At 43.4% G+C, this 115,343-nt stretch carries 109 protein-coding genes and 1 other RNA gene (2 of these 110 cut by a window edge); 33 read left to right on the top strand and 77 right to left on the bottom strand.

From position 1 onward, the window contains the following. From secA to DFP79_RS07160, 23 genes are all read right to left on the bottom strand, one after another. Positions 1-879 carry the 5' portion of a preprotein translocase subunit SecA gene (secA, locus tag DFP79_RS07270; protein WP_133503263.1) on the bottom strand. It extends 1,836 nt beyond the left edge of the window, so 879 of the gene's 2,715 nt are visible here — the first part of the coding sequence; the start codon lies at positions 877-879; its stop codon lies off the left edge, out of view. A 151-nt stretch (positions 880-1,030) separates the two neighbouring features. Beyond that, positions 1,031-1,945, bottom strand: coding sequence for a UDP-3-O-acyl-N-acetylglucosamine deacetylase (gene lpxC, locus DFP79_RS07265; RefSeq protein ID WP_133503262.1), 915 nt, complete (start codon positions 1,943-1,945; stop codon positions 1,031-1,033). A 105-nt stretch (positions 1,946-2,050) separates the two neighbouring features. Beyond that, positions 2,051-3,289: a cell division protein FtsZ gene (gene ftsZ, locus DFP79_RS07260; RefSeq protein ID WP_133503261.1), complete on the bottom strand. Its 1,239-nt coding sequence runs from the start codon at positions 3,287-3,289 to the stop codon at positions 2,051-2,053. Between the two features lie 42 nt (positions 3,290-3,331). Next, a complete protein-coding gene (gene ftsA / locus DFP79_RS07255; protein WP_133503260.1) occupies positions 3,332-4,603 on the bottom strand; it encodes a cell division protein FtsA in 1,272 nt (423 codons plus the stop codon). A gap of 67 nt (positions 4,604-4,670) precedes the next feature. Next, positions 4,671-5,360, bottom strand: a complete 690-nt coding sequence (locus tag DFP79_RS07250) for a cell division protein FtsQ/DivIB (protein ID WP_133503259.1) — start codon at positions 5,358-5,360, stop codon at positions 4,671-4,673. A 3-nt stretch (positions 5,361-5,363) separates the two neighbouring features. Continuing rightward, the gene (locus DFP79_RS07245; protein ID WP_133503258.1) at positions 5,364-6,311 is read right to left on the bottom strand and encodes a D-alanine--D-alanine ligase; all 948 of its coding nucleotides are present in this window, start codon (positions 6,309-6,311) and stop codon (positions 5,364-5,366) included. Continuing rightward, positions 6,311-7,738 carry a UDP-N-acetylmuramate--L-alanine ligase gene (gene murC / locus DFP79_RS07240; protein WP_133503257.1) on the bottom strand — a complete coding sequence of 476 codons (1,428 nt, stop codon included), beginning with the start codon at positions 7,736-7,738 and terminating at the stop codon, positions 6,311-6,313. The genes DFP79_RS07245 and murC overlap by 1 nt, the downstream gene beginning before the upstream one ends. Continuing rightward, on the bottom strand, positions 7,738-8,811 hold the full coding sequence (gene murG / locus DFP79_RS07235; RefSeq protein WP_133503256.1) for an undecaprenyldiphospho-muramoylpentapeptide beta-N-acetylglucosaminyltransferase: 1,074 nt from the start codon (positions 8,809-8,811) through the stop codon (positions 7,738-7,740). Before murG ends, murC begins: the two co-directional genes overlap by 1 nt. Further along, positions 8,808-10,028: a putative lipid II flippase FtsW gene (gene ftsW, locus DFP79_RS07230; protein ID WP_133503255.1), complete on the bottom strand. Its 1,221-nt coding sequence runs from the start codon at positions 10,026-10,028 to the stop codon at positions 8,808-8,810. Before ftsW ends, murG begins: the two co-directional genes overlap by 4 nt. Next, positions 10,025-11,374 carry a UDP-N-acetylmuramoyl-L-alanine--D-glutamate ligase gene (murD, locus tag DFP79_RS07225; protein WP_133503254.1) on the bottom strand — a complete coding sequence of 450 codons (1,350 nt, stop codon included), beginning with the start codon at positions 11,372-11,374 and terminating at the stop codon, positions 10,025-10,027. Before murD ends, ftsW begins: the two co-directional genes overlap by 4 nt. A 10-nt stretch (positions 11,375-11,384) precedes the next feature. Further along, positions 11,385-12,467 (bottom strand): phospho-N-acetylmuramoyl-pentapeptide-transferase, encoded by a 1,083-nt coding sequence (gene mraY / locus DFP79_RS07220; protein ID WP_133503253.1) that lies wholly within the window; start codon positions 12,465-12,467, stop codon positions 11,385-11,387. 13 nt (positions 12,468-12,480) lie between these two features. Beyond that, positions 12,481-13,839, bottom strand: a complete 1,359-nt coding sequence (locus DFP79_RS07215; RefSeq protein WP_133503252.1) for a UDP-N-acetylmuramoyl-tripeptide--D-alanyl-D-alanine ligase — start codon at positions 13,837-13,839, stop codon at positions 12,481-12,483. Further along, a complete protein-coding gene (locus DFP79_RS07210) occupies positions 13,832-15,313 on the bottom strand; it encodes a UDP-N-acetylmuramoyl-L-alanyl-D-glutamate--2,6-diaminopimelate ligase (RefSeq protein ID WP_133503251.1) in 1,482 nt (493 codons plus the stop codon). Before DFP79_RS07210 ends, DFP79_RS07215 begins: the two co-directional genes overlap by 8 nt. Positions 15,314-15,317: 4 nt before the next feature. Then, positions 15,318-17,078 (bottom strand): peptidoglycan D,D-transpeptidase FtsI family protein, encoded by a 1,761-nt coding sequence (locus DFP79_RS07205; RefSeq protein ID WP_133503250.1) that lies wholly within the window; start codon positions 17,076-17,078, stop codon positions 15,318-15,320. Continuing rightward, positions 17,075-17,350, bottom strand: a complete 276-nt coding sequence (ftsL, locus tag DFP79_RS07200; protein ID WP_133503249.1) for a cell division protein FtsL — start codon at positions 17,348-17,350, stop codon at positions 17,075-17,077. Before ftsL ends, DFP79_RS07205 begins: the two co-directional genes overlap by 4 nt. Continuing rightward, positions 17,343-18,281: a 16S rRNA (cytosine(1402)-N(4))-methyltransferase RsmH gene (gene rsmH / locus DFP79_RS07195; protein WP_133503248.1), complete on the bottom strand. Its 939-nt coding sequence runs from the start codon at positions 18,279-18,281 to the stop codon at positions 17,343-17,345. Before rsmH ends, ftsL begins: the two co-directional genes overlap by 8 nt. Further along, a complete protein-coding gene (gene mraZ, locus DFP79_RS07190; protein WP_133503247.1) occupies positions 18,278-18,733 on the bottom strand; it encodes a division/cell wall cluster transcriptional repressor MraZ in 456 nt (151 codons plus the stop codon). The genes rsmH and mraZ overlap by 4 nt, the downstream gene beginning before the upstream one ends. A 315-nt stretch (positions 18,734-19,048) precedes the next feature. Next, an RNA gene (gene rnpB / locus DFP79_RS07185) (RNase P RNA component class A) lies at positions 19,049-19,395 on the bottom strand. Positions 19,396-19,457: 62 nt separating this feature from the next. Beyond that, the gene (locus tag DFP79_RS07180) at positions 19,458-20,816 is read right to left on the bottom strand and encodes a HAMP domain-containing sensor histidine kinase (protein WP_133503246.1); all 1,359 of its coding nucleotides are present in this window, start codon (positions 20,814-20,816) and stop codon (positions 19,458-19,460) included. 15 nt (positions 20,817-20,831) lie between these two features. After that, the gene (locus tag DFP79_RS07175) at positions 20,832-21,524 is read right to left on the bottom strand and encodes a response regulator transcription factor (protein ID WP_133503245.1); all 693 of its coding nucleotides are present in this window, start codon (positions 21,522-21,524) and stop codon (positions 20,832-20,834) included. Positions 21,525-21,750: 226 nt separating this feature from the next. Further along, positions 21,751-23,268 (bottom strand): fumarate hydratase, encoded by a 1,518-nt coding sequence (locus tag DFP79_RS07170; protein ID WP_133503244.1) that lies wholly within the window; start codon positions 23,266-23,268, stop codon positions 21,751-21,753. Between the two features lie 196 nt (positions 23,269-23,464). Then, positions 23,465-25,264 carry a DUF2786 domain-containing protein gene (locus DFP79_RS07165; RefSeq protein WP_133503243.1) on the bottom strand — a complete coding sequence of 600 codons (1,800 nt, stop codon included), beginning with the start codon at positions 25,262-25,264 and terminating at the stop codon, positions 23,465-23,467. Between the two features lie 67 nt (positions 25,265-25,331). Beyond that, the gene (locus DFP79_RS07160) at positions 25,332-25,775 is read right to left on the bottom strand and encodes an HIT domain-containing protein (protein WP_133503242.1); all 444 of its coding nucleotides are present in this window, start codon (positions 25,773-25,775) and stop codon (positions 25,332-25,334) included. A gap of 85 nt (positions 25,776-25,860) precedes the next feature. Between DFP79_RS07160 and DFP79_RS07155 the strand changes: the two genes are divergently transcribed. The 5 genes from DFP79_RS07155 (at position 25,861) to wrbA (ending at position 30,094) form a co-directional block, all read left to right on the top strand. Then, positions 25,861-26,730 carry an SMP-30/gluconolactonase/LRE family protein gene (locus DFP79_RS07155; protein ID WP_133503241.1) on the top strand — a complete coding sequence of 290 codons (870 nt, stop codon included), beginning with the start codon at positions 25,861-25,863 and terminating at the stop codon, positions 26,728-26,730. A 32-nt stretch (positions 26,731-26,762) separates the two neighbouring features. Then, the gene (locus tag DFP79_RS07150) at positions 26,763-28,496 is read left to right on the top strand and encodes a proline--tRNA ligase (RefSeq protein WP_133503240.1); all 1,734 of its coding nucleotides are present in this window, start codon (positions 26,763-26,765) and stop codon (positions 28,494-28,496) included. Further along, a complete protein-coding gene (locus DFP79_RS07145; protein WP_133503239.1) occupies positions 28,441-29,088 on the top strand; it encodes an acyloxyacyl hydrolase in 648 nt (215 codons plus the stop codon). The genes DFP79_RS07150 and DFP79_RS07145 overlap by 56 nt, the downstream gene beginning before the upstream one ends. Positions 29,089-29,153: 65 nt before the next feature. Next, complete coding sequence (arsC, locus tag DFP79_RS07140) at positions 29,154-29,495, top strand: arsenate reductase (glutaredoxin) (RefSeq protein WP_133503238.1); 342 nt, start codon at positions 29,154-29,156, stop codon at positions 29,493-29,495. Positions 29,496-29,497: 2 nt separating this feature from the next. Further along, the gene (gene wrbA / locus DFP79_RS07135; protein ID WP_133503237.1) at positions 29,498-30,094 is read left to right on the top strand and encodes an NAD(P)H:quinone oxidoreductase; all 597 of its coding nucleotides are present in this window, start codon (positions 29,498-29,500) and stop codon (positions 30,092-30,094) included. Between the two features lie 108 nt (positions 30,095-30,202). On the opposite strand, the gene DFP79_RS07130 is transcribed toward wrbA, so the two are convergent. The 13 genes from DFP79_RS07130 to orn form a co-directional block, all read right to left on the bottom strand. Continuing rightward, the gene (locus DFP79_RS07130; RefSeq protein WP_133503311.1) at positions 30,203-31,501 is read right to left on the bottom strand and encodes an adenylosuccinate synthase; all 1,299 of its coding nucleotides are present in this window, start codon (positions 31,499-31,501) and stop codon (positions 30,203-30,205) included. 39 nt (positions 31,502-31,540) lie between these two features. Then, on the bottom strand, positions 31,541-32,719 hold the full coding sequence (locus tag DFP79_RS07125) for an ATP phosphoribosyltransferase regulatory subunit (protein WP_133503236.1): 1,179 nt from the start codon (positions 32,717-32,719) through the stop codon (positions 31,541-31,543). 14 nt (positions 32,720-32,733) lie between these two features. After that, positions 32,734-32,931: a DUF2065 domain-containing protein gene (locus DFP79_RS07120; protein ID WP_133503235.1), complete on the bottom strand. Its 198-nt coding sequence runs from the start codon at positions 32,929-32,931 to the stop codon at positions 32,734-32,736. 113 nt (positions 32,932-33,044) lie between these two features. Further along, positions 33,045-33,923 carry a protease modulator HflC gene (hflC, locus tag DFP79_RS07115; RefSeq protein WP_133503234.1) on the bottom strand — a complete coding sequence of 293 codons (879 nt, stop codon included), beginning with the start codon at positions 33,921-33,923 and terminating at the stop codon, positions 33,045-33,047. After that, on the bottom strand, positions 33,923-35,155 hold the full coding sequence (gene hflK / locus DFP79_RS07110) for an FtsH protease activity modulator HflK (protein ID WP_133503233.1): 1,233 nt from the start codon (positions 35,153-35,155) through the stop codon (positions 33,923-33,925). Before hflK ends, hflC begins: the two co-directional genes overlap by 1 nt. A 101-nt stretch (positions 35,156-35,256) precedes the next feature. Continuing rightward, positions 35,257-36,546, bottom strand: a complete 1,290-nt coding sequence (hflX, locus tag DFP79_RS07105) for a ribosome rescue GTPase HflX (protein WP_133503232.1) — start codon at positions 36,544-36,546, stop codon at positions 35,257-35,259. Between the two features lie 35 nt (positions 36,547-36,581). After that, positions 36,582-36,827, bottom strand: coding sequence for an RNA chaperone Hfq (gene hfq, locus DFP79_RS07100; RefSeq protein ID WP_133503231.1), 246 nt, complete (start codon positions 36,825-36,827; stop codon positions 36,582-36,584). Positions 36,828-36,917: 90 nt separating this feature from the next. Further along, complete coding sequence (miaA, locus tag DFP79_RS07095; protein ID WP_133503230.1) at positions 36,918-37,850, bottom strand: tRNA (adenosine(37)-N6)-dimethylallyltransferase MiaA; 933 nt, start codon at positions 37,848-37,850, stop codon at positions 36,918-36,920. Position 37,851: 1 nt separating this feature from the next. Then, on the bottom strand, positions 37,852-39,828 hold the full coding sequence (gene mutL, locus DFP79_RS07090) for a DNA mismatch repair endonuclease MutL (protein WP_133503229.1): 1,977 nt from the start codon (positions 39,826-39,828) through the stop codon (positions 37,852-37,854). A gap of 109 nt (positions 39,829-39,937) precedes the next feature. After that, positions 39,938-41,266: an N-acetylmuramoyl-L-alanine amidase gene (locus tag DFP79_RS07085; RefSeq protein WP_133503228.1), complete on the bottom strand. Its 1,329-nt coding sequence runs from the start codon at positions 41,264-41,266 to the stop codon at positions 39,938-39,940. 105 nt (positions 41,267-41,371) lie between these two features. Beyond that, complete coding sequence (tsaE, locus tag DFP79_RS07080; protein ID WP_133503227.1) at positions 41,372-41,839, bottom strand: tRNA (adenosine(37)-N6)-threonylcarbamoyltransferase complex ATPase subunit type 1 TsaE; 468 nt, start codon at positions 41,837-41,839, stop codon at positions 41,372-41,374. Positions 41,840-41,952: 113 nt separating this feature from the next. After that, positions 41,953-43,440, bottom strand: coding sequence for an NAD(P)H-hydrate dehydratase (locus DFP79_RS07075; RefSeq protein WP_166637662.1), 1,488 nt, complete (start codon positions 43,438-43,440; stop codon positions 41,953-41,955). Positions 43,441-43,630: 190 nt separating this feature from the next. Next, positions 43,631-44,179, bottom strand: coding sequence for an oligoribonuclease (gene orn / locus DFP79_RS07070; RefSeq protein ID WP_133503225.1), 549 nt, complete (start codon positions 44,177-44,179; stop codon positions 43,631-43,633). Positions 44,180-44,254: 75 nt separating this feature from the next. On the opposite strand from orn, the gene rsgA reads away from it, so the two are divergent. Further along, positions 44,255-45,289, top strand: a complete 1,035-nt coding sequence (rsgA, locus tag DFP79_RS07065) for a small ribosomal subunit biogenesis GTPase RsgA (protein ID WP_133503224.1) — start codon at positions 44,255-44,257, stop codon at positions 45,287-45,289. A gap of 45 nt (positions 45,290-45,334) precedes the next feature. Here the strand turns inward: rsgA and DFP79_RS07060 are convergent, their stop codons facing one another. Beyond that, the gene (locus DFP79_RS07060; protein WP_133503223.1) at positions 45,335-46,237 is read right to left on the bottom strand and encodes a flagellar motor protein MotB; all 903 of its coding nucleotides are present in this window, start codon (positions 46,235-46,237) and stop codon (positions 45,335-45,337) included. A gap of 13 nt (positions 46,238-46,250) precedes the next feature. Beyond that, positions 46,251-47,105 (bottom strand): flagellar motor stator protein MotA, encoded by an 855-nt coding sequence (gene motA, locus DFP79_RS07055; RefSeq protein ID WP_133503222.1) that lies wholly within the window; start codon positions 47,103-47,105, stop codon positions 46,251-46,253. 123 nt (positions 47,106-47,228) lie between these two features. On the opposite strand from motA, the gene DFP79_RS07050 reads away from it, so the two are divergent. Together DFP79_RS07050 and asd are read left to right on the top strand one after the other, a co-directional pair. Beyond that, positions 47,229-48,701, top strand: coding sequence for an HDOD domain-containing protein (locus DFP79_RS07050; protein WP_243730221.1), 1,473 nt, complete (start codon positions 47,229-47,231; stop codon positions 48,699-48,701). A 34-nt stretch (positions 48,702-48,735) separates the two neighbouring features. Next, entirely contained in the window at positions 48,736-49,593 is an 858-nt protein-coding gene (asd, locus tag DFP79_RS07045; RefSeq protein ID WP_133503220.1) for an archaetidylserine decarboxylase, read from the top strand. A 78-nt stretch (positions 49,594-49,671) separates the two neighbouring features. Here the strand turns inward: asd and DFP79_RS07040 are convergent, their stop codons facing one another. From DFP79_RS07040 to rlmKL, 3 genes are all read right to left on the bottom strand, one after another. Continuing rightward, positions 49,672-49,935 carry a formyltetrahydrofolate deformylase gene (locus DFP79_RS07040; protein ID WP_133503219.1) on the bottom strand — a complete coding sequence of 88 codons (264 nt, stop codon included), beginning with the start codon at positions 49,933-49,935 and terminating at the stop codon, positions 49,672-49,674. Positions 49,936-50,051: 116 nt separating this feature from the next. After that, positions 50,052-50,909, bottom strand: a complete 858-nt coding sequence (gene purU, locus DFP79_RS07035) for a formyltetrahydrofolate deformylase (RefSeq protein ID WP_133503218.1) — start codon at positions 50,907-50,909, stop codon at positions 50,052-50,054. Positions 50,910-51,043: 134 nt separating this feature from the next. Further along, positions 51,044-53,209 carry a bifunctional 23S rRNA (guanine(2069)-N(7))-methyltransferase RlmK/23S rRNA (guanine(2445)-N(2))-methyltransferase RlmL gene (rlmKL, locus tag DFP79_RS07030; protein ID WP_133503217.1) on the bottom strand — a complete coding sequence of 722 codons (2,166 nt, stop codon included), beginning with the start codon at positions 53,207-53,209 and terminating at the stop codon, positions 51,044-51,046. A 123-nt stretch (positions 53,210-53,332) separates the two neighbouring features. Between rlmKL and rmf the strand changes: the two genes are divergently transcribed. After that, on the top strand, positions 53,333-53,542 hold the full coding sequence (rmf, locus tag DFP79_RS07025) for a ribosome modulation factor (protein WP_133503216.1): 210 nt from the start codon (positions 53,333-53,335) through the stop codon (positions 53,540-53,542). A 72-nt stretch (positions 53,543-53,614) separates the two neighbouring features. Here rmf and DFP79_RS07020 read toward each other — a convergent pair whose 3' ends face one another. Both DFP79_RS07020 and DFP79_RS07015 read right to left on the bottom strand, forming a co-directional pair. After that, the gene (locus tag DFP79_RS07020; protein ID WP_133503215.1) at positions 53,615-54,649 is read right to left on the bottom strand and encodes a quinone-dependent dihydroorotate dehydrogenase; all 1,035 of its coding nucleotides are present in this window, start codon (positions 54,647-54,649) and stop codon (positions 53,615-53,617) included. A 42-nt stretch (positions 54,650-54,691) separates the two neighbouring features. Beyond that, positions 54,692-54,913 (bottom strand): DUF2835 domain-containing protein, encoded by a 222-nt coding sequence (locus tag DFP79_RS07015; protein WP_133503214.1) that lies wholly within the window; start codon positions 54,911-54,913, stop codon positions 54,692-54,694. Between the two features lie 126 nt (positions 54,914-55,039). Between DFP79_RS07015 and DFP79_RS07010 the strand changes: the two genes are divergently transcribed. The 7 genes from DFP79_RS07010 (at position 55,040) to DFP79_RS06980 (ending at position 62,970) form a co-directional block, all read left to right on the top strand. Continuing rightward, positions 55,040-56,008, top strand: coding sequence for an AAA family ATPase (locus DFP79_RS07010; RefSeq protein WP_133503213.1), 969 nt, complete (start codon positions 55,040-55,042; stop codon positions 56,006-56,008). Continuing rightward, positions 56,008-56,916, top strand: coding sequence for a DUF58 domain-containing protein (locus DFP79_RS07005; protein WP_133503212.1), 909 nt, complete (start codon positions 56,008-56,010; stop codon positions 56,914-56,916). Before DFP79_RS07010 ends, DFP79_RS07005 begins: the two co-directional genes overlap by 1 nt. A 10-nt stretch (positions 56,917-56,926) precedes the next feature. Next, complete coding sequence (locus DFP79_RS07000) at positions 56,927-57,379, top strand: DUF4381 domain-containing protein (protein WP_166637661.1); 453 nt, start codon at positions 56,927-56,929, stop codon at positions 57,377-57,379. Next, complete coding sequence (locus DFP79_RS06995; RefSeq protein WP_133503210.1) at positions 57,372-58,385, top strand: VWA domain-containing protein; 1,014 nt, start codon at positions 57,372-57,374, stop codon at positions 58,383-58,385. Before DFP79_RS07000 ends, DFP79_RS06995 begins: the two co-directional genes overlap by 8 nt. Positions 58,386-58,449: 64 nt before the next feature. Further along, positions 58,450-60,180 carry a VWA domain-containing protein gene (locus tag DFP79_RS06990; RefSeq protein WP_133503209.1) on the top strand — a complete coding sequence of 577 codons (1,731 nt, stop codon included), beginning with the start codon at positions 58,450-58,452 and terminating at the stop codon, positions 60,178-60,180. Continuing rightward, entirely contained in the window at positions 60,174-62,024 is a 1,851-nt protein-coding gene (locus DFP79_RS06985) for a BatD family protein (RefSeq protein ID WP_133503208.1), read from the top strand. Before DFP79_RS06990 ends, DFP79_RS06985 begins: the two co-directional genes overlap by 7 nt. A gap of 16 nt (positions 62,025-62,040) precedes the next feature. Continuing rightward, positions 62,041-62,970, top strand: a complete 930-nt coding sequence (locus DFP79_RS06980; protein ID WP_133503207.1) for a Dyp-type peroxidase — start codon at positions 62,041-62,043, stop codon at positions 62,968-62,970. A gap of 103 nt (positions 62,971-63,073) precedes the next feature. On the opposite strand, the gene DFP79_RS06975 is transcribed toward DFP79_RS06980, so the two are convergent. Beyond that, positions 63,074-63,988, bottom strand: a complete 915-nt coding sequence (locus tag DFP79_RS06975; RefSeq protein ID WP_133503206.1) for a flagellar protein MotY — start codon at positions 63,986-63,988, stop codon at positions 63,074-63,076. 90 nt (positions 63,989-64,078) lie between these two features. Here DFP79_RS06975 and rnt point away from each other — a divergent pair, with 90 nt between their 5' ends. From rnt to DFP79_RS06960, 3 genes are all read left to right on the top strand, one after another. After that, complete coding sequence (gene rnt, locus DFP79_RS06970; protein ID WP_133503205.1) at positions 64,079-64,753, top strand: ribonuclease T; 675 nt, start codon at positions 64,079-64,081, stop codon at positions 64,751-64,753. A 145-nt stretch (positions 64,754-64,898) separates the two neighbouring features. Beyond that, positions 64,899-65,273: a YbaN family protein gene (locus tag DFP79_RS06965; RefSeq protein WP_133503204.1), complete on the top strand. Its 375-nt coding sequence runs from the start codon at positions 64,899-64,901 to the stop codon at positions 65,271-65,273. Positions 65,274-65,284: 11 nt separating this feature from the next. Beyond that, the gene (locus DFP79_RS06960; protein ID WP_133503203.1) at positions 65,285-68,266 is read left to right on the top strand and encodes a DUF748 domain-containing protein; all 2,982 of its coding nucleotides are present in this window, start codon (positions 65,285-65,287) and stop codon (positions 68,264-68,266) included. A gap of 132 nt (positions 68,267-68,398) precedes the next feature. On the opposite strand, the gene DFP79_RS06955 is transcribed toward DFP79_RS06960, so the two are convergent. Then, the gene (locus DFP79_RS06955; protein WP_133503202.1) at positions 68,399-69,088 is read right to left on the bottom strand and encodes a hypothetical protein; all 690 of its coding nucleotides are present in this window, start codon (positions 69,086-69,088) and stop codon (positions 68,399-68,401) included. Positions 69,089-69,495: 407 nt separating this feature from the next. On the opposite strand from DFP79_RS06955, the gene DFP79_RS06950 reads away from it, so the two are divergent. After that, complete coding sequence (locus DFP79_RS06950; RefSeq protein WP_133503201.1) at positions 69,496-69,762, top strand: HP1242/YdcH family protein; 267 nt, start codon at positions 69,496-69,498, stop codon at positions 69,760-69,762. A gap of 131 nt (positions 69,763-69,893) precedes the next feature. Here the strand turns inward: DFP79_RS06950 and DFP79_RS06945 are convergent, their stop codons facing one another. Together DFP79_RS06945 and DFP79_RS06940 are read right to left on the bottom strand one after the other, a co-directional pair. Continuing rightward, positions 69,894-70,697 carry an arylamine N-acetyltransferase family protein gene (locus DFP79_RS06945; RefSeq protein WP_133503200.1) on the bottom strand — a complete coding sequence of 268 codons (804 nt, stop codon included), beginning with the start codon at positions 70,695-70,697 and terminating at the stop codon, positions 69,894-69,896. Positions 70,698-70,744: 47 nt separating this feature from the next. Further along, a complete protein-coding gene (locus DFP79_RS06940; RefSeq protein WP_133503199.1) occupies positions 70,745-71,503 on the bottom strand; it encodes a nuclear transport factor 2 family protein in 759 nt (252 codons plus the stop codon). A 394-nt stretch (positions 71,504-71,897) separates the two neighbouring features. Between DFP79_RS06940 and DFP79_RS06935 the strand changes: the two genes are divergently transcribed. The 5 genes from DFP79_RS06935 (at position 71,898) to DFP79_RS06915 (ending at position 79,551) form a co-directional block, all read left to right on the top strand. Next, positions 71,898-74,042, top strand: coding sequence for a methyl-accepting chemotaxis protein (locus DFP79_RS06935; RefSeq protein ID WP_133503198.1), 2,145 nt, complete (start codon positions 71,898-71,900; stop codon positions 74,040-74,042). 534 nt (positions 74,043-74,576) lie between these two features. After that, positions 74,577-75,572, top strand: coding sequence for a tripartite tricarboxylate transporter substrate binding protein (locus DFP79_RS06930; RefSeq protein ID WP_133503197.1), 996 nt, complete (start codon positions 74,577-74,579; stop codon positions 75,570-75,572). An 85-nt stretch (positions 75,573-75,657) separates the two neighbouring features. After that, positions 75,658-76,173: a tripartite tricarboxylate transporter TctB family protein gene (locus tag DFP79_RS06925; protein WP_133503196.1), complete on the top strand. Its 516-nt coding sequence runs from the start codon at positions 75,658-75,660 to the stop codon at positions 76,171-76,173. Positions 76,174-76,180: 7 nt separating this feature from the next. Beyond that, a complete protein-coding gene (locus DFP79_RS06920; protein ID WP_133503195.1) occupies positions 76,181-77,683 on the top strand; it encodes a tripartite tricarboxylate transporter permease in 1,503 nt (500 codons plus the stop codon). Positions 77,684-77,973: 290 nt separating this feature from the next. Next, positions 77,974-79,551 (top strand): methyl-accepting chemotaxis protein, encoded by a 1,578-nt coding sequence (locus DFP79_RS06915; protein WP_133503194.1) that lies wholly within the window; start codon positions 77,974-77,976, stop codon positions 79,549-79,551. 240 nt (positions 79,552-79,791) lie between these two features. Here DFP79_RS06915 and DFP79_RS06910 read toward each other — a convergent pair whose 3' ends face one another. Next, the gene (locus DFP79_RS06910) at positions 79,792-81,645 is read right to left on the bottom strand and encodes a bifunctional sugar phosphate isomerase/epimerase/4-hydroxyphenylpyruvate dioxygenase family protein (RefSeq protein ID WP_133503193.1); all 1,854 of its coding nucleotides are present in this window, start codon (positions 81,643-81,645) and stop codon (positions 79,792-79,794) included. Between the two features lie 298 nt (positions 81,646-81,943). Here DFP79_RS06910 and pcaQ point away from each other — a divergent pair, with 298 nt between their 5' ends. Further along, positions 81,944-82,912: a pca operon transcription factor PcaQ gene (gene pcaQ / locus DFP79_RS06905; RefSeq protein ID WP_133503192.1), complete on the top strand. Its 969-nt coding sequence runs from the start codon at positions 81,944-81,946 to the stop codon at positions 82,910-82,912. Positions 82,913-83,082: 170 nt separating this feature from the next. Here the strand turns inward: pcaQ and DFP79_RS06900 are convergent, their stop codons facing one another. The 5 genes from DFP79_RS06900 to DFP79_RS06880 all read right to left on the bottom strand — a co-directional run bounded on the left by DFP79_RS06900 (position 83,083) and on the right by DFP79_RS06880 (position 87,698). Further along, the gene (locus tag DFP79_RS06900) at positions 83,083-83,937 is read right to left on the bottom strand and encodes a shikimate dehydrogenase family protein (RefSeq protein WP_133503191.1); all 855 of its coding nucleotides are present in this window, start codon (positions 83,935-83,937) and stop codon (positions 83,083-83,085) included. A 340-nt stretch (positions 83,938-84,277) separates the two neighbouring features. Next, positions 84,278-85,573 (bottom strand): TRAP transporter large permease, encoded by a 1,296-nt coding sequence (locus DFP79_RS06895; RefSeq protein WP_133503190.1) that lies wholly within the window; start codon positions 85,571-85,573, stop codon positions 84,278-84,280. Beyond that, positions 85,570-86,067 (bottom strand): TRAP transporter small permease, encoded by a 498-nt coding sequence (locus DFP79_RS06890; protein WP_013660594.1) that lies wholly within the window; start codon positions 86,065-86,067, stop codon positions 85,570-85,572. The genes DFP79_RS06895 and DFP79_RS06890 overlap by 4 nt, the downstream gene beginning before the upstream one ends. Before the next feature lie 9 nt (positions 86,068-86,076). Then, a complete protein-coding gene (locus DFP79_RS06885; RefSeq protein ID WP_013660593.1) occupies positions 86,077-87,087 on the bottom strand; it encodes a sialic acid TRAP transporter substrate-binding protein SiaP in 1,011 nt (336 codons plus the stop codon). A 17-nt stretch (positions 87,088-87,104) separates the two neighbouring features. Continuing rightward, the gene (locus DFP79_RS06880; protein WP_133503189.1) at positions 87,105-87,698 is read right to left on the bottom strand and encodes a P-loop nucleotide/nucleoside kinase family protein; all 594 of its coding nucleotides are present in this window, start codon (positions 87,696-87,698) and stop codon (positions 87,105-87,107) included. 215 nt (positions 87,699-87,913) lie between these two features. Here DFP79_RS06880 and DFP79_RS06875 point away from each other — a divergent pair, with 215 nt between their 5' ends. Together DFP79_RS06875 and DFP79_RS06870 are read left to right on the top strand one after the other, a co-directional pair. Next, the gene (locus tag DFP79_RS06875; protein WP_013660591.1) at positions 87,914-88,702 is read left to right on the top strand and encodes an IclR family transcriptional regulator; all 789 of its coding nucleotides are present in this window, start codon (positions 87,914-87,916) and stop codon (positions 88,700-88,702) included. A gap of 38 nt (positions 88,703-88,740) precedes the next feature. Further along, positions 88,741-89,394, top strand: a complete 654-nt coding sequence (locus DFP79_RS06870) for a bifunctional 4-hydroxy-2-oxoglutarate aldolase/2-dehydro-3-deoxy-phosphogluconate aldolase (RefSeq protein ID WP_013660590.1) — start codon at positions 88,741-88,743, stop codon at positions 89,392-89,394. A 496-nt stretch (positions 89,395-89,890) separates the two neighbouring features. Here DFP79_RS06870 and DFP79_RS06865 read toward each other — a convergent pair whose 3' ends face one another. The 4 genes from DFP79_RS06865 to DFP79_RS06850 all read right to left on the bottom strand — a co-directional run bounded on the left by DFP79_RS06865 (position 89,891) and on the right by DFP79_RS06850 (position 93,564). Then, a complete protein-coding gene (locus DFP79_RS06865) occupies positions 89,891-90,367 on the bottom strand; it encodes a putative periplasmic lipoprotein (RefSeq protein ID WP_133503188.1) in 477 nt (158 codons plus the stop codon). Positions 90,368-90,838: 471 nt separating this feature from the next. After that, positions 90,839-91,663, bottom strand: a complete 825-nt coding sequence (locus tag DFP79_RS06860) for an inositol monophosphatase family protein (RefSeq protein ID WP_133503187.1) — start codon at positions 91,661-91,663, stop codon at positions 90,839-90,841. Between the two features lie 27 nt (positions 91,664-91,690). Next, on the bottom strand, positions 91,691-92,746 hold the full coding sequence (locus DFP79_RS06855; protein ID WP_133503186.1) for a LacI family DNA-binding transcriptional regulator: 1,056 nt from the start codon (positions 92,744-92,746) through the stop codon (positions 91,691-91,693). Positions 92,747-92,784: 38 nt separating this feature from the next. Further along, positions 92,785-93,564 (bottom strand): MBL fold metallo-hydrolase, encoded by a 780-nt coding sequence (locus tag DFP79_RS06850; protein ID WP_133503185.1) that lies wholly within the window; start codon positions 93,562-93,564, stop codon positions 92,785-92,787. Between the two features lie 183 nt (positions 93,565-93,747). Between DFP79_RS06850 and DFP79_RS06845 the strand changes: the two genes are divergently transcribed. The 4 genes from DFP79_RS06845 to DFP79_RS06830 all read left to right on the top strand — a co-directional run bounded on the left by DFP79_RS06845 (position 93,748) and on the right by DFP79_RS06830 (position 97,843). Next, on the top strand, positions 93,748-94,863 hold the full coding sequence (locus DFP79_RS06845; protein ID WP_133503184.1) for an ABC transporter ATP-binding protein: 1,116 nt from the start codon (positions 93,748-93,750) through the stop codon (positions 94,861-94,863). 12 nt (positions 94,864-94,875) lie between these two features. Further along, positions 94,876-96,024 (top strand): ABC transporter substrate-binding protein, encoded by a 1,149-nt coding sequence (locus tag DFP79_RS06840; RefSeq protein WP_133503183.1) that lies wholly within the window; start codon positions 94,876-94,878, stop codon positions 96,022-96,024. 107 nt (positions 96,025-96,131) lie between these two features. Next, positions 96,132-96,968, top strand: a complete 837-nt coding sequence (locus DFP79_RS06835) for an ABC transporter permease (protein WP_133503182.1) — start codon at positions 96,132-96,134, stop codon at positions 96,966-96,968. Next, positions 96,965-97,843, top strand: coding sequence for an ABC transporter permease (locus DFP79_RS06830; protein WP_243730220.1), 879 nt, complete (start codon positions 96,965-96,967; stop codon positions 97,841-97,843). The genes DFP79_RS06835 and DFP79_RS06830 overlap by 4 nt, the downstream gene beginning before the upstream one ends. A gap of 235 nt (positions 97,844-98,078) precedes the next feature. On the opposite strand, the gene DFP79_RS06825 is transcribed toward DFP79_RS06830, so the two are convergent. From DFP79_RS06825 to DFP79_RS06735, 19 genes are all read right to left on the bottom strand, one after another. Beyond that, a complete protein-coding gene (locus DFP79_RS06825) occupies positions 98,079-98,786 on the bottom strand; it encodes a class I SAM-dependent methyltransferase (RefSeq protein WP_243730219.1) in 708 nt (235 codons plus the stop codon). A 47-nt stretch (positions 98,787-98,833) separates the two neighbouring features. Then, positions 98,834-99,358 (bottom strand): DUF2867 domain-containing protein, encoded by a 525-nt coding sequence (locus DFP79_RS06820; protein WP_133503181.1) that lies wholly within the window; start codon positions 99,356-99,358, stop codon positions 98,834-98,836. 100 nt (positions 99,359-99,458) lie between these two features. Then, complete coding sequence (locus DFP79_RS06815) at positions 99,459-99,863, bottom strand: hypothetical protein (protein ID WP_243730218.1); 405 nt, start codon at positions 99,861-99,863, stop codon at positions 99,459-99,461. A 215-nt stretch (positions 99,864-100,078) separates the two neighbouring features. Further along, positions 100,079-100,669, bottom strand: a complete 591-nt coding sequence (locus DFP79_RS06810) for a class I SAM-dependent DNA methyltransferase (protein WP_243730217.1) — start codon at positions 100,667-100,669, stop codon at positions 100,079-100,081. 417 nt (positions 100,670-101,086) lie between these two features. Next, positions 101,087-101,698 (bottom strand): RDD family protein, encoded by a 612-nt coding sequence (locus DFP79_RS06805; RefSeq protein ID WP_133503179.1) that lies wholly within the window; start codon positions 101,696-101,698, stop codon positions 101,087-101,089. A gap of 51 nt (positions 101,699-101,749) precedes the next feature. Further along, positions 101,750-102,154, bottom strand: coding sequence for a hypothetical protein (locus DFP79_RS06800; protein ID WP_133503178.1), 405 nt, complete (start codon positions 102,152-102,154; stop codon positions 101,750-101,752). A 494-nt stretch (positions 102,155-102,648) separates the two neighbouring features. Beyond that, positions 102,649-103,812 (bottom strand): aldose 1-epimerase family protein, encoded by a 1,164-nt coding sequence (locus DFP79_RS06795; RefSeq protein ID WP_133503177.1) that lies wholly within the window; start codon positions 103,810-103,812, stop codon positions 102,649-102,651. A 731-nt stretch (positions 103,813-104,543) separates the two neighbouring features. After that, complete coding sequence (locus DFP79_RS06790) at positions 104,544-105,137, bottom strand: LysE family translocator (protein WP_243730225.1); 594 nt, start codon at positions 105,135-105,137, stop codon at positions 104,544-104,546. 40 nt (positions 105,138-105,177) lie between these two features. Then, complete coding sequence (locus DFP79_RS06785) at positions 105,178-105,369, bottom strand: hypothetical protein (protein ID WP_133503175.1); 192 nt, start codon at positions 105,367-105,369, stop codon at positions 105,178-105,180. A 576-nt stretch (positions 105,370-105,945) separates the two neighbouring features. After that, positions 105,946-106,416 carry a GNAT family N-acetyltransferase gene (locus tag DFP79_RS06780; protein WP_133503174.1) on the bottom strand — a complete coding sequence of 157 codons (471 nt, stop codon included), beginning with the start codon at positions 106,414-106,416 and terminating at the stop codon, positions 105,946-105,948. A 35-nt stretch (positions 106,417-106,451) separates the two neighbouring features. Then, positions 106,452-106,814, bottom strand: coding sequence for a hypothetical protein (locus tag DFP79_RS06775; RefSeq protein WP_208111401.1), 363 nt, complete (start codon positions 106,812-106,814; stop codon positions 106,452-106,454). A 108-nt stretch (positions 106,815-106,922) separates the two neighbouring features. After that, positions 106,923-107,408 carry an RDD family protein gene (locus DFP79_RS06770; RefSeq protein WP_133503173.1) on the bottom strand — a complete coding sequence of 162 codons (486 nt, stop codon included), beginning with the start codon at positions 107,406-107,408 and terminating at the stop codon, positions 106,923-106,925. Positions 107,409-107,538: 130 nt separating this feature from the next. Next, positions 107,539-108,057, bottom strand: coding sequence for a GNAT family N-acetyltransferase (locus DFP79_RS06765; protein WP_133503172.1), 519 nt, complete (start codon positions 108,055-108,057; stop codon positions 107,539-107,541). A gap of 45 nt (positions 108,058-108,102) precedes the next feature. Then, on the bottom strand, positions 108,103-108,369 hold the full coding sequence (locus tag DFP79_RS06760) for an amphi-Trp domain-containing protein (RefSeq protein ID WP_133503171.1): 267 nt from the start codon (positions 108,367-108,369) through the stop codon (positions 108,103-108,105). A gap of 6 nt (positions 108,370-108,375) precedes the next feature. Beyond that, positions 108,376-109,707 carry a metallophosphoesterase gene (locus DFP79_RS06755; RefSeq protein WP_133503170.1) on the bottom strand — a complete coding sequence of 444 codons (1,332 nt, stop codon included), beginning with the start codon at positions 109,705-109,707 and terminating at the stop codon, positions 108,376-108,378. Between the two features lie 30 nt (positions 109,708-109,737). Continuing rightward, entirely contained in the window at positions 109,738-110,457 is a 720-nt protein-coding gene (locus DFP79_RS06750) for a histidine phosphatase family protein (RefSeq protein ID WP_133503169.1), read from the bottom strand. 30 nt (positions 110,458-110,487) lie between these two features. Continuing rightward, positions 110,488-111,675, bottom strand: a complete 1,188-nt coding sequence (locus DFP79_RS06745) for an HprK-related kinase B (RefSeq protein WP_133503168.1) — start codon at positions 111,673-111,675, stop codon at positions 110,488-110,490. Beyond that, a complete protein-coding gene (locus DFP79_RS06740; protein WP_133503167.1) occupies positions 111,675-112,565 on the bottom strand; it encodes a GAK system ATP-grasp enzyme in 891 nt (296 codons plus the stop codon). The genes DFP79_RS06745 and DFP79_RS06740 overlap by 1 nt, the downstream gene beginning before the upstream one ends. Continuing rightward, the gene (locus tag DFP79_RS06735) at positions 112,558-114,201 is read right to left on the bottom strand and encodes a phosphotransferase (RefSeq protein ID WP_133503166.1); all 1,644 of its coding nucleotides are present in this window, start codon (positions 114,199-114,201) and stop codon (positions 112,558-112,560) included. The genes DFP79_RS06740 and DFP79_RS06735 overlap by 8 nt, the downstream gene beginning before the upstream one ends. A gap of 107 nt (positions 114,202-114,308) precedes the next feature. Here DFP79_RS06735 and DFP79_RS06730 point away from each other — a divergent pair, with 107 nt between their 5' ends. Continuing rightward, a complete protein-coding gene (locus DFP79_RS06730) occupies positions 114,309-115,136 on the top strand; it encodes an inositol monophosphatase family protein (RefSeq protein ID WP_133503165.1) in 828 nt (275 codons plus the stop codon). A 150-nt stretch (positions 115,137-115,286) separates the two neighbouring features. On the opposite strand, the gene DFP79_RS06725 is transcribed toward DFP79_RS06730, so the two are convergent. Next, positions 115,287-115,343, bottom strand: the 3' portion of a protein-coding gene (locus tag DFP79_RS06725) for a bifunctional diguanylate cyclase/phosphodiesterase (RefSeq protein ID WP_133503164.1). It continues 2,193 nt past the right edge of the window; 57 of the gene's 2,250 nt are visible here — the last part of the coding sequence; the start codon falls outside the window, past its right edge — the gene reads right to left on this strand; it ends in the stop codon at positions 115,287-115,289.

The following is a 115,343-nucleotide window of genomic DNA, read 5'->3' as shown; positions in this document are numbered from 1 at the left end:
AAGCATATCTTGCTCTACCAGCCACGCCTCAACGAACTGATGACCATCTTCTGTCAGCTCAATATTTTTCTGAGCCTCGTCAAAAGTGTAATGCCCAACTGCAACTTCTTCGGCACCTTCAACCTCTTCCTCTTGCTTTATTAGCAAAGGAATCAGCTTATTGATTTTTTCATATTGCTCAGAACTGTCTTCAACGGCGCCAGAAATGATTAAAGGCGTACGCGCCTCATCAATCAAGATCGAGTCAACTTCATCGACCACCGCAAAGTTAAGATCACGCTGCACACGATCTTCCATTCTGAAAACCATGTTGTCACGCAGATAGTCGAAGCCAAACTCGTTGTTTGTGCCGTACGTGATATCGCTCAAATACGCCGCTCGCTTTTCTTCTTTCTCCTGGCCAGCAAATACAACGCCGACACTTAAATCAAGAAACTCATACAATGGGCGCATCCAGTTTGCGTCACGCTTCGCAAGATAATCATTCACAGTAACTACGTGAACACCTTTTGAAGTTAACGCATTCAGATAAACAGCCAAAGTTGCTACCAGGGTTTTACCTTCACCAGTACGCATTTCAGCGATTGATCCCTTATTGAGAACCATGGCACCAATTAGCTGAACATCAAAATGTCGCATCCCCATGATTCGCTTACTGGCTTCTCGCACGGTTGCAAAAGCCTCAGGGAGAAGTGCATCTAACTCCTCTCCTTTATCTAGACGCGACCTGAACTCTGATGTCTTAGCCATAAGTTCATCATCATTTAGGGAGGAGAATGCCTCTTCTAGTTGATTGATCTGATTAACAACTTTTTTGTATTTTTTAACTTCTCGGTCATTCTTTGTACCGATAACTTTCTTAATGACTGTTCCTAGCATCTTATTTCAACGTCGCTAAATTTATAGTGGTTAGAGTTTAACATGGTAATGTGGGGCAAAACATGAAATAACAAGTGTATAGACACAAAAAAGCCAGACTTTAGTCTGGCTTTTTTGTGTCTATACAACTGACTGCATATTTTGCAGTCAATTAATTTGCCGCTACAGGCTCAACAAAAGAAATAGGCATCTCTTGCGCTTCATCTTCAAAGGAAACATATTCCCAAGCATCTTGACGCTCAAGTAAAGCAAGCAACAATTTATTATTTAACGCATGACCCGACTTATGAGCTTTGTACTCACCAATTAAGCTATGGCCTAACAAGTACAAGTCACCGATTGCATCTAGCACTTTATGCCTAACGAGCTCATCTCTATAACGAAGCCCTTCATCGTTCAACACTTTGAAATCATCAAGGACAATCGCGTTATCCATATTGGCGCCACGAGCCAAATCGTTATTCTTAAAATACTCTAGATCTTTCATAAACCCAAACGTACGGGCACGACTGATTTCTTTTACAAACGTCGTCGTAGAAAAATCTATTGATGTATTTTGAACATCCTCACCAATCGCAGGGTGATCAAAGTCGATGGTAAACGATAACCTAAAGCCTGAATGTGGCTCCAAAATGGCATATTTATCACCTTCATCAACTCGTATAGGTTTAGTAATACGAATGAACTTCTTCGGTGCATCCTGCTCTTCGAGGCCAGCCGACTGCAACAAGAAGACAAATGGACTGGCACTGCCATCCATCAATGGGATTTCACTAGCGCTAACCTCAACATAGGCATTATCAACACCCAAGCCAGCCATTGCTGACATAAGATGTTCAACTGTACTTATCTTAACGTCCCCAGAACACAGAGCAGTAGCAAAGTTCGTTGAGCCAACAGCGCGAGCATCGCCGACTATTTCTAAAGGCGGCTCAAGATCTGTCCGCACAAATACAATACCAGTATTAGCTGGAGCTGGCTTAAGTGTTAAATACACTTTTTCACCAGAGTGCAAACCAACCCCGGTAGCGCGGATAATATTTTTCAGTGTGCGCTGACGTACCATTCTTTTCCTACAGTTTCATTACAGACAGTTAATTAATGAGAATATTATCAACTATCTAATTTTTATACAATTCAAAGCCATTAATTTGCGTAATTTTTACGCAAATTAATCAGCTTGACGACGCAAGAACGCAGGGATATCTAGATATGACAACTGATCCTCCGCCCCCTTCGATGACTCTTGAGTTTTTTCACTCACCTTAGCCTGAACATCTTCCGAAGAAGTCGCTTCTTCTTTTTGCACAACAGAAGCTGTCACGACAGGCTTTGACACTGTCTCGACCACAGGAGTAGCACCGGAAGAAGTAGGAGCCTGACTAGAAACCGACTTAGCAGCGGACACATCACCCACAGCCACTTTCATTTCAACATTCGAACTATTACCTTCCAAACCAGTCGCGACCACAGTCACACGCATTTCATCTTCCACAGAAGGGTCAATAGCACAACCAATTACGACGGTTGCATCTTCAGATGCATACTCTTCAATGATTCCACCTACTTCAGTAAATTCAGAAAGCCCGACTTCTTCGTTCGCCGTAATATTAACCAGCACCCCACGGGCACCTTTTAAATTAATATCTTCAAGCAAAGGGTTGTGTATTGCCGCTTCTGCAGCAACACGAGCACGATCCTCACCAATTGCAGCACCAGTCCCCATCATTGCCATCCCCATTTCGGACATAACCGTCTTAACGTCTGCAAAGTCAACGTTAATCAAACCAGGGCGCATAATAAGGTCTGTAATACCTTGAACAGCGTTAAACAAAACATTGTTTGCTTCACCAAACGCCTTCAAAAGAGAAATATTTTTTCCTAATACAGGAAGTAAACGCTCGTTGGGGACCGTAATAAGAGAATCAACATTCTCCCGCAATTCTTGAAGCCCAGCATCAGCCACTTTTGCACGACGACGACCTTCAAAAGGAAACGGTTTAGTGACTACTGCAACAGTAAGAATCCCCAAATCTCTCGCTACTTGCGCAATAACAGGGGCCGCACCCGTTCCGGTACCTCCACCCATGCCTGCTGTAATAAATACCATATCAGCCCCTGTAAGGAGCTGAGTGATTTTTTCCTGATCCTCTAAAGCTGAGTCACGCCCTACTGACGGATTAGCCCCCGCTCCAAGCCCCTTAGTAACGGTAGTACCAAGCTGCAAGGTAACACCCGAATCCAATCCCATCAAAGCTTTTGAATCGGTATTGGCACAGATAAATTCCACGCCTTCTAGTTGATTTTCCAACATATGACGAACTGCATTACCGCCACCACCACCAACACCAACAACCTTTATGACAGCATTGTCGGATAAATTTTCATCTGCTAAATCAAACACATTCATGGGCGACACGCTCCTAAAAATCTGCTGCCAAAATGACAATTATTAAATATAACTTTGAAACCAATTTTTTACTTTATGCCAAGCTTTCGCTGCACTGAAAGACGGCTTGATTTCATCACTGCTATAATCTTGTGAATTTCTACTATTTCCAGCCCTCAAAACATTTGAAGGTTCAGCACTTACTTCATCCATTCCAGCATTTCCATTTGCTAATAAACCAACACTTGTCGCATACATAGAGTTGTCGACAATTTCCGAAATCCCTTTAATCCTAGCAGGTGTTGCCAATCGAACAGGCATATCAAAGATACGCTCCGCAAGCTCGACAGCACCTTCCATCAATGCCGTACCACCCGTTATAACTATTCCAGCAGGAATACGCTCAGCGAAACCACTTCGCTGTAACTCATCATAAATAAGCTGATAAATTTCTTCGTATCTTGCCTCTACCACCTCTGCCAATGCATGTCGTGATATTGAGCGAGACTGACGATCACCTACACTTGGTACATCTATCACCTGATCAGCAGAAGCTAATGATGATAATGCGCACGCATATTTAATTTTTATATCTTCTGCGTGAACAGTTGGCGTTCGCAACGCCATAGAAATATCATTAGTTACTTGATCACCTGCGACTGGCACGACAGACGTATGGTGCAATGCACCATCAACCCAAACAGCAATGTCTGACGTTCCCGCACCTACATCAACAAGGCAGACACCAAGCTCCTTCTCGTCTTCACTCAAACTCGTATCGCTGGCTGCCAACTGCGACAAAATAACGCCATCAACACCCAAACCACACTTCTTAATGCACTTTTCAACGTTCATGACGGCGTTTGCTGCGCCAGATACTAGGTGAACATTTGCCTCCAAACGCACACCAGACATCCCTAAAGGATCTCTAATACCTTCTTGAGAGTCGATTTGAAACTCTTGCGGCAAAACATGAAGAAGACGCTGATCTGATGAGATTGGTACTGCTTGCGCAGCATCGATTACTCGCTCAATGTCCTCTTTTTGAACTTCTCCGTCCTTAACCGCAACAATACCATGAGAGTTTTGGCTTCGAATATGACTTCCAGCAACACTGACATAAACCGAGTGAATATTACAGCCAGCCATCAACTCTGCTTCTTCTACAGCTCTTTGAATAGACTGAACTGTAGATTCAATATTAATAACAACACCTCTTTTCATGCCTTTAGCAGGGTGAGTACCAATACCAACAATTTCAACGTCACCATCATCAAGCATCTCGCCTACTACACAAGTAACCTTTGATGTGCCAACGTCTAAGCCAACTATCATTCAACCTTCCTAGCTCTAGCTAAATCGCAACTTTTATACATATCTGAAAGCAACATGTAAGCCAAATTTATAATTTTTTGTTCCATTGCACCGATACTCCATGAGGATACCGAGCATCAACTAACAAAATATTCTTTATTTTACCTGATAAATCACTTTTATACACGGCAATAAATCGCTGTAAACGTTCTAAAACCTTGTCTCGACCAAGTTTTACATATACACCGTTTTGAAACTTGATATTCCAAGCGCCACGCTCCTCAAGAACCAACTCTTTGATCCTTAATTTAGAGTTTGACAACATTTGACTCATCAAACCAAACTGGTCTAATGCAATTTGACTACTCGCATCCGGCCCCTCTAAATTCGCCAGTGGCAGAATTTCACCGTTTTTTGGTGCAATCACCTCCCCGTTAGAGGTAATAACCTGCCTAGAATTCCAATGCGCTATTGGTTTATGCTCACTGACCTCAACAACAATTTTGTCTGGCCAAACCTTGCGAATTCTTACACTTTCAACCCACTCTGGCGACAGCGCAACGCTCTCAGCCCGCTCTAAAGACAAAGTCAACAGACTCTCTCCAAGCAAAACACTGTAAGCAAATTGAAGCTGTTGTCGATCCGCGTTAATTAGATCCCCTGCGATTTCAATGCTCTTAACTGCAAACCAACGTTCATTGGGCGCACTGTCTTTCTCTCCCTGAAAAACAGCGAACACAATGAGCGAAATCGCTCCAATCAATGCCGCTAAACGCATTTTTTAGACACCGTTAGTTGAGCTCCATGCAGAGTTTAATATTCTTTCAACTAGGTCTTGGTATTTCATGCCAGTAGAGGCCGCCGACATAGGAACTAGACTGTGAGACGTCATTCCCGGAGAAGTATTTACCTCAAGCACAGAAAAGTGACCATTCATCCGTCGCATTACATCGACTCGCCCCCATCCCTCACAACCAACAGCTTTATAAGCCTCAAGAGACAAAGCCTTAAGTTGTGACTCTTCTAAATCACTTAATCCACAGGGAAGCAAATACTCGGTATCGTCAGCCAGATACTTAGCATCATAATCATAAAGCTGATGATCTTCAGACGGTTTTAAGCCAATGACAGGATAAACTTCATCATCAATAATGGTCACTGTAAATTCAGGACCCTCAATAAATTCTTCTACCAAAATATCCGAATCGTACTTAAGAGCATCTTCGAGAGCGACACGCAATTGGTCAGCATTTTCAGCTTTACTAATGCCTAAAGTGGAGCCTTCACGGGATGGTTTTACGATCACTGGATATTCAAGCTGACGCTCTATGGATTCGATGGAAACCTTACCTGCACCTGATATGTACTCCGGCGTGGGGATTCCCATTCCTATCCATAACTTTTTCGTCATCAATTTATCCATCGCTAAAGCACACGCAAGTTGACGACTTCCTGTATATGGCTTTGACAATAAATCTAATACAGCCTGTATATGACCATCCTCTCCATCACCACCATGCAAGGCAATAAAAGCAACATCAAATTTCTCAGCAGTTAACTGGGCTATTGGATCACTGTTTCGCTGCTCACCAAACAAATCAATGCCAAACGCATCGTACCCTTTCCCTATAAGAGCCTCTAGTATCAAGCCTCCAGACTCAAGAGAAACCTCTCTCTCAGCACATTTACCACCATATAGAACCGCAATACGAGCATCTTGTAATTTCATTAATTTATCACTCCTGTTGCAGCAAGCTTACGAGAAATAACACCTATATTCCCAGCTCCTTGAGTAATCAACAAATCGTCATCACGCAACACATTAGCTAAAATAGACTGTAACTCGCTTTCATCACGGACATGAATAGGATCAACATTTCCTCGCATCCGAATGCTACCACAAAGAGATTTACTGTCCGCTCCGCTAATAGGCGTTTCACCCGCAGCATATACATCTAGCAAAATCAACACATCCACTTTAGATAAAACACGCACAAAGTCCTCATAGAGATCTCGCGTGCGAGTGAAGCGATGAGGCTGATACACCATGACCAAACGCTTATCTTGCCAACCATCTCGTATTGCATTAACCGTCGCTAACACCTCACTAGGGTGATGTCCGTAGTCATCAACAAACATAACCTTACCGCCCGATGATAATTCAAGGGGATCCATCTCTTGAAATCTTCGCCCAACACCTTCAAATCCCATTAACCCAGCCTGAATAATTTTTGGGTCCACCCCTAAATCACTCGCAACTGCGATCGTCGCCAATGCATTTAAGACATTATGTTTACCCGGCATAGGCAATCGAATCCTAATTGGCTCCCCTTCAGGCAGGTGTGCTAGAAATTCACAGTAGCGCCCTGATTGCTTGATATCAGTAGCGTAAAAGTCCGCCTCACTCTCAATACCGTAGGTCAAAACCGGACGACTCAATTCAGGCAAAATCGACCGCACATTTTCATCATCAATACACAAGACAGCCAATCCGTAAAATGGCAAATTATGTATAAATTCAATAAATGTGCGCTTTACCTGTTCAAAGTCCCCTTGATACGTGTCCATATGATCTTCATCAATATTAGTCACAATCACCGTTTGTGGCTGCAAGTGCAGAAACGATGCGTCACTTTCATCAGCTTCAGCAACAAGGTATTTACTGCTGCCAAGTTGAGCATTGGTGCCAGCACTTGTCAGCTTCCCACCAATTACAAACGTGGGAGCATCTCCTGTTGCCGTTAAAATTGACGACATTAAGCTCGTCGTTGTCGTTTTTCCATGAGTACCTGCAACGGCAATACCATGGCGATAGCGCATCAATTCAGCGAGCATTTCAGCTCGTCTTACGATAGGAATTCGATGCTCTTTCCCCCATTTTATTTCAGGGTTCTCCTCATTTATCGCTGTAGAAACGACAATAACGTGAGCATCGAACACATTCTCTTCTTTGTGCCCGATGTAGACACCGATACCCATATCTTCCAAACGTTGCGTAGTAGAGCTTGTTTTAATATCCGAGCCAGAAACTTGATACCCTTGATTATGAAGAACCTCAGCGATTCCACACATACCAACACCACCAATACCGATAAAGTGCACCTTTTGAATTCTACGCATTGCAGGAATATCGTATTGAAATTTATTTTCATTCATTATTTTGCATACCTTAAACAGTTCGACACTACATTCTGAGTAGCATCAGGCAAAGCAAGCCTTTTTGCACTCTCGCCCATTTCTTTTAACTTATCCTGATCCGTTACAACGGATTGAAGTAATTTTGCGACTGTCGGAACATTTAAATCAGACTGCGGCAACAAAAATGCACCGCCGAGCTTTGATAAATGTTTCGCATTTTCTGTTTGATGATCATCAATAGCATGAGGAAAAGGAATTAAGATAGACGGCAGACCAGCGACAGCAAGCTCACTTACTGTCATAGCCCCAGCACGACAAACAACGATGTCCGCCCAATAATAAGCTTGAGCCATATTCTCGATATAAGGTTCGACGCGAGCACTTTCAATTCCATGATTTTGATAGGATAACTGAACTTCATCAATGTTGTTTCGTCCAGTTTGATGCCAAACATCAAGTCGCTCACTTCCCTGCCATTCAGCCAAAAACTCCGGAATCAACTCATTAATTGCTCTTGCACCCAAGCTACCGCCTACAACCAGTAACTTTAAAGGACGCGAAACATTCGAACGAGCGGCTCGCACATCTTGACTTAATATATCGTCTCTTACTGGGTTTCCTACAGTCAATGCAGCTGGAAGAGCCCCATCAAATGCCTGTAACTTAAGCGTAGCTACTTTCGAAAGTAACTTATTTGTGGTTCCTGCAATCGCATTTTGCTCGTGGATAACAAGCGGAATACCTAACATTTTAGCAGCCACGCCGCCAGGTCCTGCGACAAAACCTCCCATTCCAAGAACGACAGAAGGTTTTAAAGTGCGCAATATAGCGACGGCCTGACCAATGGCATGAAGAACTTGAAAAGGTGCTTTTGCGAGCCCCAACAACCCTTTTCCTCTAACACCTTTGATCGAAATAACCTCTAATGGGATATTGTGTGCTGGCACAATACTTTCTTCCATCCCACCTTTCGAACCTAGCCAGACAACTTTAAACCCCAACTGACTAAAGCGATTCGCACACGCGAGAGCAGGGTATATATGCCCACCTGTACCGCCCGCCATAATAACAACCGTTCTTTCCTGACTCACTCTAACACCTTACCCTCATGCTCTGATGTATCTGCCGCTTGACTCTCGTTGATCACGTCAGATTCAACATTCGACAACTTATTTTCAATATCCACCCGCGCGACGACAAAAAGAGACCCAAGCGTAATAATCAAGCTACTGCCGCCGTAACTAATAAGAGGCAACGTCAGTCCTTTTGTTGGTAGGAAGCCCGTATTTACCCCCACATTAATAATCACTTGAGCCAGTATAAGAATTGCGAAACCAAAGCACATGTATCCCGCGAACGGCCTTGCGTGCAACAAAGCGCGATGACCAATCTTAAAAATTCGCGACACCAGCACCGCAAAAAGACACAGAAGAAGCACTCCACCCAATAAGCCAGTCTCTTCAACCCAAATAGAAAAAACGAAATCGGTATGCGCTTCTGGCAAGTAACTTAATTTTTGTACACTGTTCCCTAGACCGAGCCCAAACCACTCTCCTCGACCGTAAGCAATTAATGCCTGACTGAGTTGATAACCATCATTGAAAGGGTCAGCCCAAGGATCTACAAAATTCATTAAGCGTTTAACACGATAGCTTTCAGAGAATGCCAACCCAGCCATAACCAACACAGCCATAATAACGATAGCGATAAATTGATAGACAGGAGCTCCGCCGATAAAAAGAAGCGCGATTACAGTTCCAATCAGCACCACAGAAGCACCGAAATCAGGCTCCATCATTAAGAAAATCAGAAAAAGTGACGTCAAACAAAGAGGCAAAGCAAATCCGATAAGGTTCTCTCTAACACGCTCAGCTCGTCGAACAAGGTAGCCTGATACATAAACTACCATACACACCTTCGCTACCTCTGAAGCTTGTAGATTGAAAACAATTAAATTAATCCAGCGTCGACTGCCATTCACGGTTTTACCTATTCCAGGCATTAAAACCAACACCAACAAGATCAACGAGAGAAGCATCATAAATATGCCCCATTTCTGAAGGTTATGCGTTGGTATTTGCAACATCATAAACCCAAATGAGACACCAATAATCAGATACAAAATCTGACGGCCCATAAAAAAATATGGGGTATTATGAATCGACTCTGACACCGAAATCGATGCACTGGCTACCATAACGATACCCAATGCCAAAATTGCTACAAGCGACATAACAAACCACACATCAACCCGCCCAATCTGAGAAGCGGTTAATGGTTCAAATATGTCGCTGAGCTTAATCCTCATAATGCTTCGACCAACTCCACGAAGTGCTCGCCTCGCTCTTCAAAACCTTTATACATATCAAAACTCGCACAGGCGGGAGAGAACAAAACAATATCACCTTGCTGAGAAACATCATGTGCCATTGACACCGCAGAATCCAAACCCTCAACAAATTCACACTTTACTGAGTTCGAAACAACTTTTGAAATATTCGTGGCATCCTTACCAAATAAAACAACTTGCTTCACAAACTTATCGATAGGCACAGAAAGTGGAGAAAAATCAGCATCTTTTCCTATACCACCCGCAATTAAGATAATATTTTTGTTTTTCAAACTTCCTAATCCAGAAAGCGCGGCCAGAGTCGCTCCAACATTCGTCCCTTTTGAGTCGTTTATGTAGGTCACATCATTAACAACTGAAACCGTTTCACATCGATGAGGTAACCCTTTAAATTCATAGAGTGCCTGAGCAATTGCCGGCGCCTCAATATCAATACCGAGCAAATCAAGAATTGATAATGCCGCCAAAACGTTCGCATAGTTGTGAACACCCTGCAAAGCAATTTCAGATGAGTGATATAACGGCTTTACTCCCTTTGACAACCAAACACCCTGATCATCGGGCAACAGACCAAACTCTTTAAGGTCAGGGCTTCCTGTAGTAAAGGCTCGAACAGGAGTATCTTGAGCCAACAGAGGCGCTGTAAGTATATCTTGCTTATTACATACGGCAGATTTACAACCTCGATAAATGCGCTGCTTGGCACGCTGATAGGAATAGAGGTCATCATAGCGATCCATATGATCTTCACTGACGTTGAGCATACAAGCAACATCTGCTTTTAAAGCATGTGTCGTTTCCAACTGAAAACTAGACAACTCTAGAACGTAATAGTCCGCTTCGTGAGACAATACATCCAGCGCCGGAAGCCCTAAATTCCCTCCGGCCTGCGCCCTTTTACCCACCGACTTCAATAAATATTCAACCAGCGTGGTTACTGTGCTTTTCGCGTTTGAACCTGTTATAGCGATAAAAGGCACATCGACATATTCAGCAAAAAGGTCAATATCCCCCCTCATCGCTACACCTTGATCGGCCAAGGTCTTCAACACTGGTGTAGATAAAGGCACACCGGGACTAACATACAACTCTGTCACCCCTAGACGCAAAAGAGGCTCAAGCGACCCCGTAAATATACGAGTATTGTCACAAAATGTTTTGACTTCATCCAACCCTGGCGGGTTTTCTCTGGAATCCACAATAACGAAATCAATGCCTTTCTCTGCTAAAAACTTGGCACATGAAACACCTGACTTACCAAGCCCAACTACTGCCCGAACCTTATCAGATCCAATTAAACCCATGCCAACCTCTTTAACGTACTTTCAACGTAGCAAATCCAACGAGAACCAAACAGACTGTGATAATCCAAAACCGAACGATTACTTTAGGTTCAGCCCATCCTTTCAATTCAAAGTGATGATGGATTGGTGCCATACGAAATATACGTCGTTTCGTCAGTCGATAAGATGCAACTTGTAATATGACAGAAACCGTCTCCATTACAAAAACGCCCCCCATGATAAACAGAACAAGCTCTTGTCGAACAATGACCGCAATCACTCCCAATGCAGCCCCTAACGCCAGCGCACCAACATCCCCCATAAATATTTGAGCGGGGTAGGTATTAAACCAAAGAAAACCCAATCCAGCTCCGACAAGTGCTGCACAAAACACAATGAGTTCACCAGCGCCTTCAACATAGGGAATCAGCAAATAATCTGCGAATCGAATATTACCAGTAAGATAAGCAAAGACACCTAACGCACCACCCACTAGAACCGTCGGCAAAATAGCTAAACCATCTAAGCCATCAGTCAAATTAACCGCATTACTCGTTCCAACAATAACAAAATACGTGAGCACAACAAAAAACACACCCAGAGGAATGGCAACATCTTTAAATAGTGGAACAATGAGCGATGTTTCAGCGGGTGTAGAAGCTGTCATATATAGATACAGCGCTGCAGCTAATCCAAACACACTTTGCCAAAGATATTTCCATTTAGCGGGCAAGCCACGTGGGTTTTTCTCAACAACTTTGCGATAGTCATCCACCCAGCCGACCAAGCCGAATGCCAACGTCGTCAACACAACTACCCATATATACTGGTTTGTTAGATCACCCCAAAGTAATGTACTAATACAGATTGAAAAAATAATCAGCGCGCCGCCCATTGTCGGCGTACCCTCTTTACTTAAATGGGTCTGTGGTCCATCTGATCTCACCGCCTGACCAATCTGTAGCGTTTGCAATAAACGGATTACTCGCTTCCCGATAAGCAAGGAAATAAAGAGCGCAGTCAGAACGCCCAAAATAGCCCTTAAGGAAAGGTAATTAAACACAGAAAAAAAAGTGAAGTACTTACTTAAGTAAGCCGTTAAAAAAAGTAGCATTTTAGGACAATTCCTAGATTTTTATAGCGTTTACAATATCGTCCATCTTAGAAGACCGTGAGCCTTTCACCAAGACAGCATGTTCATTATTTAAGGTTAACAAAAACCGCGCGAGACTTTCTTTCGTTGCGTAAACGCGTCCTTCTTTTCCCGCTTTTTCAAATTCGTCGGCTGCCATTCCAGCAACTGGCCCAACAGCCAAAACGTGATCTATACCGGCCTCAGCCGCATATCGCCCAAGATTCCGATGAATACTCTCTTCCTTATCTCCCAACTCACCAAGCGCTCCCAACACCAACCACTTTGTGGGTTTATCTTGCATCGCAAGCACATCAATGCCAGCTTCAACAGAAGTTGGGCTGGCATTGTAACAGTCATCAATCAAGAGAACGTTATTTTTCGTCAAGCCAAATTCCATTCTTCTTGGGACGACAACTGCTTTTGAAATACCCGCCAATGCATCATTAAAGGATACACCAGCAGCCATCATAGCCAGCATGACAGCCAAAGCATTATAAATTTGGTGTTTGCCCGGAGATGGCACAGTTACCAAAGACGCCTGCCCCATAAAGTGAACAGTACAAGTAGATGCATTTGCCCCAAGAACTAAATTTGACGTGTAAATATCCGCACGTGAATCAAGCAACGAAAAACTAAAAACTCTACGAGAGCCCGCAATATTCCGCCAATAATCAAAAAATGGATCATCGAAGTTCAAAACAATAGCTGATGACGGAAGTGAAAACGCAATCAAATTGCCTTTTTCCTTTGCAATCGCCTCTGTTGTACCAAAACCCTCTAAATGACTGCCACTTGCATTTGTTAAAATGACAACATCTGACTGAATCGTTTTGGAAAGAATCTCGATTTCACCGGGGAAACTGGTGCCCGCTTCAATAACAGCATAATCATGAGTATTTTCTATCTGAATAAGCGTCTGGGGCACGCCAATTTGGTTGTTATAATTACTTTGGGTCTTGAGCACACTTCCGAATTCACTCAAAGACTGAGCCAACCAATCTTTTACACTGGTTTTTCCATTACTGCCCGTAATCCCAAACACACAGCCCTGAAACTCCAGACGCAAATACTGCGCGATCGCTTGATACGCTTTCAACGTATCCTGAACAACTACTCGCGGCTCAACTAACGAATCAAAACTCGCATCAACTACAACACCACCCGCACCCTGAGACATTGCATTGACAACGAAAGCGTGCCCGTCAAAATTTTCACCGCGCAACGCCACAAAAAGCTTTCCAGAAAGATCCTCTCTAGAGTCCGTAGAAACATCTGATACAACACAGTCTTCTCCGAATAGAACACCGCCACAAAGATTTGCAATATGAGATAACTTAAGTTTTTTAAGCATATTTTTTCAGAGCGCTTAACGCCTCTTCTTTATCATCAAAGTGATATTTCACACCATTAACGTCTTGATACGTTTCATGGCCCTTTCCTGCGATCAGCACAATTTCGTTACTCGACGCAGAGAGAATCGCATGCTCAATAGCGTTCCGACGATCCTTATCTACAATCACCTTCTGCCTTTCGATTTCTGAAATACCCTTTAACGCATCCTGAATAATATCATCTGGAGATTCTGTCCTTGGGTTATCCGTGGTCAATATAATTTTGTCGGCATTCTCAAATGCGGCTTGCATCATTTGAGAACGCTTTCCTTTATCCCTATCACCACCACAACCAAATACACAAGTAACCGGAGCATTCGAATGAACAGACAGAGCTTTTAATGCGACAGACAGCGCATCAGGCGTATGTGCATAATCCACCAGAACGACAGGCGTTTTCGCTGTACTCTCAAGCAACACCTTTTCCATCCGACCGGGAGCGCCCTTAAGCTCATTAAGTGCTGATATCAACGCCAGCTTATTTTCGGTTAACGGCCAGACTGACGCCAATGCACCCACAGCATTTTCAACATTGAATTCCCCCATAAGAGGCAACTCAACCTCATAATGGGCCTCAGCAACAGAAAGAGTAAAAGTGCAACCTGCCGCATGGTAAACCACATTGCTTATTGCAAAATCATCCTCAGATCGCTCCCCGTAATACAGTCTTTCACCATTCGCTTTTTCACTCATGAAGTTATAGTAATCAGATTGACTACAGAAAATCGCGCGTGCCACTGACGGAAGGCGGAATAATTTACGCTTAGCCTCAGCGTAATTCTCCATTGAGCCGTGATAATCGAGGTGGTCCTGAGACAGGTTCGAAAATATTGCTGTATTAATAGCCACTCCGTTAACTCTATTTTGATCTAAAGCATGAGATGAAACTTCAAAAGCAACTAAGTCAACACACTCTTTTTCGAACCGAGCCAACGTTTTTTGCAACGTAAGCAGATCTGGCGTAGTTTGTTTCGCTTCGCGCAGACTATTGAGCTTCCCAACACCAAAGGTACCAATAATTGCACTGGTTAAACCTATTGCGTCAGCAAGTTGAGCAACGTAAAAGCAAATAGAAGATTTTCCGTTTGTGCCCGTGACGGCTATTAGGTGACGTGGCGCTTTCCCTATCGACTGTTCTACAAGCGCTTTTAAGAAAGCATAAACATTGTCAGAGGCGATGACGTTCAACGAACCATTTCGATTCTGAAAAATCTCTTTTCCAACATTAGATGGAACAATGGCATACTTACACCCCTGTTTTTCAACAGCATCAAGATAATCCCACCCATTGCTTTCTACACCCGGCAAAGCGACAAAAAGCGTCTCAGAGGACACCTTTCTACTGTCTGTTTCCACATTAGTTAGCGGATAATTTAAGTCTTCAAACCGACCATCAAGCGATAGAAAGCGTTCAAACTCGCTAAGTTGAAACATCCAATTACCCTCCCTGCGCTAGTCGATATGGCACCTTTGGCTCTAGTCGAACTTCCCGTAGACCCTCGGGTAGATCAGGCGTCACATTCAGTGTGGTTAACGCACCTTCCATCACACGCGAAAACACAGGTGCGGCAACTTCACCGCCGTAATATTTTCGCCCTTTGGGGTCGTTCACAATGACAACCATTGCAAGACGCGGGTCAGAGGCAGGAGCAATACCTGCAAAAATGGCATTGTATTGGTCGTATTCGTAGCCCTGAGAACCCACCCTGTGAACAGTACCTGTTTTGCCCGCTACGCGATAACCAGGGATACGAGCACGCTTACCTGAGCCCCTCAAGACAACAGATTCCAGCATACTAACGACTGATTTAGAGACATTTGGCGGTAACACCTGCTTCCCTTCGAGCGGCAGCTCTTGCTTGAGTAAGGTAACAGGAACTTTATAGCCATCATTAGCAAGCACCATATAAGCTTGAGCTAACTGAAGCGTGGTTACCGACAGACCGTAACCATATGATAACGTCGCAATTTCAGCTGGATGCCACTTAGGTCGTGAGGGTAATACACCTGTGGCCTCCCCAGGAAAACCAATACCAGCAAGAGAGCCGATACCCAGCTCATAGTCTAAATTCCACACTGTATCTTGAGGCAGTGACAGCGTGATTTTTGACGTCCCCACATTACTGGATTTTACCAAAACGGTTTCTAAATCGATCTTACCGTAATTACCCAAATCTCGTATTGTTTGTCTACCAAACCTCAAGTAGCCTGGGTGAGTATCAATAATCGACTCAGTTGTGTACTGACCAGATCTCAGTGCCGCGGACACAGTGAACGGTTTCATCGTTGAGCCTGGCTCAAATAGATCAATAACAGCTCGGTTACGCAACTGATCATATTCTAGAGTAGATCGGTCGTTTGGGTTATAAGAAGGTTGATTCACCATAGCGAGAATTTCGCCCGTTTTTACATCCAGAATAACCGCTGAAGCCGACGCTGCTCTATTTTGAGTCACTGCAGCTTTAAGCTCTCGATACGCAAGATATTGAAGACGAAGATCAATACTCAGTTCGATATTCTCACCTGGGTGTTCTGGCAAATCTTGACCAATACGAAGTATTTCATTCCCTTTTAAATCTTTGAGATAGGATCTTTTACCGGGAGTACCCTGCAAACTGCTTTCATATGCAAGCTCCAGTCCTTCCTGACCTTTATCATCAATACCGGTAAAACCAACGACATGCGCCGTCACTTCACCAGAAGGGTAAAACCGCTTATATTCTTTACGTTTACTCACCCCAACAACTTTAGCGGCCATTATTTCATCCGCATCTTGAGGTGGAATTTGGCGACGCAAGTACATAAATGCTTTGTTGCGGTTAAACTCAAACTTCTCTTGTAACCACGCTCGCCCAAGCCCTGTCACTTTTGCTAACCGATCCATTTCGGCTTGGGGTGTGGTTTTTGCCTTAGGATCTTTTTCAAGCTCCCACAACTTTCTGGGGTTAGCAATTATTGTCCACGTTGGCGTGCTTACAGCAAGCGGCTCGCCATTACGATCAAGTATCATTCCACGTGTAGCGGGTATCGAAACCGTTCGAACTGCTCTCATTTCACCCTGACTTTGCAAAAAATCCTTTTTCACGACAGACAAATAAAACAGACGTCCACCCGCAACAGAAAACAGAACCGCCGCCACTAGGTAGATGAAGTAAATTCGCCATTTATCAGGCCTAAAATGCCCGTTACTTTCATTCATGGTTTAACAATAATTAACTCATTTTGACTTGGTGCATGCATATTTAGCTCTTTCACTGCGGCTTGCTCCAATCGACTTGGTTGAGTCAAAGCACTTTGCTCTAACAGCAACTGCCCCCATACAACCTCTAAATTCACTTCTTCTTTTTTAAGACTTTGTAAGTATGAAAAATCCTTCCGGAATTCGTAGACCTGAACGATCAATACAATGGCAAGCACCACAACAGCAATAACCGACAAGACATACGAAGAAAGCCATTTTTCTTTAGTCACGAATTCGCTCCAACACCCGAAGCACTGCACTTCGAGACCGAACATTACTACTCACCTCATCTTTGGAAGGCTTTGTCGCTTTACCAATGGTCTTAAACTTAATATCCAAATGAGCGTTTTGAATAGGCAAATGACGCGGTAAGTCAGGCCCTTTGGACATTTTTTTCATAAACCGCTTAACGATTCGATCCTCCAATGAGTGGAAGCTGATCACAACCAAACGCCCACCAACCTTCAACGAATCAACCGCAGCTTCTAAACCTTTTTCAAGATCTCCAAGCTCATTATTTATGAATATTCGAATTCCTTGGAACGCCCGGGTAGCAGGGTTTTTTCCTTTTTCCCAAGCGGGGTTAGCTTCTGCAACAATCTTTGATAACTGCGCTGTTGTCGTAATAGGAACCTCGGAGCGTTTTTCACATATTGCTCTTGCGATCCGACGGGAGAAGCGCTCTTCACCAAACTGATACATAACATCCGCTATTTCTTTCTCATCCGCTACAGCGATCCATTCAGCGGCGCTCATCCCTTTATCAGGGTTCATCCGCATATCTAACGGGCCGTCATTCATAAAACTAAAGCCGCGTTCTGCATCATCAAGTTGAGGAGATGACACCCCAAGGTCCATCATAATGCCATCGATTTGTTCCGTGCCAAAAACACTTGGTATGTGCTCAAGCATATTGGCAAAACTGTCTTGTACGATTGAAAACCTCGAGTCTTCAACCTCCAATTTTTTCCCGTATTCGATTGCTACTGGGTCTTTGTCGAACCCTAACAACTGACCGTCTCTCAATTTAGAAAGCACTAATCGGGTGTGACCTCCACGCCCAAACGTCCCATCAACATATTGGCCCGATTCATCGGTAATCAGCATGTCTACCGATTCATTTAGCATGACACTAATATGTTCGTGTTCATTGCTCGTCATAAAGAGATATCCATCATATTGTCTAGTTGAAAATCTTCTAAAGCCGCTTCTGATAAGTATTCATCTCTTTGAGACTCCCACTCTTCGAGGCTCCAGATTTCAATTTTTTTGCCTTGACCAAGCAGTGTTACTTTTTTGTCTAACTTGGCAAAGTCGCGCAGGGGAGCAGGCAGTAACACCCTCCCCGCCTTATCTATTTCTAAATCCGTCGCGTGCCCTACCAGTAAACGCTGCAAGCGCCTCGCCTGAGGTTGAAAACTTGGTAGGCGATCCAATTTTTCTTGTATTTGCTCCCACTCATCTAAGGGGTACAAAAGCAAACATCGAGACGACGGATCAATCGTTACAACAACGTGGCTAGCTTCTTCGCATTCTAATTCATCTCGCAAGCGCGCAGGCAAAGACATTCGGCCTTTGGCATCAACGCTAATTTGATGAATTCCACGAAACACGATCTACAACCCCACTTATCGACACTTTATCCCACAATTTAACACTTTTTGAAAAAAATGGTAAAAAAAATCGTCCAAATTAACAAAATCGATACGAACATAAGTCATAGACTCCTCCCTATAAAGGGACGACCTTTATTATCAATCTGGATAATCAGATTTAATTATATAAAAGCGAGCGATACACAAATTCACGATTAAAATAACCGAGGTAACTTGCAAAACACCGAGGGCAACACGGAACGAGAAAATTAAAACACAAGAAAAAGTTGATTTTGGGGGGGAGCATTAAACTAGATAACAAAAGGGGAAAAGTTTGCAAGCTGGCCGATAAGCCGGGTTCTGTCGTGGACAGCCATTCATCTAATACGTACATCACTGCACGTCTTTAGCGACCTACCCGAACTCAGTGCGGGTCACACCAATGAGCTCCTATTTGGTCTTGCTTCAAGTGGGGTTTACCTTGCCACGAACTGTTACCAGTCGCGCGGTGCGCTCTTACCGCACCATTTCAACCTTACCGGCAGCGAACTGCTTAGGCGGTTTATTTTCTGCTGCACTTTCCGTAGGCTTTCGCCCCCCAGGCGTTACCTGGCACTTTACCCTGCGAAGCCCGGACTTTCCTCCCCCTTTAAAAAGGCGGCGACTGCCTGGCCAGCTTGCGCAGCGCATGTTAATGATTGAGAGACTAAATGCAAGAAAAATAAAACATTCAGCTCAACTTTCAACGTAAAGGCAACCTAAAGTCCACCCTCAAGCCACCAGAGGTAACATTTTTTGCAGAAATAACGCCGCCGTGAGCTTGAACAATCCGCTTAGCAATCGTCAAACCAACACCGTATCCGCCTGTATTCGATTCTCTAGCAGATGAAGACCTAAAAAATGCATGGAAGATTTTTTCCAACATATCTTCAGGCACCCCAGTACCCGAATCGATTATAGACACTAAAGCATAATCCGACTCAACGTCACTGACGATACGTACAGTGCCGTTTTCTCCTGTATAAAAGCAAGCATTCCTCAGAACATTCTCAAGAGCATGCCTTAACTGCAATGCATCTCCAAACAACTCAACAGGCAGCTCACCCTCCTTAACTATTTCAATACCTTTAAGCTGACTTTCAAAGCTTACATCATCGACGATCTCATCAAGCCACGATTGAAAATCAATAGTTTCTTTCTTAAGAGACCCTGCCTCTAATCGAGAAAGAGTCAATACTTGACCGATCAACTCGTCAAGCTCGTGCAGCTCGCGCCGAATTCGGTCGAGATAGCTCTGCTGTGAATCACTACCACGCTTATCTTCTGCAATTGTCAACGCCACTTCAATTCGAGCAAGTGGCGTTCTCAGCTCATGGGAAACATCTCGCATTAAGCGCTCTTTAGAACTAAGCAAAAGATCAATGCGCTCCGCCATGTCGTTAAACTCTCTAGCAAGATCACCAATCATATCGTGCCGTTTGATCAATCCACCTTCCATTCGAGCGTTAGTTTCCCCAAAGCCAAGAGAACGAACCTTTCTCTGTAACCCCAGTAAAGGAGACAGCAGCCAATAACTCAAAATGGCGCTTGATACCAACAAACCCAATACAGAAAAACCTAAAATCACAGCTGGAGCAAGCGGCGGAGGTTCTGGGTGCGAACGATAAATCAGAAGATATTGCGCATCACTAACGCCAATAATTGGCACAAATTGACTTCTAACAAAATCAGAAAATGGTCGACCTAAATCATCAGGCGGCTCTCTTTTACCTTCTTCTTGACGCACATTTTCTGGCAAGACACCTTCTTCTGGGCCTCCCCTAGGATCTCTCGGCAAAGGGCGTAGAAGAGGTCGCCCGTTTTCTTGATAAAGATAGATCCTTCCATTTAGCTCAGCTTCAATATCTCGAACTTTGTCACGTAGAGCCCTGACACCTAGAGCCTCATACTCCTTAACCAAAACAATGCCGATTTCCCCTAAACGTTCATCCGATATTCTATTATTTTGCTCCATCCAATAGACTAAAGAGAAACCTATTGTCACGACCACTACGTTCGACAACAAAACAACCAAAAAAACGCGAAAAAAAGTATTTTTCATCCTTTGAACTTATCCTTAGTCCACTGACTCCACAAATATATAACCAACTCCGCGCACTGTTTTAATCCGAGCATCTCCAGATTTTTGGTTTCCGACCTTTTTACGCAAATTACTGATATGCATATCTAAGCTGCGATCATACATAGTCAACTTTCGCCCAAGCGCTTTCTCAGACAACTCTTGCTTCGTCAACACCTGCCCAGGCACCATGAGCATGCATTCTAACAACGTATATTCTGAGGTCGTTAGATCAACCAGCTCCCCATCCAAATGCACCGTTCGATCTTTACGACGTAATAACACCCCAGACATTTCAATATCCGTCACAGTGTCGTCGTCTTTTTCCTGAGTAGATCGCCTTAATATTGCCTTAATTCGCGCCAATAACTCTCTCGGATTAAATGGTTTTGACAAGTAATCATCTGCTCCCATCTCCAAACCGAGAATGCGATCTATATCATCGCCTTTAGCCGTTAACATTATTACCGGCACTGTGCTTTTCGACCGGATCTGTTTTAACGTATCAAACCCATCCAATTCGGGCATCATGACATCCAAAATAACGATATCAGGCATTTCTTGTGCCATACAATCGAGCGCTTCTCGTCCATTCCAAGCATGGGTTACATCATAACCCTCACCATCAAAGTATTCTTTAATAAGCTCCGACAAGCGCGCATCATCGTCCGCTAATAATAATTTAACCATGCCGATACCTTCATTCCTTACAATTCAAATTTATAGACCATGTTAACGTACTCAAAATAAAAACCCAGCGGCCTTTTCAATGTCTTTACAATTAAGGAAATCGAACTTAAAAGGACAATATTGACGTACACAACAGAGTTGAAACTTGCAGAGAGGCTTAAAACAAACATAAAAAAAGCGTGAATAATTCACGCTTTTTTTTCGATCAAGCCACTTACATTGACAATTACTTAATTTCGATAGCTTGCTCTTCGATGCGAGCCTTCCACTCAGCAGGCCCCGTAAGATGAACGGACGTTCCTTCTGAATCAACCGCTACTGTAACGGGCATATCAACGACATCAAACTCGTAAATTGCTTCCATACCCATCTCTGGGAACGCAACCACATCTGCTTTCTTTATCGCTTTGGAGACCAGATAGGCTGCACCACCTACCGCCATCAAATACACAGCACCAAACTCTTTAATCGCCTCAATGGCTGCCGGTCCGCGTTCCGCCTTACCAATCATACCCAGCAAGCCAGTTTTTTCTAACATAGTGTGGGTGAACTTATCCATACGAGTTGAAGTTGTTGGGCCTGCAGGTCCTACCGCTTCATCTTTCACTGGGTCAACTGGGCCAACGTAGTAAATAAATCGCCCTTTCAGGTCAACGGGCAACTCTTCACCATTCGCAATCATTTCAACCATTTTTTTATGAGCAGCATCGCGACCAGTTAACATTTTACCGTTCAGCAATACCGTTTCACCCGGCTTCCATTCCTTTACTTCTTCAGGTGTGACATCGTTTAAATTAACACGACGAACAGAATCTCCGACTTCCCATGTAATATCTGGCCAGTCATCCAAAGAAGGAGGAACCAGATCCGCAGGTCCAGTACCATCCAGAACAAAGTGAGCGTGACGAGTCGCTGCACAGTTAGGAATCATAGCAACGGGCAAAGATGCAGCATGAGTCGGATAATCCATGATTTTCACGTCAAGAACCGTCGTTAGACCACCTAGACCTTGAGCACCAATACCTAAACTATTTACCGCATCGAAGATTTCTAAACGAAGCTCTTCAACTTTATTTTGTGGGCCTCGCTCTTTTAGCTCATGGATATCAATAGGGTCCATCAACGACTCTTTTGCCATAACCATGGCTTTTTCGGCCGTACCGCCGATACCAATACCCAACATTCCTGGTGGACACCAGCCAGCACCCATCGTTGGGACTGTTTTCTTAACCCACTCAACAATAGAGTCGGACGGATTCAACATCGCCAGCTTAGATTTGTTTTCCGAACCACCACCTTTAGCTGCAACATGAACTTCGACCGTATCTCCAGGCACTATTTCCATATGGATAACGGCAGGCGTATTGTCCTTGGTATTTTTACGAGCACCAGCAGGGTCAGCCAGAATAGAGGCGCGAAGAACATTATCTGGGTTCAAATAGGCACGACGCACACCTTCGTTAATCATATCAGTGACGCTTTTTGAGCTCTCCCACTGAACATTCATTCCGACTTTTACAAAAACCGTCACAATCCCTGTATCTTGACAGATAGGGCGCTTACCCTCAGCACACATGCGTGAGTTGATCAAAATCTGCGCCATTGCATCTTTGGCAGCCTGACTCTCCTCACGTTCGTACGCTTCATGAACGCCTTTAACAAAGTCGATAGGATGGTAATAAGAGATAAACTGCAATGCGTCCGCAACGCTATCTATCAGATCATCTTCTTTAATAATGCTCATGCCTCTCTCCTGCTGAGTATTGTGTTTATTTTAGTGCGAGAATGGTAAAAGATGAATCGCAGCAAAGAAAGAGCTACGCTTAATTTTCAATAAAAATATAGCCTATTCACGAAATAAATATCCTATTTTAGACACAAAAAAGCCCACTTTTATATTTCGCGGGCTTTATTTGGATTCCAAATACAAATAAGAATTACTACTTGTTAGTATTGGTTCCGTTGAGATCCTCATTGATCACCGGGCCAGATACAGAGTACTGCACATATTCCTCCAATATCGAAGCAGTAAATTTCTCACGCTCTTTCAAAGAAGATATTTGCTCTGCCTCCCAGTTAATTAACCGTACAAACACAGAATATTTTGAAATACAGCCATAATCTAAATCCTTGACACTGACACCATGCTGCTCCATCAATCGCAAAGATTGGTCAATAATCTTTTGCCCTTCATATTGATTTGAAGTTGCAACACTTTTCAGTAAACGTTCTATTTGCTGCACGGGGTTTTCGGAAAATCGCGGCTCTTTTGCCGCCGCTCGACTGACCATCAAAAACTTATCAAGCATTTCTTCAGTATGACGCTCTCGCTCATCAACATTTTCGATTACGGCAGTTTCACGCTCAAGCAACCTAATGAAAAGGCTTTTATTCTTAATATCAGAAAATTCCAGATCACGAAGAGACAACTCATTTTCTTGAAGTAGCGCAGTGACCTTGTCATATGCTTCAGTGGCTTTTTCCCCTCCTTTGGCAGCGCTAGATAAAGCATTTCGCAGCTGATGCATAATTTTAGCAGCACGATAGTCTTCTTTAAGTTGAAGATGCTGTTTATAGGCGCCTTGTCGATCATCCAGTTGTGACTGCAAATCCTCAAAGCCTTGCTGCGCTTCCTGCTCTGCACGCAAAGACGTCATTCGAATTTCGTTTTGACTTGCTTCCCATTCTTCGTACGCTTCCGCTCTTGCTCGAAAGGCTTTTTCTATTGCCTCTTCAAAACTTTGCTCTATTCGCGCTCTATCCGCTCGCTCCTGAAGCTCTTCTTGCTCCATTTCCGCCCGAGCATTTCGTTTTTGCGAAAGTAACTCTTTAGCCAACGTAAGCTGTGTCTCGAGATCTTCCATAACGGTTAAAACCGAAACTTCATCAAAATCAAGCAATCGCTCGCTGACTTTATTCCAATATTCGTCATCTTCAAACGGAAGGTCGGGATTACTTGAAGAATACTGATTACGAAGGGTATCTTGAAACTTTCCAGCTTGAGCTCGAAAAGCATTCGCTGCATCAATTACGTTGTCATTGTTTTGAGAGCTAGGATCATCATACGTATAACCCTTACTACCATTGGCTCTTTTTGGCTCTGTCATTACATCATCACTTACACTAATTGATGCCATATCGTTGTCACTTACGGTTTCTTCGCATTTCACTTCGTCATTGATCGGTTGGTCAGCGCGCTCTTGCACTTCCTCTACATCAAGGAGATCATCAGGGAACACGGATTCGGTATCGCCCTTTAACTCTTCTGAGATAGCGTCGTCCATTTTTTCATCAACATCGTTTTGGGAAGGCTGCGCTCCCCAAGATACTGAATCATTTGAGTTACATGACTCAACAGAGGCAGAATCAGCACTCGAACTCTCTGTCACTTCAGCCTCGTCAATCACATCGTCAAGAATCGTTTTAGCATTGGCATACGAACGGCCAGCATCAAACGGCTTTTCAGAAAAACGACGAGAATAAACAGAACCCGTCGGTTCTTGAGCAATCTCATCTTTGGCTCGGCTGTGCTTAGGAATACCGTTCCAACTTACTTTAAACAGCATCATACGATCACACAATTGGTGTGCAGGAATCTCACCTTGATTAAGCCCATTTTGATTAATTAGAGCCTCTGCATGGCGCAATGCCATCTGAGCTTCGGTGACATTGGATGATGTTGCTAAGTTCAGCAGTTTAATAACTTTGCTTATCGCTTTTTTTCGTCGACGCATATTCATGTATCTCGTCCCTATACCTACTATAATTATGAAGATTTAGGTCTCTGGAAAAATTTCGTAACTGAGTTTAGTAGTAAAGTTCACCGCTTGCTTCCGAAACATGCAGGTGATCTTCTAGCAATGTTCTTACTTTCTGCAAAATGTTAGCCAACTCCGAATCAGTATATGGAATTGGGCTTTTTTTTCCCCATATTGGCTCAGGCCAGCAGGCATCGTCTTCAAATCGCGCGACATGATGGAGGTGTAGCTGCGTAACTTTATTGCCTATAGCGGCAATATTTAGCTTATCAGCGGAAAAAGAGTCATGAATAGCCTCCGCTAACAGGCAACTTTCTGCCATCAGAGTCGATCGATCATCTTCGGATAACTGATAGATCTCTTTAACGCCAGCCCGTTTGGGAACAAGAATAAACCAAGGAAATTGACAATCATTTATCACCCGAAGTTCACATAGAGACAATTGCCCTACCAGCACCGAGTCATTCATTAATCGTTCGTCAAGCTGAAACATGTTTTACTTACCTATTTACAAGACTGCCTTTCATAAGCACTATAGCACCTTTAATAGCAATTCACTCACAGAACTTGGAGTCGGTATGCCTGAAATGCAATGCGTTTTGGACGCACAAGCAAAACTTGCTGAATGTCCTAGATGGGACGAACAATCTCAAACGCTATACTTTGTTGATATTGACTCATTTACGTTAAACGCGTTCCACCCGGGCAGCAACAAAACACAATCTAGAGCATTCGATGAAGAAATTGGCTGCTTTTCGCTAGATCAAAATGGCGGCTTCGTTGCGGCCTTCCGCTCTGGCGTATATACATTTGAGTCATTTGATGCAAAGCTAGTACCCTACTGGCTTGCAGATTACGATCAAAAAACCACTCGATTCAATGATGGTCGCTGCGATGCAAAAGGCCGCTTTCTTGCAGGAACAATGTACAGCCCAAAAGATGCGTTTTTAGGTGCTTTACATCAATTTTCAAACAAAACGGAAAACTTACTTGATCAGGCAGCATGGACATCAAACGGTTTGGCTTTCTCCCCTGATAATACCGTTATGTATTACTCAGACACTCCAAACCATATTGTATATAAATTTGATTACAACCTAGATACAGGTGTAGCCTCCAATAAAACAACGTTCATTGAGTTTCCAAGAGGAAAGGGTCGCCCCGACGGAGCAGCAGTCGATACAGATGGCAATTACTGGTCGGCACTATATCAAGGACAGCGAGTTGTAAAAATTAGCCCTGAGGGAGAGATTTTGGCAGAATACCCACTTCCAGCAACATACCCTACAATGTGTGCATTTGGTGGGCCAGAGATGAAAACCCTATATATCACCACTTGCCGAGCCGCACAAAGCGACGAGGAGCTTAAACAGTTCCCCAACGCAGGCGGAATTTTTGCATTAGAAGTTGATGCGACCGGACAATTTGAACCTCGCTTTGCGGGTTAATAAAAGAACATTAAGAGAAGACAAAACATATCATGCGAGCTAGTAACTACCTTTTTTCCACCCTTCGTGACGCCCCTACTGACGCTGTAGTAGCCAGCCACCAACTTATGGTTCGCGCAGGAATGATCCGCCAAATATCTAAGGGTCTCTATACTTGGCTTCCTACTGGATTACGTGTTTTAAAGAAAGTAGAAAACATCGTTCGCGAGGAAATGGAAAAAGCAGGCGCCCTTGAAGTTATGATGCCGGGCGTGCAGCCCGCTGAGTTATGGGAAGAGTCCGGTCGTTGGCAGAAATATGGCCCTGAACTACTTCGCATGAAAGACCGCCATAATCGCGATTACTGCTTAGGCCCAACGCACGAAGAAGTTATTACAGAACTCGCTCGTAATGAATTAACTAGCTACAAACAGCTGCCTATTAATTTTTTCCAAATCCAGACTAAATTCCGTGATGAAGTTCGCCCTCGCTTTGGTGTTATGCGCTCTAGAGAATTCTTGATGAAGGATGCGTACTCATTCCATGCAAACTCAGAGTCACTGCAAGAAACCTACGAAACAATGCACAAAGCTTACTGCAACGTATTTGATCGTATTGGTCTAGATTACCGCCCAGTTCAAGCAGACACAGGAAGTATCGGTGGCGCATATTCTCACGAATTCCACGTTTTGGCTCAATCAGGTGAAGACGATATTGCATTTAGTGATTCCTCTGAATTTGCGGCAAACGTTGAACTTGCTGAAGCCATTTGCACTAAGCAATCGCCCGACGCACCAACTCAAGACATCGCAGAAGTATTGACACCTGACTGTAAAACCATCCAAAAAGTGGCCGATTTTCTAGCGCTTCCGGTTGAAAAAACCGTAAAAACAATGCTAATTAAAGGAATCGATTCCGAAGGCAACGACACGATAGTAGCTCTTGTTCTGCGTGGCGACCACCAAATAAATGAAATTAAAGTTGAAAAACTAGAAGGCGTGGTTACACCGTTTGAGTTTGCAACAGAGCAAGATATTATCGATACCATCGGTTGCAAACCTGGCTCAATTGGACCACAAGGTCTCAACGAAAAAGGCATTCGTGTCATCGTTGATCGCTCTGCCGCTGCCATTTCCGACTTCTGTGCGGGCGCCAATAAGGACGATTACCATACGACAGGCTTAAACTGGAACAGAGACATCTCTGATTTCGTCGTAAAAGATATTAGAAATGTTGTTGAAGGAGACCCATCTCCTGACGGCAAAGGAAAGATTGTCATTAAGCGCGGAATCGAAGTTGGCCATATATTCCAACTAGGGCAGCAATATTCTCAAGCTCTAAAAGCAACTGTATTAGATGAAAACGGAAAAGCTCAAACAATGTGGATGGGATGTTACGGAATCGGTGTTTCTCGCATTGTTGCCGCCGCCATCGAACAAAATTATGACGACAAAGGCATTCTTTGGCCTGAAAACATTGCTCCGTTTAACGTCTCAATCATTGCTATGAACTACGACAAATCCGAAGACGTTCGAAATGAATGTGATCGCTTATATAACGAATTAAAACTGGCTGGAATTGATGTGTTCCTAGATGACAGGAAAGAACGTCCAGGCGTTAAGTTTGCAGACAGCGAACTACTGGGTATTCCGCACCGCCTTGTTGTTGGGGACAAAGGACTGAAAAACAATTCTATTGAATATAAATATCGAGCAACGGGCGAAGGTGAAGATGTACCACGAGAAGAAGCCGTTACGTTTATCAGGAAAACCCTTCAGGTTAGTTAGTATTGCAGTATCTTCCGTTATTGCTTGCTGCATAACATCGCAAGCAATTGCAAATGAAACAACGTTGTGGCGATCAGGGATGGTCGCGGCGACGGCTGCCGCTTACCTAACTAATGCACTTAATGCAGATACAATGCTTATGGAATCCGGCTCGAGTGGCGATATTTTATTTCTTCGCTACTCTGCTCGCTGGTATGCAGAAAAGTCGACCTATCTAAATCAAGATTTCAAGATCACACCTAGCCTTCAAATTGGCTACTCAAAATGGCAAGACGGCTTCAGCCTCTCTCACGCCGACACCAGTAATGTATTAGATTTGTTGCCCGTATTTAGATGGAGCGGCGATGACCTCCCCCTTTTCGATTTTATAGACACTGGTGTTGGCCTTTCGATCATATCAAACGAAAACATCAGCGATAGAAACATGGGCGGCCCGCTTCAATTTAATAACTATCTCGGTGTCGGCTGGCTGCTTGGAAGCAGGGAGCAATGGGAAGTATCTCTTCACTTTCAGCACTACTCAAACAATGACATCTATACAGAAAATAGCGGCATAAACTTCGCCCATTTAAGTATCGGCTATAACTACTAGCCAATTAAACTATTAGCCAAACACTTTACAAACCGAGTCAAATTACGAAAACTAACGGAACAACAATGACAACCATTTATCATAACCCTAGATGCTCAAAATCTCGCGAAACACTAAAGTTACTTGAAGAAAAAGGCATCTCCCCGTCAATATGCTTATACCTTGAAACTCCACCAAGCGCGAGTGAAATTAGAGAGTTACTCAATTTACTAAGCGTTGACGCACGTGGCTTGATGAGAACCAAAGAGTCCCTCTACAAAGAACTCAATCTCAAAGGCGTAGAAGATGAAAACACTTTAATCGAAGCAATGGCAGACAACCCTAAACTTATTGAACGCCCCATTGTTGTACACAACGGCAAAGCTGCCCTAGGCCGCCCTCCAGAGCAAGTATTGGAATTATTTTAACTGTGAACACTCCCTATGTACTGATTGCCTACTACAGTCGTCACGGGTCGATTGAAACAATGGCAAAACACATTGCACGAGGCGTTAGTAAAGTTTCTGGCATTGAAGCTCGTATAAGACAAATCCCGAATATTTCGACTACAACGGAGCAAACCGAGACAGAGATCCCCGAGTCTGGGCATCCCTATATTGAGCTGAATGATCTTTCAGACTGCGCGGGTTTAGTAATTGGCTCCCCCTCTTACTTTGGCTCCATGGCCGCCCCTGTTAAGCACCTTATAGATCAAAGCAGCACGTTATGGATGAGCGGTCAACTCTGCAATAAGCCTGCTGGTGCATTCACCAGTGCTAGCAGCATGCACGGCGGACATGAAATGACGATACAATCAATCATGACTCCGTTATTGCACCATGGAATGGTTTGGCTGGGCTTGCCTTACAAAAACAAGTCACTTATTACAACAATGAGTGGCGGCACGCCATATGGTGCAAGTCACCTTGCTAAATCCACGGGCGAAAGCAAACTAACCACAGAAGAACAACTTCTTTGCGAAGCTCAAGGCGAGCGCATTGCGCAATTTTCTCTAAAACTACTATGAGCCGCGTAAAGCAGTTTCGATAATTAAAAGGCAAAAAAAAACCTCCAACCATTTACGGTTGAAGGTTTTACATTCATTCACACTTTATGCAATCGCACACAAATAAACTTAGTGCTTAAATGGATCTCGCATAACAATTGTTTCATTTCGATCCGGCCCAGTAGAAATAATGTCGACTGGCACGCCCACTTGCTCTTCTAGGTATTTAATATAGTCTTGAGCATTCTTTGGCAACGCATCAAAATTTTCAGCACCAACAGTAGACTCGGACCAACCTGGAAGCTCAACATAAACAGGTTTAGCCTGCTCATAACCTTCACTGTCTACTAAAGATCCAGCAACCGGCACTCCTTCTGCATCAGTGTAACCAACACAAACTTTAATCGTTTCGAAGCCGTCTAATACGTCCAACTTCGTTAGACACATCCCTGATACCGAGTTAATCTGAACAGCATGACGCAACGCAACAGCATCAAACCAACCACAACGACGCGAACGACCTGTTGTTGCTCCAAACTCGTGCCCACGCTCACCCAAACGCTGTCCATTTTCACAGAAAAGCTCTGTAGGGAAAGGCCCTGAGCCAACACGCGTTGTATACGCTTTAGTAATACCCAACACATAATCTAGGTACAATGGACCAAATCCAGAACCCGCTGGCGCACCACCTGCCGTCGTATTAGAAGACGTTACGTATGGGTATGTGCCGTGATCAACATCTAATAGAGAGCCTTGTGCCCCCTCAAACATAATGTTTGCACCCGCTTTGCGAAGATCATGAAGCAAACCGATGGTATCCGCCACCATTGGACGAAGAAACTCAGCCATTTCCAGACCATCCGCGAACACTTCGTCATACGAAATTGGAGCCGCTTGGTGGTAGTTTTCTAAGATGAAGTTATAGTAATCTAGATTTTCTTTTAATTTGCTCTCAAAGCGATCACGATCAAGCAAGTCACCAACACGAATAGCGCGTCGCGCAACTTTATCTTCATACGCTGGCCCAATACCACGCCCAGTCGTACCAATTTTTTTCTCGCCTTTAGCTACTTCGCGAGCTTGATCTAACGCAATGTGGTAAGGAAGAATAAGAGGACAAGCCGCGCTTATTTTTAAACGCTCAACAGCAGGGATGCCCTGCTCTAGAAGCTCATCAACCTCTTTTTTCAGCGCAGCTGGAGAAAGCACCACACCGTTACCAATAATACACTGCACGCCATCTCGTAGAATCCCAGAAGGAATTAGATGAAGAACGGTTTTTTTACCGTCAATAACAAGTGTGTGGCCAGCATTATGTCCACCTTGAAATCGAACAACTGCAGCGACATCTTCAGTAAGTAAGTCAACAACTTTACCCTTACCTTCGTCACCCCATTGAGTGCCCAGAATTACGACATTTTTACCCATTTTTAAAGGTCTCACTTAAGAATAGTCTTGTACAAAAATCTATTTACTAATAGCTTGCAACTGCCAGTCGTTACCAACATTTACTAGCTGAAAATCAAACATATCAATACGTACATTTGAATCAAGCTGCTCAACAACCTGATAACCTTCCTCACGCAGCTGGCTCAACTTTGCCCATAACTCAGCACTGTTTGCGACTGGCGATAATACACGAAGTTTCTTTTCAACACTTGGCTGTGATAGAGATACCAGCGTTTTCAAATCCGTACTGAACCCTGTGGCTGGGCGAGAGCGCCCAAAGACTTCACCGATATTATTGTATCGGCCGCCACGAGCAATAGCATTACCGTGACCTGGCTGATACGCAGCAAAAACCAACCCAGTGTGATAGCTGTATGACTCTAAATCGCTTAAATCAAAGTGCCACCCAACTTTTGGGAAACGCGCCTGAATAACGTCGACAACTTGATTGAGCATATTAATAGCATTAGAGACAGACTCACCAACACCGTCTAACTTCGCAGCAGCTTGACTCAGAACCTCATTGCCACCACACAAGCGAGGCAATGCAGTCAACCAAGACTTAACATGTTCCGGCACATCAAGCTGAGCTACAAAAAATTCCAGTTCTGGCAGATCCTTAGCCTTATACAATTCGCGCAATTTAACTTGCTCAACATTTGTTATACTTGCGGCATCTATAACGCCACTAACAATGTCTACGTGACCAATATCAAGCACAAGTTTTTCCAAGCCTGCGACTCGCAATGTTTCAAGCATAAGCGACAGGATTTCTAGATCACTTTCCAGTCCACCATGGCCATATAACTCAGCACCTAACTGAATAGGGCTTCGCGTACCATCAAGACCGGCTGGAACAGTCCGAAGAACACTGCCACTGTAGCTCAAACGCTGCACATCCTCATCTTTTAAGCAATGTGCATCAATACGCGCAACTTGAGAAGTAAAATCTGCTCGAATCCCCATCAGACGACCTGATAACTGATCAATCACCTTAAAGGTTTCAAGCTCTAAATCGGAACCTGCGCCAGTTAAAAGCGAATCTAAATATTCAATAAGGGGGGGGATAACTAATTTGTAACCCCAACTTTCATGGAGGTTAAGCAGATTTCTTCTTAGGTATTCGATTTGTGATGCTTTTTCAGGAAGGGCTTCATCGACCCCATCCGGAAGCAACCAACGATCTGCTAGTGCCATTAACTTGTTTCCTCTTAGCTTCGAGTCAATAAAAGGAGCATCAACCCAAGAAACATACTAACAGCACCTATGATTCGCAAATTCGTATCAGAACTCGCGACCGCTTTCACCATTATTTCACGCCAAATATTGGGCGCTAAGAACGGTAAAATACCCTCCGCAATCAACAATAAACTGATTCCAACGAGTAGCGACTGCAACAATTCCTGCATAGACTCTCTTTATTATGACCATTAAAAAACCGGGCTATACCCGGTTTGCATAATAATATCACGTTTCTCCTCACAACTAACAGGAGAAACGTGATTCAAATTACGATATCAACTTACTTTGTAATGCCATCGACACTATCAAGATACTTGAAGAACTCACTATCCGGCTTCAGCACAAATAGATCACCTTTTGAGCTAAAGCTCTCACGGTAAGCTTGAAGGCTTCGGTAGAATTCAAAAAACTCTGGATCTTGCATATAAGCTTTTGCATAGATTGCTGCCGCTTGAGCATCGCCGTCACCTCGAATCATCTCAGCATCACGCTGCGCTTCTGCTTCAAGAACAACTTTTTGACGATCGGCGTCAGCTCGAATACCTTCCGCCAGCTCCAGACCTTTAGATCTGTGCTCACGAGCTTCTCGCTCTCGCTCTGTTCTCATACGCTGATAAACAGACTCACTCACATTAGGAGGAAGATCGATCTTCTTAACTCGAATATCGACAATCGTGATACCAAGCTCATTTTTAGCAACTTCATCCAGATTATCACGCAACTCTGTCATCAGCTCATCTCGCTCACCTGAGACAACCTCATGCATTGTACGCTCACCAAACTGGTTACGAAGACCCGTATCAACACGAGAAGAAAGCACGCGGTTAGCTACAAACTCATCACCAGAAGTGGCTTGATAAAACTTAGAAACACTAGCAATCTTCCACTTAACATAAGAGTCAACTATTACAGCTTTCTTCTCTAATGTTAAATAGCGCTGCGGCCTTGAATCCATGGTTAAAATTCGCGCATCAAATGTCTTAACGTCATTCACTACCGGAATTTTAAAATGAAGCCCAGGCTGAACATCTGCCTCGACAATTTCACCGAACTTCAACACAACCGCACGCTCTGTTTCTTTAACCACATAGAGAGTTTGCGAACCAATCAACACTGCTAGCAATGCGACCAATAATACTACGAAAGATGAACCTTTCATTAGTTTCTCCCCTCCCTACGAACCGAAGAACCCTGACGCTTACGAAGTTCATTTAGCACTTGATCAGTCAAACTGCTAATGTCATCAGAATTCAAGTTTCCGGCGATCGGGTTCGCTGCATTTTGATTTTTAAGAATTTGATCTAGCGGCAAGTACATCATGTTATTACCACCGTCATCATCGATTACGACTTTATTTGCGTTTTTATAAATCGCCTCAACGGTTTCAAGATACATTCTTCGCTTTGTTACATCAGGCGCTTTAACATATTCTTGGAATAGACGATCAAATCGATCTGCTTGACCTTCAGATCTTGATACAACTTCCGAACGATATGCTTCAGCTTCTTCACGAATACGCTGGGACTTACCACGCGCCTCAGGAATGATACCATTTGCATAAGATTCAGCCTCGTTTCGAACACGTTGCTCATCTTCTTTTGCTTTAATAACATCATCAAACGCTTCTTTAACCTGCTCTGGCGCCTGAGTATTTTCAACGTTCACTTTAGAAATCAGCAAACCTGTTCCATAAGCGTTAATATAATCTTGAAGTCTAACCTTCACTTCCGTCGCTAGCAGCTCTCGACCTTCAGTAAGAATCTGATCCATCTCAGAACTACCGACAACATGGCGCAAAGAACTCTCAACCGCCTGAGACAAAGATTCTTCAGGAGTACGAACATTCAGCAAGAAGTCTTTCGGGTTCTCTACTGAGTATTGAACAGAAACCCCAACTTCAACAATCGCTTCATCCACAGTAAGCATCAGAGCTTTATGGTCGTGAGAACGAACTTTCGTCACATTTACTTTGCTCACGGTGTCTATCATAGGAGGATTCCAATGCAGACCTGGCATAACAGTACTGTGGTATTTACCTAATCTCAGTACAACACCACGCTCTTGCTGATCTACCTGATAGACCCCCGAAGCGGCCCATACAGCAAGCAAGCCGATAATCAGAATTGCAAGCAAACTACCACTTACCTTTCCTGAAAAACCGCCATTACCGCCAGAGGAACCACCACCGCGATTTGATTTTTTAACCCCTAGCATATCCATGAGCTTACGAAAAGCTTCGTCCAGATCTGGTGGCGCTTGATCCTTCCCTCCACTCGGTCGTCCCCAAGGATCGTTATTAGGCTCCTGATCTCGCCCTCCCTGCTGGGAGTTACGATTTTTGTCAGGATTCCATGGGTCATTGTCGTTATTACCCGGTTCATTCCAGGCCATAATACATCTCCATAATAGTTCTAATGATAATTTTAAAATTATTTTTATATCAAAAAAAGGTCAGACTCTACTGACGATACGACTGAGCCGTCTCACCTTTTCTAAGCTGCTACTACTTGATCTTCAGAAATCCCTGCTCTGGCAAGCAACTGCATAAAATCTTTTTTGGGCAATGACACTTCTAAAACAGATCTACCAAGGTCGTCATACTCTTCTGACCTAACAGCACCCTGCTCAAACAGCATAGCTCTGAATCGCCCCTGATCGGATGGAACAACCAACTTATCGTTAATAATATCCTCACCAAGAAGTTCCGCAATAGCTTGTTGCAGTAAACCTATTCCGATTCCTTCTTTTGCGGACACCCAAACTCGATAAGGTTTCCCATTTTCATCTCTATCTATACGGGGTTCGCCCGTTTCTAGAGCATCGATCTTATTAAATACCTTTAAAACTGGCACCTCATTCGCACCAATTTCTTCCAAAACAGCATCCACCTCTTTAATATTGTCATCTCGAGCAATATCTGCACAATCTACTACATGCAATAGCAGATCCGCTTCAGATGATTCCTTTAAAGTTGCCTGAAAGGCTTTTACTAACCTATGCGGAAGCTGTCGAATAAAACCAACGGTATCAGCCAGCACTATCGATCCAATTTGCTCCACATCCAAACGCCGTAACGTAGGATCAAGTGTCGCAAACAACTGGTCAGCTGCATATACTTCAGCCCCCGTTGCTTTGTTAAATAGCGTTGATTTACCTGCATTGGTATAACCCACAAGAGAAACCGTTGGTACCGCAGATCGTGACCGAGACCTTCGACTCTGATCGCGCTGCGAGTTAACTTTGTCCAATCGCTTTTGAATGGCTTTAATTCGCTCTCTCAAAAGACGACGGTCAGTCTCAAGCTGAGTTTCACCAGGCCCCCTCATGCCTATGCCGCCTTTTTGCCTCTCAAGGTGAGTCCACCCTCGAATAAGGCGCGTCGACATATGTTGGAGCTGAGCCAACTCAACTTGCAGCTTACCCTCATGAGTTCGAGCACGTTGAGCAAAAATATCTAGGATTAAACCTGTACGGTCAAGCACTCGACAATTGAGGTGACTTTCTAGGTTTCTTTCTTGGGAAGGCGATAGAGCATGGTCAAAAAGAACAACTTGAGCTTCTTCTCGAAGCACAATGTCTTTAATCTCTTCAAGCTTACCGGAGCCGATAAAGTACCTTGGATCTGGACGCTGTCGCGACCCTTCAACAACAGCAACAGGGTCAGCTCCAGCAGAAATAGAGAGTTCAATAAACTCTTCAGGCCCATAATTTTCTGTCTGGTCATAAAAATCTATATGAACCAGAACAGCAATTTCACCACTATCTGGGCGTTCAAAAAACAAATTCTCTTTCCTCGGTTTGACTTTATAAAGTCAAACTATTCAGCCGCTTCTTCCGTCTGATCAGTAGACGGTATACGGATTGTACGGGAAGGGACAACTGTAGAAATAGCATGTTTATATACCATTTGACTAACAGTGTTTTTCAATAAAATCACGAACTGATCAAATGATTCAATCTGTCCCTGCAATTTAATGCCATTCACTAAAAAAATTGAAACTGGCACACGTTCTTTGCGTAGAACATTTAGGTAAGGGTCTTGTAGTGATTGCCCTTTTGACATCGGTATCTCCTTAAGCAAGCGGAATAATTAGAATTTAATTCTTGGTAAAACAATATCGTAGATAGTACACCAATTTTCTGTCAATTTCCCTTATATAATCCTGCTTTCTAAGTATTTCAAGGTTTGCCCCACAAGATCTTTCGATAAACTGTCGAAAATAGTCAAATCTTCCCACCCTCTAAGCCAAGTTAATTGCCTTTTAGCGAGCTGGCGAGTCGCTACTACCCCTTTAAAAATAGCATCATCTAGAGAATCTTCCCCCTCAATATACTGCCAAAGCTGCCTATAGCCGACACATCGTATAGAAGGGAAGTCTAACGACAGGTCACCACGCTGGTGTAAATCTTCGACTTCGTTCAAGAAGCCGAGCTCCATCATTTGATGAAACCGTTCCTCAATTCGTTTATGCAAGATACTGCGTTCATCGGGCATGACGGCTAAATTAACCATATTAAACGGTAATGATTGAGTCTCTTGATTCGCCCACAACTCAGTCATTGACTTACCCGACACACGATAGACCTCTAAAGCACGCTGCAATCGCTGTGGATCATTTGGATGAATCCTTTTTGCGGACTCAGGGTCAATTCGAGACAACTCATCGTGTAAGTAGTCCCACCCTTTTTCAGCGGCTTGCTGCTCAATTTCCGCTCTGATTGTTTCGTCGGCCTGAGGCATTTCTGCTAAGCCCTTTTGCAAAGCATTAAAATACATCATTGTCCCTCCCACCAAGAGAGGTCGTTTGCCTGCAGAAACGATATCTGAAATCTCTTCGACTACATCTTCTACGAAATCAGCGGCAGAATAGGACTCAACAGGATCAATAATATCAATAAGCCGATGAGGTGCTTTAAGTAAAGTGGCTTGATCTGGTTTAGCTGTGCCAATGTCCATCCCACGATACACCAACGCAGAATCAACACTAATAATTTCATAGTTGTGCTGGCTCGCAAGCTCTACCGCCAAACCCGTCTTACCAGAGGCCGTTGGCCCCATCAAACAAACAACGCTTGGTTTGCTCACACTATCTACCTCTCAAAAACAATTTATCCAGATCTGACATACTTAACTGAGTCCAAGTAGGACGACCATGATTACACTGACCACTTCTCTCTGTCACCTCCATATCACGAAGGAGACTATTCATTTCAGCAATCGTTAATTTTCTATTCGCCCGCACGGCGCCATGACACGCCATACTCGCCATCAATTCATTCGCACGAGCTTCCAAAACATCCGTTGAGCCATTCACAGCCAAATCGCTGACTACATCACGCACTAAACTTTCAATGTCACCGTCAATCAAAATAATCGGCACTTCTCGTACCATTACACTCTCGACTCCTGTGCGCTCAACCTTAAACCCAAATGCCTCAAAGACGGTCTGATTGTCTTCTACCAAATCCGCCTCAGTCTGGGAAACAGAAACATTAATAGGTACGAGTAAAGGCTGACTAGGGACGCTTTTTGCGTAAAAAGCATTTTTCATCCGCTCATAAACTATACGCTCGTGAGCGGCATGCATATCAACAACAATCAAACCAACACTACTCTCAGAAAGAATATACACCCCGTGAATTTGAGCCACGGCATACCCTAACGGTGGCATATCATGTTCGTTGTTTTCTGCTACTAAATTGTTAAAGCGCTCACCAGAATCAACTGCAACTGGGTAGGAACCACTTCCATTGAACCCCATTACATCTGGCGCCAATACCTCTCCAGTCAAAGGGTCTACTCCCTGAGGGAACATGTTGTTTGTATCTATGCCGCTTATCGCTCGATTTGCATTATCATTCAATTGCCGAAGCCCATCTAACTGCCCTCGAACGACTGCAGCTTCGCCCGAAGAATCACTCGACGACCTCCAAGGAAGCGAACTTGAGCTTGCCCCCTGCGGCTCTCTCTGAAAAGCCATTCGAGATTGCTGCGTCGGCATGGAAGCGACTTCAGATTCAGGCTCCTCTGCGATTTGAGTTGGCATCTCCCCACTTTCTGGTCTTACGTCTGCGATGACTTTATGGATACGACTGAATAAAAAATCATGCACTAAACGCCCATCTCGAAACCTAACCTCATGTTTTGTAGGGTGAACGTTCACATCGACAGTAGACGGATCTAATTCTAAATAAAGAACAAATGTAGGATGCCTACCGTTGTAAAGCACATCGCGATACGCCTGCCTGACAGCGTGAGCAACCAACTTATCGCGCACCACCCGCCCATTAACAAAAAAGTACTGCAGATCTGCTTGAGAACGAGAGAACGTAGGTAAACCAATCCATCCCCATAAACGCAACCCCGCGGCTTCCACATCAATAGTAAGCGCATTCTCTATAAATTTTTTACCCAGCAAGGTTCCTAACCGATGCTCTGCATGAAGCTGGTCAGTGACAGGGCGCAAGTCATAAACTTGCTTACTATTGTGACTGAGTCGAAAACCAACATCATAACGACTCAAGGCAAGGCGCTTCACCACTTCTTGTAGATGATTAAACTCGGTTTTTTCTGTTCTTAAAAATTTTCGTCGTGCTGGCGTATTAAAAAACAAATCACGAACTTCAATTGTTGCACCTTCTGGATGCGAGGCTGGGCGAACCGCCGTTGTCATTTCTTTGCCTTCAGCTTCGACGCGCCAAGCCTCATCTTCCCCTACCGCTTTGGAGGTAAGATGCATACGCGACACAGAACTAATACTGGCAAGCGCTTCACCTCTAAACCCCAGCGTTTGAACAGCCTCAAGATCATCCAGCGTGACGATTTTACTTGTTGCATGTCGACTCATAGCAAGTGACAGATCGTCTTTGACAATACCATGCCCATTATCTCGGATCTTTATACGCCGAACTCCGCCCTGCTCTATATCGACATCAAGCTGGGTTGCTCCTGCATCAAGGCTATTTTCCAGCAATTCCTTTACAACCGACGCTGGTCGCTCAACAACTTCTCCGGCAGCAATTTGGTTCGCCAGTCTAGGAGAAAGCAGGTTAATTCTGGCCATATTGGGTTCCTATCGCAGAAAGATATGTTCTGATCTATGTATTACTGTTTGTTAATATTGAAAGTCGTTAAGAAAGAAAACGACCCAAGCTAGCAAAGAGTTATTACGCTTAGCTAGCGGGAATAGTGAGTTTTTGGCCAATCCAAATAACATCATTTTTTAGCGTATTTACCGCTCTAAGCGCCTTTAAAGAAACTTGGTTGCGCCTAGCAATTTCTGAAAGCGTATCGCCTTTACTAACCGTATAAACATAGCCTTTCTTCTGTTTTTGCTTCCAGGCAAGATACGTACCTTCCGGAGGGTTCGATGAAAAAGACTCAACAACTCCCTTTGATATGGCTTGCGCGAGTTTTTTACGATACGTTCGACTCGATAAATTTTTAGCTTCAGTGGGGTTTGAAACAAAGCCCGTTTCAATCAACAGCGAGGGAATATCAGGCGACTTCAGAACAACAAAACCCGCCTGTTGAACCGTACCTTTGTGCAATTTTGCCACACCTGTCATTTTACCCAACACCGATTTACCAATATCCAAACTCATCTGAATAGTTGAATTCATCGACATGTCCAGCAAAACTTCCGCCAAAAGCTGGTCTTTATCATCGAGAGAAATACCGCCGACCAAATCCGATGTCTGCTCCTGCTGAGCAAGCCAACGCCCCATTTCGGATGTTTTCCCACCGAGTGACAGAGCCCATACGGAAGCACCTCGGGCACTTGATTTCGTGAACGCATCGGCATGAATGGAGATCAAAATGTCTGCGTTTGCGTCTCTAGCAACTTTCGTCCTTTGACGAAGTTTCAAATACACATCGGTAGAGCGAGTAAGAACAGCTTTGAAGCCTTTAACTTGATTAATTCGCTTAGCGAGTTCCTTACCTATGGATAAAACCACATCTTTTTCGCGAACTTTATACTTGCCCAGCGCGCCCGGATCTTTGCCGCCGTGCCCAGGGTCTATCACCACAACAATGTCGCGTTTGGCATTTTCAATCGAGGACACACTTTTTACAACCTTGACGGGCTTTTTGGTACCGTACTCAAGCTCCACCAGTATCCTTGGCCCATATTTAGTGCTTTTAGACAGAACTGAACTCTTTGCCTTCACCTTCCCCTTTAGGTCAATAACAAAACGAGCTCCTTGATCTCGCTTAGCATATCGAAGCCTTTGCATGATTCCAGAGGATAAGTTCGGAAGAGTTTTTATTACTTTGGACGACAGTAAACCAATAGACTCCAGATCCAAAACCACCCTATCGGGATTAGAAAGCAAAAACAGTTTGTGGTTTGCCTCTGAGTCGAGCTCAAAAACAAGACGAGTTAAACCCTCTTGTTGAGCAACTCGAATATCTTTGACAGAAGCACTGTGCACTGACATTGAAAAAAACAATGTCAGTAAGAAAAGAACAATAGATCGAATGTGAAAAGTGTTATACATATCAAAAGGCTAGCCAGTATATCTACACACTATAACCTTTGATAAAAAATAGCTCAACGTCTTAAATCAATACATGACAGATCTAATATCAACTAATAGAGATAATTAACCAGCTAGCTTCAACGCTTCGATTATACTTTTTTCTCCGAGCGCCGTTTTCGACTCCACAACCACTTTTCGGCCTTGTCTCAATAGATCCAAGTGAATGACGACATCAGGCTCTGGTAAAACACCTTTCCCCATTTCAGCCCATTCAATCAAGCACAATGCACCGTCTTTGAAGTAGTCTCGAATCCCCATGTATTCCAGCTCTTCCGAATCACCAATACGATAAAGATCGAAATGAAACACATCCAGATCCCCTAACTCATAAGGCTCAACAATAGTATATGTTGGACTCTTTACCGGACCTATGTACCCCATTCCTCTCAGCAAACCTCGAACCAACGTTGTTTTACCCATCCCAAGGTTGCCCTCCAGATGAACAACACCGCCACTCTTAAAGGTAGTCGCCAGTTGCTCACCAAACGACTCCATCGCAGCCTCACCGTAAAGCTCTTTTTCTACCAACATTATATTCCCCTTTCCTACACACACCCGTGTGCGATTTTTCATCTTAATTAATTTCTAAAACCACTCAGTTAATCGACACATCACTGACTTCATACAAGACGTAAGAGGCGCACTCAAACTTGAAGATACTCCAACAGCTCATAGGGCTGCATACATATGTCACCTAATGCCCGCCCTGCGCGTATTGCCGCATAATTATGCCAAGCAACGGCAATAACCGTCGCCTCAAACGGTTTAGAATAATAAGCTAAACAGCTTGCTATCATACCGCTTAACACATCACCAGAACCGCCTTTAGCCAGCCCAGGACAAGGGTTACCTGTAATAACAACTCTACCATCTGGCGCTGCGATAATACTGGAGACATCTTTCAAAACAACAACGGCACTATAACGACGACTCAAAGATTTAGCCGAGTTCACTAAGTTTGCAGAAACGTCGTCAACACTAAGCTCTAACAATCGAGCAGCCTCACCGACATGAGGCGTAAGAACAGCATTTCCTTGCAACTCTAGAGTTGGGGTGACAGATAACCAATACAAAGCATCTGCGTCAATTACTTTACGGCAACTAAGCATCATAGCTTGTCGAAACAATGCTTCCCCCCATGGCTCTCGCCCAAGCCCTGGACCCACCAGCAAAATTGAATCATCGTTTCGCAGGGCATTAGTTAAAGGCATGTCCTCACTAGAAACAGCCATAACAGACGGGCTTCGAGCAAGCAACGGCGCAATATGCCGTTCACGCGTCATTACACTCACCGTCCCTGCACCCGCTCGTGCCGCGCCCGATGCAGCCATTATAATCGCGCCGCCATAACCATAATCTCCACCGATGACAGAAATATGACCGTAGGAACCCTTATGTGAGACGGGGTAACGAGCACAGGGAGATAATTTACCAATACTAGACGACTCGAACCTAAAACTAAGCTTTGGCGACTCTATCGATACACTGTTCAGCTTTTCACAAATGACACTTCCAGCACAAACCAACCCTTTACGAAGATAGAAACCTTGCTTATCTTCGATAAAGGTCACCGTAACGTCAGCGATAATCGCATTTAAATCAGCCTGCCCCGAATCCACATTTAATCCTGTTGGAGCATCTACTGACAACACTCGAGCACCACTTACACGACTTCTATTGGCCCAACAACACAGGCGTAGTATTTCGCCCTGTAACTCTTCGCGCCCACCAATACCTAATATCGCATCGACAATGACACCCGCGGCATCGGCGCTACCATCCAACTCGCTGGAGGGTCGCACGTCGACACCACTCGCCAACAACACTTCCCAAGCTTTTTGCGCATCACCATTTCGAGCTTTTGAGGCTACGTCATAGACCTGCACTGTCATTCCATGATCAAAGAGAAGCGCCGCCAGCAACGCTCCGTCTCCTCCGTTGTTCCCGCCGCCACATAAAACAGTGTACTTTTGGACACTTTGAAATCGCCGACACACTTGATCAAACAATGCCTGAGCGGCACGCTCCATCATAGGATAGCTCGCACCTTCTACCGAAAACGAAGCGGTCTCTATTGCACGAATAGAGGCGCTATTCGCAACAGGAAAAAGCAATTCAGAAATTCCATCCATAAAGTCGCACCGGTTAGAAAGCCAACACATGCATTACTTATTACTGAAGTATTGCAGAGCGCCTTAGCAAGCGAAATAAAAGCAGAGAAAAACGGCTAACCCCGATCAAATCGACCTGCCGCTTTCCTTTTGAGAGCACTAAAAATGTCACAGATGAACAAAGCTTAACTTCAGCTTTTATAAAAACCCTTTATTCCATACCAAAAAGTGTTTTTCGGTAATGCTTAAGTTCGCCGATAGACTCCACTATGTCATCCAAAGCCAAATGTGCGCCTTTCTTTTCAAACCCTTCCAGCGCTTCAGGCTTCCATCGACGCCCTAATTCCTTAAGGGTACTTACATCAATGTATCGATAATGGAAAAACATTTCCAATTTGGGCATATATTTATAGAGAAAACGTCGATCTTGCCCAACGCTATTGCCGCAAATTGGAGATTTTCCTGCAGGAAGATACTTTTCAAGAAACGCAATCGTTTCACTTTCAGCCTGCGCCATTGAAATTGACGAATCTAATACCTTCTGAGTCAGGCCCGACTGACCATGATGAGTTGTACACCACTCATCCATTGCGTCCATCACACTTTTTTCTTGATGAACAACCAAGTTAGGCCCTTGCGCCAGTACGTTTAGATCTTTATCGGTAACGATCGTCGCGATCTCAATTATTGTGTTAATTTCAGGATCAAGTCCGGTCATTTCCAGATCAATCCATACTAAATTTTCTTCGCTATAGCTCATAGAATGCCGAAGTCCTTTATTATCAATGCTAAGCATTATAATCTATGCGCCAAATATTATGGTCAAAAAATTAGAATGTCGAAGCGAAAACTTACTAAACAGCAAACTTGGCGAATAGAACGGATTCAACAAGAACGGGCTGAACGCACAAAAAAACGCGCTAACAAAGCGGAAGAAGCCTTACAATCTTCGGATTTAGGCCCTGAAACTGAAGGCGTAGTCATCTCTCACTTTGGCACACAAGTCGAAGTAGAGGGAACACTTGAGCCGTATTGCGACGTATCCACTCGATGCAACCTCAGAGCCAATTTGGGTCAGTTAGTCACTGGAGATAAAGTTGTTTGGCGACCCAAGCATACGGAAGGCGGAGTCGTCGTTGCCAAGCAAGATCGTAACACGCTGCTTCAACGGCCTGATATGCATGGTCGATTAAAACCCGTTGCGGCGAACATCGATAATATCGTGATTGTTATTGCGGCCGAACCCGTTCCTCACGCGAATCTCATTGATCGATATCTTGTTGCATCTGAAACCGTAGAAATCCCACCAGTTATTTTGCTCAACAAATGCGATCTAATTGATGAAGAAAATCAGACTGAGCTGAATACACTGCTTAAAACATACGAAGAGCTTGGCTATCGCGTAATACGCACTTCGACAAAAAGCGAACAAGGAATGATGGAACTTCACGAGTTCCTTCGAGAGAAAGTAAGCGTATTTGTTGGGCAATCTGGCGTAGGAAAGTCATCTCTCATTGGCACACTACTCCCCGACATCGAGATCAGCGTCGGCGAGCTGTCCCAGAAGAAGAAAAAAGGTACCCATACAACAACGACAGCCAGACTGTTTCACATGCCGCTGGGAGGCGACTTGATTGATTCTCCTGGGATCCGTGAATTTGGGTTGTGGCACATCTCAGAAGAAGAGCTTTTGGAAGGGTTTATAGAATTCCGTCCTCACCTCGGCTATTGCCGTTTTAGAGATTGCTCACACGAGAAAGAGCCGGGATGCGCTATTAGAAAAGCACTTGAAGATGGCGAGATTTCCTCTCATCGATTTAACAGTTACCTTCGTATACGACAATCAATACGAGATAACGACGCTTTTTAACTGCCGTGCCATTACACCAAACACTGACGCTATTAAAGTTAACCGCTAGAAGACCACCTCTGGAACGAGGTGTAGGTCTTCTTGCTGGTACTGCTCCCCAAAGTTACGTCGATTAATATCGAGCATTTTTTTGTAAGCCTCATCAGTTAGCAATGTAATACTGATTCTTCGGTTTTCAGCACTGGCGGGATCAAAGCGGTTGTAAGGAATACTGTCAGCCAATCCGATCACTTGCGCCATTCGTTTATCTACAACTCCCCCTTCCTCTAAAATTTTTCGCGCAGCGTTTGCTCTCGAAGAGGAAAGATCCCAGTTATCATTTTCCGTTTCATTGACATAGGGACTGGAATCAGTATGACCTGAAATGGAAATCGGGTTTTTCAATTCCGTCAGAATCGCCCCAATACTAAGTAATACGTTCTCTGTATCGGGCATTAACCTAGCGCTGCCTCGCTCAAACATCGGTTTCGTAGGGTCATCTAGTAAAGTTATTCGGACACCTTGAGGCGTGATTTCAATCCTCATATTACTTTCTTCAGAATCCATCAGCCCTTGTCGCTTTAATTCTTGCTCAAGAAGGGCATTCATTCGCTCAATTTCTTTACCGTCATTCCCCTCACCGCGCTTAACTTCTTGACTCTGTAGATTGGTACTTCCAGGCTCAGGAAGATCTAAATCAAGCTTTCTTTCGTTACTTTTCGCAGGGCTTCCTCCCAAATCAATCGGGCTTGCGCTAAACCCTGCTGTTGATGGCCCTAAAGGGTCGTTAAAGTAACCTTCGATTGCGGTCAATTCCTCAGGGGATGCGACGTTAATAATCCATAACACAAGAAAAAATGCCATCATCGCTAACGCAAAATCCGCGAGTGCAATTTTCCATGCACCGCCATGATGTCCGCCTTTACGCACTTTTTTAATTCTTCGAATGACTAACTCTTCACCAGACATGTCACAGGCTCCGCTATCGATATTGCTTAATGTCTTCAGATAACTCGATAAAGCTAGGACGCATATCAGGGGGCAGCAATTTCCTTCCTGTTTCCACTGCAACTGCTGGTGGGTGTCCCGATACAGTAGAAATCATAGCGGCCTTCACACACAAATACGCCTTGAGTTCATGTTGACCCAACGCTTCTAGATGAGCAGAAGCGGGACCAACAAAGCCATAGGCAAAAAATATACCTAAGAAAGTCCCCACCAATGCCGCTGCCACATGCGTACCAATTTCTTCCATTGATCCGCCGATAGAGCCCATAGTGATCACAATCCCTAAAACCGCCGCAACAATACCAAAACCAGGCAACCCCTCTGCCACTCGGTTTAGAGCATGAGCCGGCTGTTCTAGTTCTTCGCTAATTTGCTCAATTTCTGAGTCTATTAACGCTTCCAGTTCATGTGAAGGTAATCCCGTCAGTGTATAGATTCGATAATTATCAGTCAGAAAATGAATCAGATGGTGATCATTCAAAACATCGGGAAAGCTGCGGAACACATCACTTTCAAAGGGATACTCAATGTCGTTTTCGATTGCAAGAAAACCTTCGAGTCGACTTTTTTGAAACAGTGAATATAAAGCCCCTAACAGCTGAGCGTAGAATGCTTTCTTGTGTTTACTCCCCAAAAAAATTTGAGGCAGCATTTTAAAAACACGCACCTGAAGAGTAAAACTATTGGCGATCATAAACGCACCAAATGCAGCACCACAAATGATCAAAATTTCGAAAGGCTGCCACAACGCCACGATGTTTCCGTGAGACGCCAGATAACCTGTCACAACGCTAATAATGACTACTAAAATACCTAGCAGTGCAAACATATTTTATTCCTTCAATTCACACAGTGTATGCTCTATGAGAAATATGCAGTATGATTAATAAAATCAAGGATTTCACATTCAATGCAGTGGGAGTTGTCCCTTAGGGTCTAAATGTAACGAGCTATGATGAACAAGTCACCCTTTAACCTTGAAGAATGGCTAATTTTTTTAAAGGACAAGAAGTTTCCCGTAGAGACGAGCAACCTTGCCAGATTAAAAAATCAAATAAAATCGCCTTATGAAACCCTAGACAGAATGCGCTCAAATATCGCTTCTGAGCCTTTTCTCGCCTTCGCTATACTAAATGAAGCAAACAAAGTCGTACCGAACAAGCGAGCCGACATAAAAAACCCAAGTCATGCTGCCTCCATGATAGGCATGAGCGGTATTGAACGTGTCGTTGGCCAACTTGAGCCATACGAATACTCACGAAAAAATCCGGCCCAAAACGCGCTTCTAAAAGAAGTTCAAGTCAGTTACGAAGCGGCATCGATCGCAAGACGATGGGCTATCGAAAAAAACATTTCTCATACAGATGACGTTTTTTGGATTACCTTTTTCAGAAACGCAGTACGTTGGCTGTTGTGGTTCCACGCCCATGATAAAATGGAGCAAATAACACATCAACAAAAAAGAGGAACACCGTCAACACAAGCCGAGTTGGAAAATCTTGGTTGCCGAATCGATGAGATTGCCGTCAAAATGTTACTTCATTGGCAGGCCCCCGAAATCGTCATTAATTCGTTTCTTACTAAGCACATACCGTCTGCAAAAGAGTTGCAGACATTAGCGGCACTAACAAAACACGCCGATCAAATCCCCGGTTTTTCAGAAGATAAACGCCTTACTATTTTAGCAAACGGGCACTTAATACTGACCTATTGCGCATCCAAAGTCGCTCAAGAAGCCGATGTATTAGGATGGGGAAGCAAACAGCTGGTATTTTTCTATCGAGTCATCGCTGCCGTTCTGCATGACAAACTCGGAAAAGTCATCCAAGCAACGCATTTTGGTGCTGTCGAAGCCGCAACAGAATTCATAAATGACGCAAAACCTTCGCTTGCAAAACAACTGCTCTCGCCTCTTTTATACACAAAAACCAGTCAAATAAGAGCAACAAAACGATCAAATATTTCACCCGATCAACAGCTAAAAAAGGCACTTGAAACACCGGGGCTTTCCAGCAAACAAAAAGCTGCGTTAGTAATGAAAATCATAAGAGCAAATATTGACGCCGCTCAGCACACTATCATCTTCAAGCATTCACAAAGCAAAGGGTCGTTATCCCCGATTCTACAATATGGATACGACATCGATGTTCTAAAAGCAATAAAGTGGAATCATCCATCTTCAACATTTGACCGTTTAAAACAAAAACGCACCGCAGTACTCCTGTCGGACAAAAAGCTACAACAAGTATTAAAAACACTTCCCGGCAATTCAGACCAAATCGTCGACGACAATGGCAATCTTATCCTTGCCTCCACTCAAGTTTCAAAAGACGAGCAGCATATATATTGGGTAGAAACCCGAAAAAAATTCAGTGAGAACGACTATAAAATGGTGAAACAACTTCTCACCATTGTTAGCCAATAAAACAATATTAATGACATTAAACAGGAAGTCTTTCGTGAACAAAGACCAATTATTCGCCCTAGCCCAACACATAACACCTCAAAAAGCGCTTTCTAGATTTGTTGGAAACATTGCTGAGTGTAAAAATAACTGGGTAAAAGACACATTCATTGGGCAATTTGTAAAAAAATACAATGTAGATATGAGTGAGGCAATCAATGAAGATCCTTTCTCATACCAAAACTTTAATGATTTTTTCACTAGAGCCATAAAACCCGAATTAAGACCTATCACCCAAACAGAAAACAGCATTGCCTGCCCAGCAGATGGCGCAGTCAGCCAGTTAGGTGACATTGAATACGGAACCATATATCAAGCAAAAGGACACAACTACAGCTTAACTTCATTACTTGGTGGGGATGCAGAGCTCTCAAACCAATTTTTAGGCGGTAAGTTCGCAACTGTTTACTTATCTCCAAAGGATTACCATCGAGTTCACATGCCTCTTGATGGCAAACTCACTAAGATGATACACGTTCCTGGCAAGCTGTTCTCCGTCAATAAAGTTACCGCAGAGCAAATCCCAAGCGTCTTTGCTCGTAACGAACGCACAGTGTGCCTGTTTGAGACCGAAGCCGGCCCAATGGCTGTAATACTGGTCGGTGCAATGATCGTTGCGAGCATTGAAACCGTTTGGGCTGGCCAGACAACGCCTTTCAGCAAAAATGTCACAACTTGGGATTATGCAAAGCTCAGTACAATATCCTTGAAGAAAGGTGATGAATTAGGACGCTTTAAGTTGGGTTCAACCGCCATCGTACTATTTGGCAAAGATGCTGTTGAATGGGAAGCAACACTCGAAGCCGATAGTCCAACAAAAATGGGAATGCTATTTGGTTCTATCAGCCAATAAATCTATTTTTCTTTTCAACGGCACAAAAAAAACGCGGCTTAAACAAGCCGCGTTTTTTCATCTATAAACAGCTAAAAATCAGTGCTTCGTATGATGGTCTGGATCATTCGGATATTTCATGCGTTTTCTATGTTCTATAAATTCATCTGTCAAACAATACGAGCCATCTTGTTTATGTGAAAGCGCACCTCGATTAACCAATGCCTCTAACGTTTTGGGCAATACCTTCTGCTTTCTATCTCCCTTAACGAAGAAAAACTGCTCGTCTGACTGAATCAATTTGTAGCCTGACTCTAAGAACCCAACACAGAGGTTTTGAGTTGGCGTCAATTTAAGTTTCATTATCTGACCCTCAATCGCCTATAAGCTCTTTGCTCTAACTATAGACAATAATTGAGATAACAAAACTTTATTGACGTTAAACACCGTAATTAGCGTTTTATCCAACCCCCAATGGCTTATTCTGAAAAGACTACAGTCTTATTACCATGAACCAACACGCGATCTTCTAAATGGTATCTAAGGCCGCGAGATAACACCAACTTCTCGATATCTTTACCTAATCGCACCATGTCTTCCGCCGTATGACTGTGGCGAACACGAATCACATCTTGCTCAATTATAGGTCCAGCGTCTAAATCCGCGGTAACATAATGACAGGTCGCCCCTATCAACTTAACACCACGTACAGCAGCCTGATGGTAAGGCTTCGCTCCAATAAAAGACGGCAGGAAACTATGATGGATATTGATCACGCGATGTCGGTACTTTTCACACAAATATTCAGGGAATATTTGCATATAGCGCGCTAATACAATCGTGTCAGCATTCGAATCGTCAATGCACTTTTCAATCGCCTGAAAAGCTGGCATTTTGTCGTCTTTAGGCACTGGAATGCAGTGATAAGGTACCTTATACCACTCAACCATAGATCGAAGCTCTTCGTGGTTGGCGATCACCCCAACGATGTCGCAGCTCAACTCTCCTGTATGCCAACGATGCAGTAAGTCATTCAAACAATGCGACTCTTTCGTCGCTAGCAACATGACCTTTGGTTTATCTGAACTGTCATTTACATACCAACTCATATCAAACTGCTCAGCAATCGGAGCAAATTGCTCTCTAAACTCCTCAACACTTATCTTGAGAGATTCCGCATCAATAACATGACGCATAAAAAACCATTTCTGCTCAGGGTCAGTATGGTGGCTCGCCTCAATAATTGAGCCTTGACGCTCATTCAAAAATTGACTTACTGCGGCAACAATACCCACTCGATCGGGGCAACTAATAACTAAACGGTAGTGTTTTTTCATGAAGAAACTTAATATTCTTTTAAAATCAATAATTTAACATCAAAAAATCTAGATTTTTCAAATCAGTAGGAAAATTATACTCTAACGTAAGTATATGCGCGAACTACAAGCTTATTTTCCAAACTTCCTGAGAGTTAACCGCGTTTCTGAATCACCCAGCACTGATGTATCTTACTGTTCCGCTGAAAATCAGGATCAAGCGTTTGTGGCGTAATATCTTTCACCAAATAACGCTCTTCTATACTGGCATCCAGTGCAAAGCGACGATAATTATTGGAAAACACCAACTGACCATCAGTCGACAATCGATCCATTGCCAGATCAATCAACTCAATATGATCTCGTTGAATATCCAGAACATTCGACATTTTTTTAGAATTAGAGAACGTCGGAGGGTCCATGAAAATAAAATCAAACTCGTCGGTCGATTTCCTCAACCACTCAAAACAATCTGCGCGCACTACTTTGTGGTCTCGCTCAGAAAACTCATTTAGTTCAATATTTCGGCGAGCCCAATCCGTGTAAGTGTTTGACATATCGACACTCAATGTCGACATCGCTCCACCTTGCCCAGCATGTACGGATGCAGAAGCGGTATAGCAAAACAAATTAAGGAAGCGAGCGCCATTTGCATTGTCTTGTATGTACTTCCTGACTGGACGGTGATCCAGAAACAGTCCTGTATCAAGGTAATCTTTGAGATTAACAATAAAATCACAGCCATATTCCTGCACAATCATCTCATGCTGAGAAGTAGCAACTTTTTCATATTGCTGCTTACCACTTTGGCGTTGACGATGTTTCACCACAACATTCGTTTCTGGGATGTTCAACGCACTCGGAATCGCCGTAACTACTTCCATTAGCCTTGTTCGCGCTTTTTGCTCATCGATACTTTTTGGCGCTTGATATTCCTGTACATGCGCCCAATTGTCATACAAATCAATCGCGACTGCATATTCAGGCATATCGGCGTCATAGACTCGATAACAAGACACCTTGCTTTGGCTGATCCATTTTTTAAACCGCTTCACATTCTTCTGAAGTCGGTTGGCAAACATTTGAGCACCTTGACTCATTACCGCTTGCTGACGATCACCTCGCTTAATATTGTCATCTGCAACTGGGTAGATGTAAAAACGACACTCTAATCCACCGTTTAGAATTCGAGTGTTTTTCTCTGGACGAATAGGAACCTGCCTCGCCAACTGATCATTACTCGTCAGCAGTGCACATACGCCACCTTTTGCGTTATCAGTCACCCAATAACCAAGCTGAGAATACAAAGAGATCAACGCCATTTCATCGCCAAGCCGCTCACCGTATGGAGGGTTAACGATGACAAGTGGCACTTCACCCTGCCAATCAAACTCATGCTCCTGAAACGCACTTAAGGAAACATCCACAATACCAGTCAGACCTGCACGCTTTATATTTTCACGTGCTGCTGCAATGGCTTTTTGTTCTCTATCAGTCCCTTGAAAAGTAACAGTTAGATCGTTCGGCGCAATGCGTTCATTTTTGGCAAAATCCTGAAGTTGCTGCCAAAGGCGATGATCGTGCTGCTTCCACCCCTTAAACCCCCAATACTGACGACGCAAGCCCGGAGCAATATTCAGTGAAATCAGTGCAGCTTCCACCAAAAATGTTCCCGACCCACACATTGGGTCGACTAACTGAGAAAAAGAGCTGCCTTTCGCCCAACCTGCTCGCAACAACATACCTGCAGCCAAGTTTTCCTTAAGCGGCGCCATTCCTCCTTGCTGGCGATAACCTCGCTTATGCAAACTGTCTCCCGACAAATCCAAACTTACCGTAACTTTCTCGCGCTTAACACGCACGGCAATACGAACATCGGGCTGTTGCTTTTCTACGTTTGGCCGTTGGCCCGTCTTTTCTACGAAATAGTCCGCAATTGCATCTTTGGTTTTCAGAGCACCAAATTGAGTATTTCGAATTTCTTTATTCGTACCGTGACAGTCAATCGCAATAGTACTGTGAACAGATAAGTGATCGGACCACTCAATACTCTTCACACCTTTATAAAGGTCGTCGGCGGTGTCCATATTAAAATGAGTAAGTGGCATCATTACACGCGTCGCCACTCTGGACCACAAACACGCTAAATAAACACCTTTTAGGTCGCACGTTAACTTAACCTGAGCCTCGCCCAATCGAGTATCCGTTAACCCTAATTCGTGTAATTCTTTCTCTAGGACGTTTTCCAAACCAATTGGACACGTAAGTTCTATCGAGAATGTATTACTTGCATCTAATTGATCATTAATGTTTTCTGTCATTTTTATTACTTTTTAGTTAATTTTTTCACTCTTTATAGAGCAAAGTATTATTTAGACAAGTCGCTTTTTTTAGTCTATTCATTAAATCTTGACGATGAAAAACTAAATGAGAGGAAAAATCCTATGAAGAAGCAGAAACGAGATCTTCATCAACGTGCATATGTTAAAGGTTACCGAGCTGGTATGGCTGGCCGCTCCAAAGCCCTCAGTGAACGTTGCAACACCCAAGCTCGACAAGATTGGTTGACGGGCTGGCGTGAAGGCCGTGAAGATATGTGGAACGGATTTACCCCTGTCGATGGCACCTACAAGGCTGCCACCTTCTCTCAATAACTTCTTCTTTCACCTTTCAACAAGAAACGGACTAAAAGAAAAAGGCCAACTGAAACGTTGGCCTTTTTCATATTAACGTCTCGTTTCTCTCAAATAAGCATCGGTACTGGTGATCGCTTCACGTATCAACTCAGGCCCCCGATAAATAAAGCCAGAATAAACTTGAACCAGTTTCGCTCCAGCTTCTAGCTTCTCAACAGCATCTTTGCCGTTTTCGATACCACCCACTCCAATGACAGGCAGCTCATCTTTTAAATACTCAGACAAAACACGCACAACATGAGTAGACTGCTCTCGAACAGGCGCACCGCTTAAGCCACCCGCCTCAGCTTCATAACGATGACCTTTTACCGCTTCGCGTGACAAGGTTGTATTTGTTGCAATAATGCCATCGACTTTCTGCTCAACAAGCGTATCTGCCACCAGCTTAATCTCATCGTCCGTCATATCCGGCGCAATTTTAACCGCTAAAGGAACTTGTTTGCCGTATTCATCAAAATAGCGATTCTTTGCTTCAATGAGCGGGGAAATCAATTCTGCTAAACTTTCGCCGAACTGCAGTGAACGCAACCCAGGTGTATTGGGTGAGCTTATGTTTGCAGTAATATAATCAGCGTAAGGAATAACCTCTTGCAGACACGTCAAATAATCTTGCGCTGCATCCTCAACCGAAGTCGTTAAGTTTTTACCTATGTTAATTCCCAAAATGCCTTTGTATCGGTGTTTTTTCACTCTAGAAACTAGGTGATCCACACCTTTATTATTAAACCCCATACGGTTAATTATCGCATTGTGCTCTGGAAGTCTAAATAAACGCGGCTTTGGATTACCACTTTGCCCTTTAGGAGTCACCGTTCCGACTTCAACGAAGCCAAAGCCAATCGCACCCAATGCCTCAAATGCATCTGCATTCTTATCTAGCCCAGCAGCAAGACCTATGGCGTTAGGAAATCTCAACCCCATAACATCAACTGGCTTGGATTCAGGGACATTCGGAAACAAACCACTTAATCCAAGTCGGCCCGTCGCTCCAAGTAGCTCTAAGGACAGTTCATGGGAAACTTCAGGGTCTAACTTAAAAAGAAGAGATCTGGCGAGATCGTACATTAATATAAGCCTTTTAGGTAATTATCTTAATTCTTTGTATTACTAACTAATCTTTTTGATTCCGACTAGCTTTTTGCTCTCATCAAATTCCACTTCAAATGAACCAAACAATCCGTGATGAGTAACAAATTTTTGAAACGCGATCAGAGGCAATTGCACCTTCCTGCCATCTCGACTGTGCGCTACCAAATTTTTCACAGTCCCTTTGTACATTTCTTTGTATTTGAAAGCAGATAAATTAACGTCAATTACAATTATTGCCATTTATGTTCCTAAACCATTTATCTTTAACAATCGAATGCACTCGCATACCGATTGATTTGCGAAATATTGCCCTTATTATATGTTCAAAGTCTTATTTTTAATAGAAGTATAAGGAAGTTAGGTTAGATGATTAACGCCTTAAATAAACTCAAAGAGCATCTAAACCAAGCCATTCTTGGGCAAGAAGAGCTGACTCGCGACTTACTGGTGGCACTAATCGCCAATGGGCATATCTTATTAGAAGGCCCGCCAGGCATTGCAAAGACCACCGCAGCTAAGTCGCTAGCAAATGCAATGAACGCGAGCTTTCAACGCATTCAGTTCACACCAGACCTTTTGCCTGGGGATGTCACAGGCTCAGACATTTATCAACAAGACACTGGGAAATTTTCTTTCTCTCCTGGCCCACTCATAAACGAAGTTGTTTTGGCCGATGAAATAAACAGAGCACCTGCAAAGGTTCAGTCTGCGCTGTTAGAAGCCATGGGAGAACGCCAACTTACAGTGGGAGGCAACACTTACTCTCTCCCTGATCTCTTTTTTGTCATCGCGACTCAAAATCCGATCGAGCAAGAAGGCACCTACCCTTTGCCAGAAGCGCAACTTGATCGCTTTTTAATGAAGCTGATAATAAAATACCCTTCTAAAGACACCGAATTGGCGGTAATGCGCTTAATTCGCCAACAAGACAATAAAGAGATCAATGCAGATTCATTCTCAAACATCGTCAATCCAGACGAAATAAAGAGTTTGCAGAAGGAAGCGCTCTCTCTTTATATGGCGGAGTCTGTCGAGCAGTACATTGTCGAGTTAGTCATGGCAACTCGATTCCCGTCACACTATATTGATGAGATCAAAGACGATCATCAAATCATTGAATTTGGGGCCAGCCCACGCGCCACCATTGCGTTAGATCGATGCGCACGAGCAAATGCCCTAATTGTAGGAAGAGATTTCGTGACACCGGATGATGTTCGCCAAGTTGCCTCTCAGGTACTTCGCCATAGAATCATCCCATCCTTTGAAGCGGAAACAAATGCACTTACCAGTGATGACATTATTAACCTAATTTTAGCTAAAGTGCCCGTAGTTTAATGCTGCAACGAATTCAACGCCCCAATAGTCCAGAACTAAACAAAGCATCGATTCAAGAGTTGATGCTTATTGCTCGCTCGCTTAAAAAAATGGGGAACAAACCACCCAAAGCACGTTCTGAACAAGGTGAGCACAAAATAAGAATAAAAGGGCACGGTCTTGAACTGAAAGAACTCAGAACCTACCAGCCAACAGACGAACCACGCCACATCGATTGGCGAGTGTCAGCAAGAACCGGAGAGCCTTATACAAGAGTGTTCGAAGAAGAAAAAGAACACAGCCATGTATTGATCACTGATTTATCACCAAACGCATATTTCGGCACTCGTGATACTTTCATATCCACTCGATATGTGCAGCTTGCTGCGTTAATTGGTGGCAGAGTGAAACACTTAAGAGACAAATTTGGCTATATCTCTCAGTTCGGCGATGAATGCATGGCAGACCTAGCAACCAGAAACTGGCACACGTTCCAAGAATCGCTCGTTAGTATGTCACGACTGGATCAACGACAAAAAAAAGTAAGCAATGAGCTCTGCGCTTTAGACTCATTCTCCAAAGAGTTGCGTTCAAAAAATATCATTCTACTTACCGACAAAGTTCAGGTTAAACAAACGAACATCGAATGGCTAAAGCGCATAACAAAAAAGAACCAAGTAACTTGGATTAATATTGAAGACACCAATGCTTCACGGTTACCTACAGGCACCTATCATTTTATGACTTCTGAAGGAGAGTCTACGAGGCACATATCAAATTCTCAGTCCGAATCCAATCCGTACCAGAATAGCAAACTGCAACTGCAACAAGAACTCACATCATTTGGAGCTCGGTTTTTAAGTTACGATTTAGTAACGCCCCCATTATCAATTATAAACGCCCTGACTCACTACGGCTGCTTAAGGTAAGACGATGGAGATGAATTTACCGAATAAAGCGTACATGCTACCTGACGCCATATCTAATTGGCCTCCAGTATGGTGGTTTTGGCCATTGCTCGCTCTACTCATCCTCGCTGTACTCTGTTGTGCCTATTTGATTCGTAAACGTTACAAAAAAAGTGCCTACAAGCGCCAAGCAATTGGCATATTAAAAAGCGAATTTGCGAAGAAGAACCCCACTGAGCAAGTGATACTGTGTCATGAGCTGATCAAGCGGTGCCTGCTATCAACCAATAATCCCGAATTAGCATCCTTACCAATGAAAGCGCTTCTTCCAACACTCGATGAAGCATGCAAAAGCCAAAAATTTTCTGAACTTGGCGACTTTTTTTGTTCTGCTCCATACAATCCAAAAGTGGAAACAACACAAGAACAACTTGAAACACTGTACATAACAACCTTGCATTGGATACGCTCGCATCATGATTGAATTCGAATGGCCGTGGATATTTCTGTTACTACCCGCACCGTTAGTCTTAATTTGGATCAAACTCAGGTCTCTTTCGAGCAGCCGCCATCATAGCGAAACTTATTGGTGGAGCCAGCATGCGTTACCCGGCACAGCAACGCCAAGCAATCACACAAAAAGTTGGCTTAAGACAACAAACATCTTATTACTGATATCTTGGTTCAGCTTAATTGTCGCCCTTGCTCGACCTGTTTGGATTGGTTCACCAACACAGATAACACCGTCCGGTAGAGATCTTTTTGTCGCACTTGATCTATCCGGCAGCATGCAAATTTCAGATTTACAATATCAAGGCCGATCAGTGAACAGGCTAGCCATTTCAAAACATGTCCTGTCGGATTTTATGGACAAGCGACAAGGCGACCGAATCGGAATTATTGTATTTGGCACGAAAGCTTTCCTACAAGCGCCACTCAGCTTTGATATAAGCACCGTCAAACAATTAATACAGGAGACCCAAATCGGGTTTGCTGGAGACAAAACCGCCATCGGCGATGCGATAGGCTTAGGGATCAAACAACTCTCAGAGCTCCCATCCGAGAAAAAGGTGCTCATCTTAATGACCGATGGCGCAAATACCGCAGGAAAAGTCAGCCCAGTTCAGGCGGCGAATTTTGCTGCAGAACAAGGTGTCACAATACACACAATCGGCATTGGTGCAGATCAAATGGAGGTCCAAGGATTTTTTGGTCCCAAAACCGTTAACCCTTCAGAAGACCTTGATGAAGCAACACTAGACAATATTGCGCATTTGACCGGTGGTAACTACTATCGCGCCAAGAGCACGTCAGATTTGGAAGCTATCTACGATGCAATTAATGATATCGAGCCAACACCATCCGAAGATCTATGGCAAAGACCAAAGGATTCTCTCTTCGTTTGGTTCGCTATTTTATCTGGCCTTCTTGCCCTTGGAACAATCGTTAACAAAGGTAAAGTGACACTAAGATGGAAAACATTGAAATGAGAACGTTATTGCCTAAAAACAACGTCATTTCAATACGATACGGAGTCTTAACAGGAAACACCCCATGACGGTTTTAGATACCCTACACTTCACTCGCCCGCTGTGGTTGATTGCAATCCCGCTGATCATTGTTTGCACCATTATTTTTAGGATCAAGCACACCTCAGAAAATGTCGAGACTATTGTCGATTCAAATCTATTACCTTATTTAAAGATCAAAAAAAATACGCCAATGGCCAGCTGGTTAGCGCCGATTGCCTTTCTGTTTCTGTCGATTGCTCTTGCCGGAATTAGCTTTACCAAAGACAGTAAAACGTTTTTCACCATTGAAGAGAAAACCGTTTTCATTGTCGATCAGTCTCTTTCAATGTATGCAACAGACATCAAACCCAATCGTCAAACCAAATTAAAACAACGAATCAGGGACTTACTTGATTCTGCTCAAGGTGGGGAGTTTGCGCTCGTCGCATTTGCAGGCGACGCCTTCGTTATAAGCCCTTTTACGAAAGACAAAACAACGATAGAGCATTTTACGTTAGCACTGGATCCCCTAATCATGCCACTCTATGGCAGCGATGTAGTAAAAGCGACTCAAACTGCATTGGCACTGCTATCACCAACCGATCAAGCCAACATCGTATTCTTTTTAGATGACCTAACTGAAAAAGAAGCTGAATACCTCAAAACCAATTTACATTCACCCAATCTCAATGTCAGTTTTATTTATGCAGGTAATACAGAAGGTGCACCTATTGTTTTACCCAATCAAGAAACATTAAAACATCAGGGTGCGGTTATACGCCCTACGGTTCCCGTTTCACGAATTAAAGACACTGCGCGCGACCTTAACGCAACAGCCTTAGCCATTACTGGTGGTGATAAAGCGTTAATATCTACCCTGTCATCCAACACATCGTTGGCACAAAACTCGTCAAACTCTTCCATTTCGGGCGAAACATGGGTTGAATCAAGCCACTGGTTTGCTCTTCCGTTTTTACTTTATCTTCTCCATTTATTTAGAAGAGCGGAAATAGCGTTGTTTGTTATTGCAATAATTTCACTGCCAAACCCTGCAACAGCATCGCCTTATGACATCTTTAAAACACAAGACCAAAAGGCCTATTCCGCAGTCGAATCAGGAGACTGGGATAAAGCAAAATCCCTGTTTATAGACCCCCAATGGAAAGCCGCCGCCGAGTACGCAACAGAAAACTATGAGTCCGCAGCCAACCTATTAGAAAAGAGCAATAGAAACGCGCGTGAGAACTATAATTTGGGGAATGCACTCGCTCAAAGCGGGAAAATCAAACCGGCAATTTCAGCATACGAAGACGCTTTAAAACAAAATCCAAATTTCAAAGAAGCCAAACAAAATTTAGACTACCTAAAAGAGCTACAACAGCAACAGCAACAGCAACAGCAACAGCAACAGCAACAGCAACAGCAACAGCAACAGCAACAGCAACAGCAACAGCAACAGCAACAGCAACAGCAACAAAAGTCTAAATCATCACAGAATAATGACGAAAAACTCACTGATCCTAAAGAAACCGATCACAACAATGACTCAAAGCCACAAGACAAATCTCAAAAACAACGCGATAATGTTAAGAATGAAAAAGTATCACAAGAGCAAATGAACCAGTCAAAGGAAAGAAAACAGGCGCTGAACCAATGGCTGCGACAAATACAGGATGACCCTGGGACGTTACTGCAAAGAAAACTCTGGTATTTACATGAACAAAGAAGAAACGAAAATATTCAAGCTCAAGAGGATGGCAATAAACCATGGTAGTATTTGCCCACACCCAATTTCGATCGACGTCCATGTATAAATTAAAACGTGCTATCACGACCTTTTTCATTGCCTTTGTGACACTTCTCTCAGTTCAGTCATGGGCTGCTGGTGTCATTGCTTCTGTCGATAAAACAACCGTAACAGAAAATCAGCCACTTAAACTGACATTGCGTGCAGACTTTGCTCAAACAGGGCAAGGACCAGATTTGTCTCCATTAAAAAGGGATTTTGATGTACTGGGAAAAAGTCAAAATAGCCAATTCAGTTTTAATCTAGGCACGAGTCGCGCTCTGAGTTATTGGGTCGTCAATTTAATGCCCAAATCAGTCGGTACATTTGAAATTCCAGCCATATCTATTGGAGACCACAAGTCCAATACTTTAGTCGTGGAAGTAAAACCTGCACCGCAGCTTTTGGATCAAAACGGCAACCCTCCCGTCATGATCCGCATGGATGTTTCAGAAATTTCCCCGTACGTTCAGGAACAAGTGTTAATCAACGTCAAAATTTTCACATCTGTACGTTTAGAGAATGCCGACATTTCCACACCGACCAGCCCCGACTTAACTGTCGAGCGACTACTGGACGACCAGCGCACTTATGAAAACGTCAACGGCAGCTCATACGAGGTACTGACGCGCACTTATTTGGCATTCCCACAACGAAGTGGCATTGTTCGACTTCCCGCACAATCCGTTCAGGCAATGATCGCAACAAACGCTGGCCGAAGGATGGTGAGCGTACAAAGCACTCCTATTGATCTGAAAGTACAATCTATCCCCGCCAGCTATCCAGTAGACAACTGGCTGGTCGCTAAATCAATTTCAATTGAATCGTCTTTGACATCCAGTCAAAACACCCCAACCGTAGGCGACACACTTGTTTGGGATATCGAAATCAGAGCCAAGGGCGCACTCCCTGAACAACTGCCTCCATTGGCATACCCAAGCACAGCGAGCTACAAACTTTATCCCTCACCAAATAAGTTAGACAGCCGTAAAAACGGTGAAGGCCTAGAAGGAATAGAAACCATTCGAATAGAAGTTGTACCGACTTTACCCGGTCAACTTACACTGCCCGAGATCCAGATCCCGTATTGGAATAGCGTAAGCAATTCCTATGACGTCGCCAAAAAGCGCTTAGATCCTATTGTAGTCGCCGATTTAGCAAGTGGAGAAAGCACTCAACAGATACCTTCTCAAACTCAAACGAGCACACTACAAGAACAAAACAACCAGATCGACAATTCCAATAACATTGCGCCACAGACTCAGTCAGTGGCTCCAATATCATTAGCAAAACACAAAAAGAACCAGACCGATACTGGCGCTCAACCTGCTATTGAATTGACGGTAACAGAACCACAAAAATCGGGATTCGCGTGGGCAATATGGGCTGCTATTGGGTTAGTTATTCTATCAGCAGGTTTGTTTTTCATTTGGTTCCGTCGCTCTAAAATACTGGCTAACACAACCGGTGACGATGTCCCAACATTACAGAGCTTCGCGCCCTTAAACACAAACACGGAAGAAGATGCCTATCGGGATTTGCTAAAGTGCTGCAAACAAAACGACCTTTCTAACTTGCGGACCAATTTACTTGAATGGGCACGTCACAGATGGGGAGACGCAGAAGTGAAAGGGTTAGAAGATATAAAAAGGCTCTCTAACTCACCAAAAATAATACAGCTACTGATGGAAGCAGAGTTGGTCATGTACTCCAACCAACCCATTACACATTGGGATGGCCAAAGTTTGTTAGACGCATTAGAAGAATATCGCACCGGCGTAGTGAAACCCAGCCAAGCCAGTCAACTAAAGACTCTCTATCCAAATTTTTAGTATTTAGGAAATCGTTATGCCCAATCAACCTCAATCTGGAATCTGCGCAGAGGCTTCAAGCGATGCGACGTTTGTCCTGCTCAACTGCATTAAAGGAAAAGAACATACCCTTAGAGAAGTACTCAGCAAACTTCCTGATTTGATCGAACGAAAACAAAATAAGTTTGCAGGGACTCAGCTCTATGCCACGATTGGCTTCTCAGTCTATGCTTGGGACACGTTGTTTAGCCAACCAAAACCAAAACACCTTGAAGCCTTTCCAATCTTGAAAGGCGAATTTATCGAGGTAGAGCCCGAACAAATCGATATCTGCTTACATGTACGTTCAATCAGAAGAGATGCCACATTTGCTCTAACTCGCGCCTTAGTTGATATATTTGAAGACAGTGTAGAAGTAAAATCTCAAACGGATTGCTTCAAATACCTAGACAACCGAGATTTAACGGGGTTTGTCGACGGCACTGAAAATCCGCAAGGCGATAACCGAGCGCAAGTCGCCTTGATCCAAAATGAAGACCCGAACTACGTAAATGGATCTTATTTAAATCTAATGAAGTTTGTTCACGACCTGCCAAAGTGGGAATCTGTGCCTGTTGAGAAACAGGAACAGATATACGGTCGAACAAAAGAGGAAGACATCGAGTTCCCAGCCTCAGAAAAAAGCGTTCATGCGCACACAAAGCGCACTTCACTAAAAGACGATCAAGGACAATCCCTTGAAATTTTGCGCCAAAGCATGCCCTTTGGAAACCTTTATGAAAAAGGCCTCATGTTTGCAAGCTACGCAAAAACACCCGAGATATTTAATACGATGCTGAAAAGTATGATTATCGGTGATGAGGACGGCAATACAGATCACTTAATGAAGTATACGCGCGCACCATATGGAAGTTTATTCTTCGTCCCTGCAAATTCATTCCTGCGTCAGTTTACGCCAGAAGCTTAACGCTTTATGCAAATGTAAACATTCATAGAAATAAAAAAGACCACAAAACGATCAATAAATAACAAATCGCTCTCTGTTTAAACGGAGAGCGATATTAGAATCGCTAGCTCCCAGGCTGCGAAAGCGATTTCGCATTCGGATCCATACGTTCTAGTCGGATCGTTACCCGGCGGTTTCGCTCACGCCCTTGGGAGGTTCGGCTACTTGCAACGGGATATCGCTCACCATGATAACGTGACACAATCATGTCAGCCGGTACACCTTGCTCCAAAAGATACGCTGTGATTTTCTCTGCTCGGTGCTTTGATAGCTCCCTGTTATCCCGCCGTGAACCGATCGTATCTGTGTGTCCATCTATATAAATATATTGAATACTCGGATCGTTTTTAACATACAACGACACAAGGTCTAAACGGTGTTTAATACGATCCGTTAGATCTGAGCCATTGTTAGGGAACAATGCCGCAGTTCGAGCAATTTGTTTGTAATTAACAGGCAGTAAATCCGCTAAACAACGTTGAAACTGATGGTAAGCCGGCAAAAAATTGATATTGCTTAGCGAAACTTCAACCGCCTCTCGGCCATTCTCCCACGCCGTTCCAGCGATAACAGAGTGACGGCCTCGATCAAGCCCTGTCAGCATTTGTTCTGCGACTTTTCCGCCTGCTTCAACGGTAAGCCCATAACCCGGATATTTAAGCACCTCCAACGTTTTTGGATTCACCCCCGGAGACCAACTGGCGGCCTGCGTAATAATAAAAACCTTTCCTGGACCAATTTTTTCATTATTGGGCTTAAGCATGAACTTCATTGGCTCGCCCGCTTCTTTAATAAAATGCCCCATCCCAAAATGAGGAACTGGATGCGTCAAACTGCAGGAAAAAATATCGCCACTCAACAACCATTGCGATTCATCAATATCCGACTGATATCGCGTTAACGCTAAAGACGCGCTTGAAACAAAGCAAACACACATTGCCGCACTTAACTGCTGAAGTGTTTTACGTGTCACTACCATTTATCAATATCTCGTTCATAAACAAGTGTGTTATTATCCAAATCAACCAAAATCTCTTTCTGAGCTAAGGGCAGAATTAAGGATACTCTTTTGTCAAACCATGAAATAAAAGACCGCTTTCGCGGTTTCCTACCTGTTGTTATCGACGTTGAGACCGCAGGCTTTAATGAAAAAACAGACGCTCTTCTTGAAATTGCTGCCAGCATCCTACGAATGGATGAAACTGGTGAACTGTACATTCATGAAACACTGGAATATATAGTACACCCATTTGAAGGCGCGAATCTCGAAAAAGCCGCTTTAGATTTTACAGGCATTGATCCTTCCGATCCAAATCGCAATGCAATTCCTGAAAACGAAGCACTAACACAGATGCTCTCTAAAGTACGCAAAGAGCTAAAATCTGTTGGCTGCAAACGTGCCATTTTAGTTGGCCACAATTCCGCTTTCGATCACGGTTTCCTTAATGCTGCAATTGAACGCTGCTCAATAAAAAGAAATCCGTTTCACCCGTTCTCAAGTTTTGACACCGCCTCGCTTGCGGGTCTAGCTTACGGTCAAACAGTCTTGGCGAAAGCCTGTGAAGCAGCCAGCATTCCGTTCAGTAATTCAGAAGCTCATTCAGCTAAGTATGATACCGAAAAAACTGCAGAGCTATTTTGTGAAATTGTTAATAAGTGGAAGCGCCTAGGCGGTTGGTCTCCTCTTGCTGACCCACAAGACACCACTGAAACAATGGAATCATTGTTTAATAGTAACTCTTAACGTACAAGGAGTTACCTAACTACGTCGAGGCTTACAGTTAGGTAACTCAAAAACCAAGCTTTTATACTGAGACCTTTACACCAAGTCCCGAGCAAAGGTCTCAGTATAAAAGTTGCTGTGTCTATCAAGTATGTAAGGGAGAACCATGCAAGGCAAACGCATCTTATACATTATATTGGGTTGGCTATCCTTAATCATTGGAATTATAGGCATTTTCCTTCCACTCTTGCCAACGACTCCCCTTGTACTTCTTGCTGCTTGGTGTTTTTCACGCTCATCAACGCGCTTTCATAATTGGCTAATTAACCACAAATATTTTGGCCCTATTGTACGTGACTGGCAATCAGGCGAAGGAATCCCCAAAAAGGTGCGCAACCGAGCACTTCTTGTTATGTGGTTAGGCATGTCGCTGTCCATGCTAATCGTGTGGCGCTTTTGGGCCACTGTAGGATTAATTACCATCGGTGTTTGCGTTAGTTTGTATATGTTAAGAATGCCACTTAAACAAGACGCTAAGTAAAGAGTATTAAAATGTCCTCTGATAACCACTCTAAAGAAACACAACCCGGAAAAGACCGCTCTACGTTAATTCCGAACCGACTTTTCCCCCGTATTGCACTTTATACTGCGTCAGCTGCGGTCGTTTTATTGTTCACTGTTTGGTTAGCCATCCCGCCTCTTGCTAAGTGGTATCTTTCACATTTTTACGAAGAGCAAAATAGAACATTCAGCGCCCACGATATCAGTGTTGATTTTTTTCCTCCCTCCATCCACTTAGAGAACGTTCTTGTATCCCATGAAAACTCAAAAGAACTTGAGATAAAGACACTTGATTTACAAGTATCTATCGCACCTCTGTTCAATAAAACCGTTTACATTTCAAAAGCCAATATTGACGGGTTGTATGTCTTAGCGTCACAAGACGATAACATTTGGAACGTGGCAGGTATCAATATACCAATCAACTCAGGTGAACCCTCGAATGATGAGGAAACAGCTGCGCCACTGACAGCTCAAGCGGAAGAAACGCTAGGCAAGCCTTCAGAAAATGATAGCCTCGCATCAGGCTCCCAGAGCAATAAACCATCGTCACCGTGGACGGTTATTGTTCCAAAATTGAGCATCAATAACAGCCAGTTCACTGTCCACAACCTGTTAAACGATGCCGTAACAGACACCTATACCATTGATCATCTTGAACTCGATAAGCTAAACAATCGCGGAACAGATGTATCCCTTAGCATTGTGCTTGATAGCCGCTTTAACCAATCCCACTTTTCACTTAAATCTGATATTGCCTATTTTGATTCTCTCGCAGACGTTCAACTCGAATCACTCTCTGTCGACGCGAGTATCACGGACTTTTTGCATTTTCTGCCTCAAGAATATCGCTCTCTATCAGGAACGATAGAGAGCTCGATGACAGGGACGATTAAGCAACGAAGCGCTACTGAGTTCGATATTGCACTGCCTAAACTAAACAATCACTTAAGCCAATTGTCAGTCGATATTCCAAACATCGTAACGAACCTAGAAGAACTAACCATTGATTTGAGCAATATCGAACTTGATAACCAGATAAATGGCGACATTAACATCAAAGGTACTCTAGACACTTCTTTAGCTAACCTTAATGCTGCTATCGATAGCAATAGAATTAACACTAACATTCTTAGCGTTAACCTTGAGCAGTTTGTTGTATCAAGAGAAAATGGGGAAATTCGCTTTAGCGCCCCTAATGTCAATTTAAACAATGGCACAACTCACTTCGAAAGCACCGACTTAACTCTCGCAAATGGGACGGCTCAAGTACAACTTCAAAATCTTCAGGCGACATTTAATAATATCAACACACTAAAACTCTCCACCGCGTTGTCTACTGAAATCAGCAATTCAAATGTCAACCTAGGTAACTTACAGTTAGTGAATGGCGGGCTGAAATCCAAATTTGAGGAACTTGAGCTACTCCATTCCAACAATCAGCTTGATGCGACGGTTAGCAATGTAACGATAAACAACTCAAAATTTTCATTAAAAAAGTCAGAAGACACGCTAGCCTCATTCGCAGAACTTAACGTAGACATGCCAAAGTTCAACTATGCAGGTGAGTCCTACAAGGGTGAACTCTCATCGATCAAGATGACGGACATCAACCTATCCGATCCAACAGATGCTCCACCACTTACTGCTTTAGAATCCCTCATAGTGCAAGGCATTCAAACCGATGAGAACGGCGCTCAAATAAACAAAATTGCGTTAACGGGATTAAAAACACACGCTTTACTTGATGAAAACAGACAGCTCATCAATTTGATTCCTCTGTCAGACAAAAACAGCACTAAAGGATCGGACGGCAAGACAGAATCGAACAACACAGGCTCCACAGTTTCAGCAACAAAACAAGAAACAAACAAAGAAGAGTCAACCAAAGAAGAAGTACTGACACTTAAAACCGATGAAACAGCTACGAATACAACACAATCAGAGTCGTTCACTCTTTTATTAAACGAATTCAACCTAAGTGGTGATTCCTACATTCAGCTACTCGACAAAGGCGTTGATCCAGACTTAGACACTAAAATCGAGATTGAAAGATTAAGCGCCACACACATTGATTCTTCAGATAAAGACAGCATCACAAATGTCGTGCTTATCGCAAAAAATGGAAAGTACTCAAGTATTAACCTTAATGCAGATATTCAGCCGTTTACTGAAAAGCTGACCATGCAAACCAAACTCACCATCAGAGAAACTGAGCTTCCGCCCTACTCGCCGTATATTGCGCAAGCATTAGGCTATCGGATCGACTCTGGGCAAATGGATATGGATCTGGATTTAAATGCAGATCACGGTCAATTAGAAGGCAACACACACCTTGTATTCCGTGAATTTGATCTTGGCGGTCGTCAAGAAAGCAGTAAAGTCATGCAAACTGGCGCAATGCCTCTGAACATAGCGGTTGGAGTGCTCAAAGATGGGCAAGGAAACATTGAGCTCGACATTCCACTCGAAGGCGACATCGATAACCCAGAATTCAAATGGACTGGCTTTTTGATGCTTCCTATTAAACAAGCACTCTATAAAGCCTCAACAAGCTACCTTATGCAAACATTTGTTCCTTACGCTAATGTCATCAGTATTGCCCAGATAGCAGGAGAACAAATCCTTAAAATAAGAGTCGAGCCGCTGGCGTTTGAGCTTCAGCAAGGGCAGATAGTCCCAGCACAGTTTGATTACCTTAACCAACTGAGTGCGCTAATGACAGACAAATCAGACAGCCAAGTAAAAGCTTGTGGTTTTGCCGTCATTGGTGACTTAAGCGAAAACAACGAGCTCATTCTAACTGAACCAGAACAACAAGACGCCTACCTAAATAGCCTAGCAAACGAACGCGCAAACTCGCTCAAAGATTACTTAGTTAACAAAGGCATTGCGTCGAATCGAATTTTTGTCTGTGCTCCAAAAATTGATCGAGATGAAGATGCGACCCCAAGAGTGGAATTAAAGTTCTAAGCTCTAAGCTTTGACGAGAACGCCAAGTTTCGATCAAAAAAAAGACGCCTTATCATTTAACGATATTCGCTAAATGATAAGGCGTCTTACATCAAACTCACGTTAAGTTTACGCTAATTAAGTAGCGTAAACTTAACTGCTCAGGAACTGATTTAACAAATCAGAGGTCGACGAGCTACTGCTTGAACTGGCAACACTTTCATACGCCGCTATTCCCGGTGGTGGTGGAGGTGGCGGCATACTTTCACTCGATGATTGATCTTCCCCATTTGCAATGCTTGTAACCAATTCCTCGACATCAACGCCCAAGTTTTCAGCCATCGCAACGACAGAATCCGGCGCATTTTCGACTAATTCATCAATGTCATAGTCATCACTTTCAACGGCCTCTAAAATAGACTCTCGATAGTCTTCGGCCTCTTCCATCTCCTCAGATGACAACATCGACATCATATCTCCACTAGGCGGTGGAGGTGGTGGCGGTTGATCGCCCGACGCAATCTGACTCGCTAACTCTTCCAAATCGATGTCATTTTCTTCTGCATACGCAACGAGCTCGTCCGACGCCGAAGATGCAAGCTCTTCAGCATCAAACGTGCCGTCTTCTACTGAATCTAATACACTGTCTCGAAACGTCGCAGCGGCATCTTTTTCATCATCACTCATGCTGGACATTTTAGACATCAGCGTACCTAAACTGCTTACACTCACTCCCGAACTGCTAGCCGAAACACTTGACGTGCTCGAACTGACAGAACTTGTACTAGAAGTCTGCGTAAGCGCACTCAAACTAAAATTGGTGCTGGTATTGCTTATTTCCATAGTGGCTCTCCTAAAGTACATGGAACACCTATTCATTCCACGCTTATTCTTAAGCAATCCCTATACAATTAATATGCAGTAAAACGTCACTTGTCAGTAAAAATTATGTCAGCAAGATAGGCAAAAAAAACCACTAAAAACGGCCATTTACAAAGATTAAGTAAAGATGCGATCAACATAAAATCGAGTAGAGTTTTTCAGAGGTAATAATGGGAAACCTCGCTACCGGATACGGCAAAATCTTTCCGTTTCATAAAAGTTAAAAAAATGTCTTTTTTAACTAGAAAGTGACCAAGATCAATCTATACTTAGCGAGGTAGTCCTATCCTTAAGGAGATATTTAGAAGATACCCTCTAACGATAGGCATCACATCTATCGGAATAAAACAGCGCCCAAGGAGAACGGCATGCCCATAGAAAAACACTCTTTAGTAAAAGAGCTTCCTGAATTCAAAAAGGAGATCCATCAACTAAAATTATCAGACAACCATTTCAAAAAACTGTTTGACGAGTACCACTATTTAGACAGAGAAATTGAACAAATCGAGAAAGAAATCGTGCTTGCAGGCACCATGGAAGAAGAGGAGTTCAAGAAACGCAGGTTACTATTAAAGGACACGTTGTTCCACTATTTACAAAAAGCTCAACATCAACATCTCGCTGAGAGCGCTTAACTACATAACCATTTATTAGGGTCAATATGTCGGCTAAGTAAAATGCCCCTGCAATGTTGTATCGCAGGGCAACAGTTTTATACCTAGCCACGACTACTGTGAATTACACCACGTGCTTAATCAATACATCTTTAATCGACCGAAATGCCCCTCAAACGATCGTAAGGCACCTCCAAAGCAATACCAAAATAGTCTTCTAATGCCTTCATGTACGGTTCACCTGGCGGTAGCTCAATGACCTGAGTAGAATTCCCTTCGATCTTCTTTAGCGTAAAGTTATGCAGTGAATACATTCCATTGCTGAATGGCTGAACAGCCACTCGCGAAGAAAAGAAAAACGAATTAGGGTGTGTCGAGGTATAGTAATTGGCGTAGTCGATGTCGCCCTGACACACATAACCTAAATCAAAACTGTATAAATCCATCCATTCGCCATTAACCCACGTTTGATACATAATCCCTACTAGTTCCCTTTCAACATAGCGATAAGTTTTATGTTTAATCGTTAGAACCTTATTCAACACTAAAGGCAAAGGGGCAATTGGTGTATTTGAGCCAAATCCCGCATCAAGAATCCATTGCTCGTTATTCAATGTAACGACCGTAAATTGATGATTTCTTCCAGACGCAGCTCCAGACAGATGAACCCTTGCAAGTGCCGCTTTTGCGTCAAAACCGTAAAACTTTAACGCCATCAGCATGAGACCATTTAGTTCATAGCAGTAGCCACCACGCTTTTTATGCACTAATTTATCGAATATGTGGTTTGGGCTTAAGTGAACACCATTACCAAGACAAATATCAAAATTCTCAAATGGTATAGAGAATATCTGCGCCGCATGCAAATCATGCAGTGACTCCAACGTGGGGAGTACCTTTTTAGACATTTCGATTCTTTTTAAATAATCACTGGCATTAAATTTAAATTCGGTCATTTATCCACCGTCTACATTACCCAATACACTTTTTTCGAATTACCCATTTAGAACTTTCCGTTTTCGTTTTTCCATTCGCTTCTTGGTGGAATTGCTTCAGAAGTATCCCAGTGCTCTACTATTCTTCCATCTGATATTCGAAATAAATCGTAAAAAGACGTTTCTTCTGTACCGCGGGCACCTTCGCAAGCCGTTAATACGAAATTTCCTTCTGCAAGAATATGGTGCACTTTGTTATATTGGATGAGAGTGTCTGGACTCTTTTTAGACAATGCGGCATGTAAAGAGGCGACTCCATCCCGAAGCACTGGGTTGTGCTCAGTATAGGTTTCAGAGATGAAGTCCGTCAGTTGTCCAAATTGACGCGGTATCAAAACAGAGGACACAAAACGCTCAACCAGCGCCCTGTTTATTTCCGTCAAATTCTGGTCAGTCACTTCCGTTTGACCATCAACCATAGAATGCCCAGACGCATTAGGGCCTTTTCTAGTTTGAATATTATCCCAATGCTCTACCGCTTGCTCACCTTCAAATCGAAAGATTTCAAATCCGACTCTTGAGGCACTAAAATCGTACTCCGTATGTCCAAATACGTAATCCCCATCGGAAAAAATTCGAACAATATTAACGCGTGGGTTCGTGTTTGAAAGGCGTTTAAACAATGCTGCAAGCCCTTCCCCACCCTCAAGAGTCAATGGGTTGTGCTGAATGTATTTATCTTGATTAACCACTTCAACGGATTTTGGATCACCGGTTTCGATGCCCTTCAATAGAGCAACAATCTGCTCTTTTCGTTTAGCCGACACAACATTCTCCCGTTATCATTTGATGCTCACTGGCGCTCTAGCCCACTCACATAACGCATCTGTCAATTCGAGTGTATTCAGTAATGCTCTACTATTCCAATCTTAGTGTATGACGCTAAATTGTCGCACCAAAATCAAACCAACGCTCCCATAATGGGCTCAAACACGCCCCAACATTACTCATAACGTTCAGCACAACCTTCAGATCCATTTTATAAATCACTAAAAATCATCTTAACGATAGGATGAACTTTTTTAGTTTTAATTGATAGCAGAACATCAAACTAAAGTTTTATCCTGATCAAACATTGGCCAAATTATTGCTCTTTTTTAATAAAGTCGACGAACTCTCACTACGATCTACCGCAACATAAATGCAACGGAGCATATTTAAATGACCTTAAAAAGTAAGAACATGGCTCTTTCTCAAAAAGAACTTAAGTGGTTACCTTGGTTTGGTGCTAACGGAGCTTTTTCTCTCTTTCGGTCTTGTTACCTGAATCGAGACACATACCAGAATGTTGAAAAGACCTTTGAAGGGATCGCCAATACGCGAGTAAAGCTGTTGAATACATGGGTAAACAACCAATGGTCACAGCTCGAAGTGCTGCTCGAAATAATATCGGAAAGCTATCCAAAAGTAGAACTGTCTGCCTTAGAAGAACGACTCAACGTTGTCCTTGATGTGAGTGAATATTTTGTCATTAATACCGAAGGGCAAGTCATCCAATCAACAGAAAGAAGTCGAGTAGGATGCAAAGACCTATCCAGTAAAGCCGTATCCGCTGGGATAAAGGATTATTTTTTGCATGGCCCGTACGTTGATCAGAACACATTGAGAATTGGCCCTTCTAGCTCCCAATTTCACGATGCAGTGAGCTTAATGTTTTATTTGCCTATTAAGCACAATGGCAAGAGTCTTGGCGCCATATGCGCGCGCGTCCCAAACGATGTACTCGGAGATTTAATTCAACGAGAAGCAGGACATATCTACAAAGAATCGGGCGACAACTATCTCTTTATGGTTAATCCAGTGTTTGATGACCGTATTTTACCGGGCACCGCACTTTCCCGATCACGCTTTGAAGATAATACCTTCAGCCACGGTGAAAACCTTAAAAGCGGAGTGAACACGCGCTGGGGACAAGTAAAAGTCGAACACCACACGGAATTTGAAATTCGTTTCACAGACCCAGCGACAAAAGAACTGCACCCAGGCGTCAGAGAAACGATAAGACGAGGTGAAAACCTTTTCGTCACCTACCCAGGCTACTCCGACTATCGACACATTCCAGTGATTGGCAAAGGCGTTACCTTTCAACTAAAAGGCAGCCCGGATACGTGGGGTATGATGTGTGAAGGGGATCTAGAAGAGGTTTATCGCCGTCGCTCAATCAACATTAAGCTAATGAAAAGCTTCTTACTTTCAGCAAGCGTCCCACTTCTTGTTTGTTTAGGGCTGCAAGATTTCACGGATCTCTCCACCACCAGCACAGCCGTAATCACCTTTCTTAGTTTACTCTTGGCGGGGGGTTCCTTTAACTACTTCAGCTCTAAAAAAATCAGCCACAATATGAACGAAATGACTGAAGTGATTCAAACTATCGCAGAAGGAGAAGGGAATTTACAACAGCGACTCGATGGCGAGCTCAGCAACGATGAAACAGGTGATCTAGGACGCTGGATGAACAGCTTCATTGATAACTTGGACCATACAATCGGCGACGTTATTTCCGCGAGCAATAATGTAAAAGACTCCAATCATTTTATGGTCAACACAAACGAAGAAGCCAAAAACGCATCACATTACCTTGCTTCGACTGTTGAAAACATGCTCGATATGTTCCAAAGACAAGTGAACGAAGTAGAAAGCGCTTCCCAAACGGCCCACAATTTAAAACAAACAATGGATCAGGTCGTTGCTAAAGCGAAACAGCGACTAGTAGAAGCTAAAACAGGGACACAGGAAATTCGTGATGTCGTAAAAACCACAGCAGAATCGGTTCAGTCCCTCGACCATAAAACCAACGAAATTGCCGGGATCATTACGACCATTTCCGACATAACCAATCAGACAAATTTACTGGCATTAAACGCGGCAATTGAAGCCGCCCGAGCGGGAGAACATGGTCGAGGCTTTTCAGTTGTCGCTGATGAAGTAAGAAGCTTAGCCTCAAAAACAGCTGAGGCAGCGGAAGAGATTCAAACCATGTTGGAAGGCATTCAAGAAGAAACTCGCAACGCTGTCACTTTTATGGAAAAAGGCGCGGCTAACGTTGACCGAAATCTTCAAGCCAACGAACATACAGGCGACGAAGACAACATGCTCTACGAGTTAGTAGATTCACTCTTTGAAGCGATGATTTTACTCAATGAAGGCAATAAAACCAACTCAAACACAGCGCATGAAATGAGCGTCGCAACCGATCAAATGAAACGCTCAATCGCCGACTTACAGCGACGTTCATCTAGAATGGGGCTTTCTGCATTGAAACTCAATTCTTTAGTCGGACAGTTCAAAGTCAGCTCAAAAGCATAAGAATAGATTCGAGTGCAATCTTCTACCACTACAGCAGAAATAACCTACCAAGTGAGAAGAGCAGAACGGGTGTATTAGTCGTTTTAGCTCTTCTCTTTTTACTTACTCGAATACTCCCTAACCTCTCCTACTTAATATCTTCTTAATATTAACTTAATAAGCTTCATCAGATCACTCTATCGCCTTGTGACTTTAAAACACTTTCTATCTAATGCTAATATTCGTGCAGCAGAAAATAGCAATCCGTACATATGCATACTGAGTCACAACGTCTTTATATTATTGTTCTGATTCGGGTTCAGTTATCTCATTTTTTATCAAAATTAAGTGTATAAAAGCTTGGCGATCTATAACTAAATGGTCACAAAATGAGCAATATATGGAATAGGTACTGTCTTTCACTGCACCAAGTCATACGATAAGGTGGTAAAGGCTGGCAAATGCAATGCCAAAATTGAGTGCATACTGATCGCTATTATAAAAATACTAACTAAGCCAAGCCGTCCGTAAAAAGACGCAATGAGAGGCCCTTCAATGAAAAAAACAACAATTACGTTACTCGCAGCACTATCGCTTTCATCCACAGCTAGTTTTGCTGAATATCCATCCAAAGACCTTCAGGGTGTCATCATGTGGGGAGCAGGTGGTTCAACCGATACCGTTATGCGCTCAATTGCACCTCATGTTGAAGATGCTTTAGGCCAAGACATTATTCTTACGAATAAAAGTGGTGGTGTTGGCGCGATTTCAATGAAATACGTAAACAAGAAAAAAGCCGATGGTTACACATTATTAATGGGTGCCGAAAACCCTCAGATGCATAAAGTCTTAGGCCTGTCTAACCTAGACTACAGTGACATGATTCCGATCTCCATTCTGGCTCGTGGCACACCAATGATCATGGCTAGAAACGATGCGCCTTATGACACGATGCAAGAGTTCATCGATTACACAAAAGCGAACCCAGGCAAAGTAAAAATCGGCTCAACAGGTAAAGGTGGCCTAACATCAATCGTACTTGCTATGTTGGAGTCTCAAGTAAAACTGGATTACATCAGCATCCCTTATAAAGGTGATGGTCCAGCACTGACTGCCCTACAAGGTGGAGCAATCGACGTAATGCCTGCTGTACTAGGTGCCGCTATCGAGCAAATAAAAGCGGGTCGAATGAAAGCCATCAGTACCGTTGATGTTGAACGCAATGAATTACTGCCTGACGTCGCGCCGATCACTGACACGCTACCTGAAATGAAATCTTACCTACCTTGGGGCCCATTCTTCGGTGTGTTTGTTAAAAAAGGTACGCCGGATGAAGCCGTTCAAAAACTTAGCGCGGCATTTAAAGAAGCCCCTTTCAAACCAGACTTTGTTGATCTGATGGAAAAACGTGGTTTCACCATCATGAACTACACAGGTGAAGAAGCACGCTACTTCCTAGATGCTTACCGTTCAACCTCTTCTTGGTTGGTGTATAACGCAGGTTTCAGCAAATTCTCACCTGAAAAATTTGGTATTAAAAAGCCTGAGTAATCTCTCCAAAAGTTAATACCTTTCGGGCGTAGTTCGTGATTCAATTTACGGCTACGCCCTACTAATCATTTCTTCTGGAGTCTCAATGTCCAGTCAATTTTCTGCTCAAAAAACTCGCAAACCAGGCGAACGTTTATTCTGCTTCTTGCTTGTTTTAGGTAGCGTCTATATTTTTTGGCAAGCTTATAACATATCCGGTTTCAGCGAGTTAAGCTCCCCGGGGGCATTCCCTTTAGCAGCATCCGCAGTCATGATATTGGCGTCCTGCATCACCTTTTTAAACACCTTAAAGTCTCCCGCAGTTGAGGGAATGCGCTTTAAAGATCACTGCCTTCCACCCATTGTCGCAATCGTCATGACGTTGATTTTGGTGTACTCCGTTATACTGGAAAGTCTAGGATTCATCCTTTCTAGCTTTGCATTTTTATTTGTTACGATTCAATTTTTATACCGTCGCAGCATACTGTACACACTGTCCATAAGTTTGCTGGCATTGATCGTCGTATACATCATTTTCCGACTCGTTTTCCAAGTGGTACTACCCGAAGGCATCGTACCTGAACGCGAGATTCTCTCCTCAATAAAATCGTTATGGAGATAATCAAATAATGGATGCTTTTACGTATTTTGCCATGTCATGGCTTTCACCAGAGTTATTGGGGCTTACCGCCTTAGGCACCTTTTTGGGCATTTATGTCGGTGCGATTCCTGGTCTTTCTGTCACCATGGCAGTCTCGATTCTAATATCCTTTACCTTTTCATGGGATGTAAATTACGCTCTATGCCTAATGGTAGGTGTGTATATGGGCGGAGTATACGGGGGTTCTCGTACCGCAATATTATTAAATATACCCGGAGCACCTTCCGCCATCGCCACCGCATTAGATGGCTACCCTCTCGCGAAAAAAGGGTTAGCTGGCGAAGCTATTGGCCTATCTACTGTTATGTCAGTGGTTGGCGGCTTTGTCGGTATAATTGTGTTAGCACTGGCTGCTCCTACTGTCAGCGAGTTTGCAATCACGTTCCAACCGCGAGACTACATGATGCTCGGAATACTAGGCATCATGCTGGTTGGATCGTTATCAGGTAACAGTTTAGCGAGAGGAATTTTTGCAGGCGCTCTCGGGTTGCTTATAGGTACAGTCGGCCTTGATCCTATGACCGCAGATGAACGCTTCACCTTTGGAGTTATCGAACTTTGGGATGGAATCAACCCCGTCGCAGTGATGATCGGTATGTTTGGTATTTCTGAAGCCCTTCATCAATTACACCATATGAATAAAGCCGTCGTTAAACAGAAGATTGCACGGATTATTCCAAAATGGTCAGACATCAAAAAATACATGCCGCTGAGTCTGCAAACGTCTTTTATCGGCGTCATTGTCGGAGCGCTTCCCGGAACGGGCGGAGACATTGCCGCCCTAATGGCATACGACCACGCTAAACGCACGACTAAAAACCCGAAAGTACCGTTTGGTCAAGGCGCTAAAGAAGGTTTAATCGCACCAGAAGCAGCGAATAACGCTGCGGTCGGCGGCGCTTACATTCCTATGCTGACGTTAGGTATTCCCGGCGACGCGGTGACAGCGGTATTTATCGGCGCGCTCTTTATTCATGGTTTAAACCCGGGGCCGTTGTTACTCCTTGAGCAACCTCACATGTTCTGGTTTACCGTCGGTAATCTGACTCTTGCGAACATCTTCGTACTCATCTTTGGATTAACAGGTATTAAGCTTTTCTCCAAAATCGTAGAATGCCCAAAAGGCATTTTGATCCCACTGATCTTCTTACTCTCTATTGTTGGTGCCTACGCAATCAATAATGCCATTATCGACATTTGGTGGATGCTGGCCTTTGGTGTCTTTGGCTATTTTATGCGCCTATACGGGTTTCCTGTAGGGCCTGTAATTTTAGGGGTAATTTTGAGTTCGTTAACAGATGAAAACTGGCGTCGTGCGATATTAACGGAACGAGGCAGTGTAAGTGATTTATTCATTAATACATTACAAAGCCCTCTTTCTGCAACCTTGTTCAGTATCATCGTACTTATCCTAGTGAGTCAAACACCACTGTGGACAAAGTGGCTCAAGCCTAAGCTTTTCCGCCGATAACAAATCGTCTGAAGCACTATCTCTTCGTTAGCCAACCACGCGCTTTAATAGGCTGTGGTTGGCTTTCCTCATCAGAAAGTTTAATCATTGGCGAGAAAGGAAACGCTAAAACCCCTTATCTCCAAAAAATCTAAACACCGTAGACAACGCAAATATCACACTTCTTTCGTTTGATTTTGTATACCTTCGTATACCTTCCGTTTTATTTTGTTTTCTTATTATTTGCTCATTTGATTTATTCAAGACTTACGAATATACCTGATAGGCAGGCAAATACGAGGAAATGCGGCATGCGTACAAATTTACCTGTCACAGGTCATAATATCGATCTATCAGACAGTACGAACATCCTGTCTACTACCACCCCTGAGAGCTACATCACTTATGTAAACCCTGACTTTATTAAGATCAGTGGGTTCACAGAAGAAGAGCTGATTGGCCAACCTCACAATATGGTACGTCATCCGGATATGCCTCCTGCCGCCTTTGAACATATGTGGTCCACGCTTAAATCAGGCCGTTCTTGGATGGGGTTAGTAAAAAACCGCTGTAAAAATGGTGATCATTATTGGGTCAGCGCTTTTGCCTCCCCCATCATAAAAAATGGCAAGGTCGTCGAATACCAATCTGTAAGAACGAAGCCTGAGCCACAGCATGTGAAGGCCGCGGAAAAAGCCTATGCCAAGCTAAGAGACGGAAAAAGTATTTTCCCCAAAATCAATCTCAGCCTTCAATCAAAATTTCTTTTATTGCTCTGGGGAAGCCTATTAGCCAGCTTGACCGTTGGCGTAGTCGTGTCTCCTTCAATGTCGATGGGCATTATTACTTCGACGTTGGTTGCAGGCGTAATCACGACACTTGGTTCAGTTGCCCTGTTATCACCAATGAAACTCATAATTCAAAAGTATTGTAAGGAGATCGATAATCCATTGAGCCAGTCTCTTTACACAGGACGGCACGACGAGTTCGGACAACTTGAGTTCGCACTGCGCATGGCACAAGCTGAAACCAGCTCGGTTATCGGGCGAATTGGAGATGCCTCCACTCAACTGAATAATGTTGCTCAAAGCCTACTCACCTCAATTGAAGAAGCCAACTCGTTAACTGGTGAGCAACAGGCTGAAACAGAACAAGTTGCCGCTGCCATAAACGAAATGGCTACGAGTATTCAAGAGGTGGCTACGGGAGCTAAAGATGCTGCAGACTCGTCAGAAAGCGCGAATAAAGAAACCGAATCGGGTCAAAAAATTGTTTCTCAAGCCAGTAAATCCATATCCGAGTTAGAAAGTGAAGTTTCAAAAGCAAAACAGGTGATCCACGAACTTGAAGACCAAAGCAACGAAATATCAAATGTTTTAGAAGTCATCCGCAGCATTGCCGAACAAACAAACCTTCTTGCACTGAATGCAGCAATTGAGGCAGCCAGAGCGGGCGAGCAAGGTCGAGGATTTGCGGTTGTTGCCGATGAAGTTCGTAGCCTTGCTGCACGAACGCAACAATCAACCGCCGATATTCAAAACATGATAGACACACTGCAAGCGCGAGCAAAATCAGCGGTATCTGTTATGGAGTTAAGCAGCCACCAAGCACTGGAAAGCGTCGAACATGCAAAACAAGCCGCTCAATCGTTTGATGGCATAGGCGAACGAGTTAATAAGATCACGGAAATGAGTGTTCAAATGGCCACAGCGGTAGATCAGCAAAGCTCCGTTAGTGACGAAATAAACCGCTCGATCAGTAATATTCGTACTGCCGCCAACACCAACGTAAAAAATGGGCAGACAAACGTAAAAAGTGCAGGCTCGGTTTCTGAGTTGTCCTCTAGCCTCAGTGAATTAGCGCAACAATTTTGGGATAAAAAGCGTTAACCTAACAACAACGAATCTAAAATTCACCAATAGTGAAACGAATATCTTTTAAAAGACAGCGTTAATAAAACCACCTCAGAAGCTCAGCTCAGTCTTCATACAATTCATTGACTGCGCTGAGTCTTCTTCACTTAAAGCCAAAAAATCAAATACCTGCGGTTCACCCAAAGAGGCAATTAGAGGGATACGATAAGAGAGCGGCTTATTTAAGAGCTACTTATTCAAGAGCCGCGTCAATCATTAACGCTCTTCCTGCCTAGCTTGAGCAGCAAGCCGTACAAACGCATTCGCCTCTCCGTAACGGTCGTAGTGACCTACTCGCTGTATCACTTCAAAAAAGACACCATGAACTTCTTCAGTATAAAAATGAAAGAACTCGCCATCTTCATCTTTATCGTACATAACATTATGTTGTTGTAGTTTATTGACTTGCTGCGCAGACAACCCAAAGCGCGCTTCGATATCTCGATAATAGTTTTGTGGGATCGGCAATTGCTTCTCGCTATCGATGTTTTCAGCGGCAGTAAAAATATCTTCACACGCAAATGCAATTTGCTGCACGCCCGAGCCTTTTGATTTATGAATGAAGCGTTGCGCGGATGCCTCACGGGCATTGGTCATATTGAGCGGTATTCTTACCTGCTTGTCTTTGCTTAATGCCGTTCGGCTCACGACCAAACCATGGATGTCTGGCAGATCCTGACTCGCTTCAATATCAAAGCCAAACAAGGATTTATAAAAGAACGAGGCCGACAGAAAATCCGTGTTTGAAACCGTTTGCCCAATATGATCTATACGGGTTAAACCAGCGCCCTTCGCTTCTTCCACGCCCTGAATCGGCTTAAAATCCACATCATAGAAACGCACCGTAGTGTCATCTGGAACGAGGTAGACTAAACTGTCCCCGATCCCCCGAAGCGCGGGGATATTAAGCTCGCCTGGGCCTGCTTGATTATCAAACCGCTCCACACAATAACGCTGTGCGAGTGACAGTGTCGCTTTTACATCGTCGCTTGCAAACGCCATTGCACAAACAGACACGCCGTGTTTTTTAAAATGCTCATGAGCCTGACTTTTGGGTTCTCGATTTAAAATCAAATTGATATTGCCTTGCCGCATGAGGCTTACGTTCTTCGAGCGATGCTCGTGGGTTTCTTGAAACCCCAACTGAGCAAGCGTATTTGTCAAGGCAACCCCCGCCTCCCCTTCGATGGCAAACTCTAGAAACTCGACGTCTTTTACTTGAGGTGCTTTAATGGGGGCTGACTTCTCTTCTCGCTTGCTAACCGTTTGATCGTCCAACCAAATGAGCGAGCGCATCCCATCTACTGCTTTTTCCATTGGCGACGACGAACGGAATTCATCGTTGAATATTTCATGCGATAAATAGTCATCAAACCCTTTGTTTTTCAAAACCTGCAAGAACTCAACGACTGGCATGTCACCTTGGCCAGGAAAACAACGGAAATGTCGGCTGTATTGCAGCACATCCATTTGCAAACTGGGCGCATCAGCCACCTGCACTAAAGCAATTTTATTCAGAGGGATTTCCTCTCGTAATACGTCTAAACTATTACCGCGAGAAAACATATGGAATGTATCTAAAATAATGCCTAAGTTAGCGTGATCGACTCGCTTTACAAGATCCCAGGCATCATAGTAATCGGCAATATGAAAACCCCATGCTAGCGCCTCATAGCCAAGCATGATGCCCTCTTTTTTAGCAATGTCAGCCAACGCAAACAAATCCGACGCGCAAACATCACGATCCGCAGAAGAATACGATTGGACATTACTGCAAAATAATAGACGATTTACGCCCAGCTCATGAGCCACCTCAATTTTATGCTGCAACATGTTTGCTTTTTGCTTACGCAACTCGGCAGGCATACCTTCCATGTCACGAAACGGCTGCAAGGCAATAATTTCCAGCCCTAAGTCATGCGCCATATTTCGCACATCTTTTGGCGTACCGTCAAACTGCGTTAGATCGTTTTCAAAAATCTCAACACCTTGAAATCCGGCTTTGGCAGCCGCTTCAAATTTTTCCCTCAAAGTGCCAGATAAAGTCACCGTTGCGAGCGCTGTTTTCATTGTCTATGCCTTGATTATCTATGTTCCGTAATGACTCTTACGCCGATTTTTATAACTGCTTCGTATAACCAAACTGGTATCTAAATACAAAATGATCAGCTCAGCTAAATCCTTATTCCGTGATGCTAGCACAGAGAATACGCGTTTAGCGGAGCCTAATAATGAAATAACGAGCCTCAAACATATCAATAATGGAATACATAGACTCTTCCAAAGAGCGTATTTAAAGAGTGTAATAAATGTTGTTCTCAGCGTTAGCGCCAAAAACAAAAAGAAGCTTATAGCGGGAGAGTACCTTATGATGGAAAACCGAATTAAATATCGTCATCTTCAATGTTTCTTAGAAGTGACTCGCCAAGGCAGTGTGGTTCGTGCAGCAGATGTACTCGCACTCACCCAACCGGCGGTCTCCAAAAAACTAAAAGAGCTGGAAGATATTTTGGGTGTCCGACTCTTAGAAAGAAGCAAAAAAGGCATTGAATTAACGCCGTATGGAGATGTTTTTCTGGAGCACGCCAGCACCAGCGTGGCGGCATTAAGAGAAGGCACAGAACACATTGCTCAAGTAAAGACAAAATGCATAAGTCATATCAGCATTGGCGTATTGCCGACCGTCGCGACCAGTGTTTTGCCTGAATCTGTTAAGCGTTTTCGAGCCGACAACATTGAAGCTCACTTACACTTAGTCTCTGGTCCGAACTCCTCATTGATGGCACAGCTACGAGTAGGCGAACTGGATTTAGTCGTCGGTCGATTAGCGGTTCCCGAAGCGATGTCTGGCCTGTCTTTTCAACACTTATATTCCGAACAGGTCACTTTTGCCGTTCGTCCAGAACATCCTCTTTTATCAAAAGAAGATTTCCATATCAGCGACATCGCCAATTACACCATTTTGTATCCACCAAAAGGCTCCATTACTGGCCCTTACGTCGATCGTTTCCTGCTGTCCCAAGGTGTCGGCGCATTAAATGATCGTATCGATACCGTTTCAGACTCGTTCGGAAAAGAGTTCATTCGTAACAACGATGCCGTCTGGATCATATCTCGTGGCGTGGTGGCTCGTGAAATTGCGGACGGAGCCTTGTCTGAATTACCAATAGACACTAAAGAAACACTAGGGGCCGTCGGGTTAACAACGCGCTCAGATTCAACGCCATCGATGGCATTAAAGCTCTTTATGAAAGCCATTCGAGATACCGCAAAAAATCTCGACAATTACTACAACCCTATGGACCATCAACCCAGAGTTAACGCGACAACGGCATAAATCACATAAAGAGTTCATTTGGGACGTATTGAATATACTCACCTTCGATTATGAACAGTGAATATATTCAATACGCCCCAAAGAACATTTAAAATTCGTCAATAATCAGGTCTAAATTCAAGACCTCTTAAATGAGCACGATTTAAAATGAAGATTTAAATTGGCGTAACTTAAATAAGCTCACTTTTTACATCGTACTTTGTGCAAAACAGATCGAAAACGGGTTTTTCATCCAATATTTTCTCACCTGTGAAAATTTCAAATGCATCGATTCCCTGATAAAAAAACAAATCAAAACCCGATACAATTTTGAGCCCTTTCTTATTAGCAGCAACCAAAAACTCAGTATCCATCGGAGTATAGACTGCATCAAATGCCCATTTTTGGTTTTCAATTAATTCAGCGGATATCGGCATCCCCAAACTTTTGAAGTGACCTACTGGCGTACAGTTCACCAATCCATCAACGTCCTTAGCCACAGCGGGAATATCGTCTTTTGCAACATAACGCGCTTTGAAGCCTGCGTCATTAATCGCGTTGACTAACGAGAGCGCACTTTTTTCATTTAGATCCGTCACGAACACTTCGGTCGCTCCCACCTCAAACAACGCAAAGCCAATCGCTCTACCGACGCCACCCGCACCAATAATCAACACCTTTCCCGCCTGAAGATCCCCCACACGCCCCTTAAAACCACGAATAAAACCCGTGTAATCGGTATTAAAAGCACACACTTTATCGTCTTTAAGCAGCAAGGTATTTGTAGCGCCCACTTTCTTTACCGCCTCATTTACTTCATCAGCACTGTCGATCGCAATTTGCTTATAAGGGTAGGTAACGTTCACACCAACAAAACCCTTAGAACGAATCTCAGCCAGTTTAACGCTATAGGCCTGAACCGAGCTGTCTTTAGGCTCTTGAAGCTGGTAATCAACCGGTATTTGATTAAGACGACCCAACATCCTATGCAAAGAAGGAGATCGAGACGCTGCAATAGCCTGACCAATTAAACCGAGATTTAGCATGATTTTTTCCCTCTACATAATGAAAGACAAATTAATCCTATACTAATAACCTTCTAATGAAGCATGAAAGTTACGCTATATATTTATGCAAAAAGTCATAGTCTTATGATGTGAAGATATCGCCAGTCGGACAAAAAATCGTCTAATTTTACCCGAGGCGCATTAACAACAATGCATGAGTTAATATAGGATTACTTGAGAAATAGATTGCGAACGAAGTGTCAGAGATTTGATCTGAATGTTCAGGATATTACTCAGCACAAATAACAGTTTTGTTAATAAAACCAGCATTTGTGCTGAGCCTAAATACATTAAAAAATACGTCCCTGTACTTAAGGGGTTATCCCATATAGCCAAATAGCCGCGGAACGAACAAAATCAAATCAGGGAAGAGCGTCATAACTGCCAGTGCAAACAACAGCACACCCGTGAACGGAATAACACCTTTGATAATATCCGCCAGCGAAATACGAGTCGTACCATTAATCACGAACAACAATATGCCGTAAGGAGGAGTGATCATACCAATCATCAAGTTAACCAATGTCACCACGCCAAAATACACCAGATCAATACCCAGCTCCCGACACGCAGGAATGAGCAATGGGACGATAACAAGCACAACCGTCGCCGTATCCAACAAACACCCTAGTAATAAAAACAAAACGTTGATGGCAAGCATAAATTGCAAAGGTGAGAGATCCCAAGCAACCAATGTATTCGCGACCGCCGTAGGAATATTTTCTGTCGATACGATGTAATTGAAAATAAGCGCTGCACTTATAACCAAACCGACGGAAGCAGACGACAACGCACTTTGCTTAAAGACATTAGCGAGCTCTTTAAGTGTGATGGAACGATATACGGTCGCAGCCAACAACAAAGCGTACGCAGCCGCTACCGCTGCGGCTTCTGTAGGTGTCGTTACCCCGCCGTAGATACCATACAACAAGATAGCCGGCATCATTAAGGCCGGGAAAGCCTGCCAAGCGACTTTTGGGATGTCTTTTGTTGGCGTTCTTGGCTCTTTAGCAATGTTAAGCCTACGAGCTTGATAAGCGTTGAACGCCATTAACACCATGCCCATAAACAAGCCTGGCACCAAGCCTGCAATAAAGAGATAACCAATAGATACATCCGAGACCAACGCGTAAATAACCATCGGAATAGAAGGAGGAATGATGGGGCCGATCGTCGCAGAAGCAGCAGTAATCGCAGCAGCGTACCCGGGTGGGTAGCGGTTGCCTTTGACCATCATTTCAATAACAACTTTGCCAACGCCTGCGGCATCCGCTACTGCGGAACCTGACATTCCAGAGAAGATCAAACTTGAAACGACATTGACATGGCCCAATCCGCCGCGTAAATGCCCAACAACAGCGACACAAAAGTTCAGTAGACGCTCGGAGATTGTCCCAGCATTCATGATATTAGCAGCGACAATAAATAAGGGAACAGCAAGCAAAATAAAGCTGCCATATATGCCTTGAATAATTTGCTCACCCGCTAACGCAATATCTTGACCACTTGCAGCCAAATACGCGATGGCACCTACTATCATTGAAATTGCAATGGGTGCTCCAAACGCCGCGAGAGAGAAAACCACCAGCAGACAAAGGGAAAATTCAAAACTCATGATGGACTCTCATCATTAAATAAAGAGTGTAATCGAGGGAATACTTGGATCAGAGCTGACCACGAATAGCGGATGACAATTACAGCAATGAACAAGCCATAAATGCTGAACACATAGTTCAATCGAATGCGTAAATTCGCACTTTTCTTGATTTTGTAGAAACTAATGTAATCCCAAGTTGGAAGAAACGAATACGCCATCGCGCCCGCGATTCCAAGCGCAGCAATGAGTGCCATAATTCGTTGGGCTTTGCGTGGTGAGACCGAGTAAAGAACATCGAACTTGATATGGTCTCTTTCTTTTAAACAAAAAGCACTGGCCCAAAACACCAACCATAACCACAACGTAATGCAGACTTCTTCCGTCCATGCCAAAGGCATATTAAAAAAGTATCGGCTGATAATTTGTACCAAAAACACAACAAACATAGCCGCCAACATGGCGGCGGCTATGTTATCTGCCGTACTTTGTAAAACGCGTAAAACTCGTTTCACAAGAGACCTCTATTTACTTCCAAGTGCATTGATTTTTTCAAGCATACCTGTCGGCCAGGTTTTTGAAAGATCAGACTTCAAGTACTCTTCCTGTACATGAGTACGGAATGCCTCAACATTAGGCGTGTACACTTTTAAGCCTTTATCTCTAAAGAACTGCACTAGGTTTTCTTCAAGAGATAGCTGCTTTTGACGCGCACTTTCTGCAGCGTTGTCAGCCGCTTTTTGAATACGAGCCTGTTCGTCTTCAGAGAACTCTTCCCAAGCAGACATAGAGATCGCGATGTAATTGAAATCCACCAAGTGGCTTGTCAAAACGATTTGCTTAGTCACCTCATAGAATTTTGCATCTTTATCAGTAGGTAGAGGGTTATCTTGTCCATCGATCGCGCCTGTTTGTAGGCCTGTATATACTTCGCTAAAAGGCATAGGCGTTGCATTTGCGCCTAATGAGTTGCCTAGAAACTGCCAAGATTCAGTACCTGGCATGCGCATTTTCACACCTTTTAAATCAGCAGGAGTCTCGATCACATCATCAGTACGCAAATTCACTTGGCGGCGACCAAGATACATAACAGAAAGCAACTTAACACCTAAGTCTTCTTCTACTTTTTCTTTCAACGGCGTCATAAAATCAGCGTTAAATACGCGTTGCTGATGCTCTGCATCCTGCATTACATAGCCCGCTGTAAAAATAGAAAACTCAGGGAAAAACTCAGAAATTTGCTGAGCCGACGAGATCGTCATGTCTAAGTTACCACGCGCCATCGCCTCAAGTTCAGTACCTTGTTTAAACAACGCAGCATTCCAATGAGGCTCAAAGGTCGTAATATCTTGAATCTCTTTTGCAAACACTTCTGTCAGCGCAATAGCACGCTGATCCGTAGGGGAAGTGGCGGCAGAAAGACGAAGCTTTTCTGGCGCAGCAAAAGACGATTGGGCAAAAAGCACAGAAGCAATAAGGGTGGTTCCTGTAATCCAACGCTTGGTGGATCTAAGGGGATGTTTTAGCTTACTCATAGATATCTCCATTTTTATTATTTAGTGTCTTGCGTAAGTATGTGTTGCTTTATTTGTGAAATAAGCGCAACGGTATTCGCTTCAGGCGAACTATTATCAAAAGAGAATGTATTGATATTTTTCCAACAACAACGCTGATTGAGAATCTGTTGCGAGAACTCATTCCAATGGTTAAGTTTCCAAATATCGCGTTTCTCTCCTCTTTGAATAAGTCGTTTCTTTGTGACCTCTATACTCGCCGTTACTTCCACCACATGTAGCTCAACAACTGACGAACGAAAAAAAGCTCGTTGTTTGTCTATGTAATCAGGGTCGTCAAAAAAACTGATAAAAGGCGCATCAATCACAACACATGAACTTGAAGACAAGGTGTCGTTCGCGACTTTAAACAACGTTTGATACTCTAGCGGCATGATTTTTTCTTTGTATAAAGCAGAGTTATCACGAGCGTTTGGCGCTTCACCATTTTGTTCGAGCAAAAGTCCGGTTAAACTATTGCAAATGGTATCTTTGTCTAAGTATGTTGCGCCTAGGCTGCTTGCAATAGCTCTGGCAATAGTCGACTTCCCTGATCCAGGAAAACCGACTATTAAAATCACTGCATGACTCACTCTTACCGCCTTACAATTCACATATGAGAATTTGGTTCGTATATACGAACGAAAGTAGATCGTTCAATTGATTTGATAGCGGTTGAGTATATCCAAACCACAATAAAAGTAAAATAAGTTTGTTAATTGATTGAGTTTTGAGTAAATTATCAATACTCATATTCATATATAAGAATTAAGTTCGTATATGCGAATACTGATAGACGGTGAATTATATGGAAACGATTAAGTTAAATAAGTCAGCCGAGCGAGTTGTCGATGTCTTATTTTTGCTCTCTAAAGCAGAACAGGCACTTACTCTAAACGAAATCTGCAAGGCATTAACCTTGCCTAAAAGCAGCGGTTTTGAGTTAGTACAAACCTTGGTTTATAAAGGCTTTTTAGAAATAGAAGACACTCGATTAAAAACCTACAAGTTAGGAATTGGCGCATTTGAAACAGGCATCGCTTATTTATCTAAAATGAGCGTGTCTCAATTAGCGCGTCCTCTGCTTCAAGAACTGAATCGACAAACAGGCAGTACAGTGTTTCTGGGTGTTGAAGATAAAGGAAAAATTGTTTATTTGGATAAAGCTGAAAGCTTTTCAGTCGTTCGACCCACAGCAAAACTTGGCTCTCGTCGGTTTATGCATACAACGGGGCTCGGTAAAGCATTGCTGGCTGCTTTAAACGATGAAAAAATTCACTATATCCTAACCCAAGATGACTTGCTTCCAAAAACAGCACATTCCAATGTGTCAATACAGGATGTTTTAAAAGACGTTCAAGCAATTCGTGATCGGGGCTACTCGATAGATGATCGAGAAGACAACATAGAAACCTACTGTATTGGTTCCGCCATATACGATCAATGGTCTCAACCTATTGCCGCCATTAGTGTTGCTAGCATGTACTCCGCGATGAATTCAGAACGTGAGCAAACCATCATTACATTGGTAAAAGAAACAGCATTAAAACTTTCGCAGCAGTTAGGCTACGGAGGGAACAAATTATATGCAAACTGATGTAATGGAGATTCAATATTACTAAGGATAATAAAACGATGTGGAAAAAGTTTGAAAACCTAAAAGCCATAGCTGATACAGGTATTCTATTAATTATTCGTCTTGATGATGAAAGCGAAGCACTGGCCGTGGCTGAAGCCGCCATTGCGGGCGGAATAAAAGCACTAGAAGTAACATTAAGCGTACCCAATGCCCTTGGCGTCATTTCCACATTGTCCAAAAAGTATAAAGATCAAGGCATCTTGATTGGTGCAGGCACTGTGCTGGATGCTGAAACAGCGCGCGCTGCGATCTTGGCAGGTGCGGAGCTTTTAGTAAGCCCTCATGTCACAACCAGCATGATCCAAATGGCCAATCGCTATCAAGCAGTGAGCGTTTGTGGCGCTTACACACCAACAGAAAGTGTAGCGGCCATCGAAGCTGGCGCTGACATTGTGAAGCTGTTCCCAGCAGATATGCTAGGGCCAAAGTATGTTAAAACAATTAAAGCGCCGCTAGAACAAGCTCCGATCGCTCCAACAGGAGGCGTCACTCCAGAGAACGCTCGCGAATGGTTTGCTGCGGGTTGTGTATCAGTAGGCGTAGGCAGCTATATCTCCAAAGCCGCTCAAGGTACTGGTGATTACTCAAAAGTGACTGAAGCTGCTAAAACCTTCTTAGCCGCTGTCAAGGATGCTCGAAGCTCACTGTAATTTGTAGCATTTTGCAGTGCAGGCAATCCATTAGAACAACAAACAAAGTCCTCCCCCTTCAGGGCTTTACTTTAAAAGGCCACACCTTCTTAACGTGTGGCCTTTTAATATATCAAATTGGGCAAAAACTTCTGGCTGAAATAAGCAACCTCGCTTATTGAACCACAAGCATAGACTGAAGACCCAGTGCCACAACGTATCAAGTAAGGTCAGCTCTGAATGGCTTATGCCATTTAATCTACAATAAGATCGTCGGAAACGATTTTAAACAGTTCGGCTGGTCTTCGATGTAGGGCAGGAGTCTGGCATAATCCCAGCATAGTAACTAACGACATTACTGGCTTCTTCTGACGTGCTCGCTCACCTATTTTCAAGTGACAAATTGGCCTATTAAATTAGGCCTTACCCTGCGTTTTACTTGACGAGTTGAGTCATATTAACTCCATTTTAAGCGGCGAGCGGAAAGTCCAGTCGTGTGCAGAGGATTGGTATACACTTATTCAACTTTCTGATAAGTAAAACGATTTCCCGAGGACAAACTTAAATATTCTAGTTGTTTCTGTGATGTTTCTAAAATCCTGTAAGAGTCGTAGTTGTATGCATCGCTAGGGTCAGACGGATATAATTCACCACGTTCAATCAATCCTCGATACATTGTAAAATACACTCCGCCGGACACTCCCCAAACACCAAACTCTTTTTGTGTGATAGTCATAGTTCCAGCAGCATCATAAACTTTAAATTCTATTAGATACTGACCATCGTTAAATCGCTCAACTAGAGTTTCTCTCATACCACCTTCTTTTGTAGGTTGTTTGGACAGCCATTTACCCACAAAGCTTGCTCTAAGTGCCTCTTTGTCCTCACTTAAAACTGGTTTAAACTCAGTGAGTGCGTCTCCATTTTGGATTGTAGTAGTTGCACAACCTGTCAAAAACAATGCCATTGATAATAGTACTGCTAGAATCTTCATAGTTTCCCTTGTATAACAATTAAGAGTTATACGGCGGCGCAGCCGCTGTTATAACCGTCTGTAGAAATGCCGCGTTTTATATAGGGATGTTCTTTTTTACAATGCGACCTCCCTGTGTCTTTGCGGTTTGCTTTCGAGTGCTCTTGTCCTAAAATCAGGCTACGAAGGCTCTTTTCTGAACGTTTTTTACTCGTCTATCCCTGTAGTTTTACCCAGATTTTAGGTGATTGGCAAGCCTAATCCCTCCGTACCTTTTACGTAATCACGGTTGCTCAGTTACTCAACTAGAGACAATTCTGAACGTAGATTAATTTGATATTAGTTGCTTTTATTTCCAACAATTTGATCCATCCTCTCATACATAGTGAGAGGATGGATCATCGAAAGTAGGCTAGTAAATAGCTGGGGTCATGTATGGGATCATTTGCCCAAGCTTGTGACAAAAAAGTTTATATACTAAGAGTATTACGACTATCTTAAGTCATTACTTTTGGGTAAAAATGAATCATTGGTTAAACAGTTCGTTTCGAGTCTATCCCACAAAAGTGGACTTGCTGCCCATACCAGATTACCTTCAAATAAGCCGTTAGAATCTAAGAAAGAGGATACTTTTCCCCCCGCTTCTTGGATCAGCAAAAGCCCTGCTAATGCATCCCAACTATTTAGATGTGCTTCGAAGTACCCATGAACTAGACCTGAAGAGACGTGCGCAAGCATTAATGCTCCTGCGCCAAAGCGGCGATACTCAATATCTAGTGCATCTAGCGTCTGCAATAAGTCCAGATATCCTTTCAATGGTCGACGGTTCGACCTCCCCAGACCGATTATTGCCTGCCCTATTTCTGGCTCGGTCATGGAAAGTTTCTTGCCATTTAAATACGCGCCTTTATCTCGCATCGCAAAGAAAAACTCATCTCGATCTGGCGCATAAATAAAACCTAACTCAATCTCATTATTCACTACATAAGCAACCGAGACACACCAATAATCCATGCGCTGTAAAAAGTTTGTCGTCCCATCTATTGGATCAATTACCCATACGCCCATTTTGTGACTTTGTGCTTTGACTCCTTCTTTGTCAGATAACCCGCTCTCTTCCCCTAGAAATTGATCATTTGGAAACAAGGGCAAAATGGCTTCTTTAAGGTCATTTTCAACCGCTATATCTGCGTCGGAAACGAAATCCTGCCGCCCTTTCTCCATAATTGCCAAGCCGTTGGCCCGAATGTCTTGCGCTCGCTTTCCAGCCGCTTTAATCGCAGCCTCTAATTTTGCATACTCTGGAAAAAATTCCATTCTATCCCCTTACATCTATACGATGTTTTAGTCATTCATTGGTGATGTGTGACGACAAACTAATGAAACAGGGATCATTTCAATTCGTTGAGCCGAATTTGCATCTGCGCCTCGCGCTTCTAAACACGCGATTGCCTGAGAAGCCATAGCACTCGTGTTTTGTCTGATTGTGGTTAATCGGTAACTGTATTGAGCCGTTATCTGCGTATCATCAAACCCTATAAGATGAAATTCTTTTGGCGCTTCAAATCCGCACTCTCTCATGCCATCTAGAAAACCGCAGGCAAGTTGAGCATTGGCGCAAAAAATACCATCCAGTTTGCTCACCGATCCGGTCTTAAGAGACAAGCAGTAATCATGAGCGGCGGCACGCCCTCCTTCATACCCATCTTCAAAAGCAGTGAGATCAGATAGTGTCAAACCAAACTCTGGCTGCTTGCTCTCTACTAAACGCCGATACGTTTTTCCGCGATTCACCCCTGCCCAAGTTGACCCCTTATAGTTTAACCAACCAAGTGCACGACATTTAGATTGCAGCAATTGCGCTAGAGCCAACTCGGCTCCCATCTTATTGTCTGAACATACAAAATCCACATACGGCAAATCCATATGTCGGTTAATGCCTACTACAGGAATGTTATGTTGAACACACTCGCTAACAAGTTCAGTTGGAGGCTGCCCAGAAGTCACAACCACACCCGAAACTCGGTATTGAGTAAACTGGCGAATGGTTTCTTCTAACTGCTCTTGATTTTTAACTTCTGTCACTAAAGCCTGGTAACCCTTTTCGTGAATCTCAGTTAATAAGCTTTCTAATAAGCTGCTTCTAAAAGGGTCACTTAAGCGTGCAACGACCACTCCGATTAATTGACTTCGCTTACGATTGAGGCCTTGTGCAAGGAAGTTCACCTGATAACCAAGCTCGCTCGCTGCTCGCATGACTTTTTCACGGGTTTCAGGTGCGATACTGCCATTACTGGTGAACGTTCTTGAAACTGAAGCACGAGAGACGCCAGCCTTGTCCGCAACATCCTGTGCCGTTACCGTTTGACGGTTTGTAAATGTCTTGCTCTGTTTATTCATCGTTCCTTTCTTACCTTCAAACACCTTTGAATCCATCTTTAGGTTTTACCGTTCATTAAATCGATTGTTAGTCCGTCATAACTCAAAAACATATTATCTCTTTTATTAACCACTTGTTTTAAAAGCGAAATTTCTTCATCCCAACAGTGGTATATCCCTAGCGATTTCAGATCTAACGCTTCAGCAATACCAATACAGTCTGGCAAATCTCCGTGAGACGAATTATCAGAAAGCGCAACAAACGAAGCACACTCCTGAAACGCGACATCGGCCCCTTTCATTAGACGTTTGGTTTCTTCAGTCGCTCGCCCATCACCGCTATAAAACAGAGTACAATCTCCAAGCCTAATCTTAAGCGAGCGATTAGAGATCTCATGCTGAGTGTACGCAGTTTCAACCTTCCAAACTCTTTGATTCAGACTATCTGTTTGAGTAAGAGGCCATGAAAATACATCTTCAATATCGTGCCAACGGATGTCAAAACACACTTCGGTTTCAGGCCAGATAGCCAAAGCCACCAGTCCTTTCAACGGTTCCTGTTGATCAAGCTGGCAATAAATATCAAGCGACTCAGAGCGGTTAAAACTCTTCCAATTATTTATGAGCGCCGTTAAGCCTGTGCTGTGGTCAGGGTGGATATGTGTAAAATAAATCACCTTTATTTCATTCACATCCAGACCTCGTTGGAACAATGCCCGCGGTACTGTCGGCCCACAATCTATCAACCATTTAATGCCTTGATCATCCTCTATTAAGATCGAAGAGGTATTGTTCGTTTTCGAGAAGGCGCTGCCGCTTCCAACTACATCAATTTTCATACTTGCTCGCGAAGTTGTCTTTTTAGCTTAATTAAAATGTCACAAAGATCCGACAAAGTAATCCCATAATGTCGTCTAGATATTGCATTTTTTTTACAAATCAATGAACACGTGTTCATTGAATGAAAATTATTAAAAATTCGAGTTTCTAATGATCCTCGAAAGCGTCATCGGAGATGAGTAATGACTCGATTAAACATCGAAAACCTGAATGCGGGCTACGGTAATAAGCAAATACTGAATGATATAAGCCTGACTGTAGAACAAGGTGAAATGATCGCATTGCTCGGTCCATCCGGTTGCGGAAAAACGACACTGTTGAATGCACTGTGTGGTTTCGTCCCCGTTTCAGGAGGCAAAATTAAGGTGGGAAATCGGGATATTACGACTCTGCCTGCAGAAAATCGCAACATCACTATGGTGTTTCAAAGCTATGCACTTTGGCCCCATATGACGGTCGCCCAAAATGTTGGATATGGTCTTAAAGTTCAGAAAGTGGCACGCGAAGAAATCGAAGAAAGAGTCCATGAACTGCTTAGCATTGTTCGATTGGCTGGCCTCGCTAACGATAAAGTTACCACGCTATCAGGAGGCCAACGTCAACGTGTTGCTCTAGCTAGGGCGCTAGCCATTCGTCCTGATGTCTTGGTGCTGGACGAGCCTCTTTCCAATCTCGACGCTAAGGTTCGGCTCAACGTTCGTCACGAAATCAAAGCACTTCAAAAGCAACTGGGCTTCACATCACTCATTGTTACCCATGATCAAGAAGAAGCGCTTGTAATGGCAGATAGAATTGCGGTTCTAAACAAGGGACAAATTGAGCAACTTGGTAGGCCAGAAGAGATATATCAGTCGCCTAAAACGCCATTTGTCGCGAATTTTATGGGTGCCGAGAACCAAATCGTCTGGACGCCGGAGCTTGAAAGCTCAATTTTAACCGGCAATAGCGAAGCGTTATTTGTTAGCAGGCCTACCAACCTAACCGCCAATCAGCAGGTTTTCTTCCGCAGCGAAAACGTCACGCTCATTACAAATACCAGCCGTTTCGACAACGATAATTCAGTTCTGTCGCTTCGTGGCCATGTTATGCAAAGTGCCTTTTTTGGCAACAATTACAGAATTAGTGTGCAGTGTGGGGAGCACATTATTCAGGCAGATCATACCTGTGATCTACCTGCCAACACCCCTGTTTTATTGAGTGTTCCAGCTCATGCGTTGCATGTATATGACATTGAAACTTCGTTCAAGTCAAACGCATACGCAACGATTCAAACTTCAACATCGTTTCAAACAATTTAACGAGGAAAAATCATGTTAGCTAAAACGAAATTTGCGGTCCTGGCCACTCTTAGCATCGCGCCATTAATGAACGCAGCGCATGCCGAAACCGTTTTGAACGTAGCTTCTGCTGGCGGTCAAAACATGGTGGATTACGTCAAAACTTATCTAGCGCCGAAATTTGAGGAAATGCATCCAGACGTAAAAGTTAATGTCGTCGGAACAGGACCTGGAGACGCAGGCTCTCACAAGATTTACGAGAAGCTTTCTGCGCAAAAAGGGGCTAATAAAGCTACATGGGATATTGATGTTGCCGTTGTACACCAAAAAATGGGGGGAGAAATGGTGACTGAAGACCTACTCGCGAAATACCGCAACGACATTGAAACAGGTAAGTTGGTTTCTCGTAGCAGTGCGGAAAACGCGCTGGGCACTAATGTAAGCGGCTACGTAATGCCTATGTTCCACAGCCAAACAGCCATTGCATACAACAGCGCATTCATCAAGAACCCTCCGAAATCTTACGATGAATTGGTTACTTGGACAGAGAAAAACCCAAAAGCATTTGGTTATAACGGTATCAAAAACGGCATGTCAGGCGTGAGTTTCGTCACAGGCTGGATCTACGCGTATGGCAGCGATGCAAAAACACTTTCTAGTACGCCTTATAACAAAGCCAATGAAGCCAACTGGAGCAAAGCTTTTAAAGAACTCAAAGAGTTCAACAAAAACATCACCTTCACTCCAGGTAACGCGGGTACGCTAGACATGCTTAACCGTGGTGAAATCTTCATGGGGCCAGTATGGGTAGATATGTTCTACAGCTGGAAAGATCAGGGCAAGATTCCTCCGACGATGAAGCTTTCTTTAATCGCTCCAGGTATGCCAGGTCAGCCGATGTACTACGTCACTCCGACAAAAGCCGCTCACCCGGAACTTGCTCGTGAGTTCATTGCATTGGCGACAAGCCCAGAAGTTCAAGCAGAAGGCATTGTGAAACGCTTTAACTGGTATCCAGGTATCGATGCGGATCACGTGAAAAGCCAACTAGATGCAGCAACATGGAAAAAACTATTCGCAGAAATCACGCCATCTGATTTGTCTAAATACGGTAAGAGCTTCCCGATTGCGCCTTACTTCAACGACATTAAAGAAGGCTATGAACAGCAAGTTTCTAACTAAGCTTGCAACCCTACTTTAGCTCTCTCTAGGCGTCACCTCCCCCTTTTCTAGGGGGAGATTGGCAGTGCTAGATATTAATCTATACACAAAACGAAATCGGAAGAAGTATGCAAAACAAGACAACCCATAGCCTTTGGTTAGTCGCCCCCGCCGCTATTATGGTGGCCATTTTTTTCTTGTACCCGCTGTTTTTCTCTCTGTATTCGGCTGTTACTTTAGAAGATGGAAGCCTGACACTTGCGCACCTTACAAAAGCGTTCTCGCTGTATTCTAACGATATACTTTTTACTATCGCGATTGTTTTAGCATCGGTTGTTGTACTGGCAATTCTATCGATTACGATTTCCGCGATGATTGTATTATCGCCATTTAAGTCCCTTGTGAGTTTGTTAGGCCTTCTTTACCGTTTACCGTTATTTATTCCTTTTATCGTCACAGCACAAATGATGCGGACATTTCTCGCCAAAAACGGCTTGATGAATAATGCCTTTGTTGCCTCAGGTATGATGACACCAATGGACACCATATCCTTTCTTGGCTGGACAGGAATAATCATCACATTTGTCTGGAAACAGCTGGCTTTCTCTACTCTATTATTATCTGGCGCAATGGCCGCACTTGATCAGAATCAGATTCGCGCCGCGCAAAACCTCGGCGCTTCTCGTGTTCGAATACTCTTTCACATTATGCTTCCACAAGTCTTTCCGACTCTAGGTGTCGCTTTGGTGCTCTCAACCGTCACCATGATGTCCGTTTTATCCGTGCCTTTGATGATAGGAACAGGGACTCCAACTATGATGAGCGCAGACATGGCCTTTCGTGTGAATTCATACGGAGACTACAATGTCGCAAATGCATTAGGGCTAGTGTCTTACCTCATTTGTTCTGGTCTGGCGTGGTTCTACCTTCGCCAAAGCTTGAAAGATAAAGGAGCAACAGCATGATGCATTCCAACCACCAACATCAGCCTGAACCCTCTGTTATGAAGAAATGTAAGTGTTTTTTCGACGCTTTTAACTCTCGCATGAGTTTTTGGTCCCAATGCGTTTTCATTTTAATTTTCGCGCTCATCCTATTCGGCCCAATCACGAACCTGCTGATATGGACTGTTGCCGAAACATGGTACTTTCCTAACGCTCTCCCTTCACAATGGGGAATGAAATATTGGTATCAGGTATTCAATCCATACAGTGATGTGTCAGGGTCGTTGCTTACCAGTATTTTCATTGCAGTACTTACCGTCATTGTCTGTTTACTAGTGTCGGTTCCTGCGGGATATGCTTTATCTAAACACAGTATGCCGTTTAGAGTATTTTGGATGCTCTTGTTCCTGATCCCTCAGGCATTCCCAAACCTGACGGTTTATATGAACATCGCGCGCTTATTTTATGATGTTGGTTTGAACGGTACGATAGTTGGCGTAGTCATAGTACACAGCGTACACGGGCTAATGTTCTCAGTTTGGATATGTGTAGCTGCCTTCGCTTCTACCGACCCGATGTTAGAGCGAGCTTCGCGCAACCTTGGCGCAGGCCCTATTTATACTTTTTTCCATATCGTCTTACCGCAGGCAGCGCCGGGTATTATCGCGAGCTGTATCTTTGTTTTTTTGGAATCCCTAGACGAATTCACAGGAACATTCTTTGTGGGAGCACCCGATATAACGACGCTTCCTTTACTGCTTTATACCGCCAGTATGGAGGGTAACTACCAGATCGCTTCGATCACGGCATTGATACTACTGGTACCCTCTATACTATTTATGCTGCTCATCAACCGATTTATGAAGCCTGAAATGCTAGCCAAGATAGGTAAATAAGAACTTAGAAGAGTGGAATTAGCTTTATTATGCGAAAAGCCATCAATTTTCCTATGCTTGATGGCAAACCTATAAGTAGGCTAAAGAGACTCTTTTTGATCGCAATTTAACCACCAATATCTGTCGTTTTACCCAGATCGTAGGTAATTGGTACATCTAATCCCCTAGCACCTTTTACCTAATCACGGTTGCTCAGTTACTCGTCTGATTAGGCTTGCGGAAAGATGAAAATAGTTCAGTTTTTCATCTTTCCCTTCTTGATCGCAACAACTGAATAAGTGTGCCAGTGTTTCATCTTACCCAGCGAGGTTTTAGCGTTTTCATCTCGTTCAATGAACGTAACAATATCAAACTCTACAAACAAATCCCGTACCTCTGATTCGGATAATGGCATGGTCGGGACACGAAAATTGGAAGCCCAACCGTCGTTTAACCCCATAAAATCGCCAACAAACACGCCACCAATAGCAAGGGAAGAAGTAATACTACGCCAAGTTAAGCCAAACTGAGCGGCATCAGCAAAGAAGAAACTGGAGTTTGCAATAACGGCACCGGCACTCGGATAGTCAAAAGTCTCAAAAGGTGACACAGTGACTTCGACGAGTGATTTCGTGTCGAACCGATCAAGACAAATGGCAACTGAATCTGGGTTAATATCAAAGACGTGAACCTGATAACCGTTTTTTTCTAAAAAATCAGCATCACTTCCCGTACCGCAGCCGCAATCAATCGCCACTTTTAAGTTTGATTCGTTTAACGTTACAGCGGATTCCGTTTGTTTAGAATGTGGGTGAGACAACGCACGTTTATAGTATTGCTGCAAAATTTCCGTATTTTTATCCATACACCACTCCTGATACTGCGAGACGCGACCTTTAAGACCAATCAAGTTGTCAAATGGGAGTTCTATCCGACACATCGACAACCCTTCTTCTATACGCATTGGGCCTCTGTATAAAAAAGCACCAACAGGAAGAAAATACGCTTTAGCTAGAGCGCATTACCCATCGCTCCCGTCATTCTTTTGGCAATGACGTGATGAACTGGCGCAACCGGTAACATATACAATCTTCCCATCCAATTTTTTATATGGACGACAGTAGAAACCGTTACCATTGTCTCTGTGTCGTTAGCATTTCTTTTTTTATGGATTGAAACAACCACACTTAGGTGATTGTCTTCGTCTCCTAATAAAACTTCATTTTCACTGTTTTCAAGGAGTGTAAAAACACCAACCCGCTCACCGACTTTGTAGTCAGCACTGGGCTTTGAGGGATCAATATCAGAAAGCACACCTACGTTTTTGAGCCCAAATAGTTGAACCACGCGGTTTCTCAAGACCATCATTAGATCAATCCAGCTGGGCGTTTTCTTCGCTACTCGGATAAATTGCGCAAGAGGATCTAGATCTGCCATTGCAGCTTGTACACTCCAAGCATCGTAAAAATAGGCTCCTAACGCACGTGGCTCAATTTGACTATTCTCTGGGAGTGCAGTCTTAAACGGTATATTCATAACGTTACCTCACACACGGATGGCATCATCACTGTCCGTGTGATCTTATTAGTTAAAAGTATGGATTAAACGTATTAGTTAAAAGACATTAGTCGGAAGGTTACGTAGGCCTGTCATATGAAACCGACCGTAGTTTACAGCCCCTCTTCTCAAAACCAAGAAACAGACCAAAGGCTGCATTGGTGTCTGTTGTACCACTGAAGTGTACTCCGATGAACTCGCCTTCAAGAACATCGCCATTAATGTACGCTGTTTTTCGATTGAACGAAGTGTTTGACTGATAAAACTGATTACCTGCGCTGAGTCGACGAACGGTTCCAACCGACTTCAACCCAGATACAAATTGATCGTAGCGTTCGCCCTCTTCCTCAACCAGCTCGACAATGTTTTCAAACGTCATATCAGACGTCGCTTGGGTTACTTCAGCTATGCAGCCATCAGCATAGACGACCCCGCTAACAAGACCACATATAAGACAGACACTTACCATGGAAAGATACTTCATACTTCCTCTCTAAATATTAAAAAAAAGGGGTAATAGGAACGATCGCACCTTTAGCGAGGGAGCTTGTGTTTTAAAGAGGTGTTCCTGATAGTTGAACACTAGGACATCCCTGTTTCTAGTGGTGTGTTTTCCTGTTATTTTGAGGCTAAATCAACCTCTGAAAACGCCCATTTTGGCTTCACTGCTCACGGTATTTTGTACGTGTTTAACCTTGGTTAAACATTTTTGCCCATCGCCATTAAAACAGGCATATTTCCTTTTGAACTGCTCATTGTAAAAGGTCTTGCCAGCTCGATATCTACAAAACCATTTTCTACCAACGCGTGTTTGACTCGTTCCTCTGACAATCCCATACCAGAGGACTCATCATTAGACAGCCAATCCCATTGCACAAACACGCCATTTCTTTTTAAGAGGGATTTGAGAACACTTAATGTTTCTTCATAGTTGGGTAAAAAGCTACAAACAGACGAGGCTACAATTAAATCAAACTCACAGTCTAACTCAGGGGAGTTTTGAACAAGCTCTGTTGATAGATAGTCTGAGATAGACAACACGTTATTCAGCGCCTTGTTATTCAAATGCTTTATCATTTCTGAAGACGGATCTATCGCTACAACGCTTTTAACGTAAGGGCTCATTAGCCGAGTCAGCGCACCGGTCCCACAACCAAAATCCAGCACTGTAAGTCCGTTTATATCGATGTTTTCTAATAGTACCGAAAATGCATTTTTTGCATACGCTTCAACCACCGGATCTACATCCCAGTTTTCAGCATATTCATCCCACTCGTTATTCAAAATCATCTCCCGCAGTTCATCGGCCATCGAACTATTTAAACAAAAGATCAGAGCCTAAATCGGCGCTTTGTTAGGCTCATAAAAGCACTCAATACATCGTCAATTTATCGTTCTTTACGTCGTATTGAGAAACGGATGCCGTAACAAATCCTACCGCGTCTTTACGTAAGGGGTCTACTTTTTTCATGATGCGACGCCCCTGTGTCTTTGCGGTGTGTTTTCGAGAGTTCTTACCCTTAAATAGAGCTAAGAAACTCTCTTTTGAACGTTTTTGCTCATTAATCTTTGCAGCTTTCAAAACGCGGTTGATTGGAAAACCTTATGACGCTTCGGTCTCCACACTGTGAGTCCGTGAGCAATAACTATTTAGATCTTTTCTATGTATTTCATAGGCGCCTTTTCTTTGAAGTGCGTCTAACACACTTACGAAGTACGCAGCGCGTTGTCTCTTAACTGAGCGTCTTGCTCTGCGTATTCCCGTTTTATAACCACTGTGTCGGCTATGAAATCATGAATTGCTCGCTTTCTTTTGTTGAGCAATAAAACAAAAAACTCACCCCAAACCCAGACATTAGAGCCAATAGTGACCAAACCAAACCATGATGGATATAGTGGGGTGATATATTCTACTCGCTCCATCCAGCCCGCAGAGAGATACTCCTCAGGAGTCGCGTGAGATATTGCAATAATTTGAGCCGTAACCATTAAGACTGCAAAACCAATATCTACAGAGGAACGAAGAATTGCTTTTCTTAAATTAATAGACGAGCCATCGAGGTTTGTGACTTTTATTTTTGATACCATTTTCCCAAGTGTGGCACCGTAGCGATAATGAAAATATACGCAATATGCCGAATAAAGCGCGCTTGATATGAACGCAACAATCATAGCCCCTGAAATTGAAATACTTTCCAGATAAAAGAAGATAATTACAACTGGGATTAATACGATAGTGTCTACAATTCCGGCACAAAATCGCTTCCAGAACCCTGCATAAGCATTAAATCCATTCTTTTCGATTGGTGAAAATTCCATTTTTACTCCTTTACTCAGAACGCAAGTTCAGGCTCTGCATTTTAGTTACGTTTATAAGAATGAAAGAGAGAGATTGACCTGAGTCCATATTTTCCATATCCCATGTTCTTGTTTGAAAATCATTAACATCTCTAATTCATTATTGTCAAACGCTGGGCCACTCACTTTCGAGGTTCTCTGTTTTATTTTTGCATAGGCATATTCGCTATCCTCACCTACAAACTGATAATTAAGAAGTTCGTATTTAAGATCATAGGTTGAAAATACCTGCTGGAGAGCTTGTTTAGTTGACAGATATGCAGGTGACTCTGAATGTAGATCATTCAGAGCTGCGGCAGCATCTTCAGACTGAGTATGCTTAAAGTTGGCAACAATCGCTGCGTTAATCTCTGAAGCTGTATCTGCATAAGTAGCGACAGAAAAAAGTATTAAAATCATTGAAATTGATAGTTTCATGTAACTTCCTTGTTGTATATTTGAAAATTAAGGGTTATACGACGGCGAAGCCTCTGTTATAACCCTTTGTCGAAATAGCACATTTTATTTAGGGGATTTGCTCATTTCACGATCTGACTTCCCTGTGTCTTTGCGGTGTGTTTTCGAGTACTTGTGCCTCTAGATTCAGCCTAGAACGGCTTAAAATGCTGAACGCCGATTAATCAGACCTTAGTCACTTGCGCTCCGGCTATTTGATGCAGCCTATCCCACATAGTGAACAGATGAATTACCGCAAAACGAGTAATAAGTAGTTGGGGGTTCTATAAGAACTGTGAATGAACTGCGAGGGGCGTCAGAAAAACTGATTTTCTGGAATTTTGATCTAGGCATTACGAACTTTCTCATCCTTGAGTTTATTGTTTGAGATTAACGAGTTATCGATTGAACGTCAATAAGGTTGTGAGTGGCCGACATAATAGACTACGCTTTAAAACAGCAGTCAGCGCCTGAAATCACAGTTTGACTATTGGTTCTGCCGTCATTGTAGCGGGCTCTGTTTGCAAAGTCTGAATGCTTGCTTTCGACTGTAAAACCTCTTTGTTACTTGTCAAAAGACCAAACCGAACTCTGAAGGTCTTACTCTGTTTGGCTTTAATAGTAGGGACTAAACCAAGTTCCCATTGATGCTTTCGGTTATACGCAAAGGAAGTTCCCGGTTCAATACCTACGACATACCCTTGTTCAACTGTATCAACATTCTTCCAAATAGTAAGAACGGGCAAAGTATCAGTATTAAAGCCCACCTCAATTGCTGCTGACTCGTTTCGATTTGCCATTAACGCATAGCCGAATCCATGCTTATCCGAGATAGGCTTTACATTGAATACCATTTCATCAAAGTTTTCGGTGGGAGCTGGCATCGTATCCCAATCGTTAAGTCCTATAGCCGCGTAGGTATTGAATGGCGATATCTCGTTGGCAGCAACATGCAGTTTGGCCCCCTCTTCAAGAATAGGAGCACCAAAATTATTATGGTAGATGGCTTGATAAGAATTATCATAGCTCGCTTTGTTCGTCAGTGTGTCTTCTATGTAGATATAAGGCTCATCTAATGAAAGTGTAATGGCGGTATTCACTGTAAAGTTTGTAGATTTAAAACGCTTTTCATCCACACAACCTCTTAGCGCTACGCGATAAGGCGGTATTTGCTCAACCTCTAAAACAACTTTGTCGGCAGGTGTATTTTGGATACGGCCATGTAACGTCAGAAACTCACCATTGTCTTCACCTGGGTGCCCGGCCCATTGATAGCCGCATCGAACCAACATTTCATTAAAGCCATCTAGCCAGCCTATTCCGCCAGAAGCCCCTTGATCAATGAAACTAGGATGTACTACTTCCTTGACCGGAGAATCCCAACCAAATCGAATGCCATTTCGAGTGGCATCTAGAATCGCCATCGCACGTGTGGGGACAATACGCAGTACTTTATCTCCAACTGTTAAGGTGATAAGTCGTGACCCCTGCTCTTTTCCTCCTGTCAGTACGCATTGTCTTAGCTCCACCTTCACATCCTCTGGCAACCCCATGTCTAATGCGGAAACCACACAATTACCAGCATCAATGCCATCAGAACTGTTTAGCAAGACTTTTGAATAAAGGTTAGCTGACGACATAGATAGACTCCCGAAAACAAGGTTCATAGTTAAAAACAGGCGGAATAAATAAAGCTGGGGGCGATTATAATAGAACGGTGGCCATTTACCTTAGTACAATTTGGAAAGCGATCTCGTGCGTTGTTTTCTGCGATGCTCTAAGCTCTTCCAAAAACGGTATCCTCCCGTACACAAACAGACACCCACTAGATAGAATAAGAAAACACTTTCCAGCTCTACAATCAAATCTATCGAGTTAAAACCAGTGGCTAAACTGCCTATTTTGGAAACTCACGGTAAACCGGAGATTATTCTCAGTTTTCACGCGAGAAGCGGCCTCATACCGATCACATTGTACGATCTTAGATCTGTTTAGGAATGATGGTAGATTATCAGGGAATTAAATTACGCGAGTAGCCTTGTGCGCCTTCGGTTTGGCCTAACCTTAACCTGATGGCGTTAATCGCTTTTCTTCAGGGCAAGAATAGTAGTAGTTCGATACATCATATTGGAAGTAACTGCGAGTAAACCTGCCTTGCTCTTGAACGCTAGCGGATTTATTTGGTATGGGCAAAAAGCCTTCGCCTTTTCTGCTTGCGTCACTGTCGTCGTCAGCGCAGAAAAGGTGAGAGGCATTGTGCTTTTGATAGAGTCGCTCTGATAAAGAAAAAACTAAATTTTTGAAATTATTAGATTAGTTGTATGGATGGCTTGTATTACGCCGTATTTACATGTCAGATGGAGACTCATAATTAAATTATATTGCTAAAGGTGTTGTACAACATCAGGCCAGCCATTATGACTAATGCCGCTCCAGACACTTTATTGATAGATTGAATGAATGTACTTTTTTTAGGTAGAAGGCTAGCTAATAAAATATAGGAATACGCCATTAATAATTCAGCCAGCATGGCTAGACTGCCTAACAATAAAAACTGCAAAAAGAAACTGTCTGTTTTATTAATAAAATTAGGGAAAATCGCCAAGAAAACCAATATGGCTTTTGGGTTAGATAAAGCTGTCCAAAACTCTTGTAAAAAGTGGCTTTTATTTGATACGTTATTCGATTCGTCGCCAGAGCTCACTGCACGGAAGATTTTCACTCCTAAAAAAACAATATAGAAACTGCCGATTACTTGCGCGACATTGAGTACATTATCATTAATACCTATCGTAAAAAACAATAAAAAAACAGAAACAGACATAAGTAAAAGATAAGAAGGAAATCGGCCTAGACAGCCTGTCATGCTATAAAATACACCTTCTTTAATAGTGTAATTAAAACACAATATATTATTTGGTCCAGGCAATGAGCTGAGAGCAATGCAATTTAAAAAAAATATCATTAATGAATCCATTCTATAATCTTCCTAAACGTTTTATAAATTAATTATTCGTTTCTACCGATTGTGGTGCTACTCGGCACCAAGAATCTTTTAGACCAAAAAATGACCCTGTTGCCACTGAGATATCAATGTGTTGAAAAAAAGCTAATAAGTTACTGAAAAACAATACAGCACAAGTTTTCGCTGGATACTCATAGGCTGACTTTGCTAGCAACAGCTTCCATCCTTTCATTCGATTTTCCCTAAATTAATTAAATTGCGCGGCCCTCAGAAAACAGGAGGGTCACAATACAGCAAACCCAATTTGGACAAAAAACCATTAGGTCAACGTTACGTTGGGTGTCCAGTAACGTTCTCTAAAAAATCCAGCCTCGAAAATCTTATTTTTTTTGAAGACAGGATGTGCGCTAAACCTTCAATACTTGTGTAGTGATAAAGAAATTCTGGAGCGGACATGAAATTACTCTACTTGAGGCTAACATTTTATTAATAGACACGCCCAACCGCACAAGTATGATTTTTATCCGACCTCTAACACTCTGATCTAAATAGGGTTTTAGCCTTTTATAAAAACCGTGCCATGTCGATAGGCATACGCATATATATTTATCGTGATGACACCTTATTTCAGCCATCCATTCACTATAACCTTGATACTAATACACTTTCAAAAAGCATGGTAGACGAAGCAAGAAAGTGAATTTCATTCACCTAGAAATTAGTGTGACATTTTTGAGATAAAGCAAAAATAGTTTGAAGCTCACCCAAACCATCGTTGCCGCTTAGAGTTTATTGATAGGAATGACGATTAAAGTGACACTCTCATTTTTCGACCACCGACTGGTTTCAGTCCATTCAGCTGGTAAAAAGAGAGTGTTTTGGCAAATTCGGGCAATGGTGGGGTGCATAACTCAATGCAAGACCAGCTATGTTGGACACCATGTTCTTTCACTTGATTTAACAACATCTCTCCTACGCCTAAGGAACGCTGAGTAGGAGAAACATAGAATTCTTGAATCAAGCCAATTTTACCACCACAGTACAAGGCATAGGTTTCTGTAAATGTTGCAACGGCAATAGGCGTGGTGTCAGAAAAGCCGAGAATGGCGGTGTAATGGCCGTCAGACATTAACTGTTGGCAGCGCTCAATGGTTTCTTTTGGGTTAATATCGAAGTGCTGAACATTGGTTCGTTCACCTATTTCATTCGTGAGTTCTAGCACCATTGAGCTAATCGATTCAGCATCCTCTACGGTGGCTTTTCTAAACGTGATATCCATAATTAACGATTACTCCCTTCCAACGGTTATGAAATTTACTTAGCTGAGGCCCAAGTTACATTACTCTCCTTAATACCAAGCCCCTTTTTGAATTTTACAGGAAATTCTAAACTGGGTTTCTTAGACCAACCACGTTCTAAATAGAGATTGTAGCCGTCGCCATTTCGTTCATAGCGAACGGCTGATAGCCAAATGCCATCCCAATCCCCTAAGAATTCTAGATCGTCGAGGTCTTTGGGGTATTCGCCGTTTCTGAGCTTATGAAGCTCAATAATGGAAACAGCAGATACGAAGTTCTGCGTTCCAAACTTTTCATCCGCTTCTGGGATGCCAAAGTCACAACCACTTAGCACCCCTATCAGAATAAGTGAGGCTATTATTTTCAGAGCTACTTTCATAGTTAATCTAAGAGTTAATTTCAGAATCAATGTAATCACATAATCGAGGTTGGAAACCGAACAAAAACGTGGGACGAGCACTAGACTTCAAACGCTAAGCGGCAAGAACTAGGCCTCTGAGAAATCCACGTCTTCCACAACGTTATTCTGAGAACGAACAACGACTGTACCTGCGAGCTTATCGTGCCAACCTTGTTTTTTGCTGTCCCATGCAATCCATATAACACCTAAAAACAAGGGTATAAATGCAATAAAGTACCCAACATATCGGATAATTGATTGTTGAATAGAAGGTGGATTTCCTGTTTTAGCGTCAACGACCTTTAGTTTCATGACCATTTTCCCTGGTGTTGCTGACTTATAAACCCAAAATAGTATCGTCGCGGAAATGGGGACAACATAACTAATCAATAAATCAGGAACACCCAAAACGATTTCTTTAGAGTCAAAATACGAAGCGCCGTATATTGAGTATAGGAGCGGCATCGTAATAAACATCATCAAAATTGAATCAATCAGTGTCGCGACCATTCTTATCCAAAAGCCTGAATAGTTATATGAATCGTCTAAGTTTTCCATTTCAGTGCTGCTCATAATTTTTCCTTTTTTGTTAATTTAACGATATTGATTCTTTGTACTGTCCAGAAACACCTTCTGTATATTAAGAAGAGCATTTTAGGTAAGCTCGTCGAACATCTTCAATGCATGACGAGTAAAGGTGATATCAGGAGTCGATGAAGCTTTCTCTTTCTAGCGTTACGAAGGTCCAGACGTCGTTTTCGTGCATTAGGAAACGCCCTTCCGCTTTTAGATCTGCTCGTGTTTCGTCTTTTACGAAGCCGAGTTTGTGGAGGATTTTGCCCGATGGGGCATTGGCGATTTTGAGATAATGGGAGTTGAGTGCTTTAAAGCCGAATAGGTTAAATGCGTTCTCGGCTATCAGTCGGGCGGCTTGGGTGCCAAGCCCTTTGCCCCAGTAGTCGATGCCTAACCAGTAAGACAGTTCTGCCTCACGTTTGACCCAGTCTATTTTTTTTAGGATACAACATCCGCACACATTTTCGCCTTCTAAAAGCACGAAGTGCATTTCGGCGCTGGGTACAGCTAGGCTGCTCTCCAGCCAAGCCGTAACGTCGTTTTCATTGCAATTTTCCGGCACGCCGCTGGTGTCAGATATGCGCGTATCTGAGGCGATCTTCACCAGCGCTTGAATGTGCTTAGTTTGAATCAGTTCTAACTTCATTGTTGTCTCACTTTCAGATTAACCGTTGTCTTCCGGACAACGGTACTACGCAATCTTAGGAGGATTCTTACTAATGGCTTTTGGGCTTTTTTCCCAGCGTACTTTTATCTCAAATTGCTGTCGGTCATCTTCTTCTGAAGCGGTGACTTTTAAACGGAGCAACCCTTGTGGATGTAAGAGCAGCTCTCCGTCTTTGTCATCGCTGAACTCCAATTTGCCTTTGCCCATTCCTTTGGAAATGGCTTTCAGCACATCTTGGATGTCACTCGCGTCGAGTAATGCTTCATGTTTAAATTCAGTTTTTGATTTCATAGTCCATCACGCGTAAATATTATGAAGTTCATTCGGTCGCAAGACTTTAGCCGTTGGATAATCACAGCTGATGCCAACCACACCTTTTTTCTTGTCGATTAATGTCGCACCAATTCCGTATCCTTGCAAGCCTTCTTGTTGACGGGAATGCTCGTCGAGCGTTACGTCCCCTTCAATGTGAACCAGACCTTTTTTGATCGTGATTCGCTGGCCTTCGTTACGGTTTACGTGTCCTTGAACAACGACTTTTATGCCCGCTTTATGGATCGCGGTGACGCCACGTTCGGTCAACGGCAAATCAGCATCGCGATATTTTGTACGGAAGGTGTTGGCGATTGAGCTGTAGTAAAAACCAAATAAGTCGCGGCGCTGTAGGTTCTTATGGAACGCTTTGTTCGCGTATTTTGTGCCATTTTTAAGTAACACTTCGCCCATTATGTCATCAAGTCCAGCATGCAAAAATAAGAAAGAGCCACGTTTAGCAACCAGTTCCATTTTACGGAAGAACCAGTTGAACTCACCTTTTTTATGCAAAAACAGCTTCTGACAGACAAGCGATGCCGCATAGACTTGTCGAAGGCTTAAGCCTGCGTCACGACAATGTTGTTCGAAGCTGTGGGATTTTGATTCCATCTTACGGACTTCACGGTCAATGCCTTCTGCGGTCAAAAATCCAGCGGCATGAAACGGAAACTCTTTAAACCACTCGTCGCCCGGAAACAGCTTTTGACGGCATGCGTCTTCGTCTGGGATTTTTTTGTCCCACTTCTTGCCGTCAAGGTATTGGTCGAACACTTCTCGAAACAGGGGCACCACTTTTTTACCCATACGGACAAACAAGTGCTGATTACCCACATCTTTCTTGCGTGCAATGGCCAACAGCCCCATTAATAGGCGTAAATCATGATTACCAGCTAATAAGGTGACGTTTGCTTTCAAGCGATACAGGTGTTTTACGCTTCGCAATAAATCGAGATTGCTTGGGCCTTTATCAAGGCAATCACCACCGATGACGATCTCTGTTTTTTTGCCCACTTTGGTTAAAGTGTACTTGCAAAGACCGTCTTTTTTAGATTTTCGCTCAACAAGGCCTGCACCGATCAGAGACGCTTCGAAAGCAGTTGCATCGGCATGCGGGTCGGAAATAAAGACAACTGGTTTTTTGGGCCAGTACACTTTCTTTTTCCAATGCTTGTTATTTGGCGCGTCGTGCGGTTCTCGTACCGCTGCGTTACATGAGCTTTTATCGTGAGGCCAAGGCGTCCACTCTGTTGGAAGACGAGCAATGATTTCTTTGTGTTGTGGGCGTTTAGACACCTTAGGTAGAGGATTTCGCATTATAAACCTATTTATTCAGAGTGGGCTGGATCAATCTGGCACTTCTTGGATCTGACGCTTTTTCCAATCCCCGAAAAGTTTGGTCGAATGCTTATCTTTAACAAATTCAAAAACCACAGGATGCCCATAGTACATACTTAGTCGCTTAATATCGCAAAAGTTTATGACATTAAGATGAAATGCAGCGTGTCGAATTGAGGCGCCGTGTCCCACAAACAATTTTATTAATTGGGGATCATTCATTTTTTCGTCGTCATGAACATGGTTTTGCCATTGAGCAATATGATCCGCGACGCGCTGCCCTGCTTCGATCAATGATTCTGCACCGTCGAACGGCAGCTTGTAGTAGCTGTCCGATTTCCAGTTTTCTGGCGGGACACCGAACCTTGGATCTAACGCCAGTAAGCGCTCGATTTCAGCTATTGGCAGATTCGCTACGGCTCCAACACTGCGCTCACACAGTTCAGGATACCCAGTTAACACTGGTTCAGACACAAAGAAGTCGTTTAACTCTTCGATGTAAATACTGGCCGTTTGCCAAGCTCGTAACAAGCTAGACGAATCCACAACAGGGTTTAGCTTATTTCCCGATTCTTTGAGCCATTCGCCAAACAAGCGTGCCTGATGGCGTACTTCTTTTTCCCCCTCCTCCGTAAGGGGAAACGGCTGTAGCGCACTCGGCACATTTTTTAGTTGCTCGTATGCACCGTGTCGAATCAGTGCACAACGAGTCTGCTGGCGTTGTTTCATACTTTATTTATACGCTCTTTCGGTTTGTCTTTACAGCGCGTTGATCAGTTCAAAAGCTCGATCAAAATCAATATTTCCCGTCAAACGATAGACGTTCACATGACTCAATGCGTCGCAGTATTTTTCGGTAGAATCCATAACATCTAGATCTGCAAACTTGCCATTCTCATCTTGATAGAACGGCCCTGGGCGTTTGCGTAGACCTTCGATTTGTTCTGGCTCTTTTTGCAAATCAACCGCTTTAAGCTGTGTCGGCTCGTCGGAGTTTAGAGACCAGTCTAGCATAACCAAGTTTTTAAACTCACCCTTCAAAGCAACGCGGCCTTTGCCGTATTCGTCTTCGATTTGAACATCGTATTTCTCTTCTAATGTCCAAAGTTCAGATTGTGGCAGCTCAAGCAGCTCTTTCTGACGCGCTTCAGGTAAGATATGACGTAAGCGATCTGAATGTAATAAGGTTCCGGGATTAACTCGTGGAAGCTTTGCCAAGCCGATGGTTTGGGTCTCTGTTTGAGTGCTTTCGGTTTGAATTGATTCGTCGCTCTCAACAGCGTCTCGTTTCACAAACAGTAGGCGGTCGTTCGTCAAAAAAGCATTTAATTCGTCTTCGAGACAACGCAACATTGTGGTCGATTTACCGCCGCCAGAGCCGGCTGCGATCGCCGTTACGCTCGCTACACCGCTTTCATCAACACGAGAAAACGCGGCAGCGTGTCCAAGCATAAAGCCTTGACGAAGGTGGTGATTCAAGAATTGGTTGTTGATGAAGTTCACCATTTGCGCGAGGTTTTCGGCGCACTGGCCAACCGCTACAGGGCGCTCTTTACGTTGTAAAAAGCACATACCCGTTTTGAATTTTTTGATCCAACGTCCACCTTCGACATCAAGGTAGCCTTCTTTTTTGCCCGTTTTACCGACTTCACGAGGCACTTCTAACCAGTCTAAATCGTCGCCTGTATTAGCTTGTTCGACAAAGTAAACCTCGATGGTTTGAGTTTCGATCGCTTCTTGTGTTTCTGGTGAAACGTAGCTTTTATAGTATTGTGTTAATTCAGACAACAACGCCTCGTTGTTGCTAAACAATTTAACGCCCAAATCACCAAACGTTAAAGACGCGCTGAACTCACAAAGATTACGTTTTTCATTTAGCTGTTCGTCTGTGAACAAGACGTTGTTTGATTGCGTAGATTCGTCCATTTTACTTTGTGTCATCGTCATTATTTAGCAACCTCTTTTAGTACGTAATCTGCATAGGCTGCCGCTGCATCTATATTGCAGCCTTCTAAAGCGCCTTTGAACCCACCAAAGGCAGATACTTCAAAGACAACGGGGCCTTGATTGGTCAAGGCGATGTCTACCGTTGTAAAACTCAAATCAAAGCACCCTTGAGCTTGACGGCCTAGCTCGATCAGCTCAGGTGTAGGCTCGAACAATTCGTATTTGCCACCACTGTTGATCGTGGTGTTCCAAGAGTCTTTATTACCCACACGCGCATACGTACACAAATACTCGCCACCAAGGAAGACCATTCCTAGATCACGCCCGTCTAATTCAACGGTTTGCTGAATGTAAAAAATCGAGTTCGCTTGTCGATACGCTTTCAGCGTTTCCTTAACTTTTTCATCGGAATCGTCGGCCGTTAGGATTTCCATTCCTCGCGCTTTCGTCGAATATAACGGTTTCAAAATAGCGGAACCAAACTCACGAACGCTCGTAAACGCTTGTTCTTCACTTTCCGTGATGCGTGTTTTAGGCATAGGAACGTTTCCAGCTTGTAGCGCCAGTGTTCCACTTAATCGATTAATGAGCTTGCCCATGCTGCGTGCAGGGCTGAAGATTTTGATGCCAAGATTTTCCATGTGAGACAACATATGAATGCGGTCTTCAGTGGCTGGTGAATACACTTCACTGATCTTTTTAACAATAAGTCCATCCAATTGCGAAAGATCCACGCCTCGGTAAATAAGCTGATTAGTATCCAGACGAAGTTCAACTTCCTTCATGTCGATGACTAAGCTGTATCCCGTACGCTCTTTTAAACGTTCCGCTAGTACTTCTGTTGACCATTTACCTGGAGTACCGATGACTCCGATTTTGGGCTTATTCAATATAAAGCTCCTTAAGTGGAATTTTAAACTTAGATTCGTTTTCTTGTGGCAATGCCGCCAATTTTTCCAATAAATATCGAGATCTTAAATGCATTTTAGACGACAATTTTTTGTCGAAAATAAACCGTGTTGAGGTTGCAAAAGATCGTGCGAGCCCCGCCGCTAAACGAAGCTCAAATGTTGTATCGTTGTGACGTTTTGCAAACCGTTTACCGAATTGATAAATCTCTTTAGCGCTTTCCATCATGAGCTTGCGAGTCGATCCGCTCAGCACCTGCAACCGATAAATGGACACCATTAAAACAGAGATATCTTGCACGTAGTCAAAGTAGTCGGAACGGTGTAAATCAATAAAATAGATTCGATCTTCGGAATCGTCGTATATCAAATTATCAACGTTGAAATCACCATGAATCAGCACTGAAAATGGCGCTCTCCATGTCGACTCTTTCTTAGCTACAATCTGGGTTAGATCATCAAAAGCCAAACGTCGAAGCCCACAGATATGCTGCTCGGGCGCAAAGAAATCTGGGTGTACTTTTTTGCTGTCTTCGACCCGTTTTTCCAGTTGTTGCATGAATTTCGCGTAAGATTGCTCTGGGGTATAGGTTTCTTTCCAAGAGCTATTGAGCGTTTTAAACAGCGCCTTCAAAGCAGCCTTGACGCCACTTTTACGTTCTTCTAACAATAACGCTTCGAACGTGCTTCCTTGAATGTGTTCAATCAGTAAGGCTGAATTTTCACCGTCGGCTTTTGCCTGCGCCAACACATTAGGAGCAAGCCTTGGATCAACTTTTCGCCACTGTTTTACACCTTGAATTTCTTCTTCGATCTTGGTGTGATCGCCTTCTTTGTATACCGCGAGGATGTCTTTACCATTCTCATTTTTATGAGAAATCGCCGCAATGGCGCTGCCAGAACGCGTCAAGGCTAGGCGTCTCACTTTCAAATCGTTGAGATCATAATTTAGCGATGAAGCGGTATCTCTCAGGTGATCAAAGTTTTGTAATGTGGCCACTTGCCCCAGATCCGCCTTGATTAAAGCCTCACCGACTAATGCAAGTTGTTTAATCAAACGCTTTAGTCCGTAATTACACAGGACGGCGGCTCTTAGCTGATCGTCCGTGAGCGATTGTTTGGCTGAAAGTGTTCTCGATTGAATATCGTCGTATATGTCTAATAAACGTCGCGTGCGTCGTGCTAATTTGATCCCTGTACGGCGTTGAGACGTATTCATTCCAAGCTTTACAAGATTAATTGAGCGGTCTATTCGACGTATAAGCTTTCGACACAGATCATTAACAGGGTGTTGGTAAGGCTCATCTAAAGTGCCTTCCTGAACACATTCTATGCAATGTGAAGAGATCCCTTGCAAAGCGTTCGCTAAAGCACGAGTGGCTGTAACCTGATTGTAGAATGCCGTACCCGGTTTGCGCCGCTTGATCATGAGTGCGCATTCGCGTTCTATTTTCTCGCGAAGCGTTTGAACATAACCGCGCCTTGCACGAATACGAGGTAAAAGCTCAACAGAATGAGTTTTAAAAAAAAGTTCAACAAAATGGCAGTGCTTTTCTACTTCATTCAGGAGAAAATAGATATTCTCTTGTACTGCCGAAGAGGGTGGCGGTGTTGGCATGTTTTCCTTACCGTTATAAATTGCCGACTACTATACTGAATTCACAGAGTCCAATTGTTAAGTTTCCGTGACAATACTCAATATAAGCTTTTAGGGATCATATAAACATGAATCTGAATCAAGACAGCCAATCAATAATTTTAAACGTTATTCGAGATGCTGCCCGTGACATCATCATGCCGCATTTCAGACACTTGGATGCCGATCAAATTGCAAGTAAATCCTCCCAACTTGATCTGGTAACCGTCGCAGATCAAGCATGTGAACGCTATATTACTGAAAAGATAGCAGAAAAATTTCCAAATTGGACTATTGTGGGCGAAGAAGCGGTCGCAGAAAGCCCTGAACTGCTAAAAAACATCGAGACCGCCGACACTTGCATGATAATAGACCCCATTGACGGCACTTGGAATTTTGCAAATGGATTATCGGATTTTGGTGTGATTATCGCGGTCGTTGTTAAAGGTGTAACGGTCTTTGGACTGCTATACGATCCGGTTCATGATGATTACGTTTATGCAAACAAAGGTGAAGGCGCGTTTTTAGTTCGTCCAAACAGTGATCCGATCAAACTGTCTATTGAACCGGAATTGGATCTTAAGAAAATGCTGGGGATACTGTCTTTCTATTCTTACGGTCCTGAGATGAATCGCCATCTGGCGGTTAAGTCTACTGCCTTTGCTCGTATTCACAGCCTACCCTCTTGCCACGCCTATCGACAATTAGCGATAGGCCATTTTAATTTCGGGCTCTACTTAAAAATGAACCCGTGGGATCATGCCGCAGGTGTGTTGATCCTTCAAGAAGCTGGTGGATATTGCCAACTTCTAAATGGCTCCGATTATTCCGCTACGATGGAGAACGGTAAACTGCTTGTCGCTCAATCAGAAGAGCAATGGCACAAACTGGCGGATTGGTTCGAAATCGAGCCCTGATACAAATAGCGAAGAGCTAGAAAATAAAGTGCGAGTTGGACTTTTGACGTTTTAAGAGAAAATAGCTGCGCAGTCTATAGACTTAAAATGCCGCAGTATTTTCTCTTATTTCGCTTTTTTTATGGCTCTATACACACTCGTGCAGAAGCGCTATCTGGCATTTGAATACAGCGCCTTGTTTTCAATCCCAAACGCGTTGATCACTTT

The sequence above is a fragment of the Marinomonas balearica genome (genome assembly GCF_004362145.1).
Lineage (GTDB): Bacteria > Pseudomonadota > Gammaproteobacteria > Pseudomonadales > Marinomonadaceae > Marinomonas > Marinomonas balearica.
This window is presented reverse-complemented; position numbering and strand designations above follow the sequence as displayed.

Excerpts from the sequence above, each read along its gene's own strand:
- DFP79_RS06800 (WP_133503178.1), bottom strand. The coding sequence starts at position 102,154 with ATGAAACTATCAATTTCAATGATTTTAATACTTTTTTCTGTCGCTACT.
- DFP79_RS07205 (WP_133503250.1), bottom strand. The coding sequence starts at position 17,078 with ATGAATGAAAGTAACGGGCATTTTAGGCCTGATAAATGGCGAATTTAC.
- DFP79_RS06885 (WP_013660593.1), bottom strand. The coding sequence starts at position 87,087 with ATGAGTAAGCTAAAACATCCCCTTAGATCCACCAAGCGTTGGATTACA.
- DFP79_RS06780 (WP_133503174.1), bottom strand. The coding sequence starts at position 106,416 with ATGGATATCACGTTTAGAAAAGCCACCGTAGAGGATGCTGAATCGATT.
- DFP79_RS07000 (WP_166637661.1), top strand. The coding sequence starts at position 56,927 with ATGAATTTACCGAATAAAGCGTACATGCTACCTGACGCCATATCTAAT.
- DFP79_RS06930 (WP_133503197.1), top strand. The coding sequence starts at position 74,577 with ATGAAAAAAACAACAATTACGTTACTCGCAGCACTATCGCTTTCATCC.
- DFP79_RS06965 (WP_133503204.1), top strand. The coding sequence starts at position 64,899 with ATGCAAGGCAAACGCATCTTATACATTATATTGGGTTGGCTATCCTTA.
- DFP79_RS06955 (WP_133503202.1), bottom strand. The coding sequence starts at position 69,088 with ATGGAAATAAGCAATACCAGCACCAATTTTAGTTTGAGTGCGCTTACG.
- DFP79_RS07060 (WP_133503223.1), bottom strand. The coding sequence starts at position 46,237 with ATGTCTGGTGAAGAGTTAGTCATTCGAAGAATTAAAAAAGTGCGTAAA.
- DFP79_RS06830 (WP_243730220.1), top strand. The coding sequence starts at position 96,965 with ATGATGCATTCCAACCACCAACATCAGCCTGAACCCTCTGTTATGAAG.
- DFP79_RS06995 (WP_133503210.1), top strand. The coding sequence starts at position 57,372 with ATGATTGAATTCGAATGGCCGTGGATATTTCTGTTACTACCCGCACCG.
- ftsZ (WP_133503261.1), bottom strand. The coding sequence starts at position 3,289 with ATGAATGTGTTTGATTTAGCAGATGAAAATTTATCCGACAATGCTGTC.
- DFP79_RS06765 (WP_133503172.1), bottom strand. The coding sequence starts at position 108,057 with ATGAAGTTAGAACTGATTCAAACTAAGCACATTCAAGCGCTGGTGAAG.
- DFP79_RS06925 (WP_133503196.1), top strand. The coding sequence starts at position 75,658 with ATGTCCAGTCAATTTTCTGCTCAAAAAACTCGCAAACCAGGCGAACGT.
- rsgA (WP_133503224.1), top strand. The coding sequence starts at position 44,255 with ATGTCGAAGCGAAAACTTACTAAACAGCAAACTTGGCGAATAGAACGG.
- murD (WP_133503254.1), bottom strand. The coding sequence starts at position 11,374 with ATGGGTTTAATTGGATCTGATAAGGTTCGGGCAGTAGTTGGGCTTGGT.
- DFP79_RS07125 (WP_133503236.1), bottom strand. The coding sequence starts at position 32,719 with ATGGCACTAGCAGATCGTTGGTTGCTTCCGGATGGGGTCGATGAAGCC.
- motA (WP_133503222.1), bottom strand. The coding sequence starts at position 47,105 with ATGTTTGCACTGCTAGGTATTTTAGTAGTCATTATTAGCGTTGTGACA.
- DFP79_RS06990 (WP_133503209.1), top strand. The coding sequence starts at position 58,450 with ATGACGGTTTTAGATACCCTACACTTCACTCGCCCGCTGTGGTTGATT.
- DFP79_RS06755 (WP_133503170.1), bottom strand. The coding sequence starts at position 109,707 with ATGCGAAATCCTCTACCTAAGGTGTCTAAACGCCCACAACACAAAGAA.
- pcaQ (WP_133503192.1), top strand. The coding sequence starts at position 81,944 with ATGATGGAAAACCGAATTAAATATCGTCATCTTCAATGTTTCTTAGAA.
- mutL (WP_133503229.1), bottom strand. The coding sequence starts at position 39,828 with ATGGCCAGAATTAACCTGCTTTCTCCTAGACTGGCGAACCAAATTGCT.
- DFP79_RS06865 (WP_133503188.1), bottom strand. The coding sequence starts at position 90,367 with ATGAAGATTCTAGCAGTACTATTATCAATGGCATTGTTTTTGACAGGT.
- DFP79_RS07215 (WP_133503252.1), bottom strand. The coding sequence starts at position 13,839 with ATGCTTAAAAAACTTAAGTTATCTCATATTGCAAATCTTTGTGGCGGT.
- DFP79_RS06840 (WP_133503183.1), top strand. The coding sequence starts at position 94,876 with ATGTTAGCTAAAACGAAATTTGCGGTCCTGGCCACTCTTAGCATCGCG.
- DFP79_RS06860 (WP_133503187.1), bottom strand. The coding sequence starts at position 91,663 with ATGGAATTTTTTCCAGAGTATGCAAAATTAGAGGCTGCGATTAAAGCG.
- DFP79_RS07210 (WP_133503251.1), bottom strand. The coding sequence starts at position 15,313 with ATGTTTCAACTTAGCGAGTTTGAACGCTTTCTATCGCTTGATGGTCGG.
- DFP79_RS06810 (WP_243730217.1), bottom strand. The coding sequence starts at position 100,669 with ATGATTTTGAATAACGAGTGGGATGAATATGCTGAAAACTGGGATGTA.
- DFP79_RS06945 (WP_133503200.1), bottom strand. The coding sequence starts at position 70,697 with ATGACCGAATTTAAATTTAATGCCAGTGATTATTTAAAAAGAATCGAA.
- DFP79_RS07170 (WP_133503244.1), bottom strand. The coding sequence starts at position 23,268 with ATGAGCATTATTAAAGAAGATGATCTGATAGATAGCGTTGCGGACGCA.
- DFP79_RS06795 (WP_133503177.1), bottom strand. The coding sequence starts at position 103,812 with ATGTCGTCAGCTAACCTTTATTCAAAAGTCTTGCTAAACAGTTCTGAT.
- ftsW (WP_133503255.1), bottom strand. The coding sequence starts at position 10,028 with ATGAGGATTAAGCTCAGCGACATATTTGAACCATTAACCGCTTCTCAG.
- DFP79_RS06790 (WP_243730225.1), bottom strand. The coding sequence starts at position 105,137 with ATGATATTTTTTTTAAATTGCATTGCTCTCAGCTCATTGCCTGGACCA.
- DFP79_RS06730 (WP_133503165.1), top strand. The coding sequence starts at position 114,309 with ATGAATCTGAATCAAGACAGCCAATCAATAATTTTAAACGTTATTCGA.
- DFP79_RS06980 (WP_133503207.1), top strand. The coding sequence starts at position 62,041 with ATGCCCAATCAACCTCAATCTGGAATCTGCGCAGAGGCTTCAAGCGAT.
- purU (WP_133503218.1), bottom strand. The coding sequence starts at position 50,909 with ATGAAAAAACACTACCGTTTAGTTATTAGTTGCCCCGATCGAGTGGGT.
- DFP79_RS06770 (WP_133503173.1), bottom strand. The coding sequence starts at position 107,408 with ATGAGCAGCACTGAAATGGAAAACTTAGACGATTCATATAACTATTCA.
- DFP79_RS07005 (WP_133503212.1), top strand. The coding sequence starts at position 56,008 with ATGCTGCAACGAATTCAACGCCCCAATAGTCCAGAACTAAACAAAGCA.
- rsmH (WP_133503248.1), bottom strand. The coding sequence starts at position 18,281 with ATGACGAGCAATGAACACGAACATATTAGTGTCATGCTAAATGAATCG.
- DFP79_RS06985 (WP_133503208.1), top strand. The coding sequence starts at position 60,174 with ATGGTAGTATTTGCCCACACCCAATTTCGATCGACGTCCATGTATAAA.
- DFP79_RS07175 (WP_133503245.1), bottom strand. The coding sequence starts at position 21,524 with ATGGTTAAATTATTATTAGCGGACGATGATGCGCGCTTGTCGGAGCTT.
- DFP79_RS06975 (WP_133503206.1), bottom strand. The coding sequence starts at position 63,988 with ATGGTAGTGACACGTAAAACACTTCAGCAGTTAAGTGCGGCAATGTGT.
- DFP79_RS07150 (WP_133503240.1), top strand. The coding sequence starts at position 26,763 with ATGCGAGCTAGTAACTACCTTTTTTCCACCCTTCGTGACGCCCCTACT.
- DFP79_RS06960 (WP_133503203.1), top strand. The coding sequence starts at position 65,285 with ATGTCCTCTGATAACCACTCTAAAGAAACACAACCCGGAAAAGACCGC.
- DFP79_RS06950 (WP_133503201.1), top strand. The coding sequence starts at position 69,496 with ATGCCCATAGAAAAACACTCTTTAGTAAAAGAGCTTCCTGAATTCAAA.
- DFP79_RS06850 (WP_133503185.1), bottom strand. The coding sequence starts at position 93,564 with ATGAAAATTGATGTAGTTGGAAGCGGCAGCGCCTTCTCGAAAACGAAC.
- DFP79_RS06870 (WP_013660590.1), top strand. The coding sequence starts at position 88,741 with ATGTGGAAAAAGTTTGAAAACCTAAAAGCCATAGCTGATACAGGTATT.
- lpxC (WP_133503262.1), bottom strand. The coding sequence starts at position 1,945 with ATGGTACGTCAGCGCACACTGAAAAATATTATCCGCGCTACCGGGGTT.
- DFP79_RS06845 (WP_133503184.1), top strand. The coding sequence starts at position 93,748 with ATGACTCGATTAAACATCGAAAACCTGAATGCGGGCTACGGTAATAAG.
- DFP79_RS06750 (WP_133503169.1), bottom strand. The coding sequence starts at position 110,457 with ATGAAACAACGCCAGCAGACTCGTTGTGCACTGATTCGACACGGTGCA.
- DFP79_RS06785 (WP_133503175.1), bottom strand. The coding sequence starts at position 105,369 with ATGAAAGGATGGAAGCTGTTGCTAGCAAAGTCAGCCTATGAGTATCCA.
- hflC (WP_133503234.1), bottom strand. The coding sequence starts at position 33,923 with ATGAAAGGTTCATCTTTCGTAGTATTATTGGTCGCATTGCTAGCAGTG.
- DFP79_RS07120 (WP_133503235.1), bottom strand. The coding sequence starts at position 32,931 with ATGCAGGAATTGTTGCAGTCGCTACTCGTTGGAATCAGTTTATTGTTG.
- DFP79_RS06745 (WP_133503168.1), bottom strand. The coding sequence starts at position 111,675 with ATGACGATGACACAAAGTAAAATGGACGAATCTACGCAATCAAACAAC.
- DFP79_RS07050 (WP_243730221.1), top strand. The coding sequence starts at position 47,229 with ATGATGAACAAGTCACCCTTTAACCTTGAAGAATGGCTAATTTTTTTA.
- DFP79_RS07015 (WP_133503214.1), bottom strand. The coding sequence starts at position 54,913 with ATGGCAATAATTGTAATTGACGTTAATTTATCTGCTTTCAAATACAAA.
- DFP79_RS07165 (WP_133503243.1), bottom strand. The coding sequence starts at position 25,264 with ATGAATATGCGTCGACGAAAAAAAGCGATAAGCAAAGTTATTAAACTG.
- DFP79_RS07010 (WP_133503213.1), top strand. The coding sequence starts at position 55,040 with ATGATTAACGCCTTAAATAAACTCAAAGAGCATCTAAACCAAGCCATT.
- DFP79_RS06835 (WP_133503182.1), top strand. The coding sequence starts at position 96,132 with ATGCAAAACAAGACAACCCATAGCCTTTGGTTAGTCGCCCCCGCCGCT.
- DFP79_RS06820 (WP_133503181.1), bottom strand. The coding sequence starts at position 99,358 with ATGAATATACCGTTTAAGACTGCACTCCCAGAGAATAGTCAAATTGAG.
- DFP79_RS07180 (WP_133503246.1), bottom strand. The coding sequence starts at position 20,816 with ATGAAAAATACTTTTTTTCGCGTTTTTTTGGTTGTTTTGTTGTCGAAC.
- DFP79_RS07155 (WP_133503241.1), top strand. The coding sequence starts at position 25,861 with ATGCCTGAAATGCAATGCGTTTTGGACGCACAAGCAAAACTTGCTGAA.
- DFP79_RS07160 (WP_133503242.1), bottom strand. The coding sequence starts at position 25,775 with ATGTTTCAGCTTGACGAACGATTAATGAATGACTCGGTGCTGGTAGGG.
- tsaE (WP_133503227.1), bottom strand. The coding sequence starts at position 41,839 with ATGTTGGTAGAAAAAGAGCTTTACGGTGAGGCTGCGATGGAGTCGTTT.
- DFP79_RS06900 (WP_133503191.1), bottom strand. The coding sequence starts at position 83,937 with ATGCTAAATCTCGGTTTAATTGGTCAGGCTATTGCAGCGTCTCGATCT.
- orn (WP_133503225.1), bottom strand. The coding sequence starts at position 44,179 with ATGAGCTATAGCGAAGAAAATTTAGTATGGATTGATCTGGAAATGACC.
- murC (WP_133503257.1), bottom strand. The coding sequence starts at position 7,738 with ATGAATGAAAATAAATTTCAATACGATATTCCTGCAATGCGTAGAATT.
- DFP79_RS06875 (WP_013660591.1), top strand. The coding sequence starts at position 87,914 with ATGGAAACGATTAAGTTAAATAAGTCAGCCGAGCGAGTTGTCGATGTC.
- rlmKL (WP_133503217.1), bottom strand. The coding sequence starts at position 53,209 with ATGACAGAAAACATTAATGATCAATTAGATGCAAGTAATACATTCTCG.
- ftsA (WP_133503260.1), bottom strand. The coding sequence starts at position 4,603 with ATGATAGTTGGCTTAGACGTTGGCACATCAAAGGTTACTTGTGTAGTA.
- DFP79_RS06775 (WP_208111401.1), bottom strand. The coding sequence starts at position 106,814 with ATGAAAGTAGCTCTGAAAATAATAGCCTCACTTATTCTGATAGGGGTG.
- DFP79_RS07145 (WP_133503239.1), top strand. The coding sequence starts at position 28,441 with ATGTACCACGAGAAGAAGCCGTTACGTTTATCAGGAAAACCCTTCAGG.
- rmf (WP_133503216.1), top strand. The coding sequence starts at position 53,333 with ATGAAGAAGCAGAAACGAGATCTTCATCAACGTGCATATGTTAAAGGT.
- DFP79_RS06915 (WP_133503194.1), top strand. The coding sequence starts at position 77,974 with ATGCGTACAAATTTACCTGTCACAGGTCATAATATCGATCTATCAGAC.
- hflK (WP_133503233.1), bottom strand. The coding sequence starts at position 35,155 with ATGGCCTGGAATGAACCGGGTAATAACGACAATGACCCATGGAATCCT.
- DFP79_RS07130 (WP_133503311.1), bottom strand. The coding sequence starts at position 31,501 with ATGGGTAAAAATGTCGTAATTCTGGGCACTCAATGGGGTGACGAAGGT.
- arsC (WP_133503238.1), top strand. The coding sequence starts at position 29,154 with ATGACAACCATTTATCATAACCCTAGATGCTCAAAATCTCGCGAAACA.
- DFP79_RS07245 (WP_133503258.1), bottom strand. The coding sequence starts at position 6,311 with ATGAAATTACAAGATGCTCGTATTGCGGTTCTATATGGTGGTAAATGT.
- DFP79_RS06895 (WP_133503190.1), bottom strand. The coding sequence starts at position 85,573 with ATGAGTTTTGAATTTTCCCTTTGTCTGCTGGTGGTTTTCTCTCTCGCG.
- mraY (WP_133503253.1), bottom strand. The coding sequence starts at position 12,467 with ATGCTACTTTTTTTAACGGCTTACTTAAGTAAGTACTTCACTTTTTTT.
- DFP79_RS06825 (WP_243730219.1), bottom strand. The coding sequence starts at position 98,786 with ATGCGTATAGAAGAAGGGTTGTCGATGTGTCGGATAGAACTCCCATTT.
- DFP79_RS07075 (WP_166637662.1), bottom strand. The coding sequence starts at position 43,440 with ATGGATGGAATTTCTGAATTGCTTTTTCCTGTTGCGAATAGCGCCTCT.
- DFP79_RS06760 (WP_133503171.1), bottom strand. The coding sequence starts at position 108,369 with ATGAAATCAAAAACTGAATTTAAACATGAAGCATTACTCGACGCGAGT.
- DFP79_RS06935 (WP_133503198.1), top strand. The coding sequence starts at position 71,898 with ATGACCTTAAAAAGTAAGAACATGGCTCTTTCTCAAAAAGAACTTAAG.
- DFP79_RS06920 (WP_133503195.1), top strand. The coding sequence starts at position 76,181 with ATGGATGCTTTTACGTATTTTGCCATGTCATGGCTTTCACCAGAGTTA.
- DFP79_RS06735 (WP_133503166.1), bottom strand. The coding sequence starts at position 114,201 with ATGCCAACACCGCCACCCTCTTCGGCAGTACAAGAGAATATCTATTTT.
- DFP79_RS07085 (WP_133503228.1), bottom strand. The coding sequence starts at position 41,266 with ATGTATAACACTTTTCACATTCGATCTATTGTTCTTTTCTTACTGACA.
- DFP79_RS06815 (WP_243730218.1), bottom strand. The coding sequence starts at position 99,863 with ATGAAGTATCTTTCCATGGTAAGTGTCTGTCTTATATGTGGTCTTGTT.
- DFP79_RS07020 (WP_133503215.1), bottom strand. The coding sequence starts at position 54,649 with ATGTACGATCTCGCCAGATCTCTTCTTTTTAAGTTAGACCCTGAAGTT.
- DFP79_RS06855 (WP_133503186.1), bottom strand. The coding sequence starts at position 92,746 with ATGAATAAACAGAGCAAGACATTTACAAACCGTCAAACGGTAACGGCA.
- hfq (WP_133503231.1), bottom strand. The coding sequence starts at position 36,827 with ATGTCAAAAGGGCAATCACTACAAGACCCTTACCTAAATGTTCTACGC.
- DFP79_RS07250 (WP_133503259.1), bottom strand. The coding sequence starts at position 5,360 with ATGCGTTTAGCGGCATTGATTGGAGCGATTTCGCTCATTGTGTTCGCT.
- DFP79_RS07040 (WP_133503219.1), bottom strand. The coding sequence starts at position 49,935 with ATGAAACTTAAATTGACGCCAACTCAAAACCTCTGTGTTGGGTTCTTA.
- DFP79_RS06805 (WP_133503179.1), bottom strand. The coding sequence starts at position 101,698 with ATGGAATTTTCACCAATCGAAAAGAATGGATTTAATGCTTATGCAGGG.
- DFP79_RS06910 (WP_133503193.1), bottom strand. The coding sequence starts at position 81,645 with ATGAAAACAGCGCTCGCAACGGTGACTTTATCTGGCACTTTGAGGGAA.